The sequence below is a fragment of the Halomonas sp. GT genome (assembly GCF_002082565.1).
In the GTDB taxonomy this organism is placed as follows: domain Bacteria; phylum Pseudomonadota; class Gammaproteobacteria; order Pseudomonadales; family Halomonadaceae; genus Vreelandella.
The window spans coordinates 3,450,123-3,565,465 of the sequence record NZ_CP020562.1; the positions used below are offsets into that span (position 1 = coordinate 3,450,123).

At 53.2% G+C, this 115,343-nt stretch carries 105 protein-coding genes, 1 pseudogene and 1 riboswitch (2 of these 107 cut by a window edge); of the genes and pseudogenes, 46 read left to right on the forward strand and 60 right to left on the reverse strand.

What is annotated here, in order from left to right; all coding sequences use genetic code 11:
• On the forward strand, positions 1–2,438 hold the 3' portion of the coding sequence (gene acnA / locus B6A39_RS15685) for an aconitate hydratase AcnA (protein WP_083007143.1). It extends 295 nt beyond the left edge of the window; the window shows 2,438 of its 2,733 coding nt (coding positions 296–2,733); its start codon lies off the left edge, out of view; its stop codon occupies positions 2,436–2,438.
• 89 nt (positions 2,439–2,527) lie between these two features.
• On the opposite strand, the gene B6A39_RS15690 is transcribed toward acnA, so the two are convergent.
• From B6A39_RS15690 to fliD (B6A39_RS15790), 21 genes are all read right to left on the reverse strand, one after another.
• Positions 2,528–4,207, reverse strand: a complete 1,680-nt coding sequence (locus B6A39_RS15690) for an NAD-dependent malic enzyme (protein ID WP_083007145.1) — start codon at positions 4,205–4,207, stop codon at positions 2,528–2,530.
• Between the two features lie 178 nt (positions 4,208–4,385).
• Positions 4,386–5,597: a YeeE/YedE family protein gene (locus B6A39_RS15695; RefSeq protein WP_083007146.1), complete on the reverse strand. Its 1,212-nt coding sequence runs from the start codon at positions 5,595–5,597 to the stop codon at positions 4,386–4,388.
• 137 nt (positions 5,598–5,734) lie between these two features.
• Positions 5,735–6,757 carry a tryptophan--tRNA ligase gene (locus B6A39_RS15700; RefSeq protein ID WP_009722784.1) on the reverse strand — a complete coding sequence of 341 codons (1,023 nt, stop codon included), beginning with the start codon at positions 6,755–6,757 and terminating at the stop codon, positions 5,735–5,737.
• A 49-nt stretch (positions 6,758–6,806) separates the two neighbouring features.
• Positions 6,807–7,301, reverse strand: coding sequence for a pilus assembly PilX family protein (locus tag B6A39_RS15705; protein WP_232318722.1), 495 nt, complete (start codon positions 7,299–7,301; stop codon positions 6,807–6,809).
• A gap of 29 nt (positions 7,302–7,330) precedes the next feature.
• Positions 7,331–7,804 (reverse strand): PilW family protein, encoded by a 474-nt coding sequence (locus B6A39_RS15710; RefSeq protein WP_083007150.1) that lies wholly within the window; start codon positions 7,802–7,804, stop codon positions 7,331–7,333.
• Positions 7,805–7,817: 13 nt separating this feature from the next.
• Entirely contained in the window at positions 7,818–8,225 is a 408-nt protein-coding gene (locus tag B6A39_RS15715; RefSeq protein ID WP_083007151.1) for a type IV pilus modification PilV family protein, read from the reverse strand.
• Positions 8,226–8,627: a type IV pilin protein gene (locus B6A39_RS15720; RefSeq protein ID WP_009722788.1), complete on the reverse strand. Its 402-nt coding sequence runs from the start codon at positions 8,625–8,627 to the stop codon at positions 8,226–8,228.
• Between the two features lie 63 nt (positions 8,628–8,690).
• The gene (gene ispH, locus B6A39_RS15725) at positions 8,691–9,671 is read right to left on the reverse strand and encodes a 4-hydroxy-3-methylbut-2-enyl diphosphate reductase (RefSeq protein ID WP_198036727.1); all 981 of its coding nucleotides are present in this window, start codon (positions 9,669–9,671) and stop codon (positions 8,691–8,693) included.
• Between the two features lie 54 nt (positions 9,672–9,725).
• Positions 9,726–10,169 (reverse strand): FKBP-type peptidyl-prolyl cis-trans isomerase, encoded by a 444-nt coding sequence (gene fkpB, locus B6A39_RS15730; protein WP_083007155.1) that lies wholly within the window; start codon positions 10,167–10,169, stop codon positions 9,726–9,728.
• Between the two features lie 26 nt (positions 10,170–10,195).
• Positions 10,196–10,744: a signal peptidase II gene (gene lspA / locus B6A39_RS15735; protein ID WP_083007157.1), complete on the reverse strand. Its 549-nt coding sequence runs from the start codon at positions 10,742–10,744 to the stop codon at positions 10,196–10,198.
• Complete coding sequence (ileS, locus tag B6A39_RS15740; RefSeq protein WP_198036728.1) at positions 10,737–13,568, reverse strand: isoleucine--tRNA ligase; 2,832 nt, start codon at positions 13,566–13,568, stop codon at positions 10,737–10,739. The genes lspA and ileS overlap by 8 nt, the downstream gene beginning before the upstream one ends.
• A gap of 7 nt (positions 13,569–13,575) precedes the next feature.
• Entirely contained in the window at positions 13,576–14,613 is a 1,038-nt protein-coding gene (gene ribF / locus B6A39_RS15745) for a bifunctional riboflavin kinase/FAD synthetase (protein WP_083007160.1), read from the reverse strand.
• A 127-nt stretch (positions 14,614–14,740) separates the two neighbouring features.
• On the reverse strand, positions 14,741–16,318 hold the full coding sequence (murJ, locus tag B6A39_RS15750) for a murein biosynthesis integral membrane protein MurJ (protein ID WP_083007162.1): 1,578 nt from the start codon (positions 16,316–16,318) through the stop codon (positions 14,741–14,743).
• 110 nt (positions 16,319–16,428) lie between these two features.
• Positions 16,429–16,695: a 30S ribosomal protein S20 gene (gene rpsT, locus B6A39_RS15755; RefSeq protein WP_009722795.1), complete on the reverse strand. Its 267-nt coding sequence runs from the start codon at positions 16,693–16,695 to the stop codon at positions 16,429–16,431.
• Between the two features lie 278 nt (positions 16,696–16,973).
• A complete protein-coding gene (locus B6A39_RS15760; RefSeq protein ID WP_038478397.1) occupies positions 16,974–17,729 on the reverse strand; it encodes an amino acid ABC transporter ATP-binding protein in 756 nt (251 codons plus the stop codon).
• Entirely contained in the window at positions 17,726–18,394 is a 669-nt protein-coding gene (locus tag B6A39_RS15765; RefSeq protein WP_009722797.1) for an amino acid ABC transporter permease, read from the reverse strand. The genes B6A39_RS15760 and B6A39_RS15765 overlap by 4 nt, the downstream gene beginning before the upstream one ends.
• 97 nt (positions 18,395–18,491) lie before the next feature.
• Positions 18,492–19,262 carry an amino acid ABC transporter substrate-binding protein gene (locus tag B6A39_RS15770; protein WP_083007933.1) on the reverse strand — a complete coding sequence of 257 codons (771 nt, stop codon included), beginning with the start codon at positions 19,260–19,262 and terminating at the stop codon, positions 18,492–18,494.
• A gap of 186 nt (positions 19,263–19,448) precedes the next feature.
• A complete protein-coding gene (locus tag B6A39_RS15775) occupies positions 19,449–20,042 on the reverse strand; it encodes a hypothetical protein (protein ID WP_083007163.1) in 594 nt (197 codons plus the stop codon).
• Between the two features lie 932 nt (positions 20,043–20,974).
• Positions 20,975–21,793 (reverse strand): flagellin N-terminal helical domain-containing protein, encoded by an 819-nt coding sequence (locus B6A39_RS15780; protein ID WP_083007165.1) that lies wholly within the window; start codon positions 21,791–21,793, stop codon positions 20,975–20,977.
• 139 nt (positions 21,794–21,932) lie between these two features.
• Positions 21,933–23,312, reverse strand: a complete 1,380-nt coding sequence (gene fliD / locus B6A39_RS15785; RefSeq protein ID WP_083007166.1) for a flagellar filament capping protein FliD — start codon at positions 23,310–23,312, stop codon at positions 21,933–21,935.
• Between the two features lie 113 nt (positions 23,313–23,425).
• Positions 23,426–24,757 carry a flagellar filament capping protein FliD gene (gene fliD / locus B6A39_RS15790; RefSeq protein WP_083007167.1) on the reverse strand — a complete coding sequence of 444 codons (1,332 nt, stop codon included), beginning with the start codon at positions 24,755–24,757 and terminating at the stop codon, positions 23,426–23,428.
• Between the two features lie 384 nt (positions 24,758–25,141).
• Here fliD (B6A39_RS15790) and B6A39_RS15795 point away from each other — a divergent pair, with 384 nt between their 5' ends.
• The gene (locus B6A39_RS15795; RefSeq protein ID WP_083007169.1) at positions 25,142–25,471 is read left to right on the forward strand and encodes a hypothetical protein; all 330 of its coding nucleotides are present in this window, start codon (positions 25,142–25,144) and stop codon (positions 25,469–25,471) included.
• A 449-nt stretch (positions 25,472–25,920) separates the two neighbouring features.
• The gene (locus B6A39_RS15805; RefSeq protein WP_083007172.1) at positions 25,921–26,922 is read left to right on the forward strand and encodes a serine hydrolase domain-containing protein; all 1,002 of its coding nucleotides are present in this window, start codon (positions 25,921–25,923) and stop codon (positions 26,920–26,922) included.
• Between the two features lie 82 nt (positions 26,923–27,004).
• Here B6A39_RS15805 and B6A39_RS15810 read toward each other — a convergent pair whose 3' ends face one another.
• Entirely contained in the window at positions 27,005–27,577 is a 573-nt protein-coding gene (locus tag B6A39_RS15810; RefSeq protein ID WP_083007934.1) for a YqhA family protein, read from the reverse strand.
• Here B6A39_RS15810 and B6A39_RS18995 point away from each other — a divergent pair.
• Entirely contained in the window at positions 27,568–27,714 is a 147-nt protein-coding gene (locus tag B6A39_RS18995; protein WP_198036799.1) for a hypothetical protein, read from the forward strand. The two genes, B6A39_RS15810 and B6A39_RS18995, sit on opposite strands and share 10 nt — an antisense overlap.
• A gap of 17 nt (positions 27,715–27,731) precedes the next feature.
• On the opposite strand, the gene B6A39_RS15815 is transcribed toward B6A39_RS18995, so the two are convergent.
• From B6A39_RS15815 to B6A39_RS15855, 9 genes are all read right to left on the reverse strand, one after another.
• On the reverse strand, positions 27,732–28,325 hold the full coding sequence (locus B6A39_RS15815) for an exopolysaccharide biosynthesis protein (RefSeq protein WP_083007174.1): 594 nt from the start codon (positions 28,323–28,325) through the stop codon (positions 27,732–27,734).
• A gap of 137 nt (positions 28,326–28,462) precedes the next feature.
• Positions 28,463–28,915: a tellurite resistance TerB family protein gene (locus tag B6A39_RS15820; protein WP_083007176.1), complete on the reverse strand. Its 453-nt coding sequence runs from the start codon at positions 28,913–28,915 to the stop codon at positions 28,463–28,465.
• A gap of 109 nt (positions 28,916–29,024) precedes the next feature.
• Positions 29,025–30,038, reverse strand: a complete 1,014-nt coding sequence (locus tag B6A39_RS15825; RefSeq protein WP_083007178.1) for a nucleoid-associated protein — start codon at positions 30,036–30,038, stop codon at positions 29,025–29,027.
• Between the two features lie 114 nt (positions 30,039–30,152).
• Positions 30,153–30,914, reverse strand: coding sequence for an ABC transporter permease (locus B6A39_RS15830; RefSeq protein ID WP_009722819.1), 762 nt, complete (start codon positions 30,912–30,914; stop codon positions 30,153–30,155).
• Positions 30,911–31,846 carry an ABC transporter ATP-binding protein gene (locus B6A39_RS15835; protein WP_083007179.1) on the reverse strand — a complete coding sequence of 312 codons (936 nt, stop codon included), beginning with the start codon at positions 31,844–31,846 and terminating at the stop codon, positions 30,911–30,913. Before B6A39_RS15835 ends, B6A39_RS15830 begins: the two co-directional genes overlap by 4 nt.
• Positions 31,847–31,904: 58 nt before the next feature.
• On the reverse strand, positions 31,905–32,183 hold the full coding sequence (locus B6A39_RS15840; protein WP_009722821.1) for a peptidylprolyl isomerase: 279 nt from the start codon (positions 32,181–32,183) through the stop codon (positions 31,905–31,907).
• Positions 32,184–32,265: 82 nt separating this feature from the next.
• Entirely contained in the window at positions 32,266–33,330 is a 1,065-nt protein-coding gene (locus tag B6A39_RS15845; protein WP_083007935.1) for a serine hydrolase, read from the reverse strand.
• Between the two features lie 56 nt (positions 33,331–33,386).
• Positions 33,387–34,493, reverse strand: a complete 1,107-nt coding sequence (locus tag B6A39_RS15850) for a heparan-alpha-glucosaminide N-acetyltransferase domain-containing protein (protein ID WP_083007181.1) — start codon at positions 34,491–34,493, stop codon at positions 33,387–33,389.
• Between the two features lie 169 nt (positions 34,494–34,662).
• Positions 34,663–34,977 carry a hypothetical protein gene (locus B6A39_RS15855; RefSeq protein ID WP_009722824.1) on the reverse strand — a complete coding sequence of 105 codons (315 nt, stop codon included), beginning with the start codon at positions 34,975–34,977 and terminating at the stop codon, positions 34,663–34,665.
• A 381-nt stretch (positions 34,978–35,358) separates the two neighbouring features.
• On the opposite strand from B6A39_RS15855, the gene B6A39_RS15860 reads away from it, so the two are divergent.
• Together B6A39_RS15860 and B6A39_RS15865 are read left to right on the forward strand one after the other, a co-directional pair.
• Positions 35,359–36,564, forward strand: coding sequence for a CaiB/BaiF CoA transferase family protein (locus B6A39_RS15860; RefSeq protein WP_083007183.1), 1,206 nt, complete (start codon positions 35,359–35,361; stop codon positions 36,562–36,564).
• A gap of 10 nt (positions 36,565–36,574) precedes the next feature.
• Complete coding sequence (locus B6A39_RS15865; RefSeq protein ID WP_232318724.1) at positions 36,575–37,537, forward strand: hydroxymethylglutaryl-CoA lyase; 963 nt, start codon at positions 36,575–36,577, stop codon at positions 37,535–37,537.
• A gap of 2 nt (positions 37,538–37,539) precedes the next feature.
• Here the strand turns inward: B6A39_RS15865 and B6A39_RS15870 are convergent, their stop codons facing one another.
• From B6A39_RS15870 to speB, 4 genes are all read right to left on the reverse strand, one after another.
• Complete coding sequence (locus tag B6A39_RS15870) at positions 37,540–39,000, reverse strand: aldehyde dehydrogenase family protein (protein ID WP_083007184.1); 1,461 nt, start codon at positions 38,998–39,000, stop codon at positions 37,540–37,542.
• On the reverse strand, positions 39,001–40,653 hold the full coding sequence (locus B6A39_RS15875; RefSeq protein WP_083007186.1) for a 5-guanidino-2-oxopentanoate decarboxylase: 1,653 nt from the start codon (positions 40,651–40,653) through the stop codon (positions 39,001–39,003).
• An 11-nt stretch (positions 40,654–40,664) separates the two neighbouring features.
• The gene (locus B6A39_RS15880) at positions 40,665–42,047 is read right to left on the reverse strand and encodes a YjiH family protein (protein ID WP_083007187.1); all 1,383 of its coding nucleotides are present in this window, start codon (positions 42,045–42,047) and stop codon (positions 40,665–40,667) included.
• A gap of 136 nt (positions 42,048–42,183) precedes the next feature.
• Entirely contained in the window at positions 42,184–43,134 is a 951-nt protein-coding gene (gene speB, locus B6A39_RS15885; RefSeq protein WP_083007189.1) for an agmatinase, read from the reverse strand.
• A gap of 210 nt (positions 43,135–43,344) precedes the next feature.
• Between speB and B6A39_RS15890 the strand changes: the two genes are divergently transcribed.
• The 5 genes from B6A39_RS15890 (at position 43,345) to B6A39_RS15910 (ending at position 49,104) form a co-directional block, all read left to right on the forward strand.
• On the forward strand, positions 43,345–44,763 hold the full coding sequence (locus B6A39_RS15890) for a sigma-54 interaction domain-containing protein (RefSeq protein ID WP_083007191.1): 1,419 nt from the start codon (positions 43,345–43,347) through the stop codon (positions 44,761–44,763).
• A gap of 113 nt (positions 44,764–44,876) precedes the next feature.
• Positions 44,877–46,007 carry an ABC transporter ATP-binding protein gene (locus B6A39_RS15895; protein WP_083007192.1) on the forward strand — a complete coding sequence of 377 codons (1,131 nt, stop codon included), beginning with the start codon at positions 44,877–44,879 and terminating at the stop codon, positions 46,005–46,007.
• 29 nt (positions 46,008–46,036) lie between these two features.
• The gene (locus B6A39_RS15900) at positions 46,037–47,317 is read left to right on the forward strand and encodes an ABC transporter substrate-binding protein (RefSeq protein ID WP_083007194.1); all 1,281 of its coding nucleotides are present in this window, start codon (positions 46,037–46,039) and stop codon (positions 47,315–47,317) included.
• Between the two features lie 63 nt (positions 47,318–47,380).
• On the forward strand, positions 47,381–48,265 hold the full coding sequence (locus B6A39_RS15905; RefSeq protein ID WP_083007196.1) for a carbohydrate ABC transporter permease: 885 nt from the start codon (positions 47,381–47,383) through the stop codon (positions 48,263–48,265).
• Positions 48,262–49,104 carry a carbohydrate ABC transporter permease gene (locus tag B6A39_RS15910; RefSeq protein WP_083007197.1) on the forward strand — a complete coding sequence of 281 codons (843 nt, stop codon included), beginning with the start codon at positions 48,262–48,264 and terminating at the stop codon, positions 49,102–49,104. Before B6A39_RS15905 ends, B6A39_RS15910 begins: the two co-directional genes overlap by 4 nt.
• On the opposite strand, the gene mtnA is transcribed toward B6A39_RS15910, so the two are convergent.
• The gene (mtnA, locus tag B6A39_RS15915) at positions 49,084–50,124 is read right to left on the reverse strand and encodes an S-methyl-5-thioribose-1-phosphate isomerase (RefSeq protein ID WP_083007199.1); all 1,041 of its coding nucleotides are present in this window, start codon (positions 50,122–50,124) and stop codon (positions 49,084–49,086) included. The genes B6A39_RS15910 and mtnA overlap by 21 nt on opposite strands.
• A 111-nt stretch (positions 50,125–50,235) precedes the next feature.
• Between mtnA and mtnB the strand changes: the two genes are divergently transcribed.
• The 3 genes from mtnB to B6A39_RS15930 are packed head-to-tail and all read left to right on the forward strand — an operon-like array spanning position 50,236 to position 52,069.
• Entirely contained in the window at positions 50,236–50,826 is a 591-nt protein-coding gene (gene mtnB, locus B6A39_RS15920) for a methylthioribulose 1-phosphate dehydratase (RefSeq protein ID WP_083007200.1), read from the forward strand.
• Positions 50,823–51,509, forward strand: coding sequence for an acireductone synthase (gene mtnC, locus B6A39_RS15925; RefSeq protein ID WP_083007202.1), 687 nt, complete (start codon positions 50,823–50,825; stop codon positions 51,507–51,509). Before mtnB ends, mtnC begins: the two co-directional genes overlap by 4 nt.
• A gap of 11 nt (positions 51,510–51,520) precedes the next feature.
• Positions 51,521–52,069 (forward strand): 1,2-dihydroxy-3-keto-5-methylthiopentene dioxygenase, encoded by a 549-nt coding sequence (locus B6A39_RS15930; RefSeq protein WP_038478518.1) that lies wholly within the window; start codon positions 51,521–51,523, stop codon positions 52,067–52,069.
• Between the two features lie 85 nt (positions 52,070–52,154).
• Here B6A39_RS15930 and mtnK read toward each other — a convergent pair whose 3' ends face one another.
• The 3 genes from mtnK to B6A39_RS15945 all read right to left on the reverse strand — a co-directional run bounded on the left by mtnK (position 52,155) and on the right by B6A39_RS15945 (position 55,686).
• Positions 52,155–53,420, reverse strand: a complete 1,266-nt coding sequence (mtnK, locus tag B6A39_RS15935; protein ID WP_083007203.1) for an S-methyl-5-thioribose kinase — start codon at positions 53,418–53,420, stop codon at positions 52,155–52,157.
• Between the two features lie 91 nt (positions 53,421–53,511).
• Positions 53,512–54,708, reverse strand: coding sequence for a diguanylate cyclase (locus B6A39_RS15940; protein ID WP_083007205.1), 1,197 nt, complete (start codon positions 54,706–54,708; stop codon positions 53,512–53,514).
• Between the two features lie 225 nt (positions 54,709–54,933).
• Entirely contained in the window at positions 54,934–55,686 is a 753-nt protein-coding gene (locus B6A39_RS15945; protein WP_083007206.1) for a DeoR/GlpR family DNA-binding transcription regulator, read from the reverse strand.
• A 148-nt stretch (positions 55,687–55,834) separates the two neighbouring features.
• Here B6A39_RS15945 and B6A39_RS15950 point away from each other — a divergent pair, with 148 nt between their 5' ends.
• Genes B6A39_RS15950 through B6A39_RS15970 form a run of 5 tightly spaced genes read left to right on the forward strand, consistent with a single transcriptional unit; the run spans position 55,835 to position 61,100 of the window.
• Positions 55,835–56,815, forward strand: coding sequence for an ABC transporter substrate-binding protein (locus B6A39_RS15950; RefSeq protein ID WP_083007208.1), 981 nt, complete (start codon positions 55,835–55,837; stop codon positions 56,813–56,815).
• Positions 56,816–56,817: 2 nt separating this feature from the next.
• Positions 56,818–58,518 (forward strand): ABC transporter permease, encoded by a 1,701-nt coding sequence (locus B6A39_RS15955; RefSeq protein WP_083007210.1) that lies wholly within the window; start codon positions 56,818–56,820, stop codon positions 58,516–58,518.
• A complete protein-coding gene (locus B6A39_RS15960; RefSeq protein WP_083007211.1) occupies positions 58,506–59,564 on the forward strand; it encodes an ABC transporter ATP-binding protein in 1,059 nt (352 codons plus the stop codon). Before B6A39_RS15955 ends, B6A39_RS15960 begins: the two co-directional genes overlap by 13 nt.
• Positions 59,561–60,643: an MBL fold metallo-hydrolase gene (locus B6A39_RS15965; protein ID WP_083007213.1), complete on the forward strand. Its 1,083-nt coding sequence runs from the start codon at positions 59,561–59,563 to the stop codon at positions 60,641–60,643. The genes B6A39_RS15960 and B6A39_RS15965 overlap by 4 nt, the downstream gene beginning before the upstream one ends.
• A 10-nt stretch (positions 60,644–60,653) precedes the next feature.
• Positions 60,654–61,100 carry a phosphatase domain-containing protein gene (locus B6A39_RS15970; RefSeq protein ID WP_083007215.1) on the forward strand — a complete coding sequence of 149 codons (447 nt, stop codon included), beginning with the start codon at positions 60,654–60,656 and terminating at the stop codon, positions 61,098–61,100.
• Here the strand turns inward: B6A39_RS15970 and B6A39_RS15975 are convergent.
• The gene (locus B6A39_RS15975) at positions 61,066–61,635 is read right to left on the reverse strand and encodes a PadR family transcriptional regulator (protein WP_083007216.1); all 570 of its coding nucleotides are present in this window, start codon (positions 61,633–61,635) and stop codon (positions 61,066–61,068) included. The genes B6A39_RS15970 and B6A39_RS15975 overlap by 35 nt on opposite strands.
• Positions 61,636–61,754: 119 nt before the next feature.
• On the opposite strand from B6A39_RS15975, the gene B6A39_RS15980 reads away from it, so the two are divergent.
• Positions 61,755–62,123 carry a DUF2306 domain-containing protein gene (locus B6A39_RS15980; RefSeq protein ID WP_083007218.1) on the forward strand — a complete coding sequence of 123 codons (369 nt, stop codon included), beginning with the start codon at positions 61,755–61,757 and terminating at the stop codon, positions 62,121–62,123.
• Positions 62,124–62,195: 72 nt separating this feature from the next.
• On the opposite strand, the gene B6A39_RS15985 is transcribed toward B6A39_RS15980, so the two are convergent.
• Positions 62,196–63,791, reverse strand: coding sequence for a solute:sodium symporter family transporter (locus B6A39_RS15985; protein WP_083007219.1), 1,596 nt, complete (start codon positions 63,789–63,791; stop codon positions 62,196–62,198).
• Positions 63,792–64,282: 491 nt separating this feature from the next.
• On the opposite strand from B6A39_RS15985, the gene B6A39_RS15990 reads away from it, so the two are divergent.
• The 8 genes from B6A39_RS15990 to B6A39_RS16025 are packed head-to-tail and all read left to right on the forward strand — an operon-like array spanning position 64,283 to position 74,075.
• Entirely contained in the window at positions 64,283–66,310 is a 2,028-nt protein-coding gene (locus B6A39_RS15990; RefSeq protein ID WP_083007221.1) for a methyl-accepting chemotaxis protein, read from the forward strand.
• Between the two features lie 10 nt (positions 66,311–66,320).
• Positions 66,321–67,391, forward strand: coding sequence for a chemotaxis-specific protein-glutamate methyltransferase CheB (gene cheB, locus B6A39_RS15995; protein WP_083007222.1), 1,071 nt, complete (start codon positions 66,321–66,323; stop codon positions 67,389–67,391).
• The gene (locus B6A39_RS16000) at positions 67,388–68,740 is read left to right on the forward strand and encodes a CheR family methyltransferase (RefSeq protein ID WP_083007224.1); all 1,353 of its coding nucleotides are present in this window, start codon (positions 67,388–67,390) and stop codon (positions 68,738–68,740) included. The genes cheB and B6A39_RS16000 overlap by 4 nt, the downstream gene beginning before the upstream one ends.
• Complete coding sequence (locus B6A39_RS16005) at positions 68,740–70,905, forward strand: hybrid sensor histidine kinase/response regulator (protein WP_083007225.1); 2,166 nt, start codon at positions 68,740–68,742, stop codon at positions 70,903–70,905. The genes B6A39_RS16000 and B6A39_RS16005 overlap by 1 nt, the downstream gene beginning before the upstream one ends.
• Positions 70,906–70,930: 25 nt before the next feature.
• Positions 70,931–71,287 (forward strand): response regulator, encoded by a 357-nt coding sequence (locus tag B6A39_RS16010; RefSeq protein ID WP_083007227.1) that lies wholly within the window; start codon positions 70,931–70,933, stop codon positions 71,285–71,287.
• Between the two features lie 54 nt (positions 71,288–71,341).
• Positions 71,342–73,072 (forward strand): diguanylate cyclase, encoded by a 1,731-nt coding sequence (locus B6A39_RS16015; RefSeq protein WP_083007228.1) that lies wholly within the window; start codon positions 71,342–71,344, stop codon positions 73,070–73,072.
• On the forward strand, positions 73,069–73,656 hold the full coding sequence (locus tag B6A39_RS16020) for a chemotaxis protein CheW (RefSeq protein WP_083007230.1): 588 nt from the start codon (positions 73,069–73,071) through the stop codon (positions 73,654–73,656). Before B6A39_RS16015 ends, B6A39_RS16020 begins: the two co-directional genes overlap by 4 nt.
• 2 nt (positions 73,657–73,658) lie before the next feature.
• Positions 73,659–74,075, forward strand: a complete 417-nt coding sequence (locus B6A39_RS16025; RefSeq protein ID WP_083007231.1) for a hypothetical protein — start codon at positions 73,659–73,661, stop codon at positions 74,073–74,075.
• Here B6A39_RS16025 and B6A39_RS16030 read toward each other — a convergent pair.
• From B6A39_RS16030 to B6A39_RS16080, 11 genes are all read right to left on the reverse strand, one after another.
• Complete coding sequence (locus B6A39_RS16030) at positions 74,058–75,263, reverse strand: molybdopterin molybdotransferase MoeA (RefSeq protein ID WP_083007233.1); 1,206 nt, start codon at positions 75,261–75,263, stop codon at positions 74,058–74,060. The genes B6A39_RS16025 and B6A39_RS16030 overlap by 18 nt on opposite strands.
• Positions 75,256–75,777: a molybdenum cofactor biosynthesis protein B gene (moaB, locus tag B6A39_RS16035; RefSeq protein WP_083007234.1), complete on the reverse strand. Its 522-nt coding sequence runs from the start codon at positions 75,775–75,777 to the stop codon at positions 75,256–75,258. The genes B6A39_RS16030 and moaB overlap by 8 nt, the downstream gene beginning before the upstream one ends.
• A gap of 11 nt (positions 75,778–75,788) precedes the next feature.
• A complete protein-coding gene (locus B6A39_RS16040; protein ID WP_083007236.1) occupies positions 75,789–76,115 on the reverse strand; it encodes a DUF1244 domain-containing protein in 327 nt (108 codons plus the stop codon).
• A gap of 87 nt (positions 76,116–76,202) precedes the next feature.
• Complete coding sequence (locus B6A39_RS16045; RefSeq protein WP_156886233.1) at positions 76,203–77,315, reverse strand: formate dehydrogenase subunit gamma; 1,113 nt, start codon at positions 77,313–77,315, stop codon at positions 76,203–76,205.
• Positions 77,316–77,326: 11 nt separating this feature from the next.
• Positions 77,327–77,941 (reverse strand): formate dehydrogenase FDH3 subunit beta, encoded by a 615-nt coding sequence (gene fdh3B / locus B6A39_RS16050; RefSeq protein WP_009722867.1) that lies wholly within the window; start codon positions 77,939–77,941, stop codon positions 77,327–77,329.
• Between the two features lie 72 nt (positions 77,942–78,013).
• Positions 78,014–80,866, reverse strand: a complete 2,853-nt coding sequence (locus tag B6A39_RS16055) for a molybdopterin-dependent oxidoreductase (protein ID WP_083007237.1) — start codon at positions 80,864–80,866, stop codon at positions 78,014–78,016.
• A 24-nt stretch (positions 80,867–80,890) separates the two neighbouring features.
• A complete protein-coding gene (locus tag B6A39_RS16060; RefSeq protein WP_083007239.1) occupies positions 80,891–81,094 on the reverse strand; it encodes a twin-arginine translocation signal domain-containing protein in 204 nt (67 codons plus the stop codon).
• 79 nt (positions 81,095–81,173) lie between these two features.
• Positions 81,174–81,827, reverse strand: coding sequence for a TorD/DmsD family molecular chaperone (locus B6A39_RS16065; RefSeq protein ID WP_083007240.1), 654 nt, complete (start codon positions 81,825–81,827; stop codon positions 81,174–81,176).
• A 4-nt stretch (positions 81,828–81,831) separates the two neighbouring features.
• Entirely contained in the window at positions 81,832–83,550 is a 1,719-nt protein-coding gene (locus B6A39_RS16070; RefSeq protein WP_083007242.1) for a 4Fe-4S binding protein, read from the reverse strand.
• 187 nt (positions 83,551–83,737) lie between these two features.
• Positions 83,738–84,355, reverse strand: a complete 618-nt coding sequence (locus tag B6A39_RS16075) for a DUF3306 domain-containing protein (RefSeq protein ID WP_083007243.1) — start codon at positions 84,353–84,355, stop codon at positions 83,738–83,740.
• Positions 84,352–84,792, reverse strand: a complete 441-nt coding sequence (locus B6A39_RS16080) for a DUF3305 domain-containing protein (protein ID WP_083007245.1) — start codon at positions 84,790–84,792, stop codon at positions 84,352–84,354. Before B6A39_RS16080 ends, B6A39_RS16075 begins: the two co-directional genes overlap by 4 nt.
• Before the next feature lie 146 nt (positions 84,793–84,938).
• Between B6A39_RS16080 and B6A39_RS16085 the strand changes: the two genes are divergently transcribed.
• Genes B6A39_RS16085 through B6A39_RS16105 form a run of 5 tightly spaced genes read left to right on the forward strand, consistent with a single transcriptional unit; the run spans position 84,939 to position 89,705 of the window.
• Positions 84,939–85,796 carry a formate dehydrogenase accessory sulfurtransferase FdhD gene (locus B6A39_RS16085; protein ID WP_083007247.1) on the forward strand — a complete coding sequence of 286 codons (858 nt, stop codon included), beginning with the start codon at positions 84,939–84,941 and terminating at the stop codon, positions 85,794–85,796.
• Positions 85,793–86,428, forward strand: coding sequence for a molybdenum cofactor guanylyltransferase MobA (mobA, locus tag B6A39_RS16090; RefSeq protein ID WP_083007248.1), 636 nt, complete (start codon positions 85,793–85,795; stop codon positions 86,426–86,428). The genes B6A39_RS16085 and mobA overlap by 4 nt, the downstream gene beginning before the upstream one ends.
• Positions 86,425–87,678 carry a molybdopterin molybdotransferase MoeA gene (gene moeA, locus B6A39_RS16095; RefSeq protein WP_083007250.1) on the forward strand — a complete coding sequence of 418 codons (1,254 nt, stop codon included), beginning with the start codon at positions 86,425–86,427 and terminating at the stop codon, positions 87,676–87,678. Before mobA ends, moeA begins: the two co-directional genes overlap by 4 nt.
• The gene (gene moaA, locus B6A39_RS16100; protein ID WP_232318725.1) at positions 87,675–88,682 is read left to right on the forward strand and encodes a GTP 3',8-cyclase MoaA; all 1,008 of its coding nucleotides are present in this window, start codon (positions 87,675–87,677) and stop codon (positions 88,680–88,682) included. The genes moeA and moaA overlap by 4 nt, the downstream gene beginning before the upstream one ends.
• A gap of 3 nt (positions 88,683–88,685) precedes the next feature.
• The gene (locus tag B6A39_RS16105; RefSeq protein ID WP_083007252.1) at positions 88,686–89,705 is read left to right on the forward strand and encodes a CobW family GTP-binding protein; all 1,020 of its coding nucleotides are present in this window, start codon (positions 88,686–88,688) and stop codon (positions 89,703–89,705) included.
• Between the two features lie 70 nt (positions 89,706–89,775).
• Here B6A39_RS16105 and B6A39_RS16110 read toward each other — a convergent pair whose 3' ends face one another.
• A complete protein-coding gene (locus B6A39_RS16110; protein ID WP_083007253.1) occupies positions 89,776–92,886 on the reverse strand; it encodes a bifunctional diguanylate cyclase/phosphodiesterase in 3,111 nt (1,036 codons plus the stop codon).
• A 185-nt stretch (positions 92,887–93,071) separates the two neighbouring features.
• Here B6A39_RS16110 and B6A39_RS16115 point away from each other — a divergent pair, with 185 nt between their 5' ends.
• Complete coding sequence (locus B6A39_RS16115; RefSeq protein ID WP_083007255.1) at positions 93,072–93,980, forward strand: LysR family transcriptional regulator; 909 nt, start codon at positions 93,072–93,074, stop codon at positions 93,978–93,980.
• 54 nt (positions 93,981–94,034) lie between these two features.
• Here the strand turns inward: B6A39_RS16115 and B6A39_RS16120 are convergent, their stop codons facing one another.
• The gene (locus tag B6A39_RS16120; protein WP_083007256.1) at positions 94,035–95,552 is read right to left on the reverse strand and encodes an NCS1 family nucleobase:cation symporter-1; all 1,518 of its coding nucleotides are present in this window, start codon (positions 95,550–95,552) and stop codon (positions 94,035–94,037) included.
• A gap of 575 nt (positions 95,553–96,127) precedes the next feature.
• Between B6A39_RS16120 and B6A39_RS16125 the strand changes: the two genes are divergently transcribed.
• From B6A39_RS16125 to preA, 4 genes are read left to right on the forward strand one after another with little or no spacing between them, the layout of a single operon-like run.
• A complete protein-coding gene (locus B6A39_RS16125) occupies positions 96,128–96,994 on the forward strand; it encodes a nitrilase-related carbon-nitrogen hydrolase (RefSeq protein ID WP_083007258.1) in 867 nt (288 codons plus the stop codon).
• A gap of 31 nt (positions 96,995–97,025) precedes the next feature.
• The gene (hydA, locus tag B6A39_RS16130) at positions 97,026–98,465 is read left to right on the forward strand and encodes a dihydropyrimidinase (RefSeq protein WP_083007939.1); all 1,440 of its coding nucleotides are present in this window, start codon (positions 97,026–97,028) and stop codon (positions 98,463–98,465) included.
• A 38-nt stretch (positions 98,466–98,503) separates the two neighbouring features.
• Positions 98,504–99,889 (forward strand): NAD(P)-dependent oxidoreductase, encoded by a 1,386-nt coding sequence (locus tag B6A39_RS16135; RefSeq protein WP_232318726.1) that lies wholly within the window; start codon positions 98,504–98,506, stop codon positions 99,887–99,889.
• Entirely contained in the window at positions 99,886–101,220 is a 1,335-nt protein-coding gene (gene preA, locus B6A39_RS16140; RefSeq protein WP_083007260.1) for an NAD-dependent dihydropyrimidine dehydrogenase subunit PreA, read from the forward strand. Before B6A39_RS16135 ends, preA begins: the two co-directional genes overlap by 4 nt.
• A gap of 95 nt (positions 101,221–101,315) precedes the next feature.
• On the opposite strand, the gene B6A39_RS16145 is transcribed toward preA, so the two are convergent.
• Together B6A39_RS16145 and B6A39_RS16150 are read right to left on the reverse strand one after the other, a co-directional pair.
• A complete protein-coding gene (locus B6A39_RS16145; RefSeq protein ID WP_083007261.1) occupies positions 101,316–104,360 on the reverse strand; it encodes an efflux RND transporter permease subunit in 3,045 nt (1,014 codons plus the stop codon).
• Between the two features lies 1 nt (position 104,361).
• On the reverse strand, positions 104,362–105,459 hold the full coding sequence (locus B6A39_RS16150) for an efflux RND transporter periplasmic adaptor subunit (protein ID WP_083007263.1): 1,098 nt from the start codon (positions 105,457–105,459) through the stop codon (positions 104,362–104,364).
• A gap of 149 nt (positions 105,460–105,608) precedes the next feature.
• On the opposite strand from B6A39_RS16150, the gene B6A39_RS16155 reads away from it, so the two are divergent.
• The 3 genes from B6A39_RS16155 to B6A39_RS16165 all read left to right on the forward strand — a co-directional run bounded on the left by B6A39_RS16155 (position 105,609) and on the right by B6A39_RS16165 (position 108,376).
• Complete coding sequence (locus B6A39_RS16155; protein WP_083007264.1) at positions 105,609–106,232, forward strand: TetR family transcriptional regulator; 624 nt, start codon at positions 105,609–105,611, stop codon at positions 106,230–106,232.
• An 83-nt stretch (positions 106,233–106,315) separates the two neighbouring features.
• A complete protein-coding gene (gene codA, locus B6A39_RS16160; RefSeq protein ID WP_083007266.1) occupies positions 106,316–107,572 on the forward strand; it encodes a cytosine deaminase in 1,257 nt (418 codons plus the stop codon).
• Between the two features lie 32 nt (positions 107,573–107,604).
• A riboswitch (FMN riboswitch) is annotated at positions 107,605–107,773 on the forward strand.
• Between the two features lie 105 nt (positions 107,774–107,878).
• Positions 107,879–108,376: a 6,7-dimethyl-8-ribityllumazine synthase gene (locus tag B6A39_RS16165; protein ID WP_083007268.1), complete on the forward strand. Its 498-nt coding sequence runs from the start codon at positions 107,879–107,881 to the stop codon at positions 108,374–108,376.
• A gap of 143 nt (positions 108,377–108,519) precedes the next feature.
• Here B6A39_RS16165 and B6A39_RS16170 read toward each other — a convergent pair whose 3' ends face one another.
• The gene (locus B6A39_RS16170) at positions 108,520–108,969 is read right to left on the reverse strand and encodes a GNAT family N-acetyltransferase (protein WP_083007269.1); all 450 of its coding nucleotides are present in this window, start codon (positions 108,967–108,969) and stop codon (positions 108,520–108,522) included.
• A gap of 155 nt (positions 108,970–109,124) precedes the next feature.
• Between B6A39_RS16170 and B6A39_RS16175 the strand changes: the two genes are divergently transcribed.
• On the forward strand, positions 109,125–109,730 hold the full coding sequence (locus tag B6A39_RS16175; RefSeq protein WP_083007271.1) for a DNA-3-methyladenine glycosylase I: 606 nt from the start codon (positions 109,125–109,127) through the stop codon (positions 109,728–109,730).
• Positions 109,731–109,926: 196 nt separating this feature from the next.
• Positions 109,927–110,607 carry a phosphatidylcholine synthase gene (pcsA, locus tag B6A39_RS16180; RefSeq protein ID WP_442906325.1) on the forward strand — a complete coding sequence of 227 codons (681 nt, stop codon included), beginning with the start codon at positions 109,927–109,929 and terminating at the stop codon, positions 110,605–110,607.
• A gap of 21 nt (positions 110,608–110,628) precedes the next feature.
• Here pcsA and B6A39_RS16185 read toward each other — a convergent pair whose 3' ends face one another.
• A complete protein-coding gene (locus B6A39_RS16185; protein ID WP_083007274.1) occupies positions 110,629–112,071 on the reverse strand; it encodes an aminotransferase-like domain-containing protein in 1,443 nt (480 codons plus the stop codon).
• 224 nt (positions 112,072–112,295) lie between these two features.
• Between B6A39_RS16185 and B6A39_RS16190 the strand changes: the two genes are divergently transcribed.
• From B6A39_RS16190 to B6A39_RS19180, 3 genes and pseudogenes are all read left to right on the forward strand, one after another.
• Entirely contained in the window at positions 112,296–112,496 is a 201-nt protein-coding gene (locus B6A39_RS16190; protein WP_083007276.1) for a DUF1127 domain-containing protein, read from the forward strand.
• A complete protein-coding gene (locus B6A39_RS16195; RefSeq protein ID WP_083007278.1) occupies positions 112,483–113,358 on the forward strand; it encodes a PhzF family phenazine biosynthesis protein in 876 nt (291 codons plus the stop codon). The genes B6A39_RS16190 and B6A39_RS16195 overlap by 14 nt, the downstream gene beginning before the upstream one ends.
• Before the next feature lie 156 nt (positions 113,359–113,514).
• A pseudogene (locus B6A39_RS19180) lies at positions 113,515–113,568 on the forward strand (hypothetical protein); the annotation flags it as partial.
• 12 nt (positions 113,569–113,580) lie between these two features.
• Here B6A39_RS19180 and B6A39_RS16200 read toward each other — a convergent pair.
• The gene (locus tag B6A39_RS16200) at positions 113,581–114,201 is read right to left on the reverse strand and encodes a TetR/AcrR family transcriptional regulator (RefSeq protein ID WP_009722901.1); all 621 of its coding nucleotides are present in this window, start codon (positions 114,199–114,201) and stop codon (positions 113,581–113,583) included.
• Between the two features lie 93 nt (positions 114,202–114,294).
• Positions 114,295–115,343: the 3' portion of a CoA-acylating methylmalonate-semialdehyde dehydrogenase gene (locus tag B6A39_RS16205; protein WP_083007280.1), read on the reverse strand. 448 nt of this gene lie beyond the right edge of the window; only the last 1,049 of its 1,497 coding nucleotides appear in the window; its start codon lies off the right edge, out of view — the gene reads right to left on this strand; the stop codon is at positions 114,295–114,297.

Genomic DNA, 115,343 nt, shown 5'->3' on the forward strand with positions numbered 1-115,343 from the left:
CCTCTATGCGCGCTGCCGTTGAGAAACTCGGCGAAGATCCCGCCCGCATTAACCCTCTTTCTCCTGTTGATCTGGTTATTGACCACTCGGTGATGGTCGACAAATTCGGTAATGCTGCCGCATTTCAAGAAAACGTCGATATCGAAATGCAGCGCAACCGTGAGCGCTACGAGTTTCTGCGTTGGGGCCAGCAAGCGTTCGACAACTTTAGCGTTGTACCGCCCGGCACCGGCATTTGCCATCAGGTTAACCTAGAGTACTTGGGCCGCGCAGTGTGGACAAAAGAGCAGGATGGCCAGACGTTTGCCTACCCAGACACCTTAGTCGGCACAGACTCCCACACGACTATGATCAACGGCCTGGGCGTACTAGGCTGGGGCGTCGGCGGTATCGAAGCGGAAGCCGCCATGCTTGGTCAGCCAGTCTCGATGCTGATTCCAGAAGTTGTCGGTTTCAAGCTTAACGGCAAACTGCGCGAAGGCATTACCGCCACCGACCTGGTGCTTACCGTTACTGAGATGCTGCGTAAAAAAGGCGTGGTAGGTAAGTTTGTTGAATTCTACGGTGACGGCCTTAAGGATTTGCCGCTGGCCGACCGTGCCACGATTGCCAATATGGCACCAGAATATGGCGCGACCTGCGGCTTTTTCCCTGTAGACGACGAAACGCTCAACTACATGCGTCTTACCGGCCGTGAAGATGACCAAATTGCGTTGGTTGAGGCCTATAGCAAGACACAGGGCTTATGGCGCGAACCTGGCGATGAGCCGATTTTTACCGACTCCCTCAGCCTCGACATGGATGAGGTAGAAGCGAGTCTTGCCGGCCCGAAACGCCCCCAAGACCGTGTGGCACTGAAAGACATGGCCGCCGCCTTTGACAAGTTCATGAAAGAGGACACCAGCGCAGACACAACCGCAAAAGGGAAACTCTCTTCGGAAGGCGGCCAAACTGCGGTGGGGGTTGAGCGGAGCTTTAAACATGACACCAGCCAAGCCGTTAAGCTTAACGATAAGGATTTCAGCCTCGACCCTGGCGCTGTGGTAATTGCCGCTATCACCTCATGTACCAACACTTCCAACCCCAGCGTCATGATGGCGGCTGGGCTGCTGGCACGTAATGCACGCAACAAGGGGCTCACCACGAAGCCTTGGGTTAAGACCTCCCTTGCCCCCGGCTCAAAAGTGGTGACCGATTACTTAGCAGCTGCGAACTTAAGCGATGACCTGAATGCACTGGGCTTTAACTTAGTAGGTTATGGCTGCACGACGTGTATCGGCAACTCTGGCCCGCTGCCCGATGAGATTGAAAAAGCGATCAATAGCGGCGATCTTGCCGTGGCATCGGTGCTTTCAGGCAACCGTAACTTTGAAGGCCGTGTGCACCCGCTAGTCAAAACGAACTGGCTCGCCTCACCGCCCTTGGTGGTCGCCTATGCGTTAGCCGGGAACGTACAGTGCAACTTAACGTCCGACCCGCTTGGCCAGGACAGTGACGGCAATCCGGTTTATCTCAAAGACATCTGGCCTTCTCAAGCAGATATCGCTAGTGCGGTTGAACAGGTCAACACTGAGATGTTCCGCAAAGAGTATGGTGCGGTATTTGAAGGCGACGATACCTGGAAAGCCATCAATGTTCCTGAAAGCAAGGTCTATCAGTGGCCTGAATCTACCTACATTCAGCACCCGCCGTTTTTCGAAGGCATGGAGCGTGAGCCGGACGCCATTGAAGATGTTGAAAACGCCCGCGTGTTAGCCCTGCTAGGCGACTCGGTGACGACCGACCACATTTCCCCAGCTGGATCCATCAAGCCCGATAGCCCTGCGGGTCGTTACCTGCAAGAGCACGGCGTTAAGCCCGTCGACTTCAACTCCTACGGCTCACGTCGAGGTAACCATGAAGTAATGATGCGTGGCACATTTGCCAACGTGCGCATTAAAAACGAAATGCTGGACGGGGTTGTCGGTGGTGAAACCCGACATGTACCCAGCGGCGAGCAAATGGCAATTTACGATGCCGCCATGAAATATAAGGAGGAAGGCACCCCCCTAGTGGTGATTGCTGGTAAAGAGTATGGCACCGGCTCTTCACGGGATTGGGCAGCAAAAGGCACCCGCTTATTGGGCGTGCGCGCGGTCATTGCCGAGTCCTATGAACGTATTCATCGTTCAAACCTAATTGGAATGGGCGTGGTACCGCTGCAGTTCCCTGAAGGTGAAAGCCGTGAAACGCTTGGATTGACAGGTGATGAAGAAATCTCAATTGCTGGCTTGAGTGATTTAAGCCCAGGTGGCACCGTGAAAATTGTCATCAAAAATGACGATGGGGAACGCACCGTTGATGCCAAGTGCCGAATTGATACCGTCAATGAGCTGGCTTACTACCGCCACGGTGGTATCCTTCACTACGTGTTGCGCAAAATGATCGGCGCAGCTTAAAGGCAAAACCTACCAATGCTTGCATCGCCCCCACCATGGTGGGGGCTTTTTTTGCGCTCGCTTTGCTGTTTCGCTTCTCGTTATGAAACTTAGAATGCCCTGCGGCGATAAACACGATATTCAGGCGACCAGCACGCTCTCTCGATACGCTCACGTAATTCGGTGCCGCTTGTTTTAAGCGCCACGCCGTTTTGCTGGGCCTGGGCAGCGACTTCAAAGGCAATCGATTTACTAATGTCACGAATCCGCGACAACGGCGGTAGCAATGCGCCCTTGCCCTCCTTCACCAGCGGTGCTTCACGCGCTAGCGCCCGAGAGGCGCTCATCAACATTTCATCAGTCACGCGATTAGCGTTCGCTGCAATCACACCTAAGCCAATACCGGGGAAGATATAGGCATTGTTACACTGGGCAATTGGATACGTGCGACCGTTATACACAACTGGGGCAAACGGGCTGCCAGTCGCGACTAGCGCTTGGCCGTCGGTCCAGCGAATCACATCTTCGGGTACCGCTTCTGCCTGAGAAGTAGGATTGGACAGCGGCATAATTACCGGATGCTCGCAGCCCGCGTGCATGGTGCGCACGACTTGTTCGGTGAAAATACCACGCTTACCGCACACACCAATCAATATCGTTGGCTTCATCTGGGCAATGGTTTCTTCAAGCCCCTGACCATTCCAGTTCGCAACCAGCTCAGAATCGTGGGCCAAACGGCGCTGGAAATCCCGCTGCCAAGGCTGATCAGTCGTCATCAGCCCATCTCGATCAACAATAAATATCCGCGCCCGTGCTTCGCTTTCAGTCAGCCCTTCTGCTTGCATGGCCACGACCACCTGCTCAGCAATACCACACCCTGCCGAACCACCGCCGACAAACACTACGCGCTGCTGTGCAATCGTTTCATCGCGAGCCTGGCACGCCGCCATTAAGGTGCCCACCACCACTGAAGCCGTGCCTTGCACATCGTCATTAAAGCAGCACAAATCGTCACGGTAGCGCTCTAAAAGCGGTACCGCATTGGCCTGGGCAAAGTCTTCGAACTGAAGTAGTACATTCGGCCAGCGACGTTTTACAGCGGTGATAAACTCTGCCATAAACGCATCGTACTCTTCCTGACTAACCCGCTCATGACGCCAGCCCATGTACATAGGGTCGTCCAGCAATGCCTGATTGTTAGTACCCACATCAATCATAATCGGCAACGTATAGGCGGGGCTAATACCACCACAGGCGGTATAAAGCGCCAGTTTACCGATGGGAATGCCCATCCCACCGATCCCCTGGTCACCCAGTCCTAGAATCCGTTCACCATCGGTGACAACAATCACCTTAACGTTATCTTTGGTGGCACTACGAAGGATATCATCCATATGCTCGCGATCCGGATAGCTGATGAACAGCCCTCGGTGATTGCGATAAATATTAGAGAACTCCTGACATGCCTGCCCAACCGTAGGGGTATAAATAATGGGTAGCATCTCTTCCAGATGCTGAGAGACCAAGCGGAAGTAAAGCGTTTCATTATCGTCTTGGATGGCACGCAAATGAATATGCTTCTCTAAATCACTATGACACTGTTGATACTGGCGATATGCCCTCGACAATTGCTCGTCAATGGTCTCAACTTTTTGCGGCAACAAACCAATCAAGTTAAACGCTAGCCGCTCCTCTTGAGTAAACGCGCTGCCTTTGTTCAATAGCGGCATTTCAAGCAAAGAAGGACCGGCGTAAGGAATGTACAGGGGGCGTTTACTCATCGTAGACATAGGCACTCTCTTTTTATGTCGATTGCTATTGCAATGCAGCAACGCTGGGCGTTGGCGGCGTTTCGCATAATGTAACATGCTAGTACGACAAAGGTGGGAGGGACATAAATAATGGCAACAAAAAAACGCCTTGGAGGCTACCAAGGCGTTCTCAAAAAGTATCGAAAGCGGTCAACCACTAGCAGCTTTTGGCGACGGGTTTGCGACCTTCAACACCATCAAAAAACAACGGCCGCAGCTTTACGCCCACCATGTTGCCAGCGAACGCCGCGACCATCCATAGCCAGCCATGCAAACTGCCAGAGGCAATGCCACTAAAGTAAGCGCCAATATTGCAACCAAATGCTAATCGCGCGCCATACCCCAGCATAATCCCACCAATGACAGCCGCTAATAGCGATTTAAACGGAATGCGGAAGTTGGGAGCAAAGCGCCCAGCTAAACTCGCTGCGGCAAGCGCGCCCAGCATGATGCCAACATTCATTACCGTCGTGATATCACTCCACACACTCGCCTCTAATGCCGCTGCATTACCAGGGGCTTGCCAATAGCCCCACTGACTGACATCACCACCAACGAGTTCAAACCCTTTCGCGCCCCACAACGCGAACGCAGAGGTAATGCCCCAGGGGCGACCGGCAAGGGCTAACGTCGCGAAATTAAGTAGCGCTAGCGCCACTGCGCCAGCAATCAATGGCCATGGGCCCGTTAACCAGCGCTGGCTGCCCGGCTTATCGACCAGCGGCGCCTGCTCCAAGTGGCCATGACGACGCTTTTCCATAATCACAGTAAACGCAGCAATCGTCGCAAACAGCACCAAACTAATCGCGATACCACCGCCAGCACCTGCTACATTCACCAGCGACACAGGCTGAAATGCTGGCAAGCTCTGCCACCACGTGAAATGCGCTGAACCAATCACCGACCCAACAATAAAGAACAGCAGCGTAATTAACATTCGTGCATTACCACCACCTGCAGTAAACAGCGTGCCCGACGCACATCCGCCACCTAACTGCATGCCCACACCAAAGATAAACGCCCCCACCACGACCGAAATACCAATCGGCGCAACAAAACCACTCACACTAGTGCCAAACAATGAACCAGCGCTTAACGCCGGAAAAAACAGCACCACTGCAATCGCCAGCATCACCATTTGGGCGCGCAAGCCACGGCCCCGCCGTTCGGTGATAAATACCCGCCAAGCAGCAGTAAAGCCAAATGCCGCGTGATACAGCACCAGCCCAAGCAAGCCGCCAACAATCATTAATAGACCAATGTTCGCGCCGAACACGACACCGATAATCACCGCGCCCAGCACAATGGCTGCTGTTGAGAGTAATGGCACCCGGTTCTGACTAGGTGCCACTGCAGAAATCGTGGACATAGCTCACCTTCTAACAACGCCAAAAGCGCCTGTTAGAAACAGGCGCTTGGCTGAATTGGACAATAATGATAAGCCTAACGCTGGCTGTAGAACGCTGGAAATTCTTTATTCAGCAGTGCATATGCTTTTAAAGAATATTAAACAAAGCGCCCTAAACCTACCGCAGAACGTAAGCGATCCATGGTAATGGCGGCTTCTTCTCTAGCGCGATCGGCACCTTTTTGCAGCACCGCTTCAATATGCGCGGGGTCTTCCATGAGGGCGATGTAACGCTCGCGGGGAGCACTTAGGTGCGCATTCAAGTAATCAAACACGTGGTTCTTAGCGTCGCCCCAGCCGATACCTGCCACGTACTGCTCGCGTAGTGCAGCGGCTTCCTCATTGCTGGCGAACGCTGAGAATATCTGGAACAGCGTGCAGGTGTCTGGGTCTTTCGGCTCACCGGGTTCCAGTGAGTTGGTTTTGATTTTGCGCACCAGCTTCTGCAGTTTTTTCTCGCTGGAGAAAAGCGGGATCGTATTGTTATAGCTTTTGGACATTTTGCGACCGTCCAAGCCCTTCAATACTTCCCCTTTTTCGTCCACAACGGCTTCAGGCTGAACAAAATACTGGCCTTTAAACATGTGGTTGAAACGTCCGGCGATATCACGCGCCATTTCAATGTGCTGAATTTGGTCGCGCCCTACCGGCACTTTATTGGCATTAAACATTAATATGTCGGCGGCCATTAACACTGGGTAACCGAACAAGCCCATGGTGACGCCTTTATCGGGATCTTGGTCACCGGCTTCTTCATTTTCAGCGACCGCCGCTTTGTATGCGTGAGCGCGGTTCATCAGCCCCTTGGCGCACACACAAGAAAGCATCCACATTAATTCGGGAATTTCAGCAATATCCGACTGACGATAAAAAATGGCGTTATCGGTATCTAGCCCTAGCGCAAGCCACGTGGCGGCAATTTCCAGACGCGACTCTTGCACACGCTTAGGGTCTTGGCATTTGATCAGCGCGTGATAGTCAGCAAGGAAGTAAAACGACTGTACGTTGGGGTCTTGGCTTGCCTCAATGGCAGGCTTAATAGCCCCCACATAGTTACCAAGATGTGGCGTTCCGGTCGTGGTAATCCCGGTCAGCACGCGGGTTTTGGCTGTCTGACTCATAGTGTGGATCCAGCTGGATAAAGGTCAAAAAAGGTAAGTCATTGTACACTTAATGCCAAACCACCGTCGCCTTTGTCTGATGGCTTTCCTCCCCTTCTTCTACTTTGATAAACACAGGTAAGCTCTGCGCTAGCAGCGTTTCACTATCGGTACTGGCATTAGCAATAACCGCACCTAACGCCACTACCCAAGGTTGGCCGTCACGCTCAACAGGAAGAAATAAGCAGCTATTGTGTTCGCAGTCATCGCCAAGCACCGTGGTTAACGGATGCATTACGACATTTTCCCAGCGGAGCGTTTGATTGCTATTGATGGTGAGCACGCTGTCCCCCCACTCCAAATGATTAAAGGAAGCCACTGCATGTGAGGCGGCTATTTCAGCGCGCATTTGCGCTAACGTCGATGCCCGATAATTGCTCGCTAAGCGTTCGTCCACAAACGCAGATTGCACGCAGATAACACCAATAATCAACGCGCTAGCTAACAATGCCATCACCACAACTAGCGCAGCGCCTTGCTCCTGCCGTCGCTGTCTAAGCTGCATATCGCCTCCTTGCTCACACTCCATACATCTCATGGGCTAGCCGAAAAATCAGGCTGCAACACAGCCTCTCGATGGGTAACATGGAAATCAATATTGGCCCCTTGCCGACCTAATGGAAGTGATACCACGCTAACTCCATTGGTGGCGGGTGCTCCAAGCGGTTCGTCCCGCTCACAGCTAGCGCCAGCGTCATAATCAAAGGTGACCAGCGGCTGAGCCTCCTGCATATCCTGAACCGTGCAGCGACAGCCAGGCTCAATCACCACGCACTGCAAGCGAAAAAAAGGCGCTCCGTTTGAATCGGTAGCGCCTTGTCTGCGCAGGGTGTCGGTAATCGATGTCGCCGCGTAAAGAAGCGCTTCCTGATGACGCCCCAATTGATCTACCTGCTTAAACGTATGAAAGGTGCTTAAGAAAAGCTGTCCAGCACCTAGAATCACCACCATACCAATAACCATGGCGACCAGTAGTTCTGTTAACGTAAAACCGCGCTGCACATCCATGGCAGGCCTACCTTTACGGCTGATTGGGAAGTTGGAACACGTAGTTGAAGATATCGTGGGGCTCATTGGGCTCAGTACGCAGACGCACAACTGCATCAAACTGGCAGCCTTGCCGGTCGATACGACTCTCTTGCCCCTGGGTATGACCAAGCGTCGCCGATTGCCCTGCAAACCAATGGCTAAGCCATGCAGACTCAATCGTGGCCAACGGAATCGTGTCACAGTCTTGGTACGAAGAAAGCGCTGCCCACACTCGCTCTTGGGCATCTACCGCTGCGACGTTAGCCAGCGACTGCGTATAACCAGCGCTGGCGCTTTGCAGTGCCTTCACCTGCATCGCGGCGACGCCTATTAGCCCAAACGCTAAAATCACCAGCGCGATAAGCGCCTCAATTAGCGAAAGGCCGTTTTGCCTGCCCATTTACCAGCACGCCTCAGGCAGACGCTCGCCCCGCGCATTAAATTGAATATCGCTTTCACAGCCATCGGTTTGCGAGGTTGTCGCCGTCAGTAAAAAACCACCATCATCTTCACTGCCGTCGGCGACGGTAATAGAGTAGTTGCCATCGGGAGAGGCGGGAGTAAACGAACAGTCAGCATAAGCGTATTGGCGGGAGTAGCAGCGCTCAAGCTCAGAGGCTGCCTGCAACAGGCCAGCATGGGCGTCAGTACGGAGCGAGCGCTCAACATAGCGGGTATAACTGGGGTAAGCAATGCCTGCCACTATTCCAATAATAGCGACGGTAATCAGCATCTCAATAAGCGTAAAACCGTGCTGGCGAGCTTCCTGGCGTCCAGCACGGTTAGCAAAGGGTGAAGGCACTGAGCGTGCTCCTGTATCAGTTGGCCCATACGCGGAGTATGTCGCAAACTGATACGCTTTGCATTAGTCGCTTACAATCACTTGCTCACGCAGCTCTCTCGGCATAGAGAAGGTAATATTTTCCTCGCGGCCCTGAAGCTCAACAGGCACCTCTGCGCCAAATGTTTGAAGCTTGTCGATAACGCCCTTCACCAGTACTTCTGGCGCACTGGCCCCGGCGGTGACCCCAATACGACTAACACCTTCCAGCCACGCTGGCTTAATTTGGTCGGCATTGTCGATTAAATAGGCAGGCGTGCCCATCCGCTCGGAAAGTTCGCGCAGGCGATTAGAGTTGGAGCTATTGGGGCTGCCAACGACCAAGACCAAGTCGCTATCCGCCGCCAGTTCACGCACCGCATCCTGGCGGTTTTGAGTGGCATAACAGATATCATCTTTGCGCGGCCCCTGGATCTCTGGGAACTTTTCCCGCAGCGCATCGATCACTTTGGCCGTGTCATCCATCGAGAGCGTGGTTTGAGTCACAAACGCCAACGCTGACGGATCGTTGACGCCTAACTTCGCCACGTCCTGCTCATCCTCGACTAGGTAAATCTGGCCACCGTGAGAAGTATCGTAACGCCCCATGGTGCCTTCGACTTCCGGATGGCCTTCATGACCAATCAAAATGCACTCTTGGCCGCGCTTAGCATAACGCAACACTTCCAAATGCACTTTGGTAACCAATGGGCAGGTTGCATCGAAGACTTTGAGACCGCGCTGCTCAGCTTCTTGTTGCACGGCACGGGAGACACCGTGAGCCGAGAAAATCACGATTACGTCGTCAGGCACTTCATGCAGCTCTTCAACGAACACCGCGCCACGCTCGCGCAACGTTTCAACCACAAAGCGGTTATGTACTACCTCGTGGCGCACGTAAATGGGTGGGCCAAAGACATCTAGCGCGCGGTTGACGATGTCGATCGCGCGATCCACGCCAGCACAAAAACCGCGCGGGTTCGCCAGCTTGATCTGTATTGGCTGAGAGGACTCTGATGACTGCATAAAAGCGCCTTGATGCAATTGCATCGCCTGTTAAATGAAAACGAGTGCTTAAAATCAGTGTTTGGTGATGGGCGTTACGTTCAGCACATCGACTTCAAACGTCAATGTGCGACCTGCAAGCGGATGGTTAAAGTCCACTTCCACACGGTCGCCATCTATGGTTTTGACCACGCCAGGCAATTCCGTTCCCGCTTTATCGGCAAATGACATCACCATACCGATTTCTGGCGCTTCATCGCCGAAATCGGCGCGCTTCAGCGTTTGAATATTTTGCGGGTTATGCTGCCCAAAGGAGTGCTCAGGTGTGATTTGAAACGCTCCGCTCTGACCTGCGGCCATCCCTTTAATCGGGTGTTCGAAACCAGGGGGCAAGTTACCGTCGCCATACTGGAACGTCGCCGGGGCTTTCTCTTTGGTGGAATCGACTACCGTGCCATCTTCCAGCTTCAGCGTGAAGTGCAGGGTAATCTCCATACCATCATCAATTAGGTAGTCCATGGTTCCTCACTCGTCACTCTATGCTTTCAATCACGCTGCTGTAGCGCGGCTTTCTTACGACGTCGATCACCCATTATCGACTCCCAAATTAACGCCACCGCTCCCAGCGTAATGCCGATATCCGCCACATTAAAGGCAGGATAGTACCAACCAGCGGCATGGAACGATAAGAAATCCACCACATAGCCATGTACTAAACGGTCATACAGATTACCCAGGGCACCGCCAATAATCAGCGGCAACGCCACGGCCAGCAGTTTTTCATCCGCCCTAACGCGGGAAAGCCAAACGGTTAAGCCAATGCTGGCACCAATGGCAATCAGCGCAAAAAACCAGCGCTGCCAGCCGGGGTGGTCCGCTAAAAAGCTGAACGCAGCGCCTGTATTGTGCAGTAGCGTCAGGTTGAAAAACGGCAGCACCTCAACGGGCTGGGCGTAATTCAAAAAATGGCTGGCGGTGTATTTTGTTAGCAAATCTAACACGATAATCGCCACCGCTAGCCACAGCCAGCGCAGCGGCCGCCGCATCGGCGGCCGCTGGTGTGGATCATTGGTGGTTGACGCAGTGTTAGGCATAGTAACGAATCTCGCCGCTGCCTTCTGGAAGATTGCTGATACAGCGACCACACAGGTCGGAATGCTCAGCGTGGGTGCCTACATCAGCCCGATGGTGCCAGCAGCGCTCGCACTTCTGGTGTTCGCTTCCGCTAACCGCCACTTTCAAGCCGTCAAGCTCGGTGCTTTCTGCATTGGCGGCATCCGCTAGCGGCGCTAGATGAACTTCACTGGTGAGCATCACGAAGCGCAGCTCGTCGCCCAACTTGGACAGCGTAGCGTTCAGTTCGTCGCTCACGTAAAGCGTGACTTCCGCCGCCAAGCTACCTTTGATGACTTTGGCATTACGGGCGTCTTCTAAGCACTTGTTCACCGAATGCTTAACTTCCAGCACCTGCTCCCAGAAGGCGCGGCCCAGCTCAGCGCCATCATCTAAGGTGCCAAGCCCAGTGTAGTAAGTTTCCAGCAGTACGCTGTCGCCACGTTTGCCGGGAATATGCTCGTAGATCTCCTCAGCGGTAAACGACAGAATCGGCGCAACCCAGCGGCTCAGCGCTTCAACCACATGATAAAGCGCGGTTTGCGCGCTGCGGCGGGCGAGCGAATCTGTTTGGGTGGTGTACTGGCGGTCTTTGATGACATCCAGGTAGAAACCACCTAATTCCCGTGCGCAGAAACCATGTACCTGCTGATACACATCCAGGAAACGGTACTCTTCGTAGGCTTTTTCGATGCGCCCTTGCAGCTGTGCCGCACGGTCAACCACCCACTGATCCAGCGCCAACATATCGCCAAAGGCCACCTGATCGTTTGCCGGATCGAAACCATTCAAGTTAGAAAGCAAAAAGCGTGCAGTGTTACGGATACGACGATACACATCGGCGGTACGCTTCAAGATTTCGTCAGACACCGCCATTTCACCGGAGTAGTCGGTAGACGCGACCCAAAGGCGCAAAATATCAGCGCCCAACTTATCCATCACGCTTTGCGGCGCGACCACATTCCCCAGCGATTTGGACTGCTTACGGCCCTGTGAATCGACGGTAAAGCCATGGGTTAGCAGCTGACGATATGGCGCATGACCATCAATCGCAGATCCGGTCAGTAGCGACGAATGGAACCAGCCACGGTGCTGGTCCGAGCCTTCCAGGTACAAATCAGCACGCGGGCCACTTTCATGGCCATGAGGATGCGAGCCACGTAGCACATGACGATGCGTGGAACCGGAGTCAAACCAGACATCCAATGTATCGGTGACTTTGTCGTACTCGGCGGCTTCGGCACCGAGTAGCTCGGCAGGTTCGAGTTTAAACCACGCCTCAATGCCCTCTTGCTCGACGCGCTTAGCCGCCTCTCCCATCAGTTCAACCGTGTTGGGGTGCAGCTCGCCCGTTTGCTTATGCAAGAAGAACGGAATCGGCACGCCCCAGTTGCGCTGGCGAGAGATACACCAATCCGGACGATTAGCGATCATGCTATGCAGACGCGCCTTGCCCCACGCGGGGGTGAACTCGGTGGCTTCGATGCCTTCCAACGCCCGCTCGCGCAGGGTTTTGCCGTCTTTACCTTTGATATCCATGCCCACAAACCACTGGGCGGTGGCACGATAAATCACCGGGGACTTATGGCGCCAGCAGTGCATATAGCTATGTTTAATGGGCGTGTGCGCCATTAGCGCATTAACCTCGCGCAGCTTCTCAACGATATGCGGGTTAGCTTTCCAAATCATCTGGCCGCCGAAGAACGGCAGATCATCGGCGTAGACACCGTTCCCTTGCACAGGGTTAAGCATGTCGTCAAAGCTCATGTCATGCTCACGGCAGGTGATAAAGTCATCCATACCGTAAGAAGGCGCTGAGTGAACGATGCCCGTACTGCCCACTTCGGACTCAACGTAATCCGCTAGGTAAACCGGCGAGAGGCGGTCATAGAACGGATGACGGAAGTTGATCAGGTCAAGCGCTGTGCCTTGCGCAGTAGCGATTACGCTGCCCGACAGTCCAAAGCGCTCTAAACAGCTTTCTACCAGCTCTTCTGCGAGCAGCAGCAGACGTTCACCGGTATCCACAAGCGCGTAAGTAAACTCAGGGTGAACGTTCAACGCCTGGTTAGCGGGGATTGTCCAAGGCGTGGTGGTCCAGATCACAACAGCCGCAGGCTTGGGCAATTCGCTTAGGCCAAAGGCCGCCGCTAGCTTGTCGGTATCCTCTACCGGGAAAGCGACGTCGATCGCGTCGGATTTTTTATCGGCGTATTCAACTTCCGCCTCAGCAAGGGCCGAGCCACAATCAAAGCACCAGTTAACCGGCTTTAAGCCTTTGAACACGTAACCCGCATCCACCATTTCCGCCAAGGCACGGATTTCGCCTGCTTCATTGGCATAATCCATTGTGCGGTAAGGGTGGTCCCAATCACCGATGATCCCCAGACGAACAAAGTCCGCTAGCTGCGTTTCGATCTGCGCGCCGGCATATTCACGGCAAAGCTCGCGGGCTTTATCCGCGGCCAAATGTTTACCGTGGGTGGTTTCTACCTTGTGCTCAATAGGCAAACCGTGGCAATCCCAGCCCGGCACGTAAGGGGCATCAAAGCCTGCCAGATTCTTCGACTTAACAATAATGTCTTTAAGGATTTTATTGAGAGCGTGACCAATATGGATACTGCCGTTGGCGTAGGGAGGGCCATCGTGCAGAACAAACAGCGGCGCACCCGCGCGGGCATCGCGCAAGCGCTGGTATAGGTTCATATCCTGCCATTTAGAAACGCGCCCTGGCTCCTGCTTCGGCAGCATGCCGCGCATAGGAAAGTCGGTTTCTGGCAAGTTTAGCGTGTGCTTATAATCCATAGTCCGGTCAGCCGTCGTTAGCATCGGCGGCGTTATCCGCCGAAGAGAAATCAGAAGAAGCGGTCTCACGCCCAAGCGGGGCCGAGGCCAGCGGAAGAGAATTCATGCAGCCAGCACCCGCTGCTGCAAAGTAGCGGCGCGCTCTGGCTTGATCGTGTTCAATTTGCGTTTTTAGCGCATCAAAGTCGTCAAATTTCACTTCCCCGCGCAAACGCGCGCAGGGGTAAACCGTCAGCCGCTGACCATAAAGGTCGCCTGAAAATTCCAACAGATGAACTTCCAGCGTGGGGCGCTTAGACCCCACCGTTGGCCGAAAGCCAACATTCGCCACGGCGGGGTAGCGCTGCCCGTTAGCCAGCTCGGCCACCACAGCAAACACGCCACGCAGCGTTAATGGCTGAGGCAACAGCGGCAGGTTGGCAGTGGGCACACCAATGGTGCGCCCTAGCTGCTGGTCGCGTACCACACGGCCATGCAGTGAATATGACCTGCCAAGCAGGCGTGCAGCCACGTCAAAGTTACCGCTCGCCAGCAAAGTACGCACGCGTGTACTGGATACCCGCTCGTCATCAACTTTAAAGGTGCGTGTGTGCTCTACACCAAATCCTTCCACCTGCCCGACAGTTTCAAGCAAGGTGAAGTCGCCACGGCGGTCGCAACCAAAGCGGAAGTCGTCGCCCACCACCAGATGCTTCACCCCCAAGCCCTTAATTAGCACTTGATCGATAAACTCGCGCCCGGTCAGGCTGCGTAAGGCATCGTTGAAAGGCAGGCACAGCACCTGTTCGGCACCATGATCACGCAGCAAGCGAACTTTTTCACGCAGGCGGGTAAGCCGCGGCGGCGCTTGATCACCGGCAAAAAACTCCCGCGGCTGAGGCTCAAACACCACCACGGTCAACGGCACCTTCAAACGCGCCGAATGCTCACGGCACTGCTGCAGGATCGCCTGATGGCCGCGATGCACACCATCAAAATTACCGATGGTGGCAACGCAGCCCCGATGAGCCGCTGTCAGATTGTGCAGACCTCGAATGACGTGCATGGCACCTCTTTTTTAAAAGCCTTTTTTAAAAGCGTTTGATTATAACGAACGCGCTGATCAGGTGCAGGGTAAGATTACGTTAGCCCTGGCATCACCTTTTTTCACCCTAACGCTGCCTGTTGGCGCATCAGCTATTCATCTTAAAGTGACGCAGCCGCAGGCCAAGCGCGGTCAGCCAGGCAAAATAAAGCCCGCCACCCAGCACGACTAACCCTGCTACCCAGCGAATGCGCTGCCACAGTTCAAAATCAAGCCACTCCTGCCAGTCGGGAGCAGCCAGATAAAGCGCAATACTCATCAACGCGCTACCGCCCACCAGTTGTACTGCGTAGCGTCCCCATCCCGGCTGAAAGACCAATACCTTCTGGCGATAGAGCAAATATCCCAGCAACCCAGCATTTAAAAATGCTGAAAGCGCGGTCGCCAATGCCAAGCCTGCGTGAGCAAGCGGCCAAATTAACAGCAGGTTGAACACCATGTTAGCCACCATGGCAATAATGCCTACTTTAACCGGTGTTTTAGTATCCTGACGGGCAAAGAAGCCCGGTGCTAATACCTTGATCAGCATAAATGCCACCAATCCAAAGGCGTACGCGCGCAGGCTCATGGCGGCCATTTGAATATCGGTATCGGTCATTGCCCCGTAGTGGAACAAGGTAATCAAAAACGGTTCTGCGAGTACGGCCAGTGCCAGCGCGGCGGGCACACCCAGCAGCAGTACGACGCGAATGGCCCAGTCTAGCATTGCAGAAAAGTGTTCGGTGGACTGCTCCGCATGACGTTTGGAAAGCGCAGGCAAGATAATGGTGCCAATCGCCACACCGAAAACCCCAAGCGGAAGTTCGACCAACCTATCCGAGTAGTACAGCCAAGACACGCTGCCCGCCGTTAACAACGAGGCCAGCACCGTATCCAGTAGCAAGTTAATTTGCGATACCGATACGCCAAACAGCGCAGGAGCCATGAGCTTCAGGATGCGCTTCACGCCTTCGTGGGCAAAATTTGGCCACGGGGTCGGCAGCAACCCAAGACGCAGCAAAAACGGCACCTGAAACGCTAACTGGGCAGCACCCGCAATCAACACCCCCCAGGCTAGCGCCATGGCGGGTTCTTCCATTAACGGCATTAATAGTAGCGCCGCGCCAATCAGCGACATATTCAGCAGCACGGGGGTGAACGCGGGCACCGCAAAGCGGTTCCAGGTGTTCAGCACACTACCCGAAAAAGCGGTTAACGAAATCAGCAGCAAATAGGGAAACGTCAGGCGTAGCATGTCGGCAGTCATGGCCAACTTTTCGGGGTCGCGCCCGAAGCCAGGGGCAAACACCCACACCAGCCACGGGGCGCCCAGCATCGCCAACGCTGTTATTAGCGCCAAAATAGCCGTCAGGCTGCCCGCTACCGCATTCAGCAGCTCGCGAATTTCCTGCTTACTGCGCTGGGTTGAGTACTCTGAAAGCACCGGCACAAAGGCTTGGTTAAACGCCCCTTCGGCAAACAAACGGCGCAGAAAGTTAGGGATTTTAAACGCAACGAAGAACGCATCGGCCCCGCTTCCCGCCCCCAAAAAGGTAGCCACCACCACATCGCGCACCAACCCCATCACACGCGACAACATGGTCATGGCACTGACCACTAACCCAGAGCGCATCAGCCCGCGGCGCGGGGGCGACATGTTTGCTTGCGGTGGCGTGTTGGCGGTCATCACTCAATCCATAGCAACTAAAACAAGAGATCCAACGTCGCCGCGGGCAACGCGACGTATAGACACAAAAAAACCGGCCGCAGCCGGTTTTTTTTATGGCGCCTGCCGGCTTACGCCGCCAGAGCCTTAATGCGCTTGTTCAAGCGGCTTTTCAGACGTGCAGCTTTCTTCTTAGAAAGAACGTCTTTATCAGCGATGCGGTCGACAACCGGCTGCATTGCCCGGAACTCTTCCATCGCTTTGCCATGATCGCCGGTGCTGATCGCTTTGATCACACGCTTGATGTAGGTGCGGACCATGCTGCGCTGGCTGGCTTTCAGGACGCGACGAGTCTCGGCCTGGCGGGCGCGCTTGCGTGCTTGCTTGCTGTTCGCCACAGGTATCTCCTTGGAGAATAAAGGTTGCCAATAAACGGCAACGGATTAACTATGTGTTTGTCGGTTTGCGTGGGCAAGGACACGACATTTCCGTCAGAATCTTTCCACAATAACCAATTGATTTGGAAGCAATTAAAATACTGCCAAATAGTGTAACGAGCAGTTCAAAATCTGCCCGTCCACGGGTCTTGTCTGAGAGGATGGCGTAGTCTATCACGCGTTAAGCGGGCTTGCCAGCGCTTGTCAATGCTTTTCCCGCACGGATCGCTACTCACCCGCTAAGGCAATGCCTGCCCCGTTGGTGCAAGAATTTTGCGCAGAAAACGCCGCGTCCGCTCATCTTGAGGATTGGTGAACAGCGCTTCGGGCGGCCCTTGTTCGACAATTTGCCCTTCATCCATAAACACTACCCGGTCGGCGACGTCTCTGGCGAACTGCATTTCATGGGTCACCACAATCATGGTTTGCTGTTCAGCGGCGAGCTGCTTCATTAAGCTCAGCACCTCTTCCACCCATTGTGGGTCCAGCGATGAGGTTGGCTCGTCGAATAGAATAACATCGGCATTCGCGGCCATCGCACGCCCAATACCTACCCGCTGTTGTTGGCCACCAGAAAGCGATGCTGGGTAAGCATCCGCCTTATCGGCCAAGCCAATGCGCTCTAAAATCTCCCTTGCCCTAGCGTGCGCCTGAGCCTTAGGCAGTTTATCCACGACAATCATGCCTTCGCTGATATTTTCTAACGCCGTTTTGTTAGCAAACAGCCCATAGTTCTGAAACACGAAAGCAGTTCGTCGGCGTAGTGCCAGAATATCGGCACGACTGGCACGTCGGGCATCGACTCTTAAATCGCCTACCGTGATGTGTCCCGCCTCTGGGCGTTCCAGAAAGTTAATACAGCGCAACAGCGTTGACTTACCGGTACCCGAGGGACCAATAATGACGATAATTTCACCCTGTTCCAGGTGCAAATCAACGTCGGTAAATACTGGCTGCTGGCCAAAACGCTTACTGACAGATTCGAGGGTAATCATCGCTGGTACGCCTTATTCAGATACGTTTCCAGACGGCGCTGGCCCCAGGAAAGCGCTTCCACCACCACCCAGTAAATAATCGCCACCAGCAGAAATGCTTCCAGATAGAGAAAGCTTCCAGAAGCCTCTTTTTGGGTAGCGCCCATCATTTCGGTCACCCCCAGGGTAAATGCCAGAGATGTCGCTTTAATCATATCGATGAAGTAGTTCATCAGCGTTGGCGTCGCCACGCGGGTGGCTTGGGGCAGAATGATCCGTCGCATCAATTGAGACTGGGTCATACCGATGGACAGCGCCGCTTCGGTCTGGCTGCGGTCAATACCCACAATTGCCGCACGAATGGATTCCGCCATATACGCCGAAAAGTGCAGCGTTAAACCCAGCACCGCGGCGGTCACCCCGTTGATGGAAATCAGTGCATTAATCAGTTGGGGCAAGCCGTAATAAAACAAAAATAGCTGCACCAATAGCGGCGTTCCGCGAAAAAACGAGATAAACAGCAGCGCCGCGCCGTTCAACACTGGCACCCGCGACACCCGAATGACCGCCAAGAGGCAGGCAATAATCAACGCAAACACCATGGCGATACTCGCCATCTGTAGCGTTAACGGTAAATAGCTCAGTAGGACCGGCAACAGGCCCCACATATACTCCACATTCAGCATGGTTATTCCAACGTTAGCTTAGTCGCAATAAGCAAAACGGCCGTGGCATTGCCACGGCCGCAATCTAAAGATAGCCGTCACGAAGTAAAAGCCGCGATTATGGCTGAGTGATATCAGTATCGAACCATTTCCGCGATATTTCACCTAACGTGCCGTTTTCACGCAGCTCTTCCAAAGCGGCGCCTACGCGATCACGCTGAGCACGCCCCTCTTCATCATCACGGAACGGCAGCGCGTTTTCTATGATAGTGAACGGCTGGCCAGCCAAGGAAAGCGGCAAACCGCGTTCGCTGATCACCTGACTGGCGCTAACGCGATCCATCACAAACGCATCCACACGGCCAAGCGCCACATCCTGCTCGACGTTGGATTCGTAAGTACGGATATCGATCTCATCGGCATTAGGCTGTTCACGCAGCAACTGCTCGTAATTAGATCCCAGGTTCACCGCTACGCTTTTGCCGGATAAATCTTCAACCCCCTGAATAGTGTCATTACCTGCCCGCACAACAACCTGGGCACCATCGTAAACATACGGCTCGGTGAAGGCGTACTTCGCTTTGCGCTCATCGGTAATGGTAATCTGGTTAGCAATGGTATCAATGCGCCCAGACTCCAACATGCCCGCCAAGCCAGAGAAGCTTGCTGTCACGAACTCAATCTCATCGCCAGTCACATCACCAACGGCGTTCATAACATCGACTTCAAAGCCTTTCAGTTCGTTTTGCTCAACAAACGTAAAGGGGAAATACCCCCCAGACATGCCGACTCGCAGCGTATCTGCATAAGCAGCGGCAGACAGCACACCACCCACAACGCTAAGCGAAAGAACGGCAACGGCTTTTTTCCAACGGCTCACATTCGCCATATTCATTTTCCCCTCTAGGGCACCGAAGCACCCTGCTTTAAACGTGGGCACCGGTTGCGACGTTCGTCGAATATCTACCAGTGCGATGAGGCCAAGATACCAGCAAAAAAGAAATAATAAACAGCTTTCTTAGTGTTTTTTGGAATTTAGGGGCAACTGGTGGTGCTATAGTGATGCCTCAGATGGCTAAACCTTGGCCTTACCAGAAATAACGGCTTTAAACCCTGCCTTGGTGATCGGCTGCTGATTGGCGTCAACCACCTTGCCGCCTAAACGGGCCAATGATTTGGCAAGAGAAACCAACCGCGCAAGCTGAAGCTTGCTGGGCGAAAGGGAGCGACCACTCTCATTCACCTTAATAGTGACGCCCTTAATTAAGTACTGGCTATTATCATCAGTAAACGAAGGAAGCTGCCCAGGAGGAAAGGCGTTTTCAATCACAATAGGGTTACGTGAAGACTCCCCCATCACCGTAAAAGATTTCGCACTAGGCTCATACACCGCTCCCGCCGATGCCAGCGCTACGCTTAAGCGCTCATTTAGCCCAGGGGATGGCGTTTCAAACAGCACCTGCACGCCCCAAGAAGCATCGCTCTCATTCACCAGCGTGGGAATATCTTCCGCTTTCGCGCCCATCGAAAGCTTTCTGGGCCGATCAGCAGGCTGGGAAGCGCCTCTAAACTCATCGCTAAGGATCAAATACATAGCGACAAAGCCACAGGTAAGGCTAACCCACATCGTACCAATCGCCACCACTAGCGTGAGCGTATACGTATCCATACTATGTTTATTATCCTTACCCTATTTTTGCCAGCACGGCCAAAAGTGAACCGGCCAAGTGAATTATGCTAGATAAGCGCGTCACCACAAGCTCCCTTGGTCTATAGCGGCTTTTGAAGCTACCCCAACATCGCTCACGTATGCAACACACCGCTATACCCGAGTATACCTCCGCACCTTCATGCCCGAGTAACCCACTGCACCGTTATGCCCGAGTAACCCACCGCACCGTTATTCCCGAGTAAACCACCACACCATGCCCGAGCCCCCCCCCACCACACCGCCATTCCCGAGTGGGGTTATCGGGAATCCATTTTGACCTTTGCCCGATAAAACTCAGCTGCCTGCCTCACCATGGATTCCCGCTAAGGACATGCGGGAATGACGGACCTGGGGCGTAACCTCTGCGAGTGGCGGGTGTTCAGCTACCTCAACATCGCTCGCGTATGCAACACACCGCCATGCCCGAGTAACCCACCGCACCGTCATTCCCGAGTGGGGTTATCGGGAATCCATTTTGACCTTTGCCCGATAATACTCAACTACCTGCCTCACCATGGATTCCCGCTAAGGGCATGCGGGAATGACGAACCTGGGGCGTAACCTCTGTGAGTGGCGGGTGTTCAGCTAACCAACATCACTTGCGTATGCACCGCACCGTCATTCCCGAGTGGGGTTATCGGGAATCCATTCTGACCTTTTACCAATAATACTCAGCTGCCTGCCTCACCATGGATTCCCGCTAAGGGCATGCGGGAATGGCGAACCTGGGACGTAACCTCTGTGAGTGGCGGGTGTCAGCTACCCCAACATCGCTCCTCGCTCACCTGCTGGTGTTCGGTATTATCACCTCAATAAAAAACCGACCCCCCAAAGGGAGCCGGTTCATAGCACTTAGCGATAGAGCATTCACCCTATCATCAAGTCTCAGATTAACCCAACAGAGACAGCACAGACTGCGGAGTCTGGTTGGCCTGCGCCAGGATAGAAGTACCGGCCTGCTGCAGGATATTAGCGCGAGTCATATTTGAAACTTCTGAGGCGTAGTCTGCATCCTCAATACGAGACCGGGCAGCAGTGAGGTTGGTTGAAGTAGTCGCCAAGTTCTCAATCACAGAATCGAAACGATTCAACTTAGCACCAAGAGTAGAGCGTGCTGTATTGATAGTATCAAGTGCGGTATCTACTGAATCGATTGCAGTTTGAGCATCTGCCTTGGTAGCCACAGTTACACCATCAACCCCCAGCGCTGCAGCCTGGGCATCAATACTACTAACGGTAATTCTATCGTTAGCAGTATTGCTCGCACCAACTTGAATATCCAGATCGGCTGCAACATTTAGAAGAGGTGTTTTGTTGAAATTATTGCTATTAGCGACACGATCGATCTCTTCAATACGCTGAGCAATTTCAGTTTGGATTGAGGTGCGATCGTCAGCTGTATTAGTGTCACTTGATGCCTGAACCGCAAGTTCACGGATACGCTGCAAGTTATCATTTATCTGGTTCAAACCGCCTTCCATGGTCTGCACCATGGAAATGCCGTCATTAGCGTTACGGCTAGCTTGATTCATCCCAGTAACTTGGGCAGTCATACGGTTGGCGATGGCTTGACCAGCCGCATCATCCTTGGCGCTGTTAATACGCAGACCAGAGGAGAGACGCTCCATCGAGGTTTGCTGGGCAGACTGAGACTTGTTCAGGTTGTTCTGGCCGATCAGCGCAGTGATGTTGGTATTGATAACTGACATAGTTGATACTCCTCAACGTTTGATTGGCCACGAGGCCCGCTTGGCGGCGTTTGTCGCGCCGGTATATTAATTAACGGCCCATCATTCGTTTTCTTTAGTATTCTGATAAAAAATTATTGTAAAAGTTTGTAACAAAAAACTAGCGCTTACGTACGGTTTGAGCTGAAAGCGCATCAAACTGCTGAGTCAGATACATACTCATGCCGTTCATCTGCCCCAACATAACGTCCAACTGAGCAAATTGAGTGCGATAACGGCTTACGGTCCGCTCAATCATCGCTTCACTGCGTATAAAACGATCATCTAACCGCGCCATCCGTTTTTCAGCATTTTCTATAGCTCCTTGAATTGGGCCTTTATCGCCCAGCAGCTCATCCATTGCCCCCGTTAAACGACCAGCTAAGCCACCTTGCTTGGTTGTGCCTGCAAAGAAGCCTGACAACGCATCAGGCTCACTAGCAATTAAGGCGTCTAGCTTGGTTTCATCCAGCTCTAACCGCCCTCTTCGATCTAGTGCAATACCTAACTGGGACAGTACTCCTAGTTCGCTATCTTCAACGCTGGTAAGCAAGTCTCGCCGCAACCTTCCTTCTATACTCCGTACAGTGTTATCCCCCACCAAATCACCAGCGGTGTCACGGTCTCCCGTTGCCAAGGTTAAACGACTCAAGGTAGATTTCAGCTCGTTGTAGCCGCTAACGAAGTTTTGAATGGCCTCTTTTAGCGCTTCAGTATCGCGCTCAATCACCACAATACTTTTGCCGGTAGCGGTAAGATCCAAACTTACTCCTTGAATAGCCCCTTCTACTCGGTTACTCGCGCTAGTAATCGAGATACCGTTCATCTGCAGGGCGGCATCAGTGCCTGCACGATAGGTGGCATCATCCGCAGATAAACCGGCCACACCTGAAAACCCAGTAACCGAGGCAACTGCACCGGTATCTTTACTGTTTAACGCCAAGCGGTAGCCCGTGCCATCATTAACAATCGAGGCACTCACACCTGCATTTTGGTCAGCATTAATTTGGTCGCGAATAGTCGCAAGGGTGCTGCCTGCTGAAATAGTGATGGAGTAGCTGCTGAGCGGCTCGGCACTGGGCTGAAGCACGCCATTTTGGTAGGTCGCACCAAAATCAAGCGTTAATGTAGTGTCCACTTCAGCAAGAACGGTTTCCATTGCCACGCTATTAGAAGCAATGCTGCCCACTCTCGCCAACTGAGTAACATTAATATCATAGCGCCCAGCAGTGGCATCAGCGGAGGTAGTCACCTTTACCCCGTCGCTGCTGGAAGTGCTCTTTTGGCTGGAAAAAAGTTTGGCATCATTCAGGGCAACAACAGAATCCTGAAAGCGGCCTAATGCAGACTGAAGACGACCAAACGCCGAAATCTTCGTTTGCTGCTGATTTTTTTGCTGCGTGATAGGAATTAGCTTCTGGCGCTCAGCGGTACGAAGCTGATCAACCAAGCCATTAAGATCTAGGCCGGAACCGACGCCTAGGGAGGTTATCGTCGCCATAACTGGGTGCTTCCTCAGAAAACAAGGCTAAACCAACAAGTGTTGATTTAGCCTATCGGCAGGAAGCCACCAAACTTTAATATTTTTCGTTAGCGTTGTGGTAGTAAACGCCTTTATGACTGTGCATTTAGAATATTGAACTGCTGGGTCAAATAGTCCGACATCTGATTCATTTGCGATATCATTGAGTCCAACTGCCCAAACTGGGTTCTATAGCGCGAGATAGTACTATCGATTGATGTCTCAACGCGGGCAAAGCGATCGTTTAGGCTTTCAATACGATTCTCAGCACTAGTCACTGCCGTGGTAATTAACCCATTAGTGTCTAGCATTTGCTCTATCGTGGTATCCACATTGCTCGCCAGCCCTGTCACACCTTCCCCACCCGCGAAAAATTCAGCTAGTTCGCCGCGATCATTGGAAATCACTTCGTTAAGCTGCTCTTCGTCAATACTAAGGGTACCGGTACGGGTTAGCGAAATACCCAGGTCTGACAACATAGCCAACTCACCGCCCTCACTTCCAGAAGCCAACACACTGCGTAGCGTGTTTTCCACTGAGCGGACAGCGGACTCACCGTTCAACGCCCCCGATGTGCCGCTGGCTGTATCAAACGCCGTCAGCGACCCTATAGTGGACTTAAGCTCATTGAAAGCATCTACGAACTCAGTGACGGCCTCACGAATAGTGTCTTCATCACGCTGGATTGTGATGGTACTGGTTGCACCATCGCCTTCTTGCAGGCTAAGCGTCACGCCTTCTATCGCTTCTTCTACTTGATTGGAAGCGCTGCTGATAGGAATACCATTCACATTAAACTGTGCATCCTGGCCAGCGTTGAAAATTTCGCCTTCAAGCGCCCCTCCCATTGTCAAACCAGTGATCGAGGCATCTTCGCCTGTTTCTGTTGAGCTAAGCGCCAGTCGGTAATCTGTGCCGTCAAAAATAATAGAGGCAGATACGCCAGCGTCAGCATTGGCATTAATCGTATCTCGTACAGCTTCTAAACTGCTGCCGGCTTCAATGGTCATCGAAATGGCATCGCGCCCAGCAAAACTCAACTCAAGCGTCTGCTCCACTCCGGATAGCTCAGCCTGAGGATCAGTCACACGCGCTGACGCAAGGTTACCTGCAGTGGCAAGCTGGGTAACTTCAATATCATAACGCCCTGGCGTAGCCGAAGACGTGGAGGCCGCAGTAACTGCATCACCCTGCACATCAGTAGCCAAGCTATCAAACAACTCAGGCTCGCTAAGCGCCTTGGCAGCATCTTGAAACTGCGACAATGCGCTTTGGAACTGGCCATAGCCAGAAATCCTCGTTTCCTGTGTTTTGATTTGCTGCTGTATGGGCTGGAGCTTACTACGCTCAGCTGATTCGAGCTGATCCAACAAGCCATTGAGATCAAGTCCTGAACCAACTCCGAGTGATGAAATGGAAGCCATAAGTTACTGCCCTTTTTTTAAAAAACGCCCAACATGCTGGCGCTGCTCATACGTAAGAATGTGATTTATTATTTAATACTATCGACCATTAAAGCCCAGACTTGAGCTTATTTGGCTTTTTTTACGTACTAAAAAGTAATTAATTGTAAAAGATGACGCTTTTATACAACTTAAAAAGGCATAAACCCACCCATTGGGATTAACGCTTTTCTGCCTGTTCTCTAGTGACTTACATCGTGAATTAACTGGATGACAAGAACATGTCAGGAAAAGGTCAGCGGTTGCGTTGGCACTAACGAATTATAGACCTTGGTCTAACACCTGCATTGCTTTATAATGCACTGCAACAAGCCCATTTTGGGGCCGTTTGCAGGAGAACGACTTATGCCTTCCGAGGTGTCACAACCCGCATCCACCGCAGCGTCTGCCGCTCATCATGTGCAGCGTAGCCTACGCCACTGTCTTTCTACCGTTGCCGAGCTGCTTTACGATAACGGCCATGTACTCGAAACCATTACGTTGCCCCAGCGCGGCCTTGCCCGGCGCGAACTGGCTCAGTTGAATGGTCATTGCCCTAATTGGAAAACATGCCAACGGGTACTTGAAGAGAGCGGTGCCGCTGAATTTAATGATTATGACCGCTTCGTACTGACGTCCATGGGACGAGAGTTAATGTTTGATATGTTTGGCCAGGGTGCTGCCGACTGCGCGTAATTGCGCTTGCTCTGAACGCCACGGCATTGAAAAATTAAGACGACGCTCTAAACACAAAGCGCCCGCAGGCCCTTGATAAAGGGGCTGCGGGCGCTTTTTTATTGGCGCGGTGTGCTTAACGCAGTCCAAGCAGCGATAGAATAAACAGCACAACAACGATTAGACCAATAATATAGATGATGTTACGCATAACGGCACTCCTTGCTTTTGCGTTTAGGGCTTTTTCATACATTTCTGTTTCAAGGAAGGCAACAGGATGCTTACCTTTGAAATAACACCCCAAGCCTAGCAGTAATTGGTTATGTTTGCGTAATTTACCCTTGCTAGGGTCAACTTGCCTTTTATTGAACCTCCTGTCGCTTATCGCCTCGAACCTTATACGATACTTATCTATCAAGACCCCTGATTCGTATAATGATGAGTCAATTTTTATCTTGGAAGGTCCATCAATGCGTAGCCCTGCACTCCCTCTACTGCTTACCTTCACCATGTCGTGGTTTTTTCCTACGTTTGCCTTAGCAAGCCAACCATCGGCTGAGGTGCTGCAAGCCCTTGATCAAAAAGCAGGAGCGCTTAGCCGTGTACATACGGTGGTGGTCGCTTACCGAGGCGATATTGTTCACGAACGTCATCAAGGCGGCCCTGGACCGGCGACACCCGCCAACATCAAGTCGCTTTCTAAAACCGTGCTAGCCGCTATTACTGGCGCGGCCATTGAAGACGGCATTATTGCGTCTACCGAGCAGCCCTTAGCAGACCTGTTAGGCCAACTCCCTAGCGGCATAGACCCACAGGTCAATGATATTACCGTGGCGCATCTGCTTGCCTTACAAGCAGGCCTAGAGCGTACATCGGGCAGCAACTATGGCGCCTGGGTCGCAAGTAACCACTGGGTGAACGATGCGCTCACCCGTCCGTTTGTTGATGAGCCCGGTGGTCGCATGCTCTACTCCACTGGCACTAGCCATTTACTCTCTGCGGCGCTGACCCAGGCATGCGGTGAAAGTACTCATGCCCTTGCCCAGCGCCTGCTTGGCGAACCCCTGGACATTGCGATTCCTGCCTGGCCGCAAGACCCCCAAGGTATTTACTTTGGGGGCAACGATATGCAGCTTTCCCCAAGAGCGCTTGTGGAAGTAGGCGAGCTTTATCGCAATGACGGCATGGTCGATGGCAAGCGAGTATTACCAGAAGGCTGGGTAGAGGCGTCGTGGACGCCGAGAGGTCAATCGCCCTGGACAGGCGATGGTTACGGCTACGGATGGTTTATCACCACTTTGGCGCAGGAGCCCGTAATGTACGGGCGAGGATACGGTGGCCAAGCGCTTTATGTGATTCCCGAGCGGGAGATGACCGTGGTGATCACCTCCGACCCAACGCCGCCTTCACCTGGCGGGCAGTTTCAGCAACAGTTAAACCAGTTAGTGGTTGGCTTACTAGAAGATGAATAGCCAAAAGGTGAGTAGCGGCTCGTTTCTACTCATTCTTACTTACTCACTCTTACTTACTCATTCTTACTTACTTAGTTCTTATTTACTCGTCTTTATGGCCAAGGCTCATCAGATATAGCGCTGCGGCAAGCGCCAGCACCGAAAGCGCGAGATAGATGGCTTCCAGCGGCGTCGTGAAACGGATATCCACAACGGCGCGGAAAAACTCAATAATCACCGCCAAAATCACCACGCGGGCAATTTTGTCCTTGAGTTGATCCAGCGACCCTACGTTAAACGGATGCTTGGGGTAGCGCACTTCTGCTTGGTCGATCCGGGAAACAAACAGCCGATAGATACCTAGCCCGAAGATCAGCAGCACAATCGCTATTAAATACACATCAACGGCGATGATGATGTCTGGCACCAGGGTGTCGTGGATATCCTGAGAGCTATCAATCAGGTAGTAGCGCAGTACGTCACCCACCACGGTTAAAATATCCAGCGTGCCGACAATAAATAGCATTAGTGAGCCTAACAGGCTTGGCACTACCGCCAGCATTACCAGAAAGCGCGAATTCCAAAGCGCCGTTTCAATCCGCCGCTCCCAGGGGGATTGTTCGTGGGGCGTTTTAGGCGCTGGCGGCTGAGCTGAATGTGTCTGGGATGAATGTATCTGAGATGAATGTGGTGATGAATGTGGTGATGATGGGTTTGGTGACGACGAGCTTGATGATGACGGTTCAGACGGTACTGGATCAGACATGGTGCGTGCTTACTCCTGTAAAAAGTCGCCAACTTGGGCGACGCTAGGATAATCGTACGCGGTGTTATAGCACGTTGATTAACACAACGGTAAAGGTGACCCCGGTGAGTAGAAAACCCAACGAAAGCATGATGCCGTCGCGGGCCACTAAGCCTAAACCGAACAGTGTCAGCGCTAAGCCCGCGCCATTAGCACTGAACGGAATGAACTCCATGGGTGGCATGGCTAACGCAATGAGTAAGCACATCACGGCGGTAACACGTATCCCAATATAACCGGTCATCCACGCTAGACGCACACCTAGCAAGCTATCCACCCAGCTGGCTGGCTTCTTCATGTAGTGAATGGCTTTATCGAATTTGGTTCGGGAAATCGAGCGTTTTACCAGCCATTTAGGTAACCAGAAAGTTTCCCTGCCGATTAATAACTGAACGGACGTGAGCACTACCAGCACCGCCATTAGTGTTGGCATACCGGGAATATCACCGATGATGGGCGCGAGCGTAATTAGCCCGGCGACCAGCAACAGTGGCCCAAACGAACGCCTGCCTACCGCGTGCACCACGTCGTCTACGCTTACCTTGGCTTTTTCACGCTCCATTCGTTCCATGGTGTTAATCAATTCGGTTAAGTTCGATGCATCCTGCATATCACTCATTGGCGTTTTGGCGCTCCATGTCCTGTTTCAATAGCTGTTTCAATAGCTGTTTCAATGGCTATAACAATGGCTATAACAATGGCTATGTCGACGGCTCGGGTTTACTGCTTAGGTTTACTGTTTGTTGGAGCTTGCTGTTAAACCTGCGGCGTATTAGCAAGCTTGCTGCGAATAAAGTCGCTATGGCTGACGTGCAGGAGATCTGCCAGCCGCCGGATACGGTGCTCTTCAAGCGGGTCGATGCTGCCGTCTGCCCAGGCAAGCTGCCACATTAATGCCACCAACTCGCAGCGCTGCTCATAACCGTAGTGCTCTTTTATCAGGCTGACAAACTGGTAATGATCGACGGCATCATCTACTTCTGCTTCCGCCAACGTCATTAACTCGTTAACGTCGCTTTCGCTTAGGTGGTAGCGGTTGATGAGCATCTGCTTGAGCGCGGCGCGTTCAGCATCGCTTTTATCGTAGTCGGCGCGCATGACTTCACAAAGCAACGCCGCCGTTGCGAGTTCTAGCGTCAGGGTTTGATTATCGCGCTGTTCAGGTTCTGCCAGCGCGCGTTGGAAAAAATTGCTAATGGCATCCAGCACGTTAAGCTCTCCTGCTCTTGAGTCTTACTATTCGACTTCAGTGACCGCACTAAGTGCCTAGACACTGCCTGAAAACTGGAATCACACCTTACATCTCACAGTTGCCCCCTCACTCCTTGCGCTTCGCCAACTGCTCTTTTAGCTGTTTAGGCACTTGCTTGATAATCAGGCGATCCTGGTTTTCATCGTACTCAATGCTGGACCCAAGCAGGTGAGAGTCAAAACTGATCGATACGCCCCCAGCGCGCCCGGTAAATCGGCGAAACTGACTGATGGTGCGCTTGTCCGGCGGGATCTCTGGAGAAAGACCGTAGTCAGCATTACGGATATGGTCGTAAAAGGCTTTGGGCTGCTTTTCGTCCACCAGCCCCGAAAGCTCTTCTAACGTCATTGGGTCGCCACGGCGCAGCTGCTCATTGGCGTAGTCGACCAAAGTGTCGGTTTTTTCTCGGCTGGCTTCGTCGTCGTAGTCCTCTTTTTCGACGTAATCACTGAAGGCTTTCAGCAGCGTGCGGGTCTCGGCGGGAGCATCAATACCCTCCTCCATTCCCAACAGCGCTACCAAGCCATCAGCGAGCTTTTTGCCGCCGCGATCTTTTAAAAACGACACATATTGTGCGCTTTCAGAATCGCTCTGCCACTGGGTAAGGTTTACCCGTGCTGCCAGGGTGAGCTGGCTGGTATTCAGCTGCGCAGCGGGCACCGCTTGGTGCTCTGCGTTAATGCCAATACCTTCCCGTTGATGAACTAAGCCTAGAAACAGCGTCTCGGTATCGCCCTGGTGTAGATGTGCGAACACTAAGTAGCCGCTAACAGAGAGCTGCTCTTGCAGTGTTTGCGCCAAGCGTTCTGCAATAGCAATAGAAAGCTGGGTGAAATCCTGCTCTTCTGCCATATATGCCCGCAGCCAGGCGACCAGCGGTCCAGCCTGCTCGCCCTGCTCAGCAAATCGCCCCCACCCTTTGGCTTTGGTGTTGTAGGTGTCATTTAGCGAATTCACCAAGCTTGCCATCACTGGGTCGTCGTTGGCCGCGGGTGTTGACGCGGGTGCCGCCGTGACGGTCAAGCGTTCACCATCTAGCGATAGGTCAAGGCGGTGCACAATACTTTGCAGTAGCGGCATAAGCGGGAGTTACCTTTTATTTAAGAGCGGTTTAGCTAAGAACGATTGATTAAAAAAACAAATCATCAAAAGAGCGGTGTTGGCAAAGAACCGCTCAACAGGCAATCAGCGCGTTTAGGGCTTTAAGCGATAACCGGTGCGAAAAATCCACGCAATGGTGGCAAGGCTGGCGGCCAGGAAGAGTAGAATCATCGCCACGCTGGCCGCTAAGCTGACATCGCTAATGCCGTAGAAGCTCCAACGGAACCCACTGACCAAGTAGACCACAGGGTTGGCTAACGTCACGGTTTGCCAAAACGGCGGTAGCATATCAATAGAATAGAAGCTGCCCCCCAAAAACGTTAGCGGCGTGATTACCAGCAAAGGCACCAACTGCAGCTTGTCGAAACCATCCGCCCAAATGCCGATAATAAAGCCCAGCAAGCTGAAAGTGACGGCGGTCAGTACCAGGAAGGTCAGCATCCAAATCGGATGAGCAATTTCCAGCGGCACAAATAAGCTGGACGTTGCCAGGATAATCAGCCCTAGAATAATTGATTTCGAGGCAGCAGCGCCTACGTAGCCAACCACCACTTCTAAATAAGAGATGGGCGCTGAGAGAATTTCATAAATGCTGCCGGAGAACTTCGGGAAGAAAATTCCAAACGAGGCATTAGAGACACTCTGGGTGAGTAGCATCAGCATAATCAGCCCAGGCACAATAAAGGCACCGTAGCTGACCCCGTTAATCTCGCTGATGCGTGAACCAATCGCCGCGCCAAACACCACAAAGTAAAGCGAGGTTGAAATCACTGGCGACACAATGCTTTGCAGCAACGTGCGGCGAGTACGCGCCATTTCCGCCATATAAATGGCACGAACGGGGTAGAGATTCATGGGCGCTCCTTTACCAAGTCAACGAAAATATCTTCCAACGAGCTTTGCCGGGTGTGCAGGTCTTTAAAGCCAATGCCCGCCTTTTCCAACTGCGTGAGCAGCGCAGAAATACCGCGGCCTTCCTCTTCCTGACGGCCATCGTAGGTGTACACCAACTCATAGCCATCTGCTGTCAGGCTCAGCTCGTCTTGATCAAGGGACGCAGGCAACGCAGAGAGCGGCGTGTGTAGCTGCAGCGTTAGCTGCTTGCTGCCAAGCTTATTCATCAGCGCTGCTTTCTCTTCCACTAATACAATCTCACCGCGATTGATGACACCAATGCGGTCGGCCATTTCTTCGGCTTCTTCAATGTAATGGGTAGTGAGAATGATCGTGACACCATTGTCCCGCAGCCCGCGTACCACTTCCCACATATCTCGGCGTAACTCGACGTCTACCCCGGCGGTGGGTTCATCTAGAAATAGAATGCGCGGTTCATGGGAGAGCGCTTTGGCGATCAATACGCGGCGCTTCATGCCACCCGAAAGAGTCATCAAACGATTGTTGCGTTTGTCCCACAAGGCCAGCGACTTAAGCACCTTCTCGATATGCGCTGGATTGGGCGGCTTTCCAAACAAGCCACGGCTAAAACTGACCGTGTTCCATACCGTTTCAAAGGCTTCGTTGGTCAGTTCTTGAGGCACAAGACCAATACGTTCACGGGCCTGACGATAGTGGCTAACGCTATCATAGCCATCCACTAACACGTGGCCCTGGGTTGGGTTCACCAGCCCACACACCACGCTGATTAATGTGGTTTTACCCGCCCCATTGGGGCCAAGCAAGGCAAAAATCTCGCCACGCTGAATGGTTAAATCCACACGGGTAAGGGCTTGAAAGCCACCTTCATAGGTTTTGTTCAAGCCTTCAATAGTAATAATGGGATCGTTCAAGGCGTGCTCCTCACACCGCGACAGCATTGCCGCGGTGCTTGACGGATGTTCGGCGCCATTAACTGCGGCTGGTGATTTCCAACAGGTGGTAGCCAAACTGGGTTTTGACCGGGCCGTGTACCTTGTTCAGGTCACCGCTGAAAACGACTTTGTCGAATTCCGGTACCATTTGGCCAGGGCCAAAGCTACCCAGATCACCGCCTTGACGGCCAGAAGGGCAGCTAGAGTGCTGCTTAGCCACTTCTGCGAAATCACGACCGTTTTCGATCTCTTGTTTCAGTGTGTTGCACTGCTCTTCACTGCTTACCAAAATATGACGGGCGCTGGCGCGTGCCATAACAAACTCCTTATTAAAAAGCCCCAAATCGGCGTATCAGTTTATCATGCTGGTACAGGGTTAGGCGCTAGCGTTAACTTGATTAAGGACCAGCGAGCGCTCCACTAAAACGCAGCGCGTCACCCACACTTGCCAAAGCGCGTTCGTGGGCGCTTACCGGAAGCGGGCCTCGGCTACAGGCGACAATTACCCACGGCCCCTGCGCTGAAGAAATACGCGAGGCAATGCCTGCATCGCAGCTGCGACGGTGCTGGGTACCGGTTTTATGGGCAAAATGGATGTCACTGCCCAACCCTTGTTTCAAGCGGCGCTCGCCAGAGGAGGTGCGGCTCATTACCGCCAGCAGCGTTTGGCGCTGCTCAGTATTCAAATCCGTCATGCCCCCATGGTGAAGCGAGGCCAGCACATCCCCGTAGGCACGCAGCGTGCCTACGTTCTCACCCGTGGCTTCATAGGCATCAAAGGCCTGGTCGTAGTTAGGTTGCTCGAAGGCATCTTGGCGCACGCTAAGGGTTCGGGCTAACGCTACCGGCCGCTGGCTAACAGTGTGCTTACGCAACGCCATAAATTCTAAACCACCTAAGCGTTGAGCATCTGCATGAAGCTGGCCATAAACGCCTTGGCGTACGCCAACGAGCTTGCTAATCGGCCCTATATGACCGGACCTTCCACCGCTCGCTGCCACCATCATCTTTGCCCGTTCATTCACTGCCTCAAGCCCTACACGGTCAATCAGCATGTCTGAGGCGGTGTTATCACTAACGGTGATCATCTGTTCCAACAAATAACCAATAGAAATAGGCGTGCCTGGATCATGCCAGTTAACCGGGCCTGCGCCATCCACATAATCACTGCGCGCCAGGGTAATCCGTTCATCAAGCGATAACCTGCCAGCTTGGCGTTCGGCCAGCACCTGAGAAGCCACCGGCACTTTTATCAGCGATGCCAAATACCATGGCTCATCGGCCTTCCAGGAATAGGCTTCGCCACTGGCCAAATTTTGCACATAAACACCTAACTGTCCGCCAAACACCTCTTCGATGGCGGCCATGCGGGCATTTAAGTCGCCCTGCCAGCGGCTCTGTTTATCGACTTCATAATACCAATCTGCATGAACAGGCAGCGCTATTAACAGCGCTACGACCATCAGCCCGCGCTGTATCCATTGTCGCAAATCGTCAACTCCCGTTAGTTTGCTCGCGCTTAGCGATGAGCCGCCATCCAGCGGGTCAGCCAAATCCACAGCGCGGCACCGAGTATTAATAAGCCACCAACGCCAAGCGCCTGCGGATAGCTGTAGGCTCCTTCACCCTCCAATAAAAAACGCAATACCAGAAAAATCATCACGATATGGAAAATAAAGGCTTTGAGCGCATCACTGCCAACGAGGGTGATCGGCAACAGTACTTTCGCAGCGGCTGCTCCACCTGCTAAGGCAAACCCAAGCAGCACCAACGCGCCACCCACGCTAAACAGCATAAAGTTTATTCCGGGCGGGTGCTTTCCCACATTACGAGCCACCGCCATCATCGCACCATGAACATCGCCCCCGGCGATGGCTATGCCATAAAAAGCAGCTACCATCAGCGCCCCCGCCCCTACCAGCCAACGAATGAAGCGGCGGCGTAAAGTGGCATCGAAATAGCAGCGTAACAGCGCTTCGCCGATCAATAAGCCAGACAATATAAGTGGGGCGCGGCTAAGCTGCCCCCAGGCATAGTGCTCTTCATGGTCTACCAGAAACGCTTTTAAGAGCTCGTAGCCCCCAAATGAAAACCCTTGTAACCACGCAGAAAGCGCCGTTAAGCCTGCAATGGTCGCCAAACGCCCCCACAGTGGCGTTCGCGCCCACAGCGGCAATATTAACGGCACCCATAGCAAGGCAATGGCATAAAAACCTAGAATCTCTACCCAGATAGCAAATCGCCCGTAGAGCAGCGTATCAACGATATCGCCAGGCGAACTAAAGGGGAGCATTTCTATAATAATCAGTGCTTTATACCAAAACCAAACCTCAATGGCCCTTACCCACAGTTTTAACCGCCGCTTGGGCCAATCGTCACGTTGCGTGTGAGACAAGAAGGCCACCGCCAGCGCGATGCCAAATACTAAAATGAACAGCGAGGACGAGAATTTAGTCAACAAGTGAATAGGCACCATGCCCCAGTCGGGTACATGACGTATGCCAACTAAACCGCTAACGGCATGGCTGATAATCATAAGCCCAATGGCGATACCGCGCGCGAGATCAATCGCTTCGATACGGCCTTGCGCTTTAGGAAGCTGTGGTACCTCCTTCCAATTCAACACGTCGGCAACGTCCTTGTGGCTGATAGTAATAATAGGACTCTAACCATAGCCTATTCATTCCCCACCCCCTATTTAACATCTTTTAACGCAAAAATGCCCCGCAACTGGCGGGGCATTTCATGGCTCATCCGTGAACCGGAATAGAAGTTAATCCTTTAGCAGTCATGAGTTACCAACCGGAATCATCTTCCTCTTCAGTTTCCCATGTGTCTTGCTCTTCTTCTTCCTCTTCATAAGTGAATTCTTGCTCTTCCTCTTCGTACTCGGTCGTTACACCTTCATTAGTAGCGCCTTCAGTGGTGGCACCTTGCTCTTGATCAGAGTCGAAAGAGTTGTAAGCGCCCTGCTCATCCTGGGTCGTTTCTTCCTGAGGAGCGGGCTCGTAATCATCGTTGCCTTCCATGCCAGCAAAGGCCAGCGGGCTAGCGATTAAACCAAACGATACGCCTAAAATGCCAAGTTTCTTGAGAGCTTCCTTTTTCATAGTCATGCCTCCTGATATGGCTTCGCTTTCACTTCAGTTTTCGGTAATCAAAAAATTCGATAATTTGAAAACGTTGGTTAGTGGCAAGAACATCGCGTCTTTCTAACACTCTGCTCTTGCCCAATACATTGCATCCGCCATACCAGGAAATGCCAAAAAAATAAAAAATACTATAAATACAATTACTTGAATAAAAATCGTGCATGCCAATCTAATGACGCAGCGATCTTTAATTAGTGATTTATTGTTTATCAATGACACATGAGCCCCGCTGCAGCATGACAGCAAGGCCATAAACTTGCTTTCAACTACTAGACAATATTGGCCACGCGCCTTAAACGTAATGAACATAATATTAACGATACGACCAGGAGAGCCTTAATGCATGCTCCCGAAGCGCGCCAGCTTCCCTTAGAAGGCCTGAAAGTCCTTGAACTTGGGCAGCTCATTGCAGGCCCTTTTGCGACCAAGCTGCTAGGTGAGTTTGGCGCCGATGTGATTAAAGTTGAGCCGCCTGGCACCGGTGATCCCCTTCGCAAATGGCGAATGCTTGAGGAAGGCACCTCGCTTTGGTGGCACGTACAGAGCCGCAACAAGCGCTCCGTTGCGTTGGACTTGCGCAGTGAAGAGGGTCAAGCGCTGGTGCGCAAGCTCGCTGCCGAGGCTGATGTGGTGGTGGAAAACTTCCGCCCTGGCACATTAGATAACTGGGGGCTGGGCTGGGAAGCGCTATCAAAACTCAACCCAAGGCTGATCATGGTGCATATTTCCGGCTACGGGCAAACGGGGCCTTACCGCGACAAGCCCGGCTTTGGTGTGGTGGGAGAAGCCATGGGCGGGTTGCGTTATCTCACCGGCCAGCCAGGAGAGCCCTCTGTGCGCGTGGGCGTGAGCATTGGTGATTCACTTTCCGCGCTTTACGCTGTCATTGGCACCTTGCTGGCACTGCAAGAACGCAATCGTAGCGGGCTGGGGCAAGAGATCGATGTGGCGCTGTATGAATCAGTATTTGCCATGATGGAGAGCCTGCTGCCGGAATTCGATGCCAGCGGCCAAGTACGCGAACCTAGCGGCAGCGCCCTCCCTGGCATTACGCCTTCTAACGCTTACCGCTGCCAGGGCGGCGATTACGTGCTTATTGCTGGTAACGGCGACAGCATTTTTAAACGCTTGATGGGTGTCATTGGCCGTGATGATCTGGCCAACAACCCCGCGCTAGCCCACAACGATGGCCGCAGCCAGCAGGCTGAAATGATCGACGCAGCGATTCAAGCGTGGTCTGAAGAGCGCTCAAGAGAGGCGATTCTTAAAGCGCTAGATGAGGCACGCGTGCCAGCAGGCTATCCGTACACCGCTAAAGATATTGCCTTTGACCCCCATTACTTGGCGCGGGAAATGATTCAGACCTTCACCCGCACCAATGGCAACCCCTTAAAAGTACCCGGTGTACTGCCTAAACTTAGTGCTACCCCAGGGCGACTCGGCAATGGCGGCCCTGAGCTTGGCCAGCATACCGATGACGTGTTGGATGAGCTGGGCATTGACCAGGAAACCCGTGCCAAGCTGCGTCAAGCGGGCATTATCTAAGGAGAGCGCTATGCATAATTCCACGAGCCAACCCATGCCCTGTCCTACAGCAGCCTGTCCTAAAAAAATAGAAATTAATGAAGTCGCCCCGCGTGACGGCCTGCAGATTGAAGCGCGCTTTGTCCCCACAGACGATAAAATCCGCTGGATCGACGCGCTCTCCACTACCGGTCTGCGGCGCATCGAGGCCACCTCGTTTACGTCACCCAAAGCAATTCCTAACCTGCGCGATGCCGCTGAGGTTGTCACTGGTATTCATCGCCGGGCAGGCGTCGATATCAGCGTATTAGTGCCTAACCTTAAGGGCATGGAGCGCGCGCTTGCCTGCCAGGTGGATGAGATTAATTTGGTGATGTCGGCAAGCGATAGCCATGGCCTGGCGAACCTGCGCATGACACCAGAGCAGTCGCTTGAGCAATTTGCCGCGATTGTAGAGGCCTGCCAAGGCAGCGGCGTATTTATCAACGCCTCGCTTTCGACCACCTTTGGCTGCCCGTTTGAAGGCGAGGTGCCTGAAATGCGGGTGCTCACGCTGGTGGAACAACTGATCGCGCTGGGCATTCAAGGCGTCACACTATGTGACACCACGGGCATGGCCAACCCAGCCCAGGTAAGGCGTCTGTGTGACGCCGTGCTTGAGCGCTGGCCGGAAACGCCGTTCACACTGCACTTTCACAACACGCGCGGCATGGGCTTAGCCAATGCGCTGGCAGCGTGGCAGGCGGGTATTAGCCGCTTTGATGCGTCGCTCGGTGGGTTGGGGGGCTGCCCCTTTGCCCCAGGCGCTAGCGGTAATGTATGCACCGAAGACTTAGTGCATATGTTTGCAGCGATGGGGGTCGATACGGGCGTCGATCTAGATGCGCTGCTTGACGTTGCCGCCACCCTGCCGACACTTATCGGCCACGACGTGCCCGGACAAGTGGTAAAAGCCGGGAAGTCATCCCGGCGTTATACTATGCCCGAGCGTTAGTCTTACGCTGGCCCAATCACATGCTTCACTTCCAGGTAGGCACTTAGCCCCCAGGGGCCGAGCTCACGCCCAATGCCGCTGCGCTTGAAGCCGCCCCAGGCGGTTTCAGGCAGCACCAGTTGCTCACTGTTGTACCAAATGCTACCGGCTTTTAGCTGGCGACCAATGCGTTTTGCCCGCTCAGGGTCACCGCTAATCACCGTCGCAGCTAATCCATAAGCGCTATCGTTGGCGAGTTTAATCGCCTCTTCTTCGCTGGTAATGCTGCGTGCGCAGAGCACTGGGCCGAAAATCTCCTCTTGCCACAAGCGGCTTTCCAGCGGAACATCGCGGTAAAGCGTCGGCGCTAAAAAGTAGCCCTGCGTGGGTAACGTGCGATGGGTAATATCGCGCACTGCCGTTAGGCCTTCTTGTTCTGCCAAGTCTAAATAGCGCTGTACCGCATCGCGCTGCTTAGCGCTGGTCAACGGCCCTAAGTCGGTACCTTCGGCGAGTGGGTCACCTAAGGTTAGCGCATCCATCCGCTCAGCTAGGGCGAGATAGAGTGCTTCTGCCACGCTTTCATGCACCAGTAAACGCGAAGTCGCTGAACAGATTTGCCCGGCATTGAAGTAGATACCCGCCATTACCCAGTCGGCGGCTTGAGATGGGTCGGCGTCTTCCATTACCAGGATCGGCGATTTTCCACCTAGCTCTAGGGAGACACTGGCAGTGCGAACGGCAGCAGCTTGCATGACGGCTTCGCCGACTCGGTTACTGCCCGTAAAAGAGATTTTATCTACACCTGGGTGATTGGTTAGCGGTGCGCCAATGCCCTCGCCATCGCCGTTAAGCAGGTTCAGTACACCGGCTGGCAGACCAATTTCCAGGGCAATTTCTGCCAGTGCCAACTCGGGGAGCGGCGTCACCTCTGACGGTTTGAGCACTGCGGTACAGCCTGCCGCCAACGCGGGCGCCAGTTTCCAGGCGCTTGTCACCAGCGGGAAGTTCCAGGGCGCAATCAGCCCAACGACACCCACCGGGTCATGATACGTACGTGCCTCAACGCCCTCCATTTCCACACTAATCAACTCGCCTTGGCGGGCATCCAGTGCTTTGGCCTGCTTGGCGTAATAGCGATAACAGGCAATCGCATCGTCCAGGTCTATGCCTGCTTCAGCTAGCGGTTTACCGTTATTAGTGGCTGACAGAGTGATTAGCGCTTCTCGGCGGGCCTCCAACGCATCGGCAAAGCTATCTAGGTACTTTGCACGCGCAGCTCCACCCAGCGCTTGCCAAGCAGGTTGTGCTTGCTGAGCGGCTTTAACGGCAGCGTCGACATCTGCCGCGTCCCCCGCCGTGACCTGAGCAATGCGCTCTTCGCGATAAGGGTTCATCACATCGAGCATGCGCGTGCCTGCTGAGGCAACCCATTGGTTGCTGATGAACTGCTGATTGATAAATTGCTGGTTGATTAACGGCATCTACGTATCCTGGTCAGAAATTCTGCACGCACGCTGCCAAGCAGCCGCGTCTATTTCAATGAGTAACGGGCCATTTGAAACGCGATTAGCGAGTGAGTTTGCAAGCTCCTCAGGGCTTTCAACCCGCACGCTTGGGCAACCAAACCCTTCGGCCAAAGTAAGAAAGTTGGGGGCTTGAATATCCACGCCCAAACGCGCCACACCGTTGGCATCCATATAGCGGCGAATTTCTTCATAGCCTGCGTTGTGCCACAGCACAATCACCACCGGCAGGCGTTCCTCCACCGCGGTAGCAAGCTCAGAAAGGGTGAACATCACCCCGCCATCACCAACCAGCGCCACCACGGGTAGATCAGCGCGAGCTAACTGCGCACCTAACGCTGCTGGCAGTCCATAGCCCAAAGTGCCGTAGCCAGTAGAAGCATTGAAGTAGCGTCTTGGCGCTGGCTGGCTGACTAGGTGGTTGCCCGCATACACCGGCGCGGTGGAGTCGCCTACTAAAATCGCCTCGGGCAAGTAGTCTGCTAGGGTTTTATAAAGCGGTACAAAGTCGCTAAAAGCCGGATCGTTAACCAGATTCAGTGCGCCCAACGTCATGGTAGTTCGTTCACTACCTTGGCGCTGCAAGGGGTCGGGGAAATGAGCGAGCAGAAGCGCTAGGCTACGCCCAGCATCGCCCACTAGCCCTAGCGTTGTATGCTGGTTGCGCACCAATTGTTCGGGGTCGAGATCAATACGAATCAGCTTGCCGTTGAGGTGAAAGCCACCGTCAAATACGACGTCATAGTCGGTCTCGCCGAGTTCGGTACCCACCGCCAAAATCACATCGGCATCGGCCGCCAGTTCGCGCACCGCTGGCAGCGCGGCATTCGCGCCCAAATCCAGCGGGTGGTCGCGGCCTAGTAGCCCTTTGGCGTTGATAGTCGTCACCGTGGGGGCATCAAGCCTCTCTACCAGTGCCCGCGCTGCCTCTGGCGCTGCCACACAGCCCCCTCCCAGAAGCACCAACGGCTGTTTGGCCGCTTTTAATAAACGAGCCGCTTCAGCAAGCCCCTGCGGGTCAGGCGCTGCTCGGTAAAGCGTTGGCGCTTGCCAACTGGTCGGCACCTTCACCGGCGCATTGAACAGGTCAATCGGAATTTCAATATGCACCGGGCCTGGGCGCGCACCATTGAAGATCGCAAAGGCGCGGGCCAGCACGTCTGGTAGCGTATTGGCATCTAATAGCGTGTGGCTAAACCGCGCCACGCCGCTAATCATCTGCTGCTGGCTGGGCAGCTCGTGCAGCCGACCTTGGCCTAGCCCCAACGTATCTCGACGACTCACACTAGAGATCACCAGCATGGGGATAGAGTCTGCTAATGCTTGGCCCATGGCAGTGGCAATATTGGTCATTCCTGGGCCAGTGATAATCAGACATACCCCAGGCTGACCGCTGGCGCGGGCATAGCCGTCGGCCATAAACCCTGCACCCTGCTCATGGCGCGGGGTTATATGCTGCACATCGCTGCCTTCCAGCCCACGATATAGCTCTACCGTATGCACGCCCGGAATACCGAACAGCGTTTGAACTCCATAGGTTTCGCGCAGCATCCGGATCAACAGTTCGGCACAGGTCATCGTTGAGTGATTGCACATTTCGTCAGCGTTCATGACAGGCCCTCTCAGAAGAAAAATGTGTGGGCCATAAAGGCAATAATCGGCAGTGTAATGGCGGTACGTAGTAAGAAAACCACTGCCAGTTCCCAGAACTTGATGGGAATTTTCGACTTGAGTAGCAGCGCACCGATTTCAGACATGTACACCAGCTGCGTCATAGAGAGGCAGGCGATGACGAAACGGGTCAACTCGCTTTCAATATTCGTCGCTAGCACCGCTGGCAAGAACATATCGGCAAACCCGACCAACGTCGCTGGAGCAGCCGCTTGTGCTTCAGGGATACGCAGCAACTCAAGCACCGGCACCATGGGGTAAGAGAGCCAGGTAAACAGCGGAGTAAACTCGGCTAAAATCAGCGCGACAGTGCCGATGGCAAACACCAGTGGCAGCAGTGTCAGGAAGATATCAATTACGTTAAGTAGCGCTATGCGTCCTAACTCACGTGGCCCAGGCGCACTGCCTGCTCGACGGGTGGCCTGCAAAAGGCTGTAGCGAAACAGTCCCACTTTTTCAGTGCGCTCTTCGCTCAGTTGGCAGCCCACTGGCTCGTAGTAGTCATCCGATTTACGCGAAAGTGGCGGAATCCGCGATACGATGACCGCAGCGATCAAACCAGACACCACTACCGTGAAATAGAATTGTACAAAGAGATGGTTAATATCAACGAAGTTAGTAACCAATAGGCTAAAAGCAATGGAGGCAACAGAGAAGTTGGTCGCAATGACTGACGCTTCACGGCCGTTGTAGTAACCCTGCTCGTATTGTTGTGCAGTGATCAGAACACCAACTGTTCCCGACCCCATCCAGGATGCCGTCGCATCGATAGCACTACGCCCAGGGAGATTAAAAATCACCCGAAACGGCTTGCGGACCATGGTGCCGATAAACTCCATAAAGCCGAATTCGACCAAAAACGGTAGCAGAATCGCCGCAAAGAAGAAGAACGTCAGTAGCACCGGCGCCAAATCATTGAGCATTACGCCGCCAGTAAACGGTGCCGTTACAAACTCGGGCCCAAACTGGAAAAACGTCATGAGGACAAAAATCGCGCCTAATATGCGCATCACTACCCAAATAGCGCCCACATCAAACATATCGTGAAAGGGACCACTTTTTGCCCAAGCAGGTTTGGCTAACTTGGCGTATAGCGTTACCACCACCGACAGGCAAAGAATGACTACCGCAATGGCAGGTAGCGCTGCCCCTAACAGCGTTTGCAAACCATCTGCCATCAGGCCCATACCAATGTTAATAGAGTCGCCCACTTGAAAAGGCACTAGGAACAGCAGTACACCGATCAATGATGGAATGAGAAACTTCAGCAGATGCGCGCGGGGGATCTCCGTCGGAGACGTCGGTTCTTCCGACTTTACTTGAGAGTAAGACATACGGTTCACCTATTGGAAGTGATTATTGGAGGTGGGCTGGCGGCGTCCTGGCAGGCAATAAGCAGCCTGCCATTTCTCTGATCAGTAGCGCTTTGTCAGGTAAGCGCTTTTTATTTGTTAGCTATTTCAGAGCAGCTTAATCACTGTGTTTCACGCCCGGCAGCACGCAGAGCATTTCGTACAGCAGTGTGGCGCCCATCAATGCGGTATTACCGCTGGGATCATAAGGAGGCGACACTTCCACTAGATCACAGCCGACGATGTTCAACCCTGCCGCACCGCGCACAATTTCTAGCCCTTGCGCTGAGGTCAGTCCGCCCATCTCTACCGTTCCCGTTCCTGGCGCAACGGAAGGATCCAAGCCATCGATATCGAAGCTGATATAGACAGGCACATCGCCCATCTGCTCGCGCACTTCCTCCATCAAGGGGGCAAGCGAGCGATACCAGCACTCTTCAGCGGGAACAACGCGGAAACCCTGGCCTCGGCACCAATCAAAATCCTCGGCTGCGTAACCGGTACCACGAAGGCCGATTTGAACCACCTTGCCGTGGGCTAACAGGCCTTCTTCCTGGGCACGGCGAAACGGCGTGCCATGGGCAATCGGCTCACCGAACATGTGCTCGTTTACATCGGCATGGGCATCAATATGGATCAGCCCCACTGGCCCATGTTTTTTGGCAATGGCACGTAAAATGGGCAGTGTCAGGGTGTGTTCGCCACCCAACGTTAGCGGAATGCAGTTGTGTTTAAGCACGTCATCATAAAAGGCCGTGATGATGTCGACGCTTTTGGGTAGGTGAAACGTGTTGATGGGCACGTCGCCTATATCAGCCACTTGTAAACTTTCAAACGGGGCGGCGCGGGTCGCCATGTTATAGGGTCGAAGCATGCGAGATTCATCGCGAATCTGACGTGGGCCAAGACGCGTACCAGGCCGGTTAGACGTACCAATATCCATTGGAATACCGATAAAAGCAGCATCTAAGCCAGCAGCGCTTTCCTGGGTGGGTAACCGCATCATGGTGGCAGGCCCACCAAAGCGCGGCATGCTATTGCCCCCAAGTGGCTGGTTAAAATCAGACATACAGATCTCCTTGGCGTTGTTCATGTTGTAGCGCTGTATTGCGTACTGATAACAACTACGTTGCACAGAACATGCCAAGTCTCTGAACGCCCTAACAATAGGGCTCTCAGTCATTATCGATGCAGTAATGAATCAAAATCACGTACACTTAAGTCACCTATGCATCATTGATGCAAAAATGAATCAAAGATTATTCAAGAGACAATCGCTGTGAGTGAAATCGATAAGTGCGTGCTAAAAACCATTGTGGAAACCGCCAACGATCACTTCTTTATCGTCAGCGGCGAAGGTCGAGTGCTTGATATTAGTCCCGGCGCTGAGGCTGTTTATGGCGCGCCCCGGGAAGAGTTGCTAGGCAGTAGCGTTTACCAGCTTCAGCAAGCAGGCATCTTGAAGCCATCCATCACCTTAGAAGTGATGCGCACCCACCAGCCAGCCCAACTTATGCAGGTAACAGGCACCGGACGCCGTGTGATTGCTGAAGCCTACCCTGTCTTTGTGAATGGAAAATTGGAACGTGTTATTAGCCGTTCCAGAGACTTAACCGATTTACAGCTCCTACAAGACGAATATGCACTACTCCAGAAGCGCTTTAGTGAGCACTTAAAACGCAGCCAAGCAGCCCCCGATGCCGAGGAACAGGCGCTAGACGACGCGCTGGACAACCTGCAGGCGAGAAGCCACGTTATGCGTGAAGTCGCCTTGCTTCTCAAACGGGTCGCACCTTCGGACGCTAATGTATTGATGTTGGGAGAGTCGGGCGTGGGTAAAACCGCGTTTGCCAAGCAGCTTCATCGTTGGAGCCAGCGCAGCGATGGCCCCTTTATTGAGGTTAACTGTGCGGCCATTCCCGAAAATTTATTTGAGTCTGAGATGTTTGGCTATCAACCAGGCGCGTTCAGTGGCGCGGCTCGCCAAGGAAAAGCAGGCTTACTAGAACAAGCGGAAGGTGGCACGCTGTTTCTTGATGAAATCGGTGAGCTCCCGCTATTAATGCAAACTAAACTGCTAAAAGTTATCCAGGACGGAAGCCTCACCCGGCTAGGCGATACACGACCGCGTAAAGTGGACTTTCGCTTAGTCGTCGCCACGAATCAGAATTTAGCCAAACAAGTAGAAGCGGGCCTATTTCGTCTGGATCTTTACTACCGTCTCAACGTCATACCCGTCACGCTTCCGCCTTTACGAGACCGCCGAGAAGATATTCCTGATCTCGTGGAAGCCTGTTTGGAACGCCTTAACCAACGCTATGGGCGGCAAAAAATCCTGGGCAACCCAGTATGGTCAGCGTTAATGGGAAGCGACTGGCCAGGTAACGTCCGCGAGCTTGAAAACTGGCTAGAAAGAGCTTGGCTATCCAGCCCAACGGATCAAATTGAAGCCCCTAATCCTCATCCTTATACAGAGCAGCCCCCGGCTTATCTAACGAAAGCCTCAACGTCTCCGTTAGTCGCTGCCTTAGCGCCGGATGAAACCCTAAAGCAGTACCTTGCCAGGCTAGAGCGCGACACACTGGAAGCGTTGAGCAAAACGCTCCCTAGCACATATGCCATCGCTGAGCGGCTGGGTATTAGCCAATCCAGCGTGGTACGCAGGCTGCAACGCTATGGCATTAAAGTCACTAAGTGAATTTTCCGCTTGACACAACCGCTGTCATCAACCATCCATGTAAGTGTCATACAACGGCAACACCTTCAACACAAGCTAAACAATAACAACCAACAGCCGGTGATGTGTGTGCTATGTCAAACCAATCGCGTATTCGCCTGGAACGCGTCACTAAACGTTGGGACGTGACCACTGCCGTCGATGACATCTCCTTCGACGTCACGCCTGGGCAATTTGTCATTTTGCTGGGCCCTTCAGGCTGTGGCAAATCCACCACGCTTCGCATGATTGCGGGCCTGGAAGAGGCCAGCGACGGGCGTATTTATATCGGTGAGCGCGACGTTACCCGCCTGCCGCCCGGCGACCGTGGGCTGAGCATGGTGTTTCAGTCCTACGCGCTGTTTCCGCATTTGAGCGTTGCCGACAATATCGTTTTTGGCCTGCGCAGCCGTAAGGTACCCAAAACAGAGCAGCGCGAGCGACTGGCTAAGGTCGCCGAACTGGTTGATTTAACCGATTACCTAGATCGTAAACCTGCCCAACTTTCTGGCGGCCAACGCCAGCGGGTGGCGCTGGCGCGCTCGATTATTTCCGAACACCCAATCTGCCTGATGGATGAACCGCTATCCAACCTGGATGCCCGGCTGCGTAGCGACATGCGCCGGGAAATCAAAGCATTACAGAGCCGCCTGACGATGACGGTTATCTACGTCACCCACGACCAGGTGGAAGCGATGAGCATGGGCGATCGTGTCATTCTAATGCAGCACGGCAAAATCGTGCAGGACGGCACCCCAGACGAGCTTTACAACCGCCCCGCTAGTGCTTTTGCCGCCAGTTTCATTGGCAGCCCCGCCATGAACCTGCTGCCACTAGTGGCCGGTGAAGATGTCGCTGTTATCGAAGGCGAACCAAGTACTCCCGTAGCCCCCTTGGATGCCACTGGCGGCCACTTAGGCATCCGCCCGGAAGATATCGAACTGCGCATTGCACCGGGTTCCGGCGTACCCGCTAACGTATTAAGCGAAGAGTATCTGGGAGCGGACACCATTGCATATGTGGCAGTGGGGTCGCACACCCTACGCGTGCGGCTTAGCGGCAAGCAGGCACTGACAGGTCAGCCATGCAGCCTCTACTGGACGTCAGAGAATACACACCTTTTCGATGCCGAAGGCCTACGGCGGGATGACCTGACGCCGCTCCCATTACCTAGCTCATCTCGCAGCGTTCCTCGCCCACCGGCCGTGGGCTCTTTCCAACACTGACAGCAGTATTGACACTTGCGGAGTCTCTTATGCGTTTGCGTCCTCCTTTTGCAATGACCGCCCTGGCAGCGTGCTTGTTAAACACCGCCCAGGTAAACGCGGATAGCGTCGATCTGACCATGTACTACCCGGTCGCGGTGGGTGGTGCACTCACCGACGTCGTTGATAATCTGGTGGAAGAGTTTGAAAGCGAATACCCTGATATCAATGTGGAAGCGATCTATGCCGGTAACTACGATGATACCCGCGTGCGCGCCATGTCAGCGATGGAAGCGGGCGAAACGCCGCAGCTGTCGGTTATGTTCTCCATTGATCTGTACGAGCTGATTGAGCAGGACGCCATCGTCGCCTTTGACGACCTGGTCGAAACCGATGAAGAGCGTGAATGGCTCGATGGCTTCTACCCAGGGCTGATGGAAAATGGCCAGTTGGATGGCAAAACCTACGGCATCCCCTTCCAGCGCTCCACCATCGTACTGTTCTGGAACAAAGACGCCTTTGAAGCCGCTGGCCTAGACCCCGAAACGCCCCCTGAGAATTGGGAAGAGATGGCCGAAATGGCGGCGACCGTGCGCGAAGCCTCGAACAACGAGCAGTGGGGCGTGATGGTGCCCTCGACTGGCTACCCCTACTGGATGTTCCAAGCCTTTGCTTTTCAGAACGGCCATCGGTTAATGAGCGAAGATGGCACTGAGGTCTACTTCGACGACCCCGCAGCAGTTGAAGCGCTGGAGTACTGGGTATCGCTAGCCACCGAGCACAATGCCATGCCTGACGGTACCATTGAGTGGGGCACCCTGCGCCAGAACTTCCTTGAACAGTCCACGGCAATGATGTGGCACACCACGGGCAATCTGACCGCCGTACGCAGCGAAGCCAATTTTGATTTTGGCGTCGCCATGCTGCCGATGAAAACCCAGCGCGGCAGCCCCACCGGTGGCGGTAACTTCTACATTTTTGAAGATGCGACAGAAGAAGAGCAGCGCGCAGCGATGACCTTTATTCGCTGGATGACCGCTCCCGAGCGAGCTGCCGCTTGGTCGATTGAAACCGGCTATATGGGCGTTAGCCCCGCCGCCTACGAAACCGACGCGTTACAAGGCTATGTAGAAGAGTTCCCACCTGCTGCGGTCGCCCGCGACCAGCTTGAGCACGGCACGGCAGAGCTTTCCACTTACCAGGGTGGCCGCATTCGCCGCGCCTTGGATAACGCCGTGCAAGCGGCGCTGACCGGTCAAATGACACCGCAAGAAGCGCTTAGCCAGGCGCAGCAAGAGGCCGATAACGTGTTGCGCCGCTATGCCCGCTAATCGTTAGATATTTTACTGTTCGCCGGGGCATGCCCCGGCTTTTCCAACGTGCGGTACGTCACTATGTCATTCACCAATCACCGCAAAATGCAGCTCTATGGCGCACTTCTGCTGCTGCCCGCTGCAGTACTGCTAACAACTTTTGCTTATTTACCGACCGTAACAACGGTCATTAACAGCCTGTTTTTACCCGGATTTCGCGGTGCACCCACTGAATTCGTAGGTCTTGAAAATTATCAGGTGTTGTTCGATGACCCAACGTTTTGGAAAGTAGCGCGTAACAACTTAATCTACGCCGTTGGTACGATTCCTACGTCTATCGCGCTGGCTTTGGGTATGGCGCTATTCGTCAATAGAAAGCTTCGCGGGCGAGGCTTTTTGCGCATGGCCTACTTTACGCCGACGATTCTTCCCATGATCGCCGCGGCCAATATCTGGATGTTTTTCTACGCGCCGCAGATTGGCTTATTCAATAAACTGCTCGGCATGTTGGGCTTTTCTGGAGTGAACTGGCTGGGTGATCCAAGCATTGCTTTAAGCTCGGTGATCGTGATGTCGGTGTGGAAAGAAGCTGGCTTTTTTATGATCTTCTACTTAGCGGCGCTACAGAGTATGCCCCCCGAATTAAAAGAGGCAGCTGACTTAGAAGGCACTAGCCGCTGGAGCTTCTTTTGGCGGGTCACCTTTCCGCTACTCATGCCCACCACACTGTTTGTGCTCATCAATGCGCTGATTAACTCAGTGCGGGTCGTGGATCACCTATTTATCTTGACCAAGGGTGGGCCCAACAACGCCACCAACTTGCTACTCTACTACGTCTACGAGAATGCCTTCTCGTTCTTTGACCGCACCACAGCAGCTACCATTACGGTGGTGATTCTGCTGGTGCTCGCGGTAGTGGCCACGCTTAAGTTCACGATTTTAGATCGCAGGACGCACTATCAATGAATACGACCACTTCCTATGCGCCCCGCTCCCGCTTCTTCTCAACTCCAGCGCTGGAAACAGTGGCCGCGTGGCTACTGGCGATTATTTGGATTTTTCCGCTGCTGTATGCTTTTTGGGCTGCCTTCCACCCCAGCGAGTTTATGGTGAACTTTGAGCTCTTCGCCCCGCTGACGTTAGAGAACTTCACTAACGCCTGGTCTCAAGCGCCCTTTGCCCGCTACTACTTGAACACCTTTGCGCTGGTGACAGGAGTGGTGATAGGTCAATTTGTGGTCTGCACCCTGGCGGCGTTTGCCTTTGCGCGCTTTCCGATTCCCGGCAAGAACGTTTTATTTATGCTGGTGCTGATTCAACTCTTTGTGTTTCCCGAAGTGTTAATTGTCGAGAACTACCGCATCGCCAGTGAGCTGGGGCTGATCAACACCATCACCGGGATTGGCTTACCTTACGTGGCCAGCGCCCTGGGTATTTTTCTGCTACGGCAAACGTTTAAAACCATTCCAAGGGAGCTGGAAGACGCCGCCCGCATTGAAGGCTGCAACTGGCTGGAAATTTTGTGGAAGGTGTACGTACCGCTCGCCAAGCCCACCTACCTTGCTTATGGGCTGGTCTCGATTAGTCACCACTGGAACAACTTCATCTGGCCATTAGTGGTGACCAATTCGGTAGAGAGCCGCCCGCTAACGGTAGGGTTAGGGGTATTTTCCGCGCCAGAAACCGGCGTTAACTGGGCGACCGTCAGCGCCGCCACGCTCTTAAGCATCGCCCCGCTGCTAATCGCCTTCCTGCTCTTCCAACGCCAGTTCGTGCAGTCGTTTTTAAGAGCGGGAATTCGCTAATTCTGCACGCCCCTGGCAGTGTTCGCCACGCGCTATCGCAGCGGCATCGAAGGTGCCAGTGTCTAGCACCCAGGCAGTAACCAGCTTGGCGGGTGTCACGTCAAAGGCAGGGTTCCACACGGGGGCATTTTCGGGAGCCCAAACGACATCACCAAAGGCACCTGAGGCTCCGCGAATTTCTGCCGCGTCGCGCTGTTCAATTGGAATATCACTGCCGGATGCGCAGGCGGGGTCGACCGTGGTGTAGGGGGCGACCACGTAAAACGGCACATTATGGTAGTGGGCGGCAACGGCGAGCATGTAAGTGCCTACCTTGTTGGCGAAATCGCCGTTGGCACAAATGCGGTCGGCACCGACTATGACTTTATCGACGTTCCCAGCGGCCATTAAGCTCGCGGCCATGCTGTCAGCAATCAATTGATAGGGAATGCCTAAATCGGCCATTTCCCAGGCGGTTAAACGGCCGCCTTGCAGCAACGGGCGGGTTTCATCTACATACACATGCAGCGCCACACCGCGTTGTTTGGCGATTGCCAACGCGCCAATGGCGGTGCCAACGCCTGCGGTAGCAAGCGCCCCAGTGTTGCAGTGGGTCAGAACACGGTCACCCGATTGCAGCAGGTCGGCTCCCCGCTCGGCCATGCGTTGGCAAAGCGCACGGTCTTCTGCAAACAATTCAGCGGCGCGCTCAGCCAGGACAGCAGCCCCTTGCTCGAAGCAGGCTTCCATGGCATCCAGGCAATACATCAGGTTCACTGCGGTGGGTCGCGTGGCACGTAAGCGATCGCTAACGGATTGCCAATTGCCTTCTGGATGGCGCGCGGCAGTCTGCGCCAGCACAAAGGCAGCGCTCAAGCCAATCAGCGGCGCTCCGCGAATCGCTAGGTTTTTCACCGCATGCTGCCACTCGTCTGGCGAGTCACAGCGCACCCACTGCTCTGCCTGGGGCAGTTGGGTTTGATCCAAATACTCAAGGTAGTCGGCATAAACCCGTAAACTGCGTGACTGTAAGTGTGGCATTGATGGACTCCTTGAGCACTTGAACTTGACTAACAGGACAACGGCGCGGCTTATCAGGCGCGAAGCTTATCATATAGAATAGCTGCCACTAGAAGAGGCGACGCAGATCCTATGATGACGCTACAAACTGAACTGCTGGCCGCCATTTCATGGGCGGCGCAGCAAGGCTGGACACCCGCCACCGGCGGAAACTTTTCCGCCCGTACCGAAGCGGGGTATTTGGTCACCGCTTCTGGCCGGGATAAAACCCGTATTCAGGCCGATGACCTGCTGCTGTGCGACCTGGATGGCAAGGTACTCTCAGGCGATGGGAAGCCGAGCGCGGAAAGTGATCTTCACGCTGCGCTCTATCGCTTAGACGCATCGATTAACTGCGTGCTGCATACCCATACCCTAGCCAGCACCGTGCTGTCGCGGCGCTTTCCAAACGGTATTGAGCTAAATGGTTACGAGATGCAAAAAGCCCTGCAGGGTAACGTGACTCATGATGCGACTATTCGCCTCCCCGTGGTACCAAATTCCCAAGATATGGACGAGCTAGCGGAGCATGTACGCAGCAGCTGGCCGATGCCCTGGGGCTTTTTGGTGGCGGGGCACGGTATTTATGCTGTGGGCGATAGCATCGCTAGTTGCCGTCGGCACTTGGAAGCCATTGAATTTTTACTGTCCTGTGTACTTGAAGAGAGCCGGTGGTCTAAATGAGTAACCCAGCTGTTCGCGCCGTTGTAACCGATATTGAAGGCACCACCACGGATATTAACTTTGTCCATAAGGTGCTGTTCCCCTACGCCCAGGCCAAGTTGCCCGACTTTCTACGCGCGAATGCAGACACACCTGCGGTTGCCGAGAAAATTAGCGCCGTGCGCAGTGAAATGGGAGACCCTGATGCCACGCTTGACGCGGTCATTGCCCAGTTACAGCACTGGATCGAGACTGACCAAAAAGTCACGCCGCTGAAAGCACTGCAAGGCATGGTGTGGGCAGATGGCTATCAGCGTGGCGATTTTAAAGGCCACCTGTATAGCGACGTCGCCCCGGCGCTGCGCCAGTGGCAGCAGGTAGGCAAAGCGCTGTACGTGTATTCGTCAGGTTCCGTGCAGGCGCAGAAGCTGTTGTTTGGCTACAGCGATGAAGGCGACTTAACCCCCCTGTTTAGCGGCTACTTCGACACCCATATTGGCCATAAGCGCGAAGCCACGGCCTACCAGCGAATTATCGCTGAGCTTGACCTACCGCCGGAAGCGGTGCTGTTCTTGTCGGACGTGGTCGAAGAGTTGGACGCCGCCAAGCAGGCGGGCATGCAAACCCTGCAGTTAGTTCGCGAAGGCACCCAGGCGGGCAAAACCCACGCGTGCGTTTCCCGCTTTGATGAAATTGCGCTTTAGGAGAGCCTAGAATGTCGCAACTGAAAGTATTTGCTGATCAGAACCCTAACGATGCCCTGCTGGACATCACTGACGGCGAGCAGATAACTGCTGAGCTGAACAAGGTGGGTGTGCTGTTTGAACGCTGGGCAACGCCGGGCGAGATCGCCGACGATGCCACCCAGGAAGACATTTTGGCGCTCTACCAAGACGATATCGACCGGGTGAAAGCCATGGGCGGCTACCAAACCGTTGATGTGCTGCACATGGTGCCCACGCACCCAGACAAAGACGCCATGCGCCAAAAGTTCTTAAACGAGCACCGCCATCACGAAGATGAAGTGCGCTTCTTCGTTAAAGGCCAGGGGCTTTTCTGCCTGCATATTGAAGACAAGGTGTATCAGGTACTGTGTACCCGCAATGACCTGATCAGCGTACCCGCTAACACGCCCCATTGGTTTGATATGGGCCCAGCGCCAGAGTTCACTGCACTGCGCTTCTTCGATAACGTAGAAGGCTGGGTGCCTCACTGGACAGAAAGCGATATCGCCGGGAAGTTTGATCGCCTGGATCAGCTGTAGCGCCAGCGTTCTGAGGTTGGCACCGTGGCCAAAACAGCCACGGTGCCATTATCGCGAAGTCCGTTATACCGAGAGGGGTAAGCGTTTATAACACCTCTTGCTGGTTATACGTCTTGGCAAGCTCTGCCAGCGCGGCAAGATCACAGTAGGCTTCCGGCTCCATAATTAACGCTTGGCCCATCAGCACATTGCGTGCTTCAAGCTTAGCGCGTAGCGCGGTGTCTTCGATCTCTTCAAAGTCAGCGTTATGGGCCAGCGATAAAACGCGACGGTGCATTTCAATCCCGCAGTAGGCCAGCGCATCCAGACGGATCTCTTCCAGTAAAGCATCACAGGCATCATCGGCACTATTGCCCTGGGCTTCAAACAGCGCCTTCGGAAACAGAATGCCGGTGCGCTCAGTTTGCCAAAGGTGGCGGAACTCCGCGTCAAAGCGGGTAAAGCACGCTTCAACCACGTCAAGAATCCACGCTTGGTAGGTATCAAGCTCATCGGCTTGGCGGTGGGCAGGCTGGCTGAAGTAGGCCATCAGGAAGTTGGCAACGGCCATGCCTAGATCAAAGGCCATTGGGCCATACTGGGAAAATTCTGGATCAATCACCCGCACATCTGACGCGGTGGCCATAATTGACCCGGAGTGCAAATCACCATGCAGCATGGTTTCAGTATTCGCAGTGAACTTCATCAACAACCGCTGCACTTTAGCTTTTAAGCGTGTATTACGGCGCAGCTCATCTACTACCGGCGAAAGCTCCGGCGTATGACGGTTCATTTCGGCGCCATAATAAGGATCGGTAAACACCAGTGATTCGGTAATCGCAGGAATCGCCACGTTGCCTGAAAACAGCCCCACGTCGGCTTTTTTCTCAGGGCTGTTTAAGGAGAGCTCCGAGCCACGAAACGCCATGCGCGCACAGAATTCACCGATAGTTTCGCCAAGCTGAGCAACCCGCTCGCCACTAATCAGCTTGCGGCGCAGAATCGTGTGCGGGTAGAGGTACTCCATAACGATCAGCGCTTGGGGCTTGTCGAAATAAAACACTTCTGGGGCGACACCCGGCGCACGTTGGGCCTGGCGGACTAAGGCATAGTATTCAAAGTGAGCACGGTAGAGGGGCAGCGGCCAGCTCTCGCCTACCATACGCACATAGGGAAGCGCTTGCTTTACCACCACGCTGCCTACACTTCCCGATACGATGAATACCAGGTTGAGATTACCATCCCCTACTTCGCGGATCTGCCACTGCCCGGGGTTGCCGCCCACCCGGCTTGCCACTTCTTCTACATCACCTAGCCGCTGCGCTAGGGTGCCAACATCCAATGCCTGATAGGGCTGCTCGTACGCCACCATTTGATTCCTCGCGAAAAATGATGCTTGTTTGTCATACCCCAGCAGGGTTGTCAAATGGGAGACGTCTTAGCCGTATTAACGACGTTATTAGTCACTCGACACTCTGCATCCAAACACAGTTACGACCTCGCCGCTTAGCTTCATACAGCGCTGCATCAGCATGAGCCAAAAAATCATCTGCCGTGAAACGCTCTGTCGGGCGTAACAGTGCCGCCCCTACGCTGACAGTAACAAGACGCTGCTCAGAGCAACCTTCATTAGGGATATATAATGCTTCAATGCTATACCGGATGCGCTCCGCCGCTTGCCTAACTGCTTGTAGCGTTGCATTAGGCATCAACACGACAAACTCCTCGCCCCCAAAGCGCACGACCAAATCGGTATCACGGCTATTGGCTTGTATGGTGGTCGCCACTTGGCGAAGGCACTGATCACCTTGGAGGTGTCCATAATAATCGTTGTAGGCTTTAAAGAAATCGATATCAATTACCATCAGACCTAAAAAATTATGCTTATCAATAGCCTCCTGCCACCTGAGCGGCAGGATCGTATCGAACTGACGCCGGTTGGCAATGTTGGTTAGTGGGTCAGTAACCGACAAGCGAGATAACTTCCGATTGTCTTTTAAATAATAACCTGAGCGTATCTTTTCTTTTAAAACAAGTAGGTAGGCAGTTCTCTCACTTCGTTCAAGTCGGTAGTTAGCAAACAATGTAAACAACGCTTTAGCAACAATAGAAAACATTGCCAATCGCTTTGCTTCTTGTGGCATGGATTCATAGCCGACAATAAATACCAGCATAATCAAAACACCAATGCCGGATGACACGCAGGCATAGCTAAAACGAAGTGGGTAAATAATATTTCCCACTACCAAAATAAGACCAAAAGAGAAAACATCTAAATAAGAGTATGGCTCTGTTGAGGTTGCAAATATCAAACATGAAACCAGCATGGCAGTAACAACTGTCGTCGCCATTAATGTTTCACGTATGGCAGGTGCAACGCCACGATAAACCCACCACAAAATTGTCAAGCCGATCGGCAGCATCACGCCTATTCTTAACTGCACCGCCGTCACAAAAGAGTCAGGCCGAAAGCTGTAATCATTGATAAGAAACAAGCTATAAATAGAGGCTGCGATCAGCCCTGCCACCACCATGTTGCGGCTACGATGTTGCTGAGTATCAGCTTCAAAGCGCGACTCAACCTCGTCGGTAAATTTCAATCGCCAAGGGCTTTTTTCAAGCTCTTCATCCACGGCCGTCAGCAGCGCATCATTAATCATCCCTTGCCCCTCTACCGCTTGAGAGATTTTCTTTTGATTGCATCACCATGAAAAATTGAGGTTATCGCCTCCACGCTTAAACAGTGTGCCACACTAACGTTTAGTTAATAGCAAACTTCCTTCAGCTGTAAACAAATCTCTATAGTACTGATATCAAAAGGTAATGATTTATTGGCCTTCTACCGTTAAAGACGCTTAGGGTGCATCGTCGTTAGCTTCAAAACCTCAGCTTAAAAACCTTACCCCCTGGGCGGCCAAAGGGCTGCGCAGTCTATCGGGTAGTGGACTATCGGTAATCACCGCATGGTAATCAGCAAGCTGGCCCGCGGCACAGCGTAGCGGCAAGTCGAATTTGGTTTTATCCAGCACTAGGATACGGTATGCGGCATGGGATAGCAGCGCTTCGCGAGCCATGACCTCGTCATCATTGTAGTCATATAAATGGCCATCACTGTCCATACCGCCCACCGAGACAATGCCGACATCCACACGGTAGCGTTGAAAAAAGCGCCAGGCATCGCCGCCAATCACATCTTGATCACGGCGCCGAACCCGCCCACCTGCCACCACCAGCTCACACTCCATGGTGCACAATTTGATGAGCGCATGCAGATTATTGGTCATAATTTGCAGACCTTGTTTATCGCGCAAGGCGTCGGCCAGCTGTTCTACCGTGGTACCCGTGCCTAAAAATAGCGATTGATGATGTTGGATCAGTGAAGCGGCTTGGCGGGCAATCTGACGCTTACCCGTTTGATTAACGATTTGGCGCTGGTCGTAGCCAATATTTTCCTGGTCAGGAAATGGCAACACTTCCCCATGGCGACGTAATACCAACCCTTGCTCAGCCAAGACACGAACATCCCCGCGCAATGTTTGTATCGACACATCAAACTGGCTAGCCAGCGACTCCAGGGGCTGGCGACCTTGCTGGCGCACCTGTGCCAACACGGCACGGCGGCGCTCGTTTAAGCCCATTATTTTCTTCACGTTGGCGACCACCTTAGGAACGAAAGCCTTTTTTTAGCAGGCGAAAGCCTGCCGCCATCAAACGAAAGCGTAGTGTCACGATGTTGTAAGGCGATGACAGTAGTGTGATCAGTGTTCACCTACTGGAGGTTTTACGATGTTGAAGCGCTCACTGTGCACTGCCGTTACGCTTGCAAGCTTTGCTCTATCGTCGTCACTGCTGGCTGATGACAAATTGGTGCTCTATACCAGTCAACCGAATAGCGACGCCCAGCAAACCGTGGATGCCTTTCAGGCTGCCTATCCTGACATTGAGGTGGAGTGGGTACGCGATGGCACCACTCGCCTGATGACGCGCCTACGCTCAGAGCTTTCTGCGGGTGTCAGCAACCCCGACGTACTATTAATTGCTGACAGCATGACCATGACCTCACTCAAGCAAGAGGGCCATTTGCAGCCTTACCTCAGCCCAGAGCGGGAGGCTTATGACGAGGCGCTATACGATCCGGAAGGCTACTTCTACGGCACTAAACTGATCACCACCGGGATTGTGTATAACACCGCTGCCGAACATCAGCCGCAGCGTTGGCAAGATCTGACGGGGCCTGACTATGAAGGCCTGGTCACAATGCCAAGCCCGCTCTATTCCGGCGCAGCGCTGATTCATATGGCTGCGCTGAGCGACAACCCCGACCTTGGGATAGGCTACTACGAGGCGCTGCAAGCTAATCGTGCAGAAGCTCAGGGCGGGAATGGCGGCGTGTTCAATGCCGTTGCCTCAGGCACGAAGCCTTACGGCATCGTGGTGGATTTCCTGCCGATTCGCGAGGCTGCCAAGGGTTCACCGGTTGAGTTTGTCTTCCCCGAAGAGGGCGTTAGTGCGGTCACAGAGCCCGTCGCTATCATGCAGGGTGCCAACAACCCGGACGCCGCGCAGAAATTTGTCGATTTCGTGCTTTCCCAACAAGGCCAGGAACTCGTCAGCCAGCAAGGCTACCTGCCTGCCCACCCGGCGGTTGCACCGCCTGAAGGCTTTCCCGCTCGTGATGCTATCCAGCTAATGCCAATCAATATTGAGCAAGCACTGGAGCAGGAAGAGACGTTGAAACAGCGCTTTAGCGATCTGTTTGGCGGCTAACCATGACACCGTCGCTTAACGTTGGCAGCCAGCACCGCTGGCTGCTCAGCCTAATCACACTCACGGTGGTGCTATTAAGCCTAGCGCCTAGCCTGCGGCTACTGGCTGAGGCACTTAGTGACCTTGGCCAGGGCAGCGAATCACCGCTATGGAAGGTGCTTAACGCAGCGAGTACTTGGCGAGCGCTGTGGCACAGTGTGTATACCTCGGGTCTGGGCATGTTGATTGCTCTGGTGCTGGGTAGCCTATTCGCCTTCGTGATTACGCTGACCGATATCCGTGGCAAAGCGTGGCTCGTGTTCTGCTTTATGTTGCCGATGATGATTCCCCCCCAGGTGACGGCGCTGAGCTGGCTACAGCTGTTCGGCCCCGCCAGCCCATTGCTGAAAAGCATTGGTATGGCACCGCCGCTGGGCAGCCCTCAGCCACTATACTCAGCGGAAGGCATTGCTCTGTTGCTGGGGATCCAAAGCGCACCGCTGGTCTTTTTAGCACTGCGCACCTCACTGATCTCACTCCCCCGCGAGCTTATCGAAGCGGCCCGTATCAGCGGCGCGCGCCAGACCCAAGTCTGGGGGCAGATTATTTTGCCAGTCACTCGGCACGGTTTAATTGCCGGGGCGGCGATGGCGTTTATTTCTAGCCTGGGCAACTTCGGTATCCCTGCCATGCTGGGGATTCCAGCGGGCTACTACGTGTTACCGACGCTGATCTACCAGCGTATGGCTAGCTTTGGTACTGGCGTGCTGACAGAAATGGCAGCGCTATCGTTATTGATTGGTGTGCTGGCACTGGCAGGCGTTGCCTTGCAGCAATACTGGATGAATCGTAGCCGCTTTGGCTTAGGCGGCCATAGCGGTCGCTCTCATGACTTTACCCTGGGCCGCTTTCGGCCAGCGGTGACGACCGTACTCGTCGGCGTTTTATTGGTGATTCTCGTCGCACCACTCGCGGCGCTGGTGGTCAGCTCATTGGTGCCCGCCATGGGGGTTCCCCTTAGCTTCGATAGCGTGACATTAAACGCCTATCACGAAGTGATTGGCCGCCAAGGCGCCACCTGGCGCGCTGTACGTAATAGCCTATGGCTAGCAGGCGGTGCCGCGCTGGTGCTTATGCTGTGCAGCCTGCCGCTAGCATATCGCCTGCAGCGACTCCCGCCCCGTCTCCAGCAGCTCACGCTCAGCGCTATTGAACTGCCCTACGCACTACCCGGCGTAGTGCTGGCGATCGCCTGCATTTTGCTGTTCGTACGCCCACTGCCGCTGATCAACGTAGCGCTCTACGGCACGCTCGGGCTGATCTTTGTGGCCTATCTAGCGCGTTTTTTAGTGGTATGCCTCAAACCCGTTAGCGCCAGCCTAGCCCAGCTTGATCCCTCCTTGGAAGAAGCCGCACAACTGGCGGGGGCAGGCCCGTGGCGACGGCTAACCACGATCGTACTGCCGCTGATTGCACCGTCGCTATTTGCCGGGGGGCTGTTGGTCTTCCTGCTGGCGGTGAACGAGCTGACAGTATCGGCACTGCTTTGGAGCGCCGGCAACGAAACGTTGGGCGTGTTGATTTTTAACCTTGATGAGGGCGGTGAAAGCGTGCTGGCATCTGCGGTATCGGTACTGGTGGTCTTAATGGTCGCCACGCTGATGCTGTCGCTCAGCCTGCTCGCCCCTCGTTTACCCAAAGGAGTCGTGCCATGGCAGGGCTAGCAATTCAACAGGTCACCAAACAGTTTGGCGATCATCGTGCGGTCAATGACCTCTCGCTAGAGATTGCGCCAGGGGAATTTGTGGCACTGCTGGGCCCCAGCGGCTGCGGTAAAACTACCATGCTACGCATGTTGGCGGGGTTCGAAAATGTCACTGGCGGCGAAATACGCCTGAACGATACGCTGCTAGCCAGCCGCCATCACCATGTACCACCAGAACAGCGCAACATGGCGATGGTGTTTCAGTCATACGCGCTCTGGCCGCATATGAACGTGGCTGACAACGTCGGCTACCCACTCAAACTGCGCCGCATTCAGGGCAATGAGTATCAACGCCGAGTTGCTCATGCGCTGGCACAGGTAGCCTTGGAACCCTATGCACAGCGTTCGCCACAGGAGCTTAGCGGTGGTCAGCGCCAACGGGTCGCGCTAGCCCGCTGCCTAGTGACTGACCCTGCGGTTGTGTTATTGGATGAACCGCTGGCCAATCTAGACCGTAATCTGCGTGCCTCCATGGAACACAGCTTCGTGGATTTTCATCGCCGCACCCGCGCGACGATGGTGTACGTCACTCACGATCAAAGCGAAGCCATGGCGATGGCGGACCGCATTGCCGTAATGCGCGACGGTGAGCTAGTACAGTGGGCAACGCCCGAAACGCTTTATCGCGAGCCGCGCAGCGAATGGGTGGCCAGCTTTATCGGCCAAGGTAGCCAGTTGGCCATTGCCAACGGCGCACCGGGGCAGCGGCTAACGGAAAGTGCCCTGATGCAAGGGCTGGCTGCGGCACACAACACCCGCGCCCAAGCTGCACGTCAACCCGTCCTGGTCCGCCCCGAGCATATTCGCGTAGACGCCCAAGCTCCCAATGAACATGACCTTACCGGGCGCGTCGAGCGGCTAACCTTTCGTGGTGAACGCTATGAGTTACACCTGCGCCTGCCCAGCGGCGAAGCATTACTGGCTTACCATCACTGCGCGCTTGAAGAGGGTCAGCAAGTCGCTTTGCGGCTACTAGAAGGCTGGTGCCTGGAGCCTGACCAATGAGCGCCCATGTTCATCTATTAAGTGGGTTGGGTGATAAAGGTCCTGCGGCTATCTTGGTCGAAACCAACGGCAAACGACTGCTGCTGGATGCAGGGGGTGCGCTGCACCCTGGGGAACCTATCACCTGGGCAGGTGACTTGGACGTAGACGCTATTCTGATTAGCCACGACCATATTGACCATATCGGCGGTGTTGCTGAACTGCCCGATACCATCCCGCTCTACTGCACGCCCTTAGTCGCTAACGCATTGCCGAAACACCGCGCTTGGCAGCCTTTGCCAGCACGCGGCAGCCTTATGATCGAAGGTCTCAAGGTGACCACCGGCCAAGCGGGACACTCGCTGGGTGGTGTTTGGCTGCACTTGGACGTGGATGGCGGCATTTTCTACAGCGGCGATGCCTGTTTTGAATCCCGCTTGTTTCCATTCGATACACCGCCACCTGCACGCACGGCGCTGCTGGACGCTTCCTATGGCAACTACGACCAACCCCAGGAAAGCTGTGTGCAGGCTATTCGTCTGCAGCTTGACCAGCCGTTAGTATTACCGGTGCCTGAAACGGGGCGCGCCCTGGAAATGGCCCTTTGGCTGTCGGAAGAGGCCTACCGTCGTCAGCTCCCTTTCGCCATTGACCCGATTATTCGCGATAACCTCGCCGTACTGCTAGCACTGCCAAGCGACTTACGCCGCCCAGGTCTCGACAGTGCGATTAACGCACTACTAGAACGGCATAATGCTTCGCAGCCAGTGCTGCAGTTGGTCAGTGATCGCAATGATACGCCCGACCGATGGCTCAATTACCAGCTACTACACACCGGTTATTTAACGCCTGAACGTCAAGCCCAGCTTGCCGCAGGCGAGGTGCGTTGGCAGCGCTGGAACGTACACCTGCGTGCATCGCATCTAGTAGCGCTTGCCGACCAGCTAGGCGCCACTCAGGTAGTCCCGTTATTTACTCCGCTCACTGGACACTGCTTAAGCGAATGGCATCAACGCCTGGGGCAGCGACTGTGTACCCACCGCACCCTAGAGGCTCTTCCGCATCAGGCCACGCGCCCCACCGCCCATTTAACTTTTTAGGAAATTAACGATGTCCGCAGTGATTGTTGATGTTGACGGCACGCTTGCCGAATTCCACCCCACCGATGTACACGAATGGGTACTTGGCCCCGCCAAACAGTGGGATCCTTTTTTTGCCCATATGGCCGAAGCGCCAGTCATTGAGCCAGTGGCGCGGCTAGTCAAGCTGCTGAAAGCCCAAGGCCAACAGATCGTTATCTGCAGCGGCCGACCTGACAGCCACCGAGAACATACCCAAGCATGGCTCACTAGACACGCCATTCCCTTCGATGCCATGTATCTGCGCCCGCAAGGCGATGACCATGTGGATGATGAAGAGGTAAAAGCCGCACTACTCAGTCAAATGCGTAGCGACGGTTTCATCCCCTGGTTAGTGCTAGACGACCGCGATGCGGTAGTTGCCCAATGGCGCGCGCTCGGACTTACTTGCCTACAGTGCGCGCCGGGAGATTTTTAACTAACTTGTGAGGCGTGTTCAGACGCTCTTCCACCCAGACAAGCCAAGTGTGAGTCAAACGCTGACCTAGCTGCAACGTATACAGCGGCGCACGCTCAGCGTCAGTTAATTGTTCTGGCGCTGAGAACCACATCGTTTCAATGGTCTTATACATAGCTAGCCGTTGTTCAAGCTCCTGCTTTAAAGTCTGAAACTCTTTTTCACGCGCTTCTTCCGGCCATACTTCCCACGCAAAAAATTTCGCAAAAAGAGGTGAACGGACAGGTGCGTGATCGAGCGGCTCCGACAGCCAAGCATGAAGCTCATTAATACCCAGCTGGGTAATCGAGTAGATCTTTTTATCAGGCCGATCTTGCTGCGCGATTGACTCGCATCTCACTAAATCAGCGTTCCGCATTTTGTCTAGCTCTCTGTAGACCTGCTGATGGCTGGCATGCCATACATGGGCCATGCCTGCCTTGAAACGCTGGAGCACGTCATAACCACTGCCCGGCTCACGCCTAAGTGTTACCAGCAACACTCCCCGAAGTGACATATCGCCCTCTCCTTTCATATGCACACAGTTGCATAATAAATGACCTTTTCACTAAACTATACCTATGCATCTAGTTGCATATAAGCCGCTATCCACAACCTATAAGAAAGAGATTTGGCATGCTTACCCTACACATCACCTCTTCGTTTCTCGCTCTCGCGTTAGGCGCAGGCATACTGTTGCTAGCCAAAGGAACCCGCCAACATAAATACGCTGGCCGTGTTTGGGTTCTAGCCATGGTAAGTTCAGCCATCAGCTCCTTTTGGCTAGGAGGAGGCGTTCTGCCCGTATTTGGTCAACTAGGCCCTATTCACTTGCTATCGGTATGGATACTGTGGGCAGTATTCCAAGCGATTCGCACCGCACGTCGGCAGGAAATTACCCACCACCGTGAATGGATTCGCGGGGCTTACATAGGTCTCGTGGTGGCATTTGTAGGAACATTGCTACCTGGTCGTTGGGTTTCAACGCAGCTAGGATTGTGGTGAAAATGCGCTGTAAACTCTGACGCCCCGCTAAGCGGGGCGTCAGTGGCAATATCTGCGTTGTGTTAGCCGTGGTCAGCCTGCAAACGAGGCGTACATAATCACTACCAGCACCACAAGTACAATGCCGGTTGGCACAGCGCCCTTCCAAGGAGTGAGATCGACATCGCCCGAATCTTCTTGCACCCAGGCGGTGGCGCGGGGATGCAACTTACCAATGATCAGCATCACGGCAACCAACAGCACGAACACAGCGGCGACAAAGTGGAACTCATGCATTACCATCGGCAGCTTGTTAAACGGCGGAACAAAGTAGCCTGCTGCGATCAGCAAACACCCCCCTACCAACGCTATTTTAGCCGCCATGGGAGGCACGCGTTTCGTTAGAAGCCCCACCAGAACAACCGCTAAAATAGGGATAAAGTAAATCGCGTTCATCTTCTGCAGATAGCCAAATAGACTATCCTGGCCTGCCAACAGTGGCGCAATAATCATGGTCGTTACGGCCATGATCCAGCCAAACACCTTGCCTGATTTCACGACCTCTTCTTCAGTGGCATCTTTTTTAAGCACACCTTTATAAATGCCCAAACTGAAAATCGTGGTGGTGCTGTTTAGCGCCGAGTTAAACGAGGAGAGAATCGCCCCAACCATCACCGCAGCAAAAAAACCTGTTAGGTACGGCGGCAGCACGTTAAATACCAAGTGACCATACGCTTCGTCCGCGCGAATGCCTTGGTCGGCGTAAAGATGGTAAGCAATGATCCCCGGCAGCACCAGATAGAGCGGACCTAACAGTTTAAAGAAACCGGTCAGCAACACGCCTTTCTGACCTTCTGCAAGGTTTTTAGCCGCAAACGTACGTTGAATAATTTGCTGATTCGTTGTCCAGTAAAACAGGTGTAGTAACAGGACGCCGGTAAAAATAGTCGAGAATGGTACTTGCTGGTCAGGGCCACCTACCGAGTTAAATTTACTCGGGTCACTCTCTTTAAGAATGCTCCAGCCTTCCATAATGCCGCTGCCATTGCTCACTGCCTGAAGGCCGAAATAAACGATGACAAAGCCGCCGATCAATAGACCGACGCCATTCAATGTATCTGAGACCGCCACCGTACGCAGGCCACCAAACAGCGCATAGACGGCGCCAATGATACCAACCGTCCAGACAGTGGCCCACAGCAGCACTGCACTCGACTCAATGCCAGTAAGCCCTTGAAGATCAAGCATGCCCTGTAAACCAATAGCCCCTGAATAGAGAATGATAGGCAACAGCACGACGGCGTAAGCAATCAAAAAAATTACGTTGGCAATCAGCTGAGTACCGTTATCAAAACGGATTGCTAACAGCTGTGGAAGGGTTGCGATCCCACTTTTAAGAAAGCGCGGTAGGAAAAACAGGGCTAGTGCTACCAGAGCAATTACCGCAATCACTTCCCAGGCCATAACACTCAAACCATCGGTAAATGCAGAACCGTTTAGCCCAACCATCTGCTCGGTTGAGAGATTGGTCATCAGCATTGAGGCGGCAATGAGTGGAAAGGTTAGTGTCCTTCCGGCCAAAAAATAGCCACTCGTGCTTCGGTGATCATCTTTGCGCGTGATGCGCCACGTAACAAAGGCCACCAGGCCTGTAAAAAAGATAAACGATGCCAGCGTTAGGGCATGCATGGGAAGGTCCTTGGGAGTAGTCGCTTATCGGCAGGCGACGCAGTGAATGTAGGTAAAATTACCAATATGCGCGGGCATTCTAAGGAGATGAATCGATTCAACTATTATTCTTTAGTAGCAACAAAGAATAAATGAGAAGGTTTTTTACTACTCATGTGGCTTTTTTACAAGGCGTTAATGAAGCTGGTCTCTATGGTAGTCGAGGCTAATTCACACGAACCAAGCCACTCAGTCCACGCCAGTCTGTCCATGTCACAATGCTGTTGCCTTGGCGACCACGAAAATTTGATTCCATCGAATAGTGCAGCCTCTTTTCCACATTATTTGCCTGTCGCGTGGTATAGCGTTAATGAGAAAACTGGACAGCCTTCATAAAAGCCGCTGAAATCGTCCTATAAGATGTGACTAGTAACGTTATTTAACGCTAGACAATCAGCGCTAATACTTTCCTACTTACTAGCATCAACAGTTAACTTGGAGCAGAAGCGATAATGACAGCGCGTTGGAAATCCTTGCCATTACGGTTACGACTGTTTATCTCGTTTGGAACGGTATTGGCACTGGCTATGTTGCTAGCGCTTTATCTACAGGCCCGCTCACATAGCCAGGCGCGCCTGGAAAACCTGCTAAACGAAGAGCTGCCTACGCAAGTAGAGGGCCTTGCCACCCGCCTAACGCTTAGGCTGAGCCCAGCGCTAGCGTTGTCAGAAAGCCTAGCCGACAGCTACTTCATTGAGCAGTGGGTGCGCGACGGACTACCAGACACCGACCAGCCGGACATCATGCGCTATTTGTCTCGTTTGATGGCACAGCTCGACACCGAACTATTGTTTATCGCGGCTCAATATCAAGGACGTGGCTACTACTTTCAGTACCGCGATGGAGAGTTTCTAGAACGTACGTTACAAGCGCCTGGCGGCGATGATGACTGGTACTATCAGTTTACCGACAGCGATACTGCTTATAATCTAAACCTAGACAGCGATACGTTTTCACCAGAAGAAGCGTTTGTCTTTTTAAATTTCCGTAGTCGTGAACAAGCACTCAATGGCCGCCCTCTTATTGTTGCTGGTGCGGGGCTAGATCTTTCTCGATTGGCGCAGCTAATTGAAGACTTTCGGCTAGGCGAAACCGGCCGCGCCGCCTTGTTAAATGCGGAAGGTGAGCTACTTATTCGCAGTGACGAGACGTCACTAGCAGCTCTTCAAAGCCAAGAAGCAACCAACCTACTGCAAGATGAACACGAACTTCGTGTACACGAAGTGCAACGTGATAATCACACCTTTTTAGTCTCCACCCGTTGGTTACCCGAGCTACAACGCTACTTGATGATTGAAGTTTCTAAAGAGGAGTATCTAAGCTCCATCAGAGAACGCTTTTTGGCATCGACGGGCTTCGGGCTTTTGATCCTTTTAGGTGGGCTAATTATTTTATACCCACTTACTGGCAGCTTAATTCGCCCCCTAACTCGCCTTCAACGCCAGCTTAAAGAGATTACCAATAGCCTAGATTTATCCCGCCGTGTCAACACAGATGATCAGGCTGAAATTGGCGATTTAGCAAATCAGACTAACGAGCTGCTAGCGCGCTTGTCTCGTACCATTATGGCGGTTTCCAACAATGCACTGGCACTGACTCAAGTGGCCGATCGCTTAGCGCAAACAGCGGGGTTATCGGGCATTCAAGGCGGAGACATTAGTCATGAAGCGAACCAGACGATGGCCGCCGCCGTAGAGGAAATGGCTTCGTCAGTCGCGGAGATCACCTCGACTATGGAGGAGCTTTCAACCTCATCCACACAAATCGCTGACCATTCGCAATCCGTGGTAGAGGTTGCTAATCAAACGCTGGAACGCAGCCGTAAGGGCAGCACAGCGATGCAACTGCTACAGTCAAAGATGCAAGATATTCGCAGCGACAGCGAGCAGAGCTTGACAGAAATCATGGCACTGGGCGCTAAGTCTAAACAAATCAGCAAAGTCATGGAGCTGATTAACACCCTTGCTGCGCAAACCAAACTGATTGCCTTTAATGCCGCATTAGAAGCATCAAGTGCAGGCGAGTCAGGTCGCCGTTTCTCCGTGGTTGCAAACGAAATACGTCGCTTGGCGGATAGTGTTACTGACTCAACCCAAGAGATAGAAGGCCACACCGAAGAAATTCAAAATGCGATAAATCGCTTAGTTGTCGCCTCTGAAAAGGGAGCATCATCGATAGAGAAAGGCGTTGAGGTCAGTATTAATACCGCTCAGGACCTCGATGCACTACTCAAAGCGGCGAGCCAAACCAGTAGCGCAGCGCAGCAGATATCACTGTCAACTCAACAGCAGAAAACTGCAAGCAATCAGGTCGTTATTGCTCTACGCGATATCGATACAGCCAGTTCGCGTAATGCACAGTCAGTACGCAGTATTACCGAGATCAGCCAAGACATGATCAACATGTCAGCAGAGTTAAATGCACTGGTGCAGGAGTTTACACTGGCTCAACAGGATTCAAACCACCAACGCCCTTCGTGAGGACGCTGCGATGAGTGCAATTCGGGTAGTGATGGCGGACGACAGCCAACTAGCACGTGATGTGCTGCGCGACATCCTCACCCGCGATGGCGACATTGAGATTGTTGGTGAAGCCAGCAACGGGCGAGAGGCGGTGGAACTTGCCCGCCGCTTATCGCCGCAGTTGATCACAATGGATCTGAATATGCCGGTCATGGACGGCCTCAGCGCCATTGAAGAAATTATGCATACCAAAGGGGTTCCTATCCTGGTGGTAAGCGATCGCTCTGATGCCGAAACAGCTTACCGAGCGCTCGACGTTGGCGCGCTAGAAGTGATGCCAAAGCCGACCCTTGATGATGAAGACGCACAACGACTACTCGCGCGTGTTCGGCTTCTTTCGGGAGTTGCTGTTATTACCCGCCTACGGCGCCGATCAACATCAGCCATGCCCGTTGCACCGGTAAACGCGTCATCTGTTTACCATCATAATATGCCGAAAACTTTCCAGCGCATCATCGCCATTGCTTGCTCTACCGGCGGGCCGCAGGCACTCGCCCATTTGCTTAGCAAGCTGCCGGCTAGCTTTCCCGCACCCGTAGTGATTGCCCAGCATATCAGCCATGGCTTCATTGAAGGCATGGCGCACTGGCTGACATCGCTTTGTTCAATGCCGGTTCGCGTTGCCCAACACGGTGAACCGCTTAAGCCAGGCTTTATTTATTTATCGCCCTCAGAAAGCAACTTACATGTCACGCCGTATCACCGCCTGCAACTACAGCAAAGCCCAGATAATTCGCTTTATCACCCCAGCTGCGATGCACTGTTAACAAGCGTCGCGAATGTCTATGGCCCAGAGGCTATTGGGGTGATTTTAACGGGCATGGGCCGTGATGGCGTTAGCGGCATGCGCGCTATTCATTTATCGGGAGGCTGCACCTTTGCCCAAGACGAAGCCAGCTCGGTTATTTACGGCATGAACCAAGAAGCGGTTAGTGCTGGTGTTATCCAGCATGTTGTTTCCCTTGATGAGCTTCCTGACAGACTCATTCGCGAGACCAGTGGGCAACAACGGCTGTCTACCTGGACGAAACCGCTATGAGTTCGCTGACGCCCTTCAAGAACCTGGTGCACCGCCGCTGCGGTTTGCACTTAGAGGGCCTCGCTGAAGCCCGCCTCGTTAAAGCAGTTGAGGCACTTCAAACAGACACCGATATTAGCGACACCTCGAAGCTCATTGCACAACTAGAGCAAAACGAAGCGATGTTTGATCGCTTTATCAGTCAGTTAACGGTAAACGAAACCTACTTCTACCGGGAGCCCGAAGCACTCCACTGGTTAGCCGATACCTACCTCCCTCGGCGGCTGGCTGAAAAAGGTAAACCATTGGCTATTTTCAGCGCTGGGTGTTCTTCAGGCGAAGAGCCTTACAGTGTTGCTATTGCGCTGCTTGAGCGCTACGGAGAGCGTGCCAAGCAACTCTTTCATATTACGGGAGGAGACGTTGATCAGCAGGTTCTTAGTAAAGCTCAAAAAGGCATTTACAGCGGCATGTCGTTTCGGGCACTGAACCCTGCGCTTAAGCACCGCTATTTTCGCCCAGAGGGCAGACGCTTCAAAATAGATGAGGCGCTCCGTCAGTGGGTCACCTTTTGCTCATTTAACGTATTACAGCCAGACGCTGACAAGCTTGGCCCCTTCGACGTGATCTTATTTCGCAACGTATCGATCTATTTTGACGAAGCGACCCGACGCGATATACAACGCCACCTGAAGCAACTGATGGAACCACACGGGGTTTTGATGTGCGGTGTCACGGAAACATTAGGCAACGACCTGGGCATTTTGGAATTACAGCAGGCCCAAGGGGTGTTTTTTTTCCAAGAGAGCACGCTGCCCAGTGCCTTACCTGCCAATGATGAGCCACCTTATCGCGACGATCCGTTGCCAGACCCACCGGTGGTGTCAGAGACGCCTCCACAACCACCTGAGAACGACCCCGAGCATAAGCCGATGGCATCCTTTAATGAGGCTTTGCAGGAGGCACATCATTTACTGAACCAGAACGCATTTTTAGAAGCCGCCACGCTACTTTCTGACCTTTTAGCACAGCAGCCCTGGAGTGTGGATGCGTTACTACTGGCTGGGTTAGTCGCTCGTTGGCAGCAGAACTTTGCTGATGCTTACGACTACTTTAAGCGAGCCATTTACGTTGCACCTGAATGCTGGCCAGCTCACTTTTTTCAAGCCGAGCTTTTTCGACTAGGCGAGCTTAGCGATGCTCCCGGACAACGAAAGCGTGGCTATGCAGCGGTTATTCGCCTACTGGACGTGTCAAAACAGGCGGATGGTGGATTGAGTGTCATTGCACCGCCTATTCCTCCGGGGGATGCCTACTTTTTGGCAACTCGCTACCTTGGTGCACAAGCAGCGACACAGGGAGTGGGTTAATGGCACTGGATATTAAACGCTTTATTCAGCGCTTTATTGAAGAAGCGTCAGACCACTTGCCCCGTTTAAGGGAAGGTATTGAAGCGCTAGAACAAGGCGATACCCATCAAGAACGCATCAATGAGCTGTTTCGTGCGGCCCATACGCTGAAAGGCTCTTCGCGCATGCTGAAGCTTACGCCTATTACAGCGATCGCTCACAGCACTGAAGAGCTGTTAAGCGCACTACGCGACGGAACACAAACCGCCTCGCCTGATGTTACATGCCTTCTTAACCAGGCCACCGACGCACTGTCTGATCGGGTTAACCAACTTGCTCAGGGTGCTTCTCCAGCAGAGCTAGCAGAAGCCGATCATCAGCTTTGCCAAGCCATGGAAAACGCCGCCGTGGGAAAACTGTCGACCTCTTCTCCTCCTGTAACGGTAGTACCCCATAACGATACTGCTAAGAACGATAAAACAGAGAACGATGACGCTGGGATTGTATCCCCCTACGCCGCACTGCCTACAACGAAAAGCGCCACGCTTCCGGCTCAGGAACTACGCTTAACCGACACGGTGCGGGTGCGTCTTGACCGCCTAGATGACGTCATTCGCCTGATGGGGGAAGTGTTATCAGGGCACCATCATCTTCATTCTCTGGTAGAGCAAGCACGGAGTCTAAGCACGTCGTTACCCAAAGATCAGCAGGCACCCTTTAACGCCTTTAGTCGCGAGTTGAAGGACAGCGTTCTCTCCCATGACGGCCTTATGAGCGATCTCCATGACCGCGCCTTGCAGATGCGCATGCTGCCGCTGAGCGTAGTGTTTGATCCCTTATCCCAAATGGCCAGAGACCTTGCCCATTCGCTAGACAAACAGGTTCATTGCCGTGTTCACGGCAGTGAGATTGAGCTTGACCGACAGATGATAGATCGCCTGTCGGATCCGCTAATTCATCTACTGCGAAATGCGTTAGATCACGGTTTAGAAACACCTGATGAACGTCAAGCAGCAGGCAAGCCTATACGGGGGCAATTATCACTAGAGGCATGGCAAGACGGCAGTTGGGTAGTCATTGAAATGCGCGATGACGGCACGGGTATTTCCCTAGAAGCGGTACGGCGTAAGGCGCTCTCCAAGCAACTGCTCAGCGAAGAACAATTGCTTGCCCTAACCGAACAGGAAACCTTAGAACTTATTTTCCTGCCCGGCTTCTCAACGAAACCTTTGATTACCGATTTTTCAGGCCGTGGCGTGGGGATGGATGTCGTCAAACGCACGGTCATTGATGAACTCAACGGTGATTTACGCCTTTCCAGCCATTCCGGCAAAGGCACTTGCTTTACCCTGCGCCTGCCTTTATCGCTGGCTATGATGCGTGTTCTCTTAATAAACGTGGGCGCTGTCACATTAGGTGTAACAGCGCCTTATGTGTCAGAGCTTGTAGAGCATGCATCAACGAACTTTATTGATGCTGCTGGGCAAAAAACACTGATTCTGCGTAACGAGTTCGTGCCAGTCGTATCCCTGGCGGAATTATTAGACCTGCCCTATACGCCCACTGAGTCCGGCAATCTACTGTTACTTGTCGTACATCAACGTCATCAAAAGCTTGCGCTCATTATTGATGCCTTGGTAGATGAGCGTGACATGGTGATTAAACCTTTGCCCACGCATTTACGCCATTTGCCACTGGTTTCTGGCATGGTCACTCTGGGGCGCAGTACGCTGGTTAGCCTTTTGCACGTACCGACGTTACTGGAACATTCACGTCGATATGCACCCAAAGTGCTAACTAAAACGGATCAACCGCCCCAAGCACATCGAATACTTGTTGTTGATGACTCACTGAACACCCGTGAAATTGAAAAAGATGTATTAGAAGCTTGGGGATATCAGGTCACCTTGGCAGAAAATGGCCGTGATGGTCTGAATAAAGCCTTAGCTGACTCGTTTGATGCAGTGCTCACCGATGTTGAAATGCCTGTTATGGATGGCTTTGCGCTCACTGCAAGTCTGCGAGAAAATGAGATTTATCGTTATAAGCCAATTATTATTATCACATCACGAGAGAAAGAAGCGGACCGTCGGCGCGGCATTGAAGTAGGCGCCGATGCGTATATTGTCAAAGGCAGCTTTGATCAGAATAATTTAGTGGATACGCTAAAAGCGCTACTCGGCTGAGCACGCGCCATGACGGAGATTAATCATGCAAATATTGGTCGTAGATGACGACCCGTTGGCCTGCGAAATGACAGCAACGCTGTTAGAGTTCCAGGGCTATACAACGGTCATGGCCAATGATGCCATGGAGGCCACACAGCAGTTGGATAGCTTGGACACTATCGGGCTTATTGTTAGCGACATGCATATGCCGCTCATTAATGGGATCGAATTCTTGAAAATGCTGCGTGAACAAGGTGTTACCTTGCCATTTATATTGCTCACTGGCGATTCCCCTGACTCAACCCTTATGCAGACGCCTGGCTTAAACGCCTGCCTGCAAAAAGATGCGGAGCTAGAGTCCACGTTAGGCAATGCCGTGACTCAAGCGCTCAATGGTTGAACGTTTGTCATTCGCTTTACAGCGCATCGTTCGCCCACATGAACAGGTAGTCTGATGTCATCATCTGCCCCGACACTGCAACAAAAGCTGAATCAACTGCGCCAGCGCTTTATTGAACAGCTCCCAGCGCGTTTACAGCAAACCGCAACAAAGTGGCAACAAAGCCGCCTATCCGCGGAAGCAGAGTCCCGCTTAGCTCCCGAATTTCATCGCTTTTTCCATAGTTTAAAAGGGACGGGGCGTTCGTTGGGCTTTGAGCGTATCGCCATGTTGGCAGATCAAGGTGAAGAACTACTCAAAGCAATGCCTGATTCTGCTGGCCATGCTGTTAATGACATAAACAGCCTGATTCCTGAACTTTTTCAGCAGCTCAATGAAGAGATTGAGTACTTACAGTCCCAACATGGCCAGCAAACAGTGCTGGCATCACTCAACAGCGTTGAATTTTCATCAGTTGCACCTCAAACACGCAGCAAACGTCAACGGCTTATTTATTTATGTGACGATGAGCCCGACCAAGTCGGTCAGTTGCTACATCATCTTCGCTGTTTTGGGCATGAAGTGGTTCATTTTGAAGACACCGAGTCGTTTTTTAATGCAGTCCTTACCCGCCGCCCCGACGCTATCATCATGGATGTACAGTTTCCTCAAGGTAACACCGCGGGTACTGAAACGCTGACCAGCCTGAATAAATTAATCGGAGAGCGGCTGCCCTCCATCGTACTGTCGTCCTATGGTGACTTTTATTCACGACTAAGCGCAGTTCGAGCTGGCTGCAATGGGTACTTTACCAAGCCCATTAAGCCACTGGATTTAATGTTAGCCATCGACGAGCTCACCATTCCCTTGGATGAAGAACCGCTGCGCGTGTTGGTAGTCGATGATGAACCTGACGCTGCGACTTACCACTCATTGATACTTGAAGAGGCCGGTATGATTGTTCAGCAGGTAAATCACCCTGCTGACGCGCTGAGCGCCTTGGACCGTTTTAGCCCTGACTTACTGTTAATTGATGTGTATATGCCAGTATGTTCTGGTGAAGAGCTAGCCACGATTATCCGCCAGCAATCCGCGCATATTGGCCTGCCCATTATTTATCTATCTAGCGAAACAGACAGCCAAAAGCAGCTCTCGGCCATGACGGCAGGCGTTGAAGCCTTTATTACCAAGCCGGTTACTCCAGACGAGCTCGTGTCTGCGGTAAGGCTTCGCGCCGAACGTCTGCATCTACTGCGTTCGCTGATGACCCAGGACAGCATGACAGGGCTTTATAACCATAGCACCACGACGGATCTTATCGGTAAAACACTCGCCCAGGCATATCGTGAAGGTAGCCAACATGCGATGGCCATGCTCGACATTGACCATTTTAAAACCGTCAACGATACCTACGGCCACCTAGCGGGTGATCAGGTCATTATCACACTGTCACGACTGCTTAAGACCCGCTTGCGCATATCCGATATTATCGGTCGTTATGGCGGTGAAGAGTTTGTGGTACTGCTAAAAGGGGTCAATGCAAAGCGCGCAGCCGAACTAATTGATGAACTACGCCATGATTTCGAACTGGTAGATTTTCATGCTGGCGGAGAGCGCTTTCGCTGCACCTTCAGTGCAGGCATTAGCAGTTTTCCCAACCAGCCTTCCACTGAAGCGTTACGTCTAAGCGCGGACCAAGCACTTTACTTAGCTAAACGGCAGGGGCGTAATCAAGTAGTGATTAGTAACGAGGACGATGCAAAAGGAAAAGCAGAACCGAATCAACCCGGTGCAAAAAAACAATGACCAACGCCCATCAACAGCGTGACGGACAATCTCTCTCTCTCGAAGAGGCACTCGCCCGTCAGAATAGCGATGACACAATTATTGACGTGGATGAACCTTGCCAGCAATTGGTGTTATTTCGCTTGGCAGGGCAACGGTTCGCTTTGCCAGGCAGTGCGGTCAATGAAATTTTGAATGGAGATCAGCCGGTTTATTTCGTACCTGGCTTGCCTTCTTCTACGGAAGGTGTGATCCACTTACGTGGCAACATTGAGTCGGTGGTGACCCTACAAGCACTTCTCGGTCTCCCCCCTGGGGAACAAACGGGCATGCTGCTAGTGGTGACCGCCGCGGGCATTCGCAGTGCCATTCGTATCGATGTTTTAGAAGATGTTTGCGACATCCCAATCAGCGCACTAAAACCGGCACCGGACACCCTCTCCAGCCAGCTAATGCCTTATGTGAGCGCCCTCTGGCAACCTGATGTAACGCCAGAAGAGAGCGGCGAAGAAGAGACTAAAGGCGATTCTATAGAAGGCAACGCAGCCATTGCTTTGCTGGATCCAGACGCTTTATTCAACGCGTATCAACAAGGCTTAGGGTAGTCATGGCAATTGGCGCGCCGAATCATTCCTTAGACTCAGCGACCCACGTTGCTTTAGTGTTATTTAGTGCTGGCCATACGCTCGCCGCCATCGAAGCACGCCACGTCGCAGGGTTAGCAAAATCCCCACACCTATCGCGATGTGCGAATGCCGAGTGCCTATTGCTTAACGCGCCATTGTTGAGCGTGGCACCTACCCACTGGCTGACCCTTCAAGATGCCAACGGCGCTTGGCAGTTAGGCGTTACTGGCGACGTCGTCTTAGCTCATACGCCGATAACGGAACTGTTTCCATTACCTTCTTTAATTGCCGCACGCCACGTTAGCCCCGCCCTACGAGGCTTAGCGATGTCCAACCAAACGGTTCGTTTGTTATTTGATGGCGCAGCGCTTGATCCAGCGCTAACGCTGCAACCATAAACAACGAACCAGCGTGCCGTTTTCTACCTGCTGGTGTGGGTCAATCACTGCTAACGCGTCTGCACTAATACAGGATGACAGCACACCGGAATTTTGGTCTTCAAACGCATCGGCGATAATGCCCGCTTCGCTAAAACGTAGCGCAACACGCATATAATGCTGGCGCGGGCCGGTCTGAGTAGTGAAGTTAGCGGAGGCCGTCAGCGTAGGTAAGGCGTTCAACGCCGAACACCCTAGTAACGCACCCATCAACGGTCGTAAAAACAACCACGCGCCCACAAACCCAGAAACGGGGTTACCCGGGAGCCCTACAAAACGCGCCTCGCTGCCGTCTTCACGTGGCAAACGGCCCAATGCCAGCGGCTTTCCTGGGCGAATAGCCAACTTCCACATATCTAATTGGCCTAGCGATTCCAGCGCGGCTTTGACGTGGTCTTCTTCGCCCACGCTAACGCCACCGGTACTGACAACGACATCAGCGTCGGATGCGGCTTGGGTTAATAGCCTAACCGTTTGGGCATAATCGTCAGGCACACTGACCCGTTGCACCACCTCAGCACCAAAATTCTCTAACAAGCGCTTAAGCATCGGCCGATTAGAGTTATATAACTGACCTGGCTTTAACGGCGTGCCTGGATCAATGATCTCATCGCCAGTCGACAGTAGCGCTATCCGAGGACGACGGCGCACGCTAACGTGGGTCACCCCTTGCCCGGCCAAATGGCCCAACGCGGCTGCTTCCAAGCAGTCACCAGCGGGCAGCAGTAACTCACCTCGGCGTACATCACGACCCTGGCGGCGCACGTTGTCGCCCACCGGCAGGTCATCCGGCATCAATGCTTGGTCACCGTCTTGTGTTACCCGCTCTTGCATCACCACGCAGTCGGCCCCTGTGGGGATCTCACCGCCGGTAAAAATCCGTGCGCAACTGCCTTCCGCCAGCGGCGCTGCCGGGCTGCCTGCCGCAATACGCTGGCTGATAGGCAGCCACTTGCCCGCATCACTAGCACGTAGGGCATAGCCATCCATCGCGCTATTATCAAACGGCGGGACGTCCAACTGCGCGGTAACGGCTTCGGCCAACACACGCCCAGCAGCGGCCTCCAGCGGAACGCTCTCGGTGCCAACAAGGCTTACGTCGGCCAGTAGTGCTTCAAGCGCGGCACTTATCGGCTGTAGCTCAGCCATGCTGCCCCCGACCTGGGATGACCAGGTTGGCAAAGTTACAGGGTTTGTGGCGGCTGTCGAGTTGCTCCGCCAAGATACCGTCCCACCCCGTACGGCAGGCGCCGGTTGAACCCGGCAGGCAGAAGACGACCGTAGCGTTGGCTAAGCCGCCGAGGCAACGGCTCTGAATGGTCGAACTACCAATCTCATCGCCGCTTAGTTGGCGAAAACGTTCGCCAAAGCCTTCGATACGCTTATCCAGCAGCACCGAAATAGCTTCAGGTGTAGAGTCGCGGCCAGTAAAACCTGTACCGCCCGTGGTAATCACCACCTGTACGTTTGCGTCGGCAATCCACTGGGCGACTACCGCACGAATTTGGTAGACGTCATCCGGCACGATGCGTTTCTCTGCCAGGGTGTGCCCTGCTTCGGTTAAACGCTGCACCAGCGCTTGGCCAGAGCGGTCAGTCTCATCCGTGCGTGTATCAGAGACCGTAAGCACGGCGACTTTAAGAGGTACCATTGGCTCACTCATCAACGTCATCCCTATTTGGCGGCTTTCTTTTTAGCATGGTGCGCTTCCCAGGCAGCCTTCTGCTCGGCAGTTGCAGGCGGCTGATAGAGCTCCTTCCATTCACTATAGGGCATGCCGTAGACATACTCTCGGGCGTCTTCGTAGCTGAGAGTTTCATTCCGCGATTCAGCAGCAGACACCAACCATTTCGATAAACAGTTACGACAAAAATCCGCCAGAATCATCAGATCGATGTTCTGTACATCCTTATTGTCGTCTAAATGTTGTAACAAACGACGAAACGCGGCGGCTTCTAGCTCCGTACGCGTCGTTTGGTCTAATTCATTAAACGATGACATTGGCGATCCTCTTATCAAGTGGCTTTAGCGCAGCATAACAAAAGACACCGCCCGAAGGCGGTGTCGAGTGGCAATTAAACGAACCGGCTAGCTAGGTTTGGTGGCGGAAACATCGCCACTACTGCTGCCCGTTTTTTGTGCCGCGATTTCCTCTTCGCTCATGGCGGTATCCTTGACCTCCTCGTACCACAAATTGTGGTGCTCTTTGGCCCAGGTTTCATCGACATAGCCAGTGGTCATACCTTCCAATGAGCCTTCCGTACCGACAGTCCCAATATAGATATGGCCCAGCGCGACCGCCGTCAAGCCAAGCGCGCCCACCGCATGGATAATGTTTGCCCACTGCATGGTATCGCGGCCTTGGCCATAGTTGGGGAAGTCGAGTACAAAACCACTCGCGACCACCACTAAACCAGCGGTTGCTAACAGCCAGTACCACGCTTTTTCGCCACCGTTGGCAAAACCCGCGTCAGGATGGTGCTTGCCTGTTAACCCACCGGCCTTTTTAAACCATACCCAGTCATGCTTCTTAGGAATATTGTCTTTCAGCAAGCTAATTAACAGTACAACGAGTAGCACACCGAATATCGGGCCAAGATAGTTATGCAGCACTTTGGAAGCTGAGATCATCCATGCCCAGACGGCGTCGCCAAACAGTGTACGGAACACAAACTTACCGAACAGCAGGTTCAATCCTGTTAACGCCAAGGTGATAAACAGGGTGGCGACTGTCCAGTGAAGCGAACGCATTAGCAATGACCAGCGAAAAAGCTTACGCCCTGTGCGCGGCTCATCAAGATGTTTGCGTCCCACCATAACGTAGAACAGCGCAATCACCACGATCATCCCGCCAATCGCAATCAAACCAAACGGCGACACCCAACGGTTTCGTATCTGCCGCCAGGTTTCGCCACTTGAATTGATCAGATTGTAGTTACTGTCAAAGCGCGAGTCGCGATAGTTAGGCCCTGTTTCCCCACTGCGTACCTGACGCCACTGATCTGCACTAATACCTGGAGCAGCGGTTACCATTTCACGGTCGGTATCAGCTTGAGCAACCGCTAGTTGGGAAATGCCAAGACTTGCAACCACCAGCAGTAACAGGATCCCGACACGCCAACAGCGCTGGAAAAACGCCCCCAACCAAGGTGCCTGTGCAGGCACCCGAGAGGTCGTTGTTGTTATGGTCATTGATGTCATGACACACCTCCTTACCCTTTACGGGCAGCATCATAGGCAAGGTTGTCAGTACTGGCCTGGGGGTTATTCGACCAAGCACCATCTTTATGGCCTCGATGGACGACACGTTGACGGAAAATATCGGCAACATCCTGCGCATCACCTGCTAGAAGGGCTTTGGTAGAGCACATTTCCGCACATAGCGGCAACTTGCCTTCCGCGATGCGATTAGAGCCGTACTTCTCGTACTCCTCCTCTTTGCTCTCTGCTGGGCCGCCTGCACAAAAAGTGCACTTGTCCATCTTGCCGCGCTCACCAAATGCATTTTGTTGTGGGAACTGCGGTGCGCCAAAGGGGCACGCATAAAGGCAGTAGCCACAACCAATGCACAGGTCTTTATCGTGCAACACGATGCCATCATCGGTTTTATAGAAACAGTCAGTCGGACATACCGCCATGCATGGCGCATCGTCGCAATGCATACAAGCCACTGAAATCGACATTTCATCCGCTTCGCCATCGTTAAGTGTGACCACCCGGCGACGCTGGATACCCCACTCCACATCATTGGCATTTTTACAGGCGGTGACACAGCCGTTGCACTCGATGCAGCGCTCGGCGTCACACATAAATTTCATTTGAGCCATGGTGTTCTCCTCTCACCAGCGCGAGCATTTACCCGCGCTGGGCTCTGTCAGGTCGGTCGAGACGTTATTGGCTTAAGCCCGCTCAATTCGGCAGATGGTGCACTTCGTTTCCTGCATCAGTGTCACCGGGTCATAGCCATAGGTGGTGGCTGTGTTAGCCGCCTCACCAATGACGTACGGGGCAGACCCGTCCGGATAACGATCCCGCAAGCTCTCGCCTTGGAACATGCCGCCAAAGTGGAACGGCATAAAGGCAACCTTGCGATCAACACGAGGCGTGACCAATGCTTTCACCTTCACTCGACCACCCTCAGCCCCTTCTACCCAGACGTCGTCACCATCACGGACGCCAATATCATTGGCATCCGCAGGGTTCATCTCGACAAACATTTCTTGCTGCAGCTCGGCCAGCCACGACATCGAGCGCGTTTCTTCACCGCCCCCTTCGTACTCGACCAATCGACCCGACGTGAGAATAATCGGATAATCGGCACTGTTATCGCGATCCTGGATGGTTTTATACATGGTGGGCAGACGCATAATCGAGTCAAAGTCATCCCAGGTGGGATAGCGTTCAACCAGGTCGCGACGAGTGGTGTATAGCGGCTCGCGGTGTTTCGGCACTGCATCTGGGAAGGTCCATACCACGGCACGCGCTTTAGCGTTGCCATAAGGCGCGCAGCCACGGCCAATCGCCACCCGCTGAATACCGCCTGAGAGGTCAGTTTTCCAGTTTTTACCTTCCGCGGCCATTTTCTCAACGTCGGTCAGGTCATCCCACCAACCAAGGTCTTTGAGCAGCTGGTCGGTAAACTCGGGATAGCCGTCATCAATCTCACCACCAACCGGCGCTGAGCCTTCAGCCAGCAAATTAACGCCGTCGCGCTCAATACCAAAGCGGGCGCGGAAACCCATGCCACCTTCCATGACCGGCACGCTGGTGTCATAGAGGTTGGGCGAACCTGGGTGATTAAACTCCGGTGTGCCCCAGCACGGCCATGGTAGGCCATAGTAATCACCGTCGGCAGGGCCACCCTGGGCGCGCAGATGCTCGAAGCTAAAGGTGTGCCAGTTTTTCTGGTGCTCTTTGAGACGCTCCGGGCTTTGGCCGGTGTAGCCAACGGTCCACATGCCACGGTTGATTTCGCGCAACACGTCTTCAATCAGAGGCTCGTTGTCATTCATCTCAAAGTTCTTTACGAACTCATTACCGAAGCCAAGCTTGTTGGCAAACAGGTACATAATTTCGTGATCAGGCTTTGATTCAAATAGCGGCTCAATGACTTTGTCGCGCCACTGAATAGAGCGGTTGGTAGCCGTCACGCTTCCGGTGGTTTCAAACTGGGTTGTCGCTGGCAGCAGGTAAACACCGTCAGAGCGATCATGCATAACGGCAGCAACGGTAGGATAAGGGTCAACGATGACCATCATCTCAAGCTTCTGCATGGCTTGCTGCATTTCCACGCCACGAGTTTGCGAGTTGACTGCGTGTCCCCAGTAGAACATCGCTTTTAATGCAGTGCGCTGGGAGATGTTTTCATCCTCTTCCAGTACACCGTCTACCCAGCGAGAAACGGTTATACCGCTGGAGTACATCGGTTTTCCGTCGGCGTATTCAGTATCGTCAAAGCGCCCTTTCAGCCACTCATAGTCGACGTCCCACACCTGCGCCCAATGCTGCCACGCACCTTCAGCCAAACCGTAATAGCCCGGCAACGAGTCACAGCCAAGGCCGAGATCGGTGGCGCCCTGCACGTTATCGTGGCCACGCAAAATGTTAGCACCACCGCCAGACTTACCAATATTGCCCAGCGCCAGCTCTAAAATGCAGTACGCGCGGGTGTTATTGTTACCGGTAGTGTGCTGGGTACCGCCCATGCACCAGACCACGCAGCCCGGACGATTGTCAGCAAGCCGCTTGGCCACATCGAACATGTCCGCTTCCGGTACGCCAGTAATGTCTTCCACGACACTTGGCGTGAACTGTGCCACTTCTGCCCGCACCTCATCCATGCCGTAAACACGCTGGCTGATATACTCACTGTCTTCCCAGCCGTTCTCGAAGATGTGCCACAACAGGCCCCAAATGTAGGCAACATCCGAACCTGGGCGAATACGTACGAACTTATTGGCTTTCGCTGCGGTACGCGTAAAGCGCGGATCTGCGACGATGATGTCGCAGTTATTACGCTCTTTAGCAATGAGAATATGCTGCATCGCTACCGGGTGAGCTTCACTCGGGTTAGAGCCGATGAACAGAATCGCCTTGCTGTTCTGCATATCGTTGAGCGAGTTAGTCATCGCGCCGTAACCCCAGGTGTTTGCAACACCTGCTACGGTGGTGGAGTGACAAATTCGCGCTTGGTGATCTGTGTTATTGGTGCCCCACATGGATGCCAGCTTGCGCATCAGGTACGCCTGCTCGTTATTAAACTTGGCCGACCCAAGCCAGTAAACACTGTCTGGGCCATGGGCATCACGCAGTTCAAGCAGCTTGTCGCCAATTTCATTAACCGCGTCGTCCCAACTCAATCGCTGCCATTCACCAGCCACTAGCTTCATGGGGTATTTTAGGCGACGGGTGGAATGGCCGTGCTGGCGTAAGGAGGCCCCTTTGGCACAGTGAGCACCGCGGTTAATCGGGTGGTCGAAAGCGGGCTCTTGTTTTGTCCAAATGCCTTCTTGAACTTCTGCATAGACACCGCAGCCCACCGAACAGTGGGAACAAATGGTGCGTTTGGTCTCAACGGGTGAGTCTAATACGGGGGTTTTATTCGCCGACTCAGCGCGCTGCATCATTGGCGCGCCCATAAAGCCTGCAGCTGCTACACCACCGGTGGCAACGCCACTACGCTTTAAAAATTGACGACGGGAGATTCCAAGCCCTGAAGCGTTGGGAGTATTAGTTTTGCGAGTTAGACGCATGGCAGTTCTCCTGGCATTTTGCCGTCAATCACGCAGCGACGCATAGTACGCGCGAATATGGTCGGTTTCGTGGTAATTCGTTGTTTGTTTTTTAGGCTCAATCGACGCGGTGTTATCGGCTTGAGCTAGCGTGACGTGACCTACTGCGGCGGCCGCACCGGCAGCGGCGGTTCCTAGTCCAACGGTTTTCATAAACCGGCGGCGCTCAGGGTTGTGTGACGTGTGCATGGGTTTCTCCTCTATCATGCCCTTTTTCTTATGCATGGCCCGTAGGCCCAATTATTCGCTTACCACTGCGCACTGCCACTCACGGTGTGACGTCGCGCGCCGCGCCGGTTGCGTTTGTCGTTGGCTCCACAATACGCACCGGTTGATAGGCCGCTCTTTCGCTCAACGTTGCCTGCTCGCTTTCCATAAACGCGCCGCCCAACTGGCCAAGCGATGCGTAAAAAACAGTGTCTACTTTAGTGAGGTCGTCAAAACAGCGCGTTGACCAGGGAGCAATGTGTTGCTGGAAGAAGTAGCTCTGCTCGCTACTTTGTGACGTAATCAGCATCGCCATGACCTCACATATAGCAGCCAAATGATCTTCTGGCTCGCGGGTATGCTCGCTACGTTCAAACCCCAGTGCCCGAAGATCCTGACGCAAGGCAACCAATGCTGCCTCCATTAATTCCCCGTTGCGGTACCAAGACGCGTAGGGCACTACCTCGCCCTGAATGACGCCAACAAGAAGGCGAAAGTGGGCACGCTGAAGGCTATCTACACTGCTTTGGCTAGCGGCACTCGAGAGCGATGTCCAACACTCAGCCAGTCGGCTGCCGTCTTGTTCAATGTCTAGGCTGGCTAGCCACGTCAACAACTCACTGTCGGGTGCTTGCCGAAGCAGGCTGGCTAAAAGCTGATAAATATCGGCCCGCAGTGCGTCGGTATCGCTAAGTGTGGGCATTGCATCACTCATTGCTTTACACCTTTAGTTGCGCATCAGGGTCACGGATCATGGTTTTCCACACATCTTTGACCCGACAGTCCTCGCACATTTCTAGCCGCGCTAGTGCATCGCCCGCGAAATAGGGGTGGTTAGCTAGCTTCGCTTTGATCGTTGCTATCGTACTGGCAGTGGCAAACGGCTTGCCGCAGCCAATACACTCAAAGGCCGCCTCTTCGTGGCAAATGTGCCTTGTATCGCGTTCCGGCGCAGCCAAAAAACCAGGTAGCAGCGTAATCGCGTCTTCAGGGCACGCCTGTTCACAGAGCCCGCACTGCACACAGTCGGACTCCAAAAAACTTAGTGCTGGTGTATCGCCCCCTGCTTTTAATGCAGGCGTCGGACAATTACTAACGCAGGCATGGCAAAGCGTGCAGGCCTCACGATCGACTTGAATGCCGCCATAAGCTGCCCCTTTAGGCATGCTATGCCGATCATTACTAGGTGCGCCAAGTGCCGCAAGTGTTGCTAGCACTTGATTAAAGCGGGCGCGCTTATGGGGTTCAGTAAAGTTCAGCGTAGCATCGGTAAATGGTGTAAGAGAGGGAAGTGCATCACGCTGTTCAGTCGCCTCTGGCTGCAGCAGCTTAATCCGCGCGGCGTCATGCCCCAGCGCCTCTAGCAAGCCGTGGGCTTGGGCGACTTGATGGGTGATGAACGTGGCTAAACGAGGAGGCATATCATTGTGCAACTGAATGCGCACTTCAGCAGCCCCATTCGCCAGCGCGGTAAGCCATTGATCGTGGCCAGCAGCCCCCAGCTCTTCAAGCGGGACATCAAGCAGGTGGCCTGGTGTAACAACATCTGCTTTGCGTTCAGCATCAAGAGAGTCATGGGTGACAAAACGCATCACAGGCGCTTGACCACCCGCCTCGCGGTAGGCAGCCAACCACGTCGCTAACGTGTCTTGCTGACGACGAGTTTCCGGCAGGCGAAATTCAATCGCACCGGTTGGGCAAGCACTGGTACAACTGCCCACCCCTTGGCAAAGGAACGGGTCAATTTCAATACGCGATTCAATGCGTCCCTGAACGCTGGAGATAGCATCTGCAGGGCAAACATCCAAACAGCGCGTACAGCCAACGTTGCCACTCGCGGAATGCGCGCAGAGATCACTATTAACCTGAAAATAGCGTGGTTTATCGAACTCACCGACGAGGTCAATAACGCTTTCCAACACCTCACCGCGCTGAGATTCTTGTGCCAACCAGTCCAGGCACACATAGCCTGGCGGGGGGATTTCCCATGACTGAGTACTGTTCGACGTGCCTGTTGCCGTTAAGTCGAGCACCACGTCAAACACGTCACGCTCAATCAGTGCTTGAGCCAGATTGAGCGTGTCGTCATCCAGGGGCGCGAGTTCAACGTGAAAGGCACCAAGATAACCAGTGATTCGCAGCTGAGATTGCTGGGTATCGCTTAACGTTTGGCAGGTAAGGGGTTCACTGGCAGCCGCTAAATCAACTGCAGAATCAGTTGTCAGCAGCGTCAACGATGCCAAGCCACGGCCCTGTAACACTCGGACGGCTTGGCTAACGTCGTGTGAGTTGCCTATCAACAGCGCGTGGCCGCGGCTGTGATAAGTCACGTTAGCAGGCGTTAGGTTAACCGGCCAAGAGATACGCTGGCGTACCGCTTCGCGAGCGGTGACGTTAATCTGGTCATCTACCGATGCCAGTTGGATTCGTTGGTTCATGCATTCTCACGGTCAGAAAGTCGTTTTTTTTATAATTAAAAGTCATGTTTTTTTACTTTAAAGATATATCTTAGCGCTTTCTCAACCTTGAGCGTATGGTGCCTAGGCTTTTTTTGCCACTTTAAAGCGCATTAGTGTCTCAACGCTTTATCACCAAAACCACAATAACCAACTGTTTATAAAAGGTTTAATCCTTTTTAATACATTCGTCTACCTTGCTATTGGATGAATCAGACTGGTCGTCTAGTGACGTTTTTTGTACAAAACTTCCATCGCCTTTACAGGCGGTAACGCCTTCAGATGGGGTAGGCGTATCGTCATCCACGATATTCTCATCACCTGCTTCTGCTGGCCTATCTAATGCCTCTTCCGCCTTGTTTGCCCAGCGGCGAAGCTTGCTAGCTAACTCAGTGGCCATAGGCTTTAACTGCTGACGATAATCAGCATCGTAGTCATCCAACCCATCACGTACGTTGTAGTTACCGGTGGCCCATAGCCTTTTAAGGGCACGGCGGCGCAGTGCAGCGCTAACACCAGGTGCCATGAATCCACTGAAATCGCTGCCTGCCGGTAAGTTATCAGGGTCGGGTAAGGTGTGATCCAAGCTCCCAGGAAGGGGGGGCGGGTCATCAACGGTAGCCTCTGCATCCAACAAATCATCATCGCTGGAAGTAGCGCTTATCGCATCGGCCTCTAGCCCTGACTTCGGCTCTGCGCTTCCGTTGGGAGGGTTATCTAATGCTGCATCTGCTTCGTCGCTTTCAACGCCACGTTTTTTACGTGACCAGCGTTCAAATCTGCTCACTGGGGCTGCTCCTTGGTCGGGGTTTCTTTGGCCCGACCGGCTCCCTTATGCTTCTTTTTGCGCTTTTCTGGTGGTGCTTCACCATGACGCGCTAAATAGCTTTCCAGCCATACCTGAATCGCCATCGGCATCGATGCTTCGAGTACCTGCTGTTCACCATCAAGCCAACCTGCTGCGACATCTTGGCTTGCGGTAATAGCATCAGGCTTGGGCGCTTGTCCGGTAAAACCAGCGCGAACAAAAAGACGCGGGGTTGCTGACGTAAGGTTAAAGCGGTAGGCCGCACGCTCGGTCATCGATAATTGAAGGTTAAGCACATAGTCACCTTGCTCACCTGGCGTTAGCTCAGCGATACGCCATTGCGTTAAGGTAAAGCCCCTCACCTGCTTGGGCTCTGCCACCAAGGTAATGCTCAAAGAGCGCAGATTATCACTCATACGGATAGACCACCTTAGACCTTGAATGGGTAGACAAGTAAGCCTTTAGAGCGCCATCATCGTCAACTCAGAGTGTTTTACTCAACTATTATAATTTACATGTATGCGTTACATGATTCTTCACTAGGTTCCAACGAGGATTGCGGATGCCCGCCCTTCAGTTAAGCCGAGCCCGCTTACCGGCCACGACGACAATCGATGTGATGGATGCTTACGGCGACTCTCGCCAGCAAGCCATCGCCGCAGAGCGCGCGCTAACGGTTTATCTCAATAAGCGCGAAATTGTCACGCTAATGACGCTGGGCGACGACCCTGAAGCGCTTGTCGTGGGCTACCTACGTAACCAAGGATTACTGCGCCGTGCAGAAGACCTGTTGGTGGTACAGGTGGATTGGGAGGTAGAAGCTGCTGCTGTTGTCACCGACTATTTACCCGACGATTTAGATAATCGACTGAGTACCCGCACCGTCACCACGGGTTGCGGTCAAGGCACCGTATTTGGCAAATTACTCGAACAAACATCGCTCTCTGAATTACCTGAGACACCGCTTGCGCAATCAACGCTCTATCAGTTGCTAACCAATTTGAATACCTATAACGAAACCTACCGTAGCGCGGGAGCAGTGCATGGTTGCGCGCTGTGCCACCAAAGCCGTGTGCTCGACTTCGTTGAAGATGTCGGACGTCACAATGCGGTGGATACCCTGGCAGGCCACCAGTGGCTCAACCAGGCCGAAAGCAGTCGTGCTGATATTTTCTATACCACTGGCCGCCTAACTTCCGAAATGGTGTTGAAAGTGGCGCAAATGGGGATCAGCGTGCTGGTTTCACGTTCAGGGGTGACCCAAAAAGGTGTGGAGCTGGCGGAACGCTTCGGCGTGATGCTGATTGCTCGGGCGAAAGGCAAAAACTTCCAGGCGATTAATACCGCTAACCGCCTAACGTTAGATGCCATCCCAGCCAAACCACCCAGTGCGCGCACGTCTAAGGAGGCCGGTATATGATCACCCCGCAAACCCTCACTGGCATGATTCTCGCGGGCGGCGAAGGCCGCCGTATGGGTGGGCGTGACAAAGGCCTTGAACCCTTCGCGGGGCTACCCCTCGTGGCCCATGTGGCTAAACGCTTTGATGGCCATGTCTCTGAACTATTAATCAACGCCAATCGCAACGCCGATGCCTATGCACTGTTTGCAACACGAGTTATTGAGGACGCGGAAGGCGGCTTTAAAGGGCCGCTGATGGGCATTTATAGTGGGCTACGCGTCGCTAAAACCCCCTGGCTATTGGTCGCCCCTTGCGACTCACCTGCCCTACCGAATGACTTAGTGGCGCGTATGATGGCAGGCATCACCTCAGAAAGTGGAGAGCACGATATCGCCGTTGCGTTTGACGGCGAGCGCCTGCACCCAGTCGTCGCGCTGCTGCGCACATCGCTTGCCGATGACCTAGCGAACGCGCTGGCTGAGGGCGAACGTAAAATCGACCGCTGGTACGCTCGCCACTCATGGTGCAAGGTAGATATGTCGGATTGCCCGGAAACGTTTGCCAATCTCAATACTGAAGAAGAAAAAGCTCGTCTGGAACTTACACTAAGCACTTCCTCTAAAGATCCGGCCTCAAAGGAAGCACTATGAGCCTATCGTGCTTCGAACTCGGTGAGCAAATGCTCAGCGTTGACGCAGCGCGGGAAGCACTGCTGACCTTGGTTGAGCAGCCCGTTGCGGTAGAATCCGTAGCGCTTAGTCAAGCCTATGGCAGGCGGTTAGCCACTGATATTAGCGCGCCAATTAATGTGCCACAGAATACCAATGCAGCCATGGATGGTATCGCCCTGGCATGGCCAGATCAGCAACCTTATCAAACCAAATGGCCGATCGCAGGCGATGCCTTTGCCGGACAGGCATTTGAAGGCAATGTGCCTCTCGGCCAGTGCGTACGTATTACCACTGGCGCTCCCTTACCGTCAGGTACCGACACCATTATTATGCGCGAGCAGCTTAGCGAGCATGACGATTGTGTCATCATCGATGCCCCCGACCGGGTTAGCCATGGTCAGCATGTGCGCCAAGCGGGGGAAGATATTGCCATAGGCGAGGTAGCACTAGTCGCTGGCACACGGCTAGATGCTGCCTGTTTGGGGTTAATAGCGTCACTGGGCTATGGTGAGGTTTGCATTTTCAAACGCCCAAAGGTGGCTATTTTCTCCACTGGAAATGAAGTCACTCCCCCTGGCGAAGCGTTGCTTAGCGCAGGCATTTATGACACCAATCGTTTTACATTGATGGGCTTGCTCAACGAACAGGGTGCCGAAGTGGTGGATTTAGGCATTTTGCCAGATGACCCCAGAATCATTCAAAACGCCCTGGCTAGCGCGGCCAAGCAGTGTGATTTAGTCATTACCAGTGGGGGCGTTTCTGTCGGCCACGCCGATTACACAAAGGAAGCGTTGGAAACATTAGGCCAATTAGCTTTTTGGCGTGTGGCGCTGCGTCCAGGACGCCCCATGGCCTGCGGCTGGCTGGGTGAATCGCGCAAACCATTTGTCGGCTTACCCGGCAACCCCGTCGCGGTCATGGTAACCTTTAGTCAATTCGTGGTGCCATTATTGGAACGTTTACAAAAACAACCCCCCGTTCCACCGAGGCGTTTAACAGCCATTACCCAAACGCCGCTAAAAAGTCGCCTAAAACGCACCGACTTTATACGTGGCATTTATTCAAGCGATGCTCACGGTGTGCTGCAGGTACGTAGTACCGGAGCGCAGGGGTCTGGGATTTTAACCTCGATGGTAGCTGCTAACTGCCTGATTGAGTTAGGTGATGATCAAGCAGGCGCCCAGCCAGGCGACGCAGTCTGCATCCAACCACTGACGAGGTGGCAATGACCAAACAACCAATTGCTGAAAAACTCATTGATGATTTCGGCCGCCGTGTCAGTTATGTACGTATTTCCGTGACGGATCGCTGTGACTTTCGCTGCGTATACTGCATGAGCGAAGAGATGACCTTCCTGCCAAGAGCTCAGGTGCTTACGCTAGAAGAACTTGCCATGGTGGCTCAGGCGTTTACCGAGCTAGGCGTTGAGAAAATCCGCTTAACCGGTGGCGAACCGCTAGTGCGTAAAGGCATTGAGCAACTCGTGGACGATATTGGCGCGCTGCCAGGGCTCAACGACTTCACCATGACCACGAACGGGGCAAGCCTGCGTAAACACGCAAAACGGCTCTATCAAGGGGGGCTGCGCAGGCTCAATATTAGCCTCGACTCCCTCGACCCCGGGCGCTTTAAACAGCTAACCCGCACAGGTGAGTTAGCAAAAGTGATTGACGGCATCCATGCTGCCAAAGAGGCTGGCTTTTCGCGCATCAAGCTTAACGCTGTGATTCTAAAGGGGCGCAATGATGATGAAGTGCTGGACCTCGTCACGTTCGCTCGCAATGAAGGGCTGGATATCAGCTTTATCGAAGAGATGCCGCTGGGCGATGTGTCTGATCACTCCCGAGCTGAGACCTTTTACTCTAGTGACGACGTTCAAGCTCTGATCGAGACACGCTACCCGCTCATGCCCACAACGGAAACCACGCCAGGGCCTTCGCGCTATTTTAAAATGGCCGATAGCAGCAGCAAGGTTGGCTTTATTTCGCCCCATAGTCACAACTTTTGTGATAGCTGCAACCGCGTTCGGGTAACCGTTGAAGGTCGTCTACTGCTCTGCCTCGGCAATGAACACTCGGTCGATTTACGTGCCGTATTACGTCGGCATCCTGGCAATATGCAGGCATTGAAAACAGCCATTATTAATGCCTTGCCGCTCAAGCCCGAGCGCCATCACTTCACTACCGATGGCGATGTCCAGGTGGTGCGCTTTATGAATATGACGGGGGGTTAAACGTTGCCAGCGACTCGTGTGCCAGTGCATATCATTACTGGCTTTCTCGGCAGCGGTAAAACCACGCTTATCCACAGCCTGATCGAGCAAAAGCCTGTGGATGAGAAGTGGGCCATTTTAGTCAATGAGTTTGGCCAGATTGGCATTGATCAAGCGATGTTTGAGCAGCGTGACGATGTCGTCGTCAAGGGACTCCCCGGCGGCTGCCTGTGTTGCCAATTAGCTTTTGTGCTGCAGGCTGCGCTGGTCAATTTGCTCGCCCGCAACAAGCCAGACCGCGTCATTATTGAGCCTTCGGGACTGGGCCACCCAGCTGGCTTACTCGACTTGCTGCGCGGCGAAGCCTTTCAAGATGTCGTGGCCGTTCACGATATTATTGCCACCCTCGATCCGCGCCGTTTAGATGAGCCCCGCGTCCGTAAACACGAGACCTTTCAAGATCAGTTGGCCATGGCCGATGCCATCGCTATCACGATGGGTGAGCAGGCAAGTGCCGAACAACACAACCATGCGCAGCAGTTTGTGACTGAGCTTTGGCCGCCTCGAAAGTGGGTTCATCGCAGTGAGCATGGCATGATGCCGCTATCGCTGCTGTTGAACAGCGGCCAAACCAGTGCCCAAGAAGATACGACCGTTCCTGATACGCATCGGCAAGTGATGCCAACTCCCACGTTGGAGGGCGCTTTTTTTGATGCGGCTCCTCCGCTTGGCCAACCTCAGCATAAGACCGCCAGCTCCCTTGGGTACACCAGCACAGGCCTTCGCTGGCATCCCAGTGAACGCTTTGATCTTGATTGTTTGGCCGCCCACTTAGGTGAGCTTCCCTCATCTGCACGAGTAAAAGGCGTCTTTCATACCGAGCAGGGCTGGAAGCAACTCAATCGAGCTGATGGAACACTTAGTCTCGGAAATAGCGCCTGGCGGCAGGATTCGCGGCTTGAGGTGATTACCCCCGATAATGACGCTGATACCCACACCAATTTACTGATAGAACTGCAATCATCAGGAGCGCTGTTAGGCTAATTGCCTTGGAAGAGCTATTCACCCAGAGCAATTCACCCAGAGCAATTCATCTAGAACGAAACACCATACGCTAAGAGGGTTGAGCCAAGAACGCTTCCTCGATAACGTCTACCGGCATAGGACGTCCAAATAAATAGCCTTGAAAAGCTTGGCAGCCATGAGCCAGCAGCCATGCTTTCTGCGCCTCTGTTTCTACCCCTTCGGCAATGACATCAAGATTTAAGCTTTTTGCCAGAGCAATCGTACTTTCCACAATGGCCGCATTGGCACTGCTCTCTAATACTTGATGGACAAACGACTGATCGATCTTTAGCTGATCAAGTGGCAACTGCGCAAGATAGGCCAGCGATGAATAGCCAGTGCCAAAATCATCCAGAGAAAAGCGCACACCTTGGGCTTTCAGGCTAAGCATTTTGTCACGGGCATCGTCTCGCGCCTCCACAAACAGCGACTCGGTAACCTCAAGCTTTAGCCGCTCAAGCGGTGCTTTTGTTCGCATAAAAACCTGCTGCAAGCGAGATAAAAAATCGCTATCGCGAAACTGCAGTGGGCTGATATTCACAGAAATTGTCAGTTCACGCAGGTGTGGCGTTGCTGCCCAACAGGCTAGCTGACGGCATGCATCCTCAATGACCCACTCCCCGACTTCATTAATCAGCCCGGTACTCTCTAATAGCGGAATAAACTCCCCAGGCGAGACCATACCTCGCTCTGGATGCTGCCAGCGCAGCAGTGCTTCAACTCCCGTAAAGTGACCAAAGCGATTAACCTGAGGCTGGTAATAGAGCCGCCATTGATGACTCTCCAATGCCTGGCGCAAATCGGACTCCAGCTTAACCCGTGCAAGTAGGGTAGCCTGCATCGAAGGATCAAAAAAGCGTATGGCACGACGCCCGCTCGCTTTCGCTTGTAGTAAGGCCATATCGACCTGCTGAAGGTAATCTTCGGCGCTTCGCTGACTATCGGATACGACTGTAATCCCAATGCATGCGGTCACCATGACTTGCTCTTCAGAAAAGCTAATCGGCTCATCAAGCGCCACCAGAAGTTTCTGGGCAATATGTTCTGCTAAACGCCGTGTTTGACGTGGGCTTCCATCGACACCTTCAATTAGCACCGCAAATTCGTCACTACCCAGGCGAGCCAGCGTATCAGTATCGCGCAACATTTGGCCAAACCGCTGAGCAACCTGCTGTAACAACTGATCGCCAGCGAGGTGCCCCAGGGTATCGTTAATATGGTTGAAACGGTCAATATCAATCACCAACAACGCCCCACATCGCTGATGGCGGTTTAGCTCTTTTAACGCGGTCTCCATCCTGTCCATAAAGAGGCGTCGATTTGCGAAGCCCGTTAATGGATCATAAAACGCGAGCTGATGGATCTCTTGCTCAGCGGCTTTACGCTCACTGATATCACTCATCGTGGCAACGTAATTGGTGAGCACTCCGTCTGCATCGTAAACAGCACTAATCGTCAGCCACTCAGGGAACAGCTCACCATTTTTGCGCTGATTCCAGATTTCCCCTTCCCAACTTCCTGTTGCCATTACCCGTTTCCACAAGCGCCGATAAAACGCTGCATTGTGGTGGCCCGAGCTAAACATACGTGGGTTCTTACCGATTACCTCTGCATCGCTATAGCCCGTTATGCGCTTAAACGTCTCATTAACTTTTAATATATTTCCGCGAGCATCCGCCACCATGATACCCAGGTGGGCTTGAAAAGCAGCCGCGGCAATCTTCAGCTCCACTTCTGCGCGCTTCGCTTCGGTAATATCACGGTTCACCGATAACACTCCCTCAAATTGTCCAGCACTACTTATTAGCGGGCTCACGGTGGCATGAAAATGATGCGGCTGAGCATCAATGGTCAGTGGATATTCAAATCTTTCTACTTGATGAAACTGCTGGACTCGCTCAAAAACGGCGGCAAATGCATGGGCTAAGGGAACCGGCAAGACATGTGAAAAGTGCTTTCCCAGTGCATCTTGGCTATTAATAAGTAGCTGCTCTGGGGCAACCGCGTGGATATAGCTAAAGCGCCCTTCTACATCAAATACAAAAATTAAATCCTGAATCGAATGAACCAAGGCATCCATGCGCGCCCCGCGCGCTTGCGCTTCGGCACGTGCTAGCTCTCGTTCTTTTATTCGCTCATGAAGCTGATCAGCCAACGCAAGTCGATTCAGATAGTGACGAACGCCCCAAGCTCCCAACAACGTAATCAAACCAACGACCAACAATAACACCAGCAAGCGCTGACGCCAGCCCGCCATAAGTGTATGAAGGTCAACGCCCACCACAATAAACACCGGATAGTCACTAATTCGATGCATGTGAAATAAGCGATTACGACCGTCAAGGGGAGAGATCGCGGTTAGCGTCCTGGAAAGGTCGCCGCTCTCTAACCACTGCTGTGTATCAGGTGCATTAATTTGGCTACCAATGGTTATTCCTTCACGGGGTGTCGGGTGCCTAGCAACCACCTTTAGATTTTCATCTATCAGTGCCATGCTTTCACCTTCATACACTTGCATTTGTTTCAGCGCATCGCCCAGGATATTGGGCATGATGCGAGACACAATCACCCCCGCGAACTCACCTTGGGCATTCACTAAACGAAGGCCATGATAGAGAAAAAAGCGCTGCTTGCTTGCCGACCAAATAAGCGGCGTCATCATTTCGCTTTGACCACCTTGTTTAAAGGTGCGGAAAAAAGCACTGTCGCCGAAATCTTCCCCTACGTATCGATTATCGTTACTGCTTATACGTAGGCGCCCATCCGTGTCCAATACACTAACACTATCGATCAGCGGCACGTACTCAGTAAGATTGTCTAGCGCTCGCTGAACGGTACTTGCATTTTCGGCTTCTAAAACATCCAATCCCAAAGAGTTTTGTTGGTGAGCATCTAGCAGCTCGGCCAGACTAAACAAGCCTTGGCTGCTCTGCCCAAACATGCCTTTTACCCATTCTGACACCACATGCGCACGGGCAATCACTCGGGATTCAGCGGCATTAAGTTCCTGGTGATACTGGCCTTTGAGCAACCAACCAAACAGCGCAATCATCATACATAATGACAAGATATAGATCGTAATAACTCGCTGCTTTTGGCGCCGAAAGCCAGGCATTATCTGGCTTTTTTTAGTTACCCGATCACTGCGAGCTAGCAGCATTATATGTAGGCCTTATTCAGGTATCCCAAGGCACACCTGATACAGTATAAAAAGAACGTTGAAAGATACACCACAGTGGCTCCTCGTAAGCGGTTCTAAATAGTGGCGTGGCTTGTTTTTGATGTATATCTATTTTCAGCAAAAATGCTCATAAAAGTCGTTATTTTACTTAACAAGAGGCTGCCATGGCATCGTTAGGCCAAATGAGTGACTACGAAATCCGCTTAGTGCGTATTTTTAAAACAGTGGTTGAGTGCGGTGGTTTCACCGCTGCGGAAACTGCTTTAGGCATCAGCCGGTCAGCCATTAGCCAGCATATGAATGACTTAGAAAGCAGGCTAGGCTTTTCGCTATGCCAACGTGGCCGAGGCGGGTTTAGTTTAACCGAAGAAGGCAAAGAGATTTACCAAGCGGGTTTAACACTACTGACCGCGCTCGAAGCCTTTAAAAGCGATGTCAATGCATTGCATCATACCATTAAGGGCGAACTAAATATCGGCATCACCGATAACTTGGTTACCTTGCCCGCCATGCATGTTACTCATGCGCTCGCAGAGCTAACAGCGCCAAACCATGAAGTTACCGTTAATATCCATATGGAACCTTCGGATGCCGTTATTCGAAGCGTGATGGATGGCCATTTGCATGTCGGCGTAGTACCCGCCGTTAATTTACCCACCAGCTTAGAAACACACTTGTTATACGAGGAACCTTCGTTTCTTTACTGCGCAGCTGGCCACCCTCTGTTTAGTGAAACAGATGAAGCATTCACAGCTGAACAGATCGCCGCTTATCCAGCGATAACACCTCGCTATCCACTCCCTAGTGATGCACGTGAAGCACACGAGGCGTTAAATTTACAAGCGTCTGCTTCTGATCGGGAAGGCGCTGCGTTTCTGATTCTCACTGGACGCTTTATCGGTTTTCTTCCAGAACATGTTGCCGCCCAATGGGTTAATGCCGATAAGATGCGCGCTGTACACCCTGCCACTCAGCATTATCAGATTCCGTTTGTTCTAATCACTCGTCATGACCGCCGCCCTAACCGCGTGGTAGATGCATTTTTAGGGTTTGTGAAAGGCACACAATCATAAAAGCTCGGCTAAGTGCCGAGCTTTTATGATTAACGACGTATACACATAGCGCGTTTATGGCAGTTTTGCCGTCTCGCTGGCCATGTGTGGTGCGGGCCCTACCTGAGAAGACGATGTTAAAACGTGGCTGGCAGCAAAATAAACAATCGCACCAAGTGCAGACCCGGTAAACCAGCCATAGTCATAGAACCAGTTCATGGTACCGGTTAACAACGAGATTAGCGTAAGTGCCACCGGCACGCCGAACGCGATAAAACCCGCCGCATTAACCGCAGGATAAGCATGGTTATCCATGTATAAGCTAGGCACATCTAGGCGCTGCTTTTTAATTAGGAAATAGTCCACTGCCATGATGCCTGCGATGGGGCCAAGCAGACTGGAGTATCCTAGCAGCCAGTTTGAATACATCTGCTCAAGAGACACCCCTTGAGCAATGAGACCCGCTTTCTGCAAAAGGTCGTAGCCCATCAATAAAACACCCACAGCTCCGGTCATAAGAACTCCGCGGGTTTGGTTAATCAGCTTCGGGGCAATATTCTGGAAGTCATTCGTGGGAGACACAATGTTCGACGCAGTATTGGTGGAAATCGTGGCAATAATGATTAGCAACATGGCAAGCACTACCCAGAAAGGGCTTTCGATATAGCCAATCAAACGCACTGGGTCAGCAACCGTCTGTCCCACTAGCGACTCAGACGCCGCCGTTAATACAACGCCTAACGCTGCAAAGAAGAACATTGTCAGCGGTAACCCAATCACTTGGCCAACAATTTGATCTTTTTGGCTTTTGGCAAACCGGCTGAAATCAGGAATGTTCAGCGACAACGTCGCCCAAAACCCCACCATCGCGGTTAACCCTGCAAAGAAATAGCCATATACCGACGCGCCTTCTGGACGCGAAGGCGGTTGCGCTAATAGCTCAGTCATCGACATATGCGGCCATGCCCACATCATTAACCCAATCCCCACAGCGAGCAGTAATGGCGCCGCTAAGGTTTCCAGCCACTTGATCGACTCAGCCCCACGAATGACCACGAGAAGATTCATTGCACCGAAGACAAAAAAGCCAATCACTTCACCTACCCCACCAAGCGCAGCCCAAGCAGGAACCAGTTCGGATAACAGAAGATGAATCGCCAAGCCGCCAAACATCGTCTGAATACCAAACCAGCCGCAGCCTACTAGAGCCCGCACCAAACAAGGCACATTAGAACCTAAAATACCGAACGATGATCGCAGCACAACTGGAAAGGGAATACCAAATTTAGTGCCAGGAAAGGCATTTAGAGTGAGCGGAATCAGAACAATCACGTTGGCTAGAAAAATGGCAAAAAGCGCCTCCCCCACACTCAGGCCGAAGTAGGCGGTTAACACACCCCCCAACGTGTAGGTAGGCACACAAATCGACATGCCCACCCAAAGTGCGGCAATGTTCCATTTGCTCCAGGTGCGCTCACTCGCCTGAGTGGGCGCAATATCTTTATTGAAACGAGGGCTATCACCTACGTCTTTACCTACGTCGAGTTCAATTAACCCCTCTCTGTCCACCATTCGGGATGTTGAGCCAGTCATATAGTCTCCTCAGCAGTGCTGTTGCCCATTATAGTCACGGTGTCAGTCTTTCAAGAGCAATAAGCGTGCCTAAAACAAAAGCACAACCACTAACCCATTGATCAAAAGCTGACTTATCAGGCAGACATACACATACTTTTAGCGTGATTTTTGTTATTCGCCTTTTAGCTATTAAAAGCCATTAATAAGCGTAGCTATTTAAATAAAATACGCACCAAAAAGATGCAAAAAAAATATAAAAACTCAAAATAAAATAACACAACTATATGTTTTAAAAACAAAAATAAAACATCACCAAGATTGAACAGTATTTCACCAACTTAGCAAAATCATCACTAAAAATAATAAAAACATTAAAAAATCAAAGAGTTAAACAAATCATTTAAAATTATCAAAAAACACTTGAAACAACACCTAACAAAGGACTATGTTCAAAAAGCTGTCAATAATGACAACTTTACAAAAACAATAAGACGCCGCTGCACGCCACGTGACCACAAACTTGTTACTTGACCAGTAACGTACCGACATGCACATACATGCGGTTGGCGCGTATGACCTGAGAGGGCTGTTCCATGCAGAAAATGAAAATTGGCTTAATTCAAATGGGTCTCAAAACCAGTACCGATTTAGACCCTGCGGCTATCCGCGATGCGATGAACGAAGCGCACCTACCGATGATTCAGCAGGCGGCCGAACAGGGTGTGCAAGTGCTGTGTTTTCAAGAAGTATTCAACCAGCCGTACTTTTGCCCAAGCCAAGATAGCAAATGGTATGCCGCCGCAGAGCGGGTTCCAGAAGGTCCCACGTGTCAGATGATGCAAAAACTGGCTGCCGAACACCGCATGGTAATTATCGTGCCCGTGTATGAAGAAACAGCGACCGGCGTTTACTACAACACCGCCGCCGTGTTTGATGCCGACGGCAGCTACCTCGGCAAATATCATAAAACTCATATTCCTCAAGTTGCCGGCTTTTGGGAAAAATTCTTCTTCAAACCAGGGAAATCAAGCTGGCCCGTCTTCGACACTGCCTACGGCAAAATTGGTGTGTATATCTGCTATGACCGCCATTTCCCTGAAGGATGGCGTGCGCTGGCACTCAACGGTGCGGAGGTGATCTTCAATCCATCCGCTACCGTAGCAGGACTCTCCCAATACCTATGGGAGCTTGAACAACCTGCTTCCGCCGCGGCTAACGGCTGCTTCATTGCCGCTATCAATCGCGTGGGTACAGAAGCCCCCTGGAATATCGGTGACTTCTACGGCTCCAGCTACATTGTTAACCCCCGCGGCAAAATCGAAGCCCAGGCCAGCGAAACGGAAGATGAGCTACTAGTGCATGAAATTGATTTAGACATGGTGCGCGAAGTGCGCAATAACTGGCAGTTCTTCCGTGATCGTCGCCCCGATGCCTACACCCGCCTCACTGATGGTGAGTAGCCCTGATGATGAATCATACGAGGACTTCATGATGAGTTTATTGATCAAAGGCGGCACCGTCGTCACCCATGCCGACACTTACCGCGCCGACGTTCTGTGCGTCGACGGAAAAATACACGCCATCGGCACCAACTTGGATCTCCCCGATAACTGCGAAATCATTGATGCCAGCAATCAGTTAGTAATGCCCGGCGGTATTGACCCTCATACCCATATGCAAATGCCATTTATGGGCGCGGTGGCTAGCGAAGATTTTTATACCGGCACCGCCGCCGCTATGGCGGGCGGTACCACAACGATTATCGACTTTGTCATTCCAAGCCCAGGCCAATCACTTTTAGAAGCCTTTGAGACGTGGCAAGGATGGGCGGAAAAAGCCGCCACTGATTTCGCTTTCCACGTGGCAATCACTTGGTGGGATGAAAGCGTCAAAGAGGAAATGGGCACCCTGGTGCGCGAACATGGGGTAAATAGTTTCAAGCACTTTATGGCCTACAAGGGCGCGATTATGGCCACTGATGACATATTGGTGGAAAGCTTTTCACGCTGCCTTGAACTGGGCGCAGTGCCTACGGTACACGCCGAAAACGGCGAACTGGTTTACCACATGCAGCAGAAGCTACTGGCCCAGGGCATTACCGGGCCGGAAGCTCATCCACTTTCCCGCCCACCACAAGTAGAAGGTGAAGCCGCCAGCCGAGCGATTCGAATTGCCAGCACCTTAGGCGCACCGGTCTACCTGGTACATGTATCTACCAAAGACGCCGTCGATGAAATTGCCTATGCCCGCCAGCAAGGTCACCCAGTATTCGGCGAGTGTCTGGCAGGACACTTACTCATTGATGACAGCGTTTACCAACATCCCGACTGGGCAACCGCCGCCGCCCACGTAATGAGCCCACCGTTCCGCCCCAAAGGGCATCAAGAAGCGCTGTGGCATGGCCTTCAGTCTGGCAATTTGCAAACCACTGCCACTGACCACTGCTGCTTCTGCGAAGAGCAAAAGGCCGCAGGTAAAGATGACTTTACCAAGATCCCTAACGGCACTGCTGGGGTAGAAGATCGCCTTGCAGTGATATGGGACGAAGGCGTTAACAGCGGCAAACTTTCGCCCCAGGAGTTTGTCGCAGTAACGTCTACTAATACCGCCAAAATTTTCAACCTGTACCCCCGTAAAGGTGCCATCCAAGTGGGCGCCGATGCCGATATTGTCGTGTGGGATCCTAATGGCACACGTACGATCTCAGCCAAAACTCACCATCAAAATGTCGACTTCAACATCTTCGAGGGCAAAACGGTACGCGGCATTGCTCGCCACACGATTAGCCAGGGGAAATGGGTATGGCGAGATGGTGAACTGCTCGCCGAGCGTGGTGCTGGGCGCTACTTAAAACGCCCCGCCTATCCAGGTGTGTTTGAGCTACTGGCTAAACGTGCCGAATTAAATGCCCCGGTAGCTGTAACGCGCTGAGCAACTCCTCAACAAAAGCAAAAAAGCCAACAGGAGAGATGACCGTGAATCACTCACTTGATCACCTGCCCAGCGCACAAGAGGTCGGCACCTACGACCCACCAACGCTGGCAAGCAACTTTAGCGACCTTCATCCGCCGTTAACCCACCGCCAAGCAATGATTGAAAGCCAGCGCTGCTTGTACTGTTTCGACGCCCCCTGCGTTGAGGCGTGTCCATCGGATATTGATATCCCAAGCTTTATTCGCCAAATCAGCGAAAACAACATTAATGGCGCAGCAGAAACCATTCTGGAAGCCAACATTCTTGGCGGCAGTTGCGCCCGAGTGTGCCCCACTGAAATCCTCTGCGAGCGTAGCTGTGTACGCAACCATGATGCAGAGTGCCAGCCCGTATTAATTGGCCTGTTGCAGCGCCACGCCACTGACCATATGCAGTTCGAAAGCCACCCGTTTAAGCGGGCGGCTAACAGCGGCCGACATATCGCCGTGGTAGGCGCGGGCCCCGCTGGCCTTTCTTGTGCTCACCGCTTGGCAATGCTGGGCCATCAGGTGACCATTTTCGAGGCCGAACAAAAACCAGGCGGACTGAATGAGTACGGTATCGCCCGCTATAAGATGACCGACGATTTCGCACGCAAAGAAGTGGAGTTTTTACTCGAAATCGGCGGCATTGAGCTTCGGTACGGCCAGCGCCTTGGTGATAATTTGTCGCTTGCGACGCTGCATCAGCAGTTTGATAGCGTTTTCCTCGGCTTAGGTCTTGGTGCCAGCCGTGCCTTAGGGCTCACTGGGGATGATTCTCCCGGCTTAATACCAGCCGTTGACTACATTAAAACCCTGCGCCAAACCAAAGACCTTGGCAGCTTACCTGTCGCCAAGCGCTGCATTGTGATCGGTGCAGGTAATACCGCCATTGATATGGCGACTCAAATGGCTCGCCTAGGCGCGACAGAGGTAACGCTAGTCTACCGCCGTGGCACAGAGGCGATGTCCGCTACCGATCATGAGCAAGAAATTGCCAAAGCGAACGGCGTACGCATGGTGACGTGGGCCCAGCCAGACGAAATTTTATTGGATGACCAAGGGCGCGTGGCGGGTATGCGTTTTGCCAAGACCCACGACCAAGCTGGTCAGTTAACACCCACTGGTGAAACATTCGACCTTGCCGCCGATGCCATCTTCAAGGCGATTGGCCAAGGCTTTGATAGCGCTAGCCTGACGGATGAAGCCGCCAGAGAGCTTGCCCGCGACGGCGAACGTATCCAAGTTGATGCATTCTTCCGCACCTCAATGCCCAATGTTTACGCGGGTGGCGACTGCGTCAACTCCGGCCAAGATCTCACCGTTCAAGCCGTTCAACACGGCAAACTGGCTGCCCATGCCATTCACCAAGCGCTTGCCGCCAAGCAGGAGGCCGCATGAACACACTCCCTTTCACACTACCGGGTAAGAAAAATAGCGGCGACAGCGTGGTGAACGGCATTGACCTGTCGGTGAATTTTGCGGGCATCAAAGCCCCGAACCCATTCTGGCTAGCCTCTGCCCCACCCACGGATAAAGCCTATAACGTAGTACGCGCCTATGAAGCGGGCTGGGGCGGCGTCGTCTGGAAAACCCTTGGCGAAGAGCCACCTGCGGTGAATGTCTCTTCACGTTACTCTGCCCACTATGGCAAAAACCGCGAGGTGATCGGCTTCAATAATATCGAGCTCATTACCGATCGCTCGCTGGAGATCAATCTTCAAGAAATCACCCAGGTGAAAAAAGACTGGCCCGACCGAGCGCTGATTGTCTCCATTATGGTGCCCTGTAACGAAGAAGCCTGGGCACATATTTTGCCACTGGTGGAAGCAACTGGCGCAGATGGCATTGAGCTAAACCTGGGCTGTCCCCATGGCATGCCGGAACGCGGCATGGGTGCAGCCGTCGGCCAAAACCCCGACCTCATCGAAAAAGTCGCTTACTGGTGTAAGAAGCACTATTCCAAACCGGTGATTGTAAAACTCACACCCAATATCACCGACATTCGGGTAGGTGCCCAAGCGGCACTACGGGGTGGCGCCGATGCGGTGTCGCTGATTAACACCATCAACTCCATCACTAGCATCGACCTGGACAATATGGTCGCAAAGCCCACGGTAGGCCATCAAAGCACTCACGGCGGCTACTGCGGCAGCGCCGTAAAACCTATCGCACTGAATATGGTGGCGGAAATCGCCCGCGACCCAGCCACGGCCGAACTACCACTGTCTGGCATCGGGGGAATTTCCAACTGGCGGGACGCTGCAGAGTTCGTTGCCCTAGGCGCAGGTAGCGTGCAGGTATGTACCGCTGCAATGCTCAATGGCTTTCGCATTGTGGAAGAGATGAAGGATGGTCTTTCACGCTGGATGGCAGAAAAAGGCTACGACTCTATTGAATCGTTCTCTCGCAAAGCGGTGCCACAAACCACTGATTGGAAGCACCTAGACATCAACTTCAAAACCATTGCGAAGATTGATCAGGACTTGTGCATTGAGTGCGGCCGCTGTTATATCGCTTGCGAGGACACCTCCCACCAATCGATTGCCAAGCTCACCGAACAAGATGGCGCGCGCCGTTACGAGGTAATCGAAGACGAGTGCGTTGGCTGTAACTTATGCCAAATCACCTGCCCAGTGGAAAACTGCATCACCATGGTGCCCCAAGAAACGGGGAAACCGTTCCTAGCCTGGGACAACGACCCACGCAACCCCTTCCGCGTCGCGTCTTGAAACATTCGCCACGCTTCAATGTTAGTAATGGCACCGCCCTCTTTAGTGAGGGCGGTCGTACATTATGTCTTCGTTGGAGGACGACAAATGCTCTCTTAGTCCTTATGAATCTTGATCTGGTAAAGCACGCAATAAATCACCGGCAGTACGATCAGGGTGAGCAGCGTGGCGACACCGAGACCACCAATCAACGCGACCGCCATGCTGGCGAAGAATGCATCACTAATCAGCGGGATAAGCCCCAGCATGGTGGTTAGCGCAGCCATTGAAACGGGTCGCACACGGCTAATGGCGGCGCGCACCACTGCGTGATAGCGGTCTTTGTGTAACGGCAGTTGCACATTGATCTCTTCTACCAGAACAATGGCATTCTTGATCACCATCCCGATCAAACTCAGCGTGCCCAGCAACGCCATGAACGAGAAGGGCATCCCCGTTAACAGAAGCGCAGCGACTACCCCGACAATAGTCAGCGGCACCAAAAACCAGATCGCCAACGGCTGACGGAAGTTATTAAACAGCACCACCGTGATAATGAACATCATCACCAACCCAAGTGGCAGCGACGCAAATAAGCCGCTCTGGGCTTCACCGGCGGTCTCAAATTCACCGCCCCACTCAAGCCGATAACCGGGTGGCAATTCAAGCGCTTCTACTTGGGATCGAACTTGAGCCAATACGCTAGCCGCCGTCACACCACTGAGCGGGTCTGGTTCACCATACACCGCCAGCATGCGCTCTCGGTCGCGGCGCATGATTAGTGGATCGGCTACCTGGGTCGTCACATCGCGCATCACTTGATCCGCAGTGATGTAACGCCCCTGTTCGGCGCTCCATACGTTTAGCGACCCTATGTTGTCGATATCGTTGCGCTGCTCAGGTATCGCTCTGGCAACGATCGGGATCAGGTCGCTGCCGTCACGGTAGATGCCCACCTGGCTACCACTGGTACTCAGCGCCAGTGTGGCCGCCAGATTCTCACGTGTGACGCCCAGGCGTCGTGCCGTGTCTTCTGCAAAAATAGGCACTACGGCCTGAACACGGTTACGCCAGTTGGTACGTACACTGGCCATATTGGACGTATCACTAAACAGCGCCGCAACCTGATCACCTAGCTGGCGTAATACGGCGGGGTCGCTGCCGTAAAGCCTTGCTTCGATCTTAGCTTTCGGGGCAGGGCCGACTTCCAACGGGGCAATTTTATAGTCGATATCGCTATGATCGCGTTGTAGTACTGCTTCGATATCTGCCATGCGCGCTTGCTGCGTCGCTTTGTTATCGGTTTCGACAATTAGCTGTGAATAGCTGGCAAAGCGATCTTCCGGCGCATAGGTCAGGGTAAAGCGCTGAGCACCACCACCAACAACGGTGGTGAGGTGGCGGACGCCTTCCATGTCCATGACCACCTCTTCCAACTCAGCCACCCGCCGCTGGGTTTCCAGAATATCGGTGCCTTCTGGCGTGCGGTAATCGACAAAGAAGATGGGCGTATTGGAGGCCGGGAAAAAGGCATTTTTGACCGAGCCAAAGCCAACAACTGCGCCTGCCAGAATGGCTATCACCAGACCAAGTGTTAGCCAACGCAGCCGGATACCCGCCACAATCACGCGGCTAAATACGCGGTACACCACGCCGTTATACGGGTCTTCGTCTCCGCTACTGGGGGCTACATTGCGAAACAGCAGTTTGAAATAGAAAGGCGTGAGCGTCAGCGCTGTCAGCCAACTTAGCAGCAATGAATACAGCAATACATAGAACAGCGAGCCGATAAATTCACCGGTGGTATCCGGCGACAACCCAATTGGAGCAAAGGCGGCAACCGCAATCAACGTTGCTGCCAGCAGCGGCCAGGCATTTTGTTTAACCACCTGATGCGCCGACTCACGAATACTTTGGCCACGCTTTAGGCCAACCAGCATGCCTTCAGTGACCACAATGGCGTTATCGACCAACATGCCCAACGCTATTATCAGTGCCCCCAGCGAGATCTTTTCCAACTGCAAGCCGTGGATGCGCATCAGCATAAAGGTGCCAATAATGGTAATCAGCAGAATAAAGCCCATCAGCAGGCCGCTGCGCCAGCCCATAAACAGCATTAGCACCACTATCACAATGGCAACCGCCTGAATCAGGCTGATTAGGAAACCAGATACAGCATCGTCCACCACACTCGGCTGGTCATAGACCACGTTGAGTTCCATCCCCAACGGTGTGCGTGCTTCTAGTTCGTCTAGCCGCTGCTCAAGGCGCTCTCCTACTTCGACCACGTTAACGCCGCTTTCAAATGAGATGCCCAGGGAAATAGCTGGCCGCCCCATATCGCGGTAAAGCTGCTGTGGTTGCTCTGTTAAGCCACGGGAAACCTCCGCGATATCGCTCAGCCTTACCAGCTCGCCGTTACCTTCACTAACGATTAACGCGCGTAAATCATCAATATTGGCGGAACTACCCGAAGGCGTTACTCGGAAGCGCTGGCCTGCCTGCTTTAAGTGACCCGAATCCACTACCGCATTTTGAGTATCAAGCAATTGCTGAAGTGAACTTAGCGGGATGTTCAGCGCACGTAGCCGCTCTCGGTCAACTTCAATGAAAATGCGCTCCTCTCTTACCCCAGCCAGCGACACCTTTTCAACACCATCGACCAAAGCAAGCTCACGCTTAAGAAACTCGGCATGGCCTTTTAAGTCCGGCATGGCGTAGCCGTCACCAGTCAGGTTAATCATCAAGCCGAACACATCGCCAAAATCATCGTTAACCCGTGACTGACTAGCACCGGGCGGCAAGGCGGCCTGAGCATCGCCCACTTTACGGCGTAGTGAATCCCATAGCTGCTGAAGCTCATCGTTTTGCACCGTGCTTTGCAGCTCGACGGTGATTTGAGAAAACCCATCAGAACTCACTGAGCTGATGCGTTTAATCGAAGGCATTTCTTGAATGGCTTCTTCTAGCGTCGAAGTGACTTCCTGCTCTACCTCTTCTGGCGTAGCACCAGGATACTGGGTGGTGACCAGTGCATTACGAATGGTGAATTCAGGAAACTCAAGCTGCCCCATGCCGGTGAAAGCAAGCGCCCCACCCACTAGCAACACCACGGTCATTAAGTAACTCGCGGCTCGGTGGCGTAAGAAGTAATCAACCATCTTATAGCCCCTGTTCCTTTTCCCACGGAGTTACACGCATATCGGCGCTGACACGATGGGCTCCCGCTGCCACCACACGATCATTCGCGGCTAGTTCGCCACTCACTTCTAACCCCTTCGAGGTTAAACGCCCCACCTCGACCGGTATCGCTTCTAGACGGTCAGGTGCTTGAAAGCGCCACACTACCGCCTGCTCTGAGTTCTCACCGAGGTAGCCAATCGCGTCGGGCGGCAAATGCCAGACAAGACGTTCGGACGCTGGTAACAGTTGGCCTAAATCAAGCCGCACGGTGGCACTCATACCATCGAGCAGCGTGATATCGTCGGGCTGCGGCAACCGAAGTGTTACCTCATAGGCAAGGCTTTGGGCGCTGGCCTGAGTGGTATAAGACGCTAGTTGGGCAAGGTAAGGTTTTTCGCTATTGCCAAACCGGACTTCAAAGGCCATCGCCGTTTCAAATGGTGTCACCTCATCATTGCGCGGTATTTGCTGAACGATTTGCTGCGGTAAATGAAAGACCACATCAAGCTGCCCTGGCTGCTGAATCACCGCCACGGTCTCCTGCACCTGAATAATCTGACGGTTGTCTACCGGCACCTGGGCAATCACGCCATCGTAAGGGGCGCGCAGCTGGGTATTTCCCAGCTGCTCTTCGGCCTGTTCAAAGGTCGCCCGAGCGGCACGCAACTCGGCCTCCGACTCATCAAACCGCGCCTGGCTGATCGCACCGCGCTCCAGGGTGTAGCGCATTCGTTCGTGAGTTGCCCGTGCCAGCTCTAACCGCGAACGGGCGCTATCCAATTCACTCCGCATATTACGATCATCTATACGCGCGATTAGGGTGCCTTCCGTTACCCGCTGGCCTGGGCTCACGTTAATCTCTAAAAGCTCACCCGCCATGCGAAACGATAGATTGCTTCGTGTGGTGGCCTCAACGCGCGCAGGAAATTGTCGTTGCAGCGCGGCACCAGACGTTTCTAATGTCATCAGCTTCACCGGCCGAAGAGGGGGCTCATTCTGGCGTTCGGCATAAGCGTCACCTGTTGCCAGCAGCAGGACCAGCAGCGCTGGAAGCAATCGAATCACAGTGTTACGCACAGCAGACTCCTCGGCGGTGTTATCAATACGCAGTCATAAAAACTTCACTGACATTCATGAATGTCAGTGAAAGTGTATACTAATCGCCTACTGGCGACTTTGCCATTCAGTAATGCCAATATAAGCGCACTTATTTGTTAGGAGCTGCTATGTCACGCCGCAAAGCTGAGGCTGAACGTACCCGCGAGACCATTCTTGACGCTGCAGAAATCCAGTTTCTCGCTCAAGGCGTGTCGCGCACCACATTGGCCCATATTGCGACAGCGGCTGGCGTGACACGCGGTGCGATTTACTGGCATTTTGAGGATAAAGCGGCAGTATTCGATGCCCTACTAGAGCGTGTTCGCGTGCCGCTTGATGAAATTGTCGATGATGCAGTGGTTCGTTTAAGCGACTCCCCCACCCAGTGCTTGCAAGAAATTGCCCACAGCGCGCTCAGCGCTATTTGCTATAACCTGCCCTTGCAACGCGCCGCGACCATCGTGCTACACCGCTGCGAAAAGCTAGAAGACGACCATCCTCGTATCAGTATGATTACTCAGCTGTCAGAGCACTCAAAAGCACGGGTCGAGCAGCTATTCGAGCAGGCTAAGCTAAGCGGCCAATTACGCCAGGGCCTTAGCCCTGCGAGTGCTCGGCTTCAGTTTCATAGCTTTTTAATCGGCATTTGTTTTGACTGGCTTCAAGACCCGCAGCAATTTTCATTAGCAGACGAGTACAAGAGCATGATCGAAACATTAATGCGAGGATTGCTAGTGGAGAGCGCACTCTAAACGCTTTGAGAGGATAAGCTTGGCATGCAGGTTGCTTCCATCACTAGAAAATTTCCATTCACTTGATGAGAGAGAGCTTACCTATGCACATGCAGATCATTAATGCCCGTCTACGCCAGCGCCCTGAGCTTTACCGGCTTGAGGTTGAGAACGGTACGTTCACAGCGATCACCGCTCAAGACGCGCCACAAACGGCAGGGGATGGGCAAATTGATGCAGGCGGCAAGCTGCTTTGCGCACCGTTCATTGAACCGCATATCCACTTGGACGCCGCGTTAACGGCGGGCGAGCCAAGCTGGAATCAAAGCGGCACGCTGTTTGAAGGCATCGAGCGTTGGGGTGAGCGTAAGCCCATGCTCACCGAAGCGGATATTCGCGAACGCGCGCTTAACACCCTGAACCTGTTGATAGGCAACGGCGTTCAGTTTGTGCGTACACACGCTGACACCAGCGACCCCAGCCTAATCGGCATTAAAACCCTATGCGCCTTGCGCGATGAACTGAAAGATAAAATCGATATACAAGTGGTCGCTTTTCCGCAGGATGGTCTTCTCTCCTACCCCGGCGGCGACCGCCTGATGGAAGAGGCGCTGGAGATCGGCGCGGACGTTGTCGGCGGCATTCCCCACTTTGAATACACCCGAGAGCTAGGTGTCGCTTCCATGAAGCGAGTGATAGAGCTGGCGATCAAGTATGACCGCTTGGTGGATGTGCACTGCGATGAGATAGATGACCCTAACTCGCGCTTTCTTGAAGTGCTGGCCTGCGAAGCATTGTTTAACGACTTAGGTAACCGCGTGACCGCTAGCCACACTACGGCAATGCACTCCTACGATAACGCTTACTGCTCCAAGTTGTTTCTGCTGCTCAAGCGATCGGGCATCAACGTTGTCTCCTGCCCCACTGAAAGCATTCACCTGCAGGGGCGCTTTGATACTTACCCAAAACGTCGCGGTGTTACCCGAGTGAAGGAGTTAAACGCAGCGGGCATTAATGTCTGCTTTGCCGAGGACTCCATCTTCGACCCCTGGTATTCCTTAGGTAATGGCAAGCTACTACGAACGCTCGATTTTGGCCTGCATATCTGCCATATGATGGGCTATCAGGATTTCAGCCAGGCGCTGTCGCTTATCACTGACAACAGCGCTCGCACACTCAATATTGAAGCGCGTTACGGTATCGAGGTCGGCAAACCCGCTAGTTTCAACCTGCTAGAAGGTGAAGATGACTACAGCGTGCTGCGCACCCAGGGCGAGGTGCTACTTTCTGTTCGCCACGGCGAGATCATCATGCAGCGCGAACCCGCTAAGATCACCACGCCCCCGTGGCTTGGTATTTAGAAAAAGCGTAATATAGCCGGGCTGATAGTCAGCAAAGTTCTCAGGGCGGGGTGAAAGTCCCCACCGGCGGTGATGATGACTGAATAAATTTTTGTCATCTAAGCCCGCGAGCGCTCAAGGTGATTTTTTTATTTCTTGAGGTCAGCAGATTCGGTGAAAAGCCGAAGCCGACGGTGATAGTCCGGATGAAAGAGAACGGCACCTTAGACACGCAACTTAAAAAGTGGCTTCAGCCACCTTTTGCGGTTGCCTGACGACCGGTTCCGCATGCCCTGATTCTGGTACAACTTATCCAAGAGAATGACCATGAATCAGACATTCCCGCTAACGCTTTCAACCCACACCACGGCTCAGCGTATCGCGTTTATTCAAGGCCACTGGCATCAAGATATTGTCGAGAAGGCCTATGAAGCATTTATCACTGAAGTACAACGCTGCGGTCTTAACGCCGAACAAGTGGACACCTTCACCGTATCAGGTGCTTACGAAATCCCTCTCCAGGCAAAGGTACTCGCCGAAAGTGGCCGCTACGGCGCCATTGTCGGGGCAGGCTTTGTGGTAGACGGCGGCATTTATCGCCACGACTTTGTCGCCAATGCGGTCATTGATGGCTTAATGCGCGTGCAGTTAGATACGCAAGTACCGATTATCTCGGTCGTCTTAACACCACACCACTTCCATGAGCACAGCACTCACCACGACTTCTACACCCAGCACTTTGTAACCAAAGGGAAAGAGGCCGCCCAAGCGTGTCTGAATACGATGGAAAATCTGCACCGAGCGCGCAAACTAAGCAACGCTTAAGCCTATGTTGCAGCTGCAATTAAACCTATATTGCAATTAGGTCTCTGTCGTTTGAGCCCGGCTGAACGCCGGGCTCGGCACGCTTCGTCGATATATGAGTGCTAATACTTCAGAAGATGACTGCTCATTAGTCATCATTTCCGTTATTTGATATCCAGCAAATAACCGTAAAACGCCGTGTTGCGCTGCCAGCCTAATGATTCATATAGCTGTTGGGCACGCTCGTTCTCTACCTGAGTCATGAGTATCAAGCGCGCGACACCATGCTCACGAGCCAGCTGGGTGGCGGCTTCCATCAACGCCCTACCCGTCCCCTTATCGCGACACTCCGGCAACACAAAAAGATCATTTAGCGTCCAACGGGCATTCAAGCCCACCGTGGAAACTCCAGGATAAAGTTGCACGAAACCAGTGAGGTTACCGTCACTGGTTTCACTAACTAAGATACGAGAGTCCGCCTGCCCAAAGCGCTGACGCAAGAAATCACGCGCAGCACCGATATCACTCGGCTGACTATAGAACTGCCGATAGCCGTCTAATAGCTCGGTTAAAGCATCAAGATCATGAATGGTCGCTGCGCGAATCTTGGTCATAGTGCTACCTCCTGAACGTATTACGTAGTGGACTGGCTACTTCCCATCACGGATCTTTCCATCACGGATCTTTCCATAACGGATCTATCAAACATTCAGTAAACAACGTATCGCCAATGGAATACAGTAGAAGTACTACGAAATGAGATACTGCTATGCCTGACTTTATTGCCCCAGATAATCTTCCACGCTGCCAGTGGTGTGGCGGTGCCGCCGAATTTCTGCCCTACCATGACAACGAGTGGGGGTTTCCAGTGGTTGACGACCAGCGGTTATTCGAAAAGCTCTGCCTGGAAAGTTTTCAGTCAGGCTTGAGCTGGCGCACCATTCTCAACAAACGCGAGAACTTTCGCGCTGCCTTCCATCACTTTGACTTCCATCACGTTGCCCGCTTTGGCGAAGAGGATGTGCAGCGCTTGCTGCAGGACGCAGGCATTATTCGCCATCGCGGAAAAATCGAAGCGGTGATTAATAATGCGCAGCGGGCACTGGAAATGGTCGCGCAGGAAGGTTCGCTAGCTGCGTTCTTCTGGCGCTATGAACCTACCGAATTAGCACTACCACAAACTCAAACCACCTCGCCTGAATCTATAGCACTTGCTAAAGAGTTGAAAAAGCGCGGCTGGAAATTCGTTGGCCCAACCACTGCGTTTGCGTTTATGCAGGCAATGGGGCTACTCAATGATCACTCGCTGACGTGCATCACTCGAGAGCAAGTCGAACAGGCTAGGCAGCAATTTCAACGACCAATGTCGCAATAGAGGTACAAGACACTATACTTTTTGCACAAACGCGCCATGCCCAGATGGTCGGTCTACGTATTCGGTGATTGGCTTCTTGTAGTAGGGTATGGTTTTTACACGCTCATCTATACACCGAACAGCAAGGGGACATCACGTTCCCAATGGGGTCAACGTGGTCCAAACGCTCTCTTCGCACACAGAATCCCGCGCTTCGATATATAAGGCTTGGAGCGTGCACATATTTACTGCCAGCGGCGTACTGCTCGGCACGATGGCGCTGCTCTCGCTGATCGACAACAATCCAGTCGCCTGCTTACTATGGCTTGGCGCAGCGATGATGGTCGATGGTTTCGATGGCACTCTGGCACGCAAGTATGAAGTAAAAACCATCCTGCCCCACTTCGATGGCTCGACGCTTGATATGGTCATCGATTATCTAACCTGGGCATTTATTCCCGCTCTGTTTATTTACTTCTTTATCGAGTTACCGCCCAATTTCGAATTGCTGTCAGTGTTTATCATTCTGCTGTCATCGATGTTCTGTTTCTGCAACACTAATATGAAAAGCCAGGATAATTACTTTGTTGGCTTTCCTGCTGCCTGGAACATTACTGCAGCCTATTTTTATATTCTCGATTTACCGCCCTTCATCACCTTTGCGTCTATCGTTTTTCTAGCCATTCTTACCGTGACTAAGATGAAGTTCCTGCATCCATTTCGTGTTCGTCAGTTCATGCCTCTCAATATCGCCGTCACGCTATTATGGTGCGCCTGTACAACGTCACTGGTGCTCTCCAGCCCCGAACATGCCGCTTGGGCACTATGGGGATGGGGCATTGCATCCGTTTACTTCATCGGCATGTGCGTATGGCGTACCGCTCAAGAGGCGTTTTAACTTAGCGATAGCAAACAATGCTTACTTCAGCGCCACCTCATGCTGCTGTGCCTCCTCCACCATCTCGGTGGCAAGCTCTCCCACGGTGCGCACGGCATCTTCAATGGCCGGTGTTAGCGTAAAGGCGTAGTTCAGTCGTAAACACTGGCGAAACTTTCCCGAGGCTGAAAAAAGCGAGCCAGGAGCCACATGGATGGCTCGCTGAGCCAAGCGCTCATTAAGGCGAACACAATCCACCAAGGCGGGTAACTCCACCCATAGCAAAAAACTGCCTTGCGGATAGCTAATGCCCGCACCTTTTGGGAAATAGCGCTGCACCCAGTTGATCATGATGTCCCGTTGGCGCTGATATTGGCGGGTAACATGGCGAAGGTGACGCTCGTAGTGGCCTTTGGCAACAAACTCCGCCACCGCCAACTGCGGCAATGTGGCCGAGGCACCGGTAGAGACATACTTCATATGCAGCGCCTTATCCCGATAACACCCCGGCGCCAGCCAGCCCACCCGCAGCCCAGGCCCCACCGTTTTAGAAAAACCGCTGCACAACAACACCCGCCCATCGTCATCGAAAGACTTCACCGTCAACGGCCTTGGGTGGGTATAGGCGAGATCACCGTAGATATCGTCTTCAATGATGGCCACGTCGAAGCGTTGGGCGAGTTGAAACAGCGCCTTTTTGCGCGCCTCGCTCATGGTGTAGCCCAGCGGATTGTTATACGTCGGGGTGACCTGTATGGCACGGATCGGCCACTGCTCCAACGCCATTTCCAATGCTTCCAAACTGATACCGGTTTGTGGATCAGTAGGAATCTCCAACGCTTTTAGGCCATTGGCTTTTAAGATTTGCATGGTGCCGTAAAAGCTGGGTGAGTCCACAGCCACCACATCGCCAGGCTGAGTAAGGGTGCGCAGCGCTATCGACAATGCCTCCTGGCAGCCGGTGGTGATCATGATGTCATCCGGATGCAGCAGACAACCGGAGGCAATGGCCAAGCGCGCCACCTGCTGACGCAGCTCGGGACTACCACTCAGTTTGTCGTAGTTAAAGCCATTCAGATCGTTCTTACGATGCAGCCCCGCCAGTATTTTCGACAGCGGCTTAAGCGTTTCGTAAGCCAGATTTGGCACACCGCGCCCAAGCAACAGCCGACTATCGTCACGCTGTGTAGCGACCAACTCTAATACTTGATCCCACTGGGAGACATCCAGTGGGCACTGCGCAGGACGAGAGACAGATGGCAGCACCGCAGGCACTCTGCTTGGAAGTACAAAGTAGCCCGATTTCGGCCGTGATTCGATCAGCGACACATCCATCAGTTGCCGATAAGCTTCCTGAGCCGTCGAGATACTGACATCAAACTCCTGGCATACCGCTCGAATAGAAGGCAGGCGATCACCCACGCGATAAATACCGTGCTCAACTCGTTCCCGCAAAATACAAGCGACCTCTTCGTAGCGCGTCATAACGCCAGCCCTCGATCTTTGAAACGCTTTTAAAATCGCTCTTCGAAGCATTCTTGAAGACGCGCTTGAAGACGTTTTAAAAACAATACAGATTCCCTGCCCAGCAAGCATACAGAGGTATAACACAGGCCATCTGTATCTTAAAAATAGAAAAGCCTATATCTGTATTGCAACAGCACGCCTGCGTAATCTGGTGGAGCACATCGCCATCAAGGAGAACCGCTATGCCACGCTTCAGTCTCGCCCAGTTTCGCTGCCAGTTACGCCACTATCATCAGCGCCGTCGTAGCCGCCGCCAGTTACTAACCCTCGATGACCGACTGCTAGAAGATATTGGAATCACTCGCACCCAGGCGCAAAAAGAAGGATGTAAACCATTTTGGCAGCACTCATCATTCAAAAGGGGGCCATATGAAAGCCGCTGAGTATTACCTGTTGGATGTGTTTACCGATAAGCCTTTTTCGGGCAATCAGTTGGCAGTTTTTTTAGATGCCGGTGAGCTTGAAACCAGCACTATGCAAGCAATTGCCAATGAACTTAACCTAGCGGAAACAGTATTTTTAGGCGCGGCGACGAAGGTGAATCACTACCCTATGCGGATATTCACACCGACGGCTGAGTTGCCGTTTGCCGGCCACCCCACGGTAGGTACCGCGCATCTACTAGCGGAGTTAAACCTCGTCAACCGCGAGCAAGGCATGGTGCTACAGCCACCTGTCGGCGAGTTAGCGGTTGATTATGAAAAAGAGGGAGCAACGTTTAAGACCGCCCAGCCCGTCATGGTCTCGGGCAGCACGATTGATCGCCTCACTGCCGTTGAGCTTCTGGGGCTGGATATTCACCAAGTCATTGGCGATCCCATCATTGCCTCTTTCGGGCTGCCCTTTCACCTTATTGAACTAGCTGACCTAGCAGCCCTTGAGCACATACAGATCGCCGGTGCAGTATGGGCGGATGCCGTTACGCGCAGCGGCACTGAGCAGATATACCTTTATGTGATGGAACAACGAGACAACGAAGAGACAATTGTACGGAGCCGCATGTTCTCCATGCACGCCAGTATTTGCGAAGACCCCGCCACTGGCAGCGCCGCAGCAGCTTTAACCGGCTATTTAGCGTCACTCAAGCCAGAGCCCCTGCACTGCAAGATTCACCAAGGTGTTGAAATGGGGCGACCCAGCGTTATCCACACCGCCGCCAATGGTGAGATTAAGTCTGGCTATGTCAATGTGGGCGGCAAGGCAGTCATCGTGGGTAGGGGTGAATTTAATCACCTGGGTCGATGATGAGGTGATTTATTCTTCACCGCAGCTTTGGGCGAATGGGCAATTATCGCGGTAACAATAACCGCAAAAAAGAGCCGTGCCCGCAAGATGCCTGCTATATCCGCCCCGAGCATTAAGATCAGCAGCGTATCGTCTATTACGCTGTAAAAGCAGTGCTATCAAGTAACGGGGGAGTTTGATTTTGTGTTGATCGTGGCTGTCACTGATTTAGATGAGTGCTGCTCACGCCGTCAATCCAATCCCCCGCAAGATGACCGAGGTTACCGACTGCACGGCTTTTTCGAATTGCAGATCGTCTAAGGGTTTATCGTCGTTAAGCAGATAAATTTGGTAGTCGAAGTCAGCGTAGTGCTGGGTCGATGCCCAAATCATATAAAGCAGATAAGAGGGTTCAACGGGGTTAATTTGGCCGGACTCGACCCATTCGCGAATTTTCGACTCTTTCAATTTGGCCCATTCGTATAAGTTATCGCGCAGGCGCTCTTTTAGAATGGGTGCGCCCTGCATCACTTCCGCCGCCCAGATTTTCGAGCCGTGAGCACGGTAGCGGGAATGGGTCATTTTGGCGCGAATGTAGGTAGAAAGCACCACTCGCGGGTCGTCGTAAAGCTCAAAGCACAGCGCGTCCTGTTTCCAGATTTCCAGCAGCGCTAGCAGCACTTCCTGGTAAAGCGCCTTTTTAGTGGAAAAATAGTAGTGCACGTTGGATTTTGGCAGATCAGCCAGCTGGGCAATTTCCCCCATCGACGCTCCGGCATAGCCTTTTTCAGCAAACAATTGCTCAGCCGCCAGAAGAATCTTTTTTACGTTGGTTTGCCGAATTTCGTCCTGTGTTCTCGCCACGCTGCTCGTCCCTTTACGACTAAGATACGCACACAAAAAATGCACCACCGCTAAGCAGTGGTGCAGAGAAGATGGCGTAGTTAGCCTACGGCGTCAACGTTGGTTAGTGGGAAACGAAAACTCGGCACGTGTGGCTTCGCTCACCGAAGGCCAGCGCTGGGAAACCGCTTTTCGGCGGGTATAGAAGCGCACAGAGTCGGGGCCGTAGGCATGAAGGTCGCCAAATAACGAGCGCTTCCAGCCGCCAAAGCTGTGGTAGGCCACCGGCACAGGAAGCGGCACGTTAACACCCACCATGCCCACTTCAATGCCATCGGTGAAGCGTCGAGCAGCCTCGCCATCGCGAGTAAACAGGCAGGTGCCATTGCCGTATTCATGGTCGTTAATCAATTGCATAGCGTCATCTAGGCTGCCGACCCGTACCACGCACAGCACTGGCCCGAAAATCTCTTCCTGGTAAATGCGCATCTCAGCAGTGACGTTATCGAACAGGCAACCGCCGACGAAATAGCCGTCTTCATGACCCGCGATTTTCAGCTCACGGCCATCGGCCACTAGCGACGCGCCTGCCTTTACGCCGTCTTCGATATAGCCCAATACCTTGTCACGGTGCTCTGCCGTCACCAGCGGGCCCATATCCAAGCCTTTATCGGTTCCCGGCCCCACCTTGAGCTCAGCAATTTTAGGCAGCAGCGTTTCAACTAGACGATCTGCCGTCTCGTCACCCACGCACACCGCCACCGAAATCGCCATGCAGCGCTCACCACAACTTCCGTAAGCCGCCCCCATCAGTGTATTGGCGGCGTTTTCCAAATCGGCGTCTGGAAGCACCACGGCATGGTTCTTCGCCCCACCCAAAGCCTGCACGCGTTTACCAGCGGCCGAACCACGAGAATAGATAGTTTCTGCTACCGGCGTTGAGCCAACAAATGAAATAGCTTTAACAGCCTTAGCATCCAGCAGCGTTTCCACCGCTTCGCGACTACCGTGCACCACATTCATCACGCCTTTTGGCAACCCTGCTTCTTGCAACAGCTCGGCTACCGCCATCGCCGCCGAAGGATCTTTTTCCGAAGGCTTGAGAATAAAGGTGTTGCCGCAAGCAATCGCCATCGGATACATCCACAGCGGCACCATGGCAG

Coding starts and splice junctions, on each gene's coding strand:
- B6A39_RS15895 (WP_083007192.1), top strand. CDS start 44,877: ATGTCAAACCAATCGCGTATTCGCCTGGAACGCGTCACTAAACGTTGG.
- B6A39_RS16195 (WP_083007278.1), top strand. CDS start 112,483: ATGAAAGCCGCTGAGTATTACCTGTTGGATGTGTTTACCGATAAGCCT.
- B6A39_RS16040 (WP_083007236.1), bottom strand. CDS start 76,115: ATGTCATCGTTTAATGAATTAGACCAAACGACGCGTACGGAGCTAGAA.
- B6A39_RS15760 (WP_038478397.1), bottom strand. CDS start 17,729: ATGATTACCCTCGAATCTGTCAGTAAGCGTTTTGGCCAGCAGCCAGTA.
- codA (WP_083007266.1), top strand. CDS start 106,316: ATGCACATGCAGATCATTAATGCCCGTCTACGCCAGCGCCCTGAGCTT.
- B6A39_RS15960 (WP_083007211.1), top strand. CDS start 58,506: ATGGCAGGGCTAGCAATTCAACAGGTCACCAAACAGTTTGGCGATCAT.
- B6A39_RS15855 (WP_009722824.1), bottom strand. CDS start 34,977: ATGAAAAAGGAAGCTCTCAAGAAACTTGGCATTTTAGGCGTATCGTTT.
- B6A39_RS16025 (WP_083007231.1), top strand. CDS start 73,659: ATGGCAATTGGCGCGCCGAATCATTCCTTAGACTCAGCGACCCACGTT.
- B6A39_RS15950 (WP_083007208.1), top strand. CDS start 55,835: ATGTTGAAGCGCTCACTGTGCACTGCCGTTACGCTTGCAAGCTTTGCT.
- B6A39_RS16080 (WP_083007245.1), bottom strand. CDS start 84,792: ATGAGTGATAATCTGCGCTCTTTGAGCATTACCTTGGTGGCAGAGCCC.
- B6A39_RS16060 (WP_083007239.1), bottom strand. CDS start 81,094: ATGCACACGTCACACAACCCTGAGCGCCGCCGGTTTATGAAAACCGTT.
- fkpB (WP_083007155.1), bottom strand. CDS start 10,169: ATGGACTACCTAATTGATGATGGTATGGAGATTACCCTGCACTTCACG.
- ispH (WP_198036727.1), bottom strand. CDS start 9,671: ATGCAGTCATCAGAGTCCTCTCAGCCAATACAGATCAAGCTGGCGAAC.
- moaA (WP_232318725.1), top strand. CDS start 87,675: ATGACCAAACAACCAATTGCTGAAAAACTCATTGATGATTTCGGCCGC.
- B6A39_RS16175 (WP_083007271.1), top strand. CDS start 109,125: ATGCCTGACTTTATTGCCCCAGATAATCTTCCACGCTGCCAGTGGTGT.
- B6A39_RS15825 (WP_083007178.1), bottom strand. CDS start 30,038: ATGCCGCTACTGCAAAGTATTGTGCACCGCCTTGACCTATCGCTAGAT.
- B6A39_RS15975 (WP_083007216.1), bottom strand. CDS start 61,635: ATGTCACTTCGGGGAGTGTTGCTGGTAACACTTAGGCGTGAGCCGGGC.
- ribF (WP_083007160.1), bottom strand. CDS start 14,613: ATGCACGTCATTCGAGGTCTGCACAATCTGACAGCGGCTCATCGGGGC.
- B6A39_RS15840 (WP_009722821.1), bottom strand. CDS start 32,183: ATGGCACGCGCCAGCGCCCGTCATATTTTGGTAAGCAGTGAAGAGCAG.
- B6A39_RS18995 (WP_198036799.1), top strand. CDS start 27,568: ATGAATGTATCTGAGATGAATGTGGTGATGAATGTGGTGATGATGGGT.
- B6A39_RS15805 (WP_083007172.1), top strand. CDS start 25,921: ATGCGTAGCCCTGCACTCCCTCTACTGCTTACCTTCACCATGTCGTGG.
- ileS (WP_198036728.1), bottom strand. CDS start 13,568: ATGGATTATAAGCACACGCTAAACTTGCCAGAAACCGACTTTCCTATG.
- B6A39_RS16055 (WP_083007237.1), bottom strand. CDS start 80,866: ATGCGTCTAACTCGCAAAACTAATACTCCCAACGCTTCAGGGCTTGGA.
- B6A39_RS16165 (WP_083007268.1), top strand. CDS start 107,879: ATGAATCAGACATTCCCGCTAACGCTTTCAACCCACACCACGGCTCAG.
- mtnK (WP_083007203.1), bottom strand. CDS start 53,420: ATGGTGGCGTACGAGCAGCCCTATCAGGCATTGGATGTTGGCACCCTA.
- B6A39_RS15715 (WP_083007151.1), bottom strand. CDS start 8,225: ATGGGCAGGCAAAACGGCCTTTCGCTAATTGAGGCGCTTATCGCGCTG.
- B6A39_RS15710 (WP_083007150.1), bottom strand. CDS start 7,804: ATGGATGTGCAGCGCGGTTTTACGTTAACAGAACTACTGGTCGCCATG.
- B6A39_RS15955 (WP_083007210.1), top strand. CDS start 56,818: ATGACACCGTCGCTTAACGTTGGCAGCCAGCACCGCTGGCTGCTCAGC.
- B6A39_RS15765 (WP_009722797.1), bottom strand. CDS start 18,394: ATGCTGAATGTGGAGTATATGTGGGGCCTGTTGCCGGTCCTACTGAGC.
- fliD (WP_083007167.1), bottom strand. CDS start 24,757: ATGGCTTCCATTTCATCACTCGGAGTTGGTTCAGGACTTGATCTCAAT.
- B6A39_RS15930 (WP_038478518.1), top strand. CDS start 51,521: ATGTCGCAACTGAAAGTATTTGCTGATCAGAACCCTAACGATGCCCTG.
- B6A39_RS16125 (WP_083007258.1), top strand. CDS start 96,128: ATGCAGAAAATGAAAATTGGCTTAATTCAAATGGGTCTCAAAACCAGT.
- B6A39_RS15980 (WP_083007218.1), top strand. CDS start 61,755: ATGCTTACCCTACACATCACCTCTTCGTTTCTCGCTCTCGCGTTAGGC.
- B6A39_RS16110 (WP_083007253.1), bottom strand. CDS start 92,886: ATGCTGCTAGCTCGCAGTGATCGGGTAACTAAAAAAAGCCAGATAATG.
- B6A39_RS16000 (WP_083007224.1), top strand. CDS start 67,388: ATGAGTTCGCTGACGCCCTTCAAGAACCTGGTGCACCGCCGCTGCGGT.
- mtnA (WP_083007199.1), bottom strand. CDS start 50,124: ATGCCACACTTACAGTCACGCAGTTTACGGGTTTATGCCGACTACCTT.
- B6A39_RS16070 (WP_083007242.1), bottom strand. CDS start 83,550: ATGAACCAACGAATCCAACTGGCATCGGTAGATGACCAGATTAACGTC.
- B6A39_RS16155 (WP_083007264.1), top strand. CDS start 105,609: ATGTCACGCCGCAAAGCTGAGGCTGAACGTACCCGCGAGACCATTCTT.
- B6A39_RS15695 (WP_083007146.1), bottom strand. CDS start 5,597: ATGTCCACGATTTCTGCAGTGGCACCTAGTCAGAACCGGGTGCCATTA.
- fliD (WP_083007166.1), bottom strand. CDS start 23,312: ATGGCGACGATAACCTCCCTAGGCGTCGGTTCCGGCCTAGATCTTAAT.
- B6A39_RS16185 (WP_083007274.1), bottom strand. CDS start 112,071: ATGACGCGCTACGAAGAGGTCGCTTGTATTTTGCGGGAACGAGTTGAG.
- B6A39_RS15985 (WP_083007219.1), bottom strand. CDS start 63,791: ATGCATGCCCTAACGCTGGCATCGTTTATCTTTTTTACAGGCCTGGTG.
- B6A39_RS16020 (WP_083007230.1), top strand. CDS start 73,069: ATGACCAACGCCCATCAACAGCGTGACGGACAATCTCTCTCTCTCGAA.
- mtnC (WP_083007202.1), top strand. CDS start 50,823: ATGAGTAACCCAGCTGTTCGCGCCGTTGTAACCGATATTGAAGGCACC.
- B6A39_RS15780 (WP_083007165.1), bottom strand. CDS start 21,793: ATGTCAGTTATCAATACCAACATCACTGCGCTGATCGGCCAGAACAAC.
- B6A39_RS16065 (WP_083007240.1), bottom strand. CDS start 81,827: ATGAGTGATGCAATGCCCACACTTAGCGATACCGACGCACTGCGGGCC.
- moaB (WP_083007234.1), bottom strand. CDS start 75,777: ATGAGTGAGCCAATGGTACCTCTTAAAGTCGCCGTGCTTACGGTCTCT.
- fdh3B (WP_009722867.1), bottom strand. CDS start 77,941: ATGGCTCAAATGAAATTTATGTGTGACGCCGAGCGCTGCATCGAGTGC.
- mobA (WP_083007248.1), top strand. CDS start 85,793: ATGATCACCCCGCAAACCCTCACTGGCATGATTCTCGCGGGCGGCGAA.
- B6A39_RS15795 (WP_083007169.1), top strand. CDS start 25,142: ATGCCTTCCGAGGTGTCACAACCCGCATCCACCGCAGCGTCTGCCGCT.
- B6A39_RS15990 (WP_083007221.1), top strand. CDS start 64,283: ATGACAGCGCGTTGGAAATCCTTGCCATTACGGTTACGACTGTTTATC.
- B6A39_RS15905 (WP_083007196.1), top strand. CDS start 47,381: ATGTCATTCACCAATCACCGCAAAATGCAGCTCTATGGCGCACTTCTG.
- B6A39_RS16190 (WP_083007276.1), top strand. CDS start 112,296: ATGCCACGCTTCAGTCTCGCCCAGTTTCGCTGCCAGTTACGCCACTAT.
- B6A39_RS16145 (WP_083007261.1), bottom strand. CDS start 104,360: ATGGTTGATTACTTCTTACGCCACCGAGCCGCGAGTTACTTAATGACC.
- lspA (WP_083007157.1), bottom strand. CDS start 10,744: ATGCCTAACACTGCGTCAACCACCAATGATCCACACCAGCGGCCGCCG.
- preA (WP_083007260.1), top strand. CDS start 99,886: ATGAACACACTCCCTTTCACACTACCGGGTAAGAAAAATAGCGGCGAC.
- hydA (WP_083007939.1), top strand. CDS start 97,026: ATGAGTTTATTGATCAAAGGCGGCACCGTCGTCACCCATGCCGACACT.
- cheB (WP_083007222.1), top strand. CDS start 66,321: ATGAGTGCAATTCGGGTAGTGATGGCGGACGACAGCCAACTAGCACGT.
- B6A39_RS16120 (WP_083007256.1), bottom strand. CDS start 95,552: ATGACTGGCTCAACATCCCGAATGGTGGACAGAGAGGGGTTAATTGAA.
- B6A39_RS16135 (WP_232318726.1), top strand. CDS start 98,504: ATGACCGTGAATCACTCACTTGATCACCTGCCCAGCGCACAAGAGGTC.
- B6A39_RS15705 (WP_232318722.1), bottom strand. CDS start 7,301: ATGCAGCTTAGACAGCGACGGCAGGAGCAAGGCGCTGCGCTAGTTGTG.
- B6A39_RS15830 (WP_009722819.1), bottom strand. CDS start 30,914: ATGAATCTCTACCCCGTTCGTGCCATTTATATGGCGGAAATGGCGCGT.
- B6A39_RS15775 (WP_083007163.1), bottom strand. CDS start 20,042: ATGGATACGTATACGCTCACGCTAGTGGTGGCGATTGGTACGATGTGG.
- mtnB (WP_083007200.1), top strand. CDS start 50,236: ATGATGACGCTACAAACTGAACTGCTGGCCGCCATTTCATGGGCGGCG.
- B6A39_RS16005 (WP_083007225.1), top strand. CDS start 68,740: ATGGCACTGGATATTAAACGCTTTATTCAGCGCTTTATTGAAGAAGCG.
- B6A39_RS16170 (WP_083007269.1), bottom strand. CDS start 108,969: ATGACCAAGATTCGCGCAGCGACCATTCATGATCTTGATGCTTTAACC.
- B6A39_RS15700 (WP_009722784.1), bottom strand. CDS start 6,757: ATGAGTCAGACAGCCAAAACCCGCGTGCTGACCGGGATTACCACGACC.
- B6A39_RS16045 (WP_156886233.1), bottom strand. CDS start 77,315: ATGACATCAATGACCATAACAACAACGACCTCTCGGGTGCCTGCACAG.
- B6A39_RS15965 (WP_083007213.1), top strand. CDS start 59,561: ATGAGCGCCCATGTTCATCTATTAAGTGGGTTGGGTGATAAAGGTCCT.
- B6A39_RS15815 (WP_083007174.1), bottom strand. CDS start 28,325: ATGAGTGATATGCAGGATGCATCGAACTTAACCGAATTGATTAACACC.
- B6A39_RS15880 (WP_083007187.1), bottom strand. CDS start 42,047: ATGTCTTACTCTCAAGTAAAGTCGGAAGAACCGACGTCTCCGACGGAG.
- B6A39_RS15870 (WP_083007184.1), bottom strand. CDS start 39,000: ATGCCGTTAATCAACCAGCAATTTATCAATCAGCAGTTCATCAGCAAC.
- B6A39_RS15945 (WP_083007206.1), bottom strand. CDS start 55,686: ATGGGCTTAAACGAGCGCCGCCGTGCCGTGTTGGCACAGGTGCGCCAG.
- B6A39_RS15845 (WP_083007935.1), bottom strand. CDS start 33,330: ATGGTCGTAGCGCTGTTAATAGCGCTGCCTGTTCATGCAGATTGGTAT.
- B6A39_RS15910 (WP_083007197.1), top strand. CDS start 48,262: ATGAATACGACCACTTCCTATGCGCCCCGCTCCCGCTTCTTCTCAACT.
- B6A39_RS16085 (WP_083007247.1), top strand. CDS start 84,939: ATGCCCGCCCTTCAGTTAAGCCGAGCCCGCTTACCGGCCACGACGACA.
- B6A39_RS15865 (WP_232318724.1), top strand. CDS start 36,575: ATGCATAATTCCACGAGCCAACCCATGCCCTGTCCTACAGCAGCCTGT.
- B6A39_RS16010 (WP_083007227.1), top strand. CDS start 70,931: ATGCAAATATTGGTCGTAGATGACGACCCGTTGGCCTGCGAAATGACA.
- B6A39_RS15875 (WP_083007186.1), bottom strand. CDS start 40,653: ATGAACGCTGACGAAATGTGCAATCACTCAACGATGACCTGTGCCGAA.
- B6A39_RS16015 (WP_083007228.1), top strand. CDS start 71,342: ATGTCATCATCTGCCCCGACACTGCAACAAAAGCTGAATCAACTGCGC.
- B6A39_RS15690 (WP_083007145.1), bottom strand. CDS start 4,207: ATGTCTACGATGAGTAAACGCCCCCTGTACATTCCTTACGCCGGTCCT.
- B6A39_RS15900 (WP_083007194.1), top strand. CDS start 46,037: ATGCGTTTGCGTCCTCCTTTTGCAATGACCGCCCTGGCAGCGTGCTTG.
- B6A39_RS15860 (WP_083007183.1), top strand. CDS start 35,359: ATGCATGCTCCCGAAGCGCGCCAGCTTCCCTTAGAAGGCCTGAAAGTC.
- speB (WP_083007189.1), bottom strand. CDS start 43,134: ATGTCTGATTTTAACCAGCCACTTGGGGGCAATAGCATGCCGCGCTTT.
- B6A39_RS16030 (WP_083007233.1), bottom strand. CDS start 75,263: ATGGCTGAGCTACAGCCGATAAGTGCCGCGCTTGAAGCACTACTGGCC.
- moeA (WP_083007250.1), top strand. CDS start 86,425: ATGAGCCTATCGTGCTTCGAACTCGGTGAGCAAATGCTCAGCGTTGAC.
- murJ (WP_083007162.1), bottom strand. CDS start 16,318: ATGACCGCCAACACGCCACCGCAAGCAAACATGTCGCCCCCGCGCCGC.
- B6A39_RS15770 (WP_083007933.1), bottom strand. CDS start 19,262: ATGGCGAATGTGAGCCGTTGGAAAAAAGCCGTTGCCGTTCTTTCGCTT.
- B6A39_RS15940 (WP_083007205.1), bottom strand. CDS start 54,708: ATGATTAATGATGCGCTGCTGACGGCCGTGGATGAAGAGCTTGAAAAA.
- B6A39_RS16115 (WP_083007255.1), top strand. CDS start 93,072: ATGGCATCGTTAGGCCAAATGAGTGACTACGAAATCCGCTTAGTGCGT.
- B6A39_RS15970 (WP_083007215.1), top strand. CDS start 60,654: ATGTCCGCAGTGATTGTTGATGTTGACGGCACGCTTGCCGAATTCCAC.